The sequence below is a fragment of the Phytobacter sp. RSE-02 genome (assembly GCF_040578655.1).
Lineage (GTDB): Bacteria > Pseudomonadota > Gammaproteobacteria > Enterobacterales > Enterobacteriaceae > Phytobacter > Phytobacter diazotrophicus.
Map to the genome: position 1 here is coordinate 288,357 of NZ_JBEULY010000001.1, position 115,343 is coordinate 403,699.

The 115,343-nt window shown below is 49.6% G+C and carries 111 protein-coding genes, 1 tRNA gene and 2 pseudogenes (2 of these 114 cut by a window edge); 79 read left to right on the plus strand and 35 right to left on the minus strand.

The window, feature by feature from the left end:
• The 5 genes from ABU190_RS01190 to ABU190_RS01210 all read left to right on the plus strand — a co-directional run.
• A protein-coding gene (locus ABU190_RS01190; RefSeq protein ID WP_354690152.1) for a site-specific integrase crosses the window boundary here: on the plus strand, positions 1–552 show its final stretch. The gene continues 672 nt to the left of window position 1, outside the view; the window shows 552 of its 1,224 coding nt (coding positions 673–1,224); its start codon lies beyond the left edge, outside the window; its stop codon occupies positions 550–552.
• Complete coding sequence (locus ABU190_RS01195) at positions 539–1,825, plus strand: site-specific integrase (protein WP_354690153.1); 1,287 nt, start codon at positions 539–541, stop codon at positions 1,823–1,825. The genes ABU190_RS01190 and ABU190_RS01195 overlap by 14 nt, the downstream gene beginning before the upstream one ends.
• Before the next feature lie 3 nt (positions 1,826–1,828).
• Positions 1,829–3,418, plus strand: a complete 1,590-nt coding sequence (locus tag ABU190_RS01200) for a hypothetical protein (protein WP_354690154.1) — start codon at positions 1,829–1,831, stop codon at positions 3,416–3,418.
• An 8-nt stretch (positions 3,419–3,426) separates the two neighbouring features.
• Positions 3,427–3,819, plus strand: coding sequence for a hypothetical protein (locus ABU190_RS01205; RefSeq protein WP_354690155.1), 393 nt, complete (start codon positions 3,427–3,429; stop codon positions 3,817–3,819).
• 98 nt (positions 3,820–3,917) lie between these two features.
• On the plus strand, positions 3,918–4,346 hold the full coding sequence (locus tag ABU190_RS01210; RefSeq protein ID WP_354690156.1) for a hypothetical protein: 429 nt from the start codon (positions 3,918–3,920) through the stop codon (positions 4,344–4,346).
• Positions 4,347–4,349: 3 nt separating this feature from the next.
• Here the strand turns inward: ABU190_RS01210 and ABU190_RS01215 are convergent, their stop codons facing one another.
• The 5 genes from ABU190_RS01215 to ABU190_RS01235 form a co-directional block, all read right to left on the minus strand.
• On the minus strand, positions 4,350–4,631 hold the full coding sequence (locus ABU190_RS01215) for a hypothetical protein (RefSeq protein WP_354690157.1): 282 nt from the start codon (positions 4,629–4,631) through the stop codon (positions 4,350–4,352).
• Between the two features lie 46 nt (positions 4,632–4,677).
• Positions 4,678–5,016 carry a hypothetical protein gene (locus ABU190_RS01220; protein ID WP_354690158.1) on the minus strand — a complete coding sequence of 113 codons (339 nt, stop codon included), beginning with the start codon at positions 5,014–5,016 and terminating at the stop codon, positions 4,678–4,680.
• 22 nt (positions 5,017–5,038) lie between these two features.
• Entirely contained in the window at positions 5,039–5,425 is a 387-nt protein-coding gene (gene bamE / locus ABU190_RS01225; RefSeq protein ID WP_354690159.1) for an outer membrane protein assembly factor BamE, read from the minus strand.
• A 262-nt stretch (positions 5,426–5,687) separates the two neighbouring features.
• A complete protein-coding gene (locus tag ABU190_RS01230) occupies positions 5,688–6,917 on the minus strand; it encodes a relaxase/mobilization nuclease domain-containing protein (RefSeq protein ID WP_354690160.1) in 1,230 nt (409 codons plus the stop codon).
• Complete coding sequence (locus ABU190_RS01235) at positions 6,886–7,326, minus strand: hypothetical protein (protein ID WP_354690161.1); 441 nt, start codon at positions 7,324–7,326, stop codon at positions 6,886–6,888. Before ABU190_RS01235 ends, ABU190_RS01230 begins: the two co-directional genes overlap by 32 nt.
• Before the next feature lie 229 nt (positions 7,327–7,555).
• Between ABU190_RS01235 and ABU190_RS01240 the strand changes: the two genes are divergently transcribed.
• The 3 genes from ABU190_RS01240 (at position 7,556) to ABU190_RS01250 (ending at position 9,570) form a co-directional block, all read left to right on the plus strand.
• The gene (locus ABU190_RS01240) at positions 7,556–7,864 is read left to right on the plus strand and encodes a hypothetical protein (RefSeq protein WP_354690162.1); all 309 of its coding nucleotides are present in this window, start codon (positions 7,556–7,558) and stop codon (positions 7,862–7,864) included.
• Positions 7,865–8,033: 169 nt separating this feature from the next.
• The gene (locus ABU190_RS01245; RefSeq protein WP_354690163.1) at positions 8,034–8,297 is read left to right on the plus strand and encodes a hypothetical protein; all 264 of its coding nucleotides are present in this window, start codon (positions 8,034–8,036) and stop codon (positions 8,295–8,297) included.
• A 307-nt stretch (positions 8,298–8,604) separates the two neighbouring features.
• On the plus strand, positions 8,605–9,570 hold the full coding sequence (locus ABU190_RS01250; protein WP_354690164.1) for a toll/interleukin-1 receptor domain-containing protein: 966 nt from the start codon (positions 8,605–8,607) through the stop codon (positions 9,568–9,570).
• 69 nt (positions 9,571–9,639) lie between these two features.
• On the opposite strand, the gene ABU190_RS01255 is transcribed toward ABU190_RS01250, so the two are convergent.
• The 6 genes from ABU190_RS01255 to ABU190_RS01280 form a co-directional block, all read right to left on the minus strand.
• Entirely contained in the window at positions 9,640–10,344 is a 705-nt protein-coding gene (locus ABU190_RS01255; RefSeq protein ID WP_354690165.1) for a class I SAM-dependent methyltransferase, read from the minus strand.
• 256 nt (positions 10,345–10,600) lie between these two features.
• Entirely contained in the window at positions 10,601–11,932 is a 1,332-nt protein-coding gene (locus ABU190_RS01260; RefSeq protein WP_354690166.1) for a PIN domain-containing protein, read from the minus strand.
• Between the two features lie 52 nt (positions 11,933–11,984).
• Positions 11,985–12,701 carry a hypothetical protein gene (locus ABU190_RS01265; RefSeq protein ID WP_354690167.1) on the minus strand — a complete coding sequence of 239 codons (717 nt, stop codon included), beginning with the start codon at positions 12,699–12,701 and terminating at the stop codon, positions 11,985–11,987.
• A 64-nt stretch (positions 12,702–12,765) separates the two neighbouring features.
• Positions 12,766–13,158 (minus strand): hypothetical protein, encoded by a 393-nt coding sequence (locus ABU190_RS01270; RefSeq protein WP_354690168.1) that lies wholly within the window; start codon positions 13,156–13,158, stop codon positions 12,766–12,768.
• A gap of 56 nt (positions 13,159–13,214) precedes the next feature.
• Positions 13,215–14,930, minus strand: coding sequence for an anti-phage-associated helicase HerA (herA, locus tag ABU190_RS01275; protein ID WP_354690169.1), 1,716 nt, complete (start codon positions 14,928–14,930; stop codon positions 13,215–13,217).
• The gene (locus ABU190_RS01280; protein WP_354690170.1) at positions 14,930–16,114 is read right to left on the minus strand and encodes a DUF4297 family anti-phage-associated protein; all 1,185 of its coding nucleotides are present in this window, start codon (positions 16,112–16,114) and stop codon (positions 14,930–14,932) included. Before ABU190_RS01280 ends, herA begins: the two co-directional genes overlap by 1 nt.
• Positions 16,115–16,581: 467 nt before the next feature.
• Between ABU190_RS01280 and hxsD the strand changes: the two genes are divergently transcribed.
• Genes hxsD through ABU190_RS01305 form a run of 5 tightly spaced genes read left to right on the plus strand, consistent with a single transcriptional unit; the run spans position 16,582 to position 21,570 of the window.
• Positions 16,582–16,854: a His-Xaa-Ser system protein HxsD gene (gene hxsD, locus ABU190_RS01285; RefSeq protein WP_354690171.1), complete on the plus strand. Its 273-nt coding sequence runs from the start codon at positions 16,582–16,584 to the stop codon at positions 16,852–16,854.
• The gene (hxsB, locus tag ABU190_RS01290) at positions 16,854–18,242 is read left to right on the plus strand and encodes a His-Xaa-Ser system radical SAM maturase HxsB (protein WP_354690172.1); all 1,389 of its coding nucleotides are present in this window, start codon (positions 16,854–16,856) and stop codon (positions 18,240–18,242) included. The genes hxsD and hxsB overlap by 1 nt, the downstream gene beginning before the upstream one ends.
• Positions 18,235–19,347: a His-Xaa-Ser system radical SAM maturase HxsC gene (gene hxsC / locus ABU190_RS01295; protein ID WP_354690173.1), complete on the plus strand. Its 1,113-nt coding sequence runs from the start codon at positions 18,235–18,237 to the stop codon at positions 19,345–19,347. Before hxsB ends, hxsC begins: the two co-directional genes overlap by 8 nt.
• Complete coding sequence (gene hxsA / locus ABU190_RS01300) at positions 19,344–19,949, plus strand: His-Xaa-Ser repeat protein HxsA (protein ID WP_354690174.1); 606 nt, start codon at positions 19,344–19,346, stop codon at positions 19,947–19,949. The genes hxsC and hxsA overlap by 4 nt, the downstream gene beginning before the upstream one ends.
• A gap of 22 nt (positions 19,950–19,971) precedes the next feature.
• Positions 19,972–21,570 (plus strand): TIGR04141 family sporadically distributed protein, encoded by a 1,599-nt coding sequence (locus ABU190_RS01305; RefSeq protein WP_354690175.1) that lies wholly within the window; start codon positions 19,972–19,974, stop codon positions 21,568–21,570.
• A 430-nt stretch (positions 21,571–22,000) separates the two neighbouring features.
• On the opposite strand, the gene ABU190_RS01310 is transcribed toward ABU190_RS01305, so the two are convergent.
• Entirely contained in the window at positions 22,001–22,414 is a 414-nt protein-coding gene (locus tag ABU190_RS01310) for an H-NS family nucleoid-associated regulatory protein (RefSeq protein ID WP_354690176.1), read from the minus strand.
• Positions 22,415–22,705: 291 nt separating this feature from the next.
• Between ABU190_RS01310 and ABU190_RS01315 the strand changes: the two genes are divergently transcribed.
• The gene (locus tag ABU190_RS01315) at positions 22,706–23,650 is read left to right on the plus strand and encodes a hypothetical protein (RefSeq protein WP_354690177.1); all 945 of its coding nucleotides are present in this window, start codon (positions 22,706–22,708) and stop codon (positions 23,648–23,650) included.
• Positions 23,647–23,925 (plus strand): hypothetical protein, encoded by a 279-nt coding sequence (locus ABU190_RS01320; protein ID WP_354690178.1) that lies wholly within the window; start codon positions 23,647–23,649, stop codon positions 23,923–23,925. Before ABU190_RS01315 ends, ABU190_RS01320 begins: the two co-directional genes overlap by 4 nt.
• 79 nt (positions 23,926–24,004) lie before the next feature.
• Here ABU190_RS01320 and ABU190_RS01325 read toward each other — a convergent pair whose 3' ends face one another.
• Complete coding sequence (locus ABU190_RS01325) at positions 24,005–24,421, minus strand: hypothetical protein (RefSeq protein ID WP_354690179.1); 417 nt, start codon at positions 24,419–24,421, stop codon at positions 24,005–24,007.
• Between the two features lie 222 nt (positions 24,422–24,643).
• Between ABU190_RS01325 and ABU190_RS01330 the strand changes: the two genes are divergently transcribed.
• Positions 24,644–25,018 (plus strand): hypothetical protein, encoded by a 375-nt coding sequence (locus tag ABU190_RS01330; protein ID WP_354690180.1) that lies wholly within the window; start codon positions 24,644–24,646, stop codon positions 25,016–25,018.
• Positions 25,019–25,210: 192 nt separating this feature from the next.
• Here ABU190_RS01330 and ABU190_RS01335 read toward each other — a convergent pair whose 3' ends face one another.
• The 7 genes and pseudogenes from ABU190_RS01335 to ABU190_RS01365 all read right to left on the minus strand — a co-directional run bounded on the left by ABU190_RS01335 (position 25,211) and on the right by ABU190_RS01365 (position 31,660).
• Positions 25,211–26,083 carry a plasmid partitioning protein RepB C-terminal domain-containing protein gene (locus tag ABU190_RS01335; RefSeq protein WP_354690181.1) on the minus strand — a complete coding sequence of 291 codons (873 nt, stop codon included), beginning with the start codon at positions 26,081–26,083 and terminating at the stop codon, positions 25,211–25,213.
• Positions 26,084–26,086: 3 nt separating this feature from the next.
• Complete coding sequence (locus ABU190_RS01340) at positions 26,087–26,983, minus strand: ParB N-terminal domain-containing protein (protein ID WP_354690182.1); 897 nt, start codon at positions 26,981–26,983, stop codon at positions 26,087–26,089.
• Positions 26,973–28,529: a recombinase family protein gene (locus ABU190_RS01345; RefSeq protein ID WP_354690183.1), complete on the minus strand. Its 1,557-nt coding sequence runs from the start codon at positions 28,527–28,529 to the stop codon at positions 26,973–26,975. The genes ABU190_RS01340 and ABU190_RS01345 overlap by 11 nt, the downstream gene beginning before the upstream one ends.
• 319 nt (positions 28,530–28,848) lie before the next feature.
• A pseudogene (locus ABU190_RS01350) lies at positions 28,849–29,100 on the minus strand (integrase); the annotation flags it as partial.
• A gap of 54 nt (positions 29,101–29,154) precedes the next feature.
• Complete coding sequence (locus ABU190_RS01355) at positions 29,155–30,405, minus strand: integrase arm-type DNA-binding domain-containing protein (RefSeq protein ID WP_354690184.1); 1,251 nt, start codon at positions 30,403–30,405, stop codon at positions 29,155–29,157.
• Between the two features lie 179 nt (positions 30,406–30,584).
• Positions 30,585–30,659: transfer RNA gene (locus tag ABU190_RS01360), tRNA-Arg, on the minus strand.
• A gap of 74 nt (positions 30,660–30,733) precedes the next feature.
• Positions 30,734–31,660 (minus strand): formate/nitrite transporter family protein, encoded by a 927-nt coding sequence (locus ABU190_RS01365; protein ID WP_354690185.1) that lies wholly within the window; start codon positions 31,658–31,660, stop codon positions 30,734–30,736.
• A gap of 309 nt (positions 31,661–31,969) precedes the next feature.
• Between ABU190_RS01365 and mlaA the strand changes: the two genes are divergently transcribed.
• The gene (mlaA, locus tag ABU190_RS01370) at positions 31,970–32,722 is read left to right on the plus strand and encodes a phospholipid-binding lipoprotein MlaA (protein ID WP_039079826.1); all 753 of its coding nucleotides are present in this window, start codon (positions 31,970–31,972) and stop codon (positions 32,720–32,722) included.
• A gap of 48 nt (positions 32,723–32,770) precedes the next feature.
• On the opposite strand, the gene fadL is transcribed toward mlaA, so the two are convergent.
• A complete protein-coding gene (fadL, locus tag ABU190_RS01375) occupies positions 32,771–34,099 on the minus strand; it encodes a long-chain fatty acid transporter FadL (RefSeq protein WP_354690186.1) in 1,329 nt (442 codons plus the stop codon).
• Positions 34,100–34,469: 370 nt separating this feature from the next.
• Here fadL and ABU190_RS01380 point away from each other — a divergent pair, with 370 nt between their 5' ends.
• From ABU190_RS01380 to sixA, 4 genes are all read left to right on the plus strand, one after another.
• Positions 34,470–34,754 carry a YfcZ/YiiS family protein gene (locus ABU190_RS01380; RefSeq protein ID WP_039079828.1) on the plus strand — a complete coding sequence of 95 codons (285 nt, stop codon included), beginning with the start codon at positions 34,470–34,472 and terminating at the stop codon, positions 34,752–34,754.
• A gap of 162 nt (positions 34,755–34,916) precedes the next feature.
• Positions 34,917–36,227: an acetyl-CoA C-acyltransferase FadI gene (gene fadI / locus ABU190_RS01385; RefSeq protein ID WP_354690187.1), complete on the plus strand. Its 1,311-nt coding sequence runs from the start codon at positions 34,917–34,919 to the stop codon at positions 36,225–36,227.
• Complete coding sequence (gene fadJ, locus ABU190_RS01390; RefSeq protein ID WP_354690188.1) at positions 36,227–38,374, plus strand: fatty acid oxidation complex subunit alpha FadJ; 2,148 nt, start codon at positions 36,227–36,229, stop codon at positions 38,372–38,374. Before fadI ends, fadJ begins: the two co-directional genes overlap by 1 nt.
• A 209-nt stretch (positions 38,375–38,583) precedes the next feature.
• Positions 38,584–39,069, plus strand: a complete 486-nt coding sequence (gene sixA / locus ABU190_RS01395) for a phosphohistidine phosphatase SixA (RefSeq protein ID WP_039079831.1) — start codon at positions 38,584–38,586, stop codon at positions 39,067–39,069.
• Between the two features lie 65 nt (positions 39,070–39,134).
• Here the strand turns inward: sixA and smrB are convergent, their stop codons facing one another.
• A complete protein-coding gene (smrB, locus tag ABU190_RS01400; protein ID WP_039079832.1) occupies positions 39,135–39,686 on the minus strand; it encodes an endonuclease SmrB in 552 nt (183 codons plus the stop codon).
• Positions 39,687–39,849: 163 nt separating this feature from the next.
• Here smrB and prmB point away from each other — a divergent pair, with 163 nt between their 5' ends.
• The 6 genes from prmB to ABU190_RS01430 are packed head-to-tail and all read left to right on the plus strand — an operon-like array spanning position 39,850 to position 44,377.
• A complete protein-coding gene (gene prmB / locus ABU190_RS01405) occupies positions 39,850–40,782 on the plus strand; it encodes a 50S ribosomal protein L3 N(5)-glutamine methyltransferase (RefSeq protein WP_354690189.1) in 933 nt (310 codons plus the stop codon).
• Positions 40,783–40,817: 35 nt separating this feature from the next.
• A complete protein-coding gene (gene aroC, locus ABU190_RS01410) occupies positions 40,818–41,903 on the plus strand; it encodes a chorismate synthase (protein WP_354690190.1) in 1,086 nt (361 codons plus the stop codon).
• A 3-nt stretch (positions 41,904–41,906) separates the two neighbouring features.
• Complete coding sequence (mepA, locus tag ABU190_RS01415; RefSeq protein WP_071196194.1) at positions 41,907–42,728, plus strand: penicillin-insensitive murein endopeptidase; 822 nt, start codon at positions 41,907–41,909, stop codon at positions 42,726–42,728.
• Positions 42,728–43,540, plus strand: a complete 813-nt coding sequence (locus tag ABU190_RS01420) for a sulfite exporter TauE/SafE family protein (RefSeq protein ID WP_271850100.1) — start codon at positions 42,728–42,730, stop codon at positions 43,538–43,540. The genes mepA and ABU190_RS01420 overlap by 1 nt, the downstream gene beginning before the upstream one ends.
• Positions 43,537–44,085, plus strand: a complete 549-nt coding sequence (locus tag ABU190_RS01425) for an elongation factor P hydroxylase (protein ID WP_039079837.1) — start codon at positions 43,537–43,539, stop codon at positions 44,083–44,085. Before ABU190_RS01420 ends, ABU190_RS01425 begins: the two co-directional genes overlap by 4 nt.
• A gap of 13 nt (positions 44,086–44,098) precedes the next feature.
• Positions 44,099–44,377 (plus strand): YfcL family protein, encoded by a 279-nt coding sequence (locus ABU190_RS01430; RefSeq protein ID WP_039079838.1) that lies wholly within the window; start codon positions 44,099–44,101, stop codon positions 44,375–44,377.
• 123 nt (positions 44,378–44,500) lie between these two features.
• Here ABU190_RS01430 and mnmC read toward each other — a convergent pair whose 3' ends face one another.
• Entirely contained in the window at positions 44,501–46,501 is a 2,001-nt protein-coding gene (gene mnmC, locus ABU190_RS01435) for a bifunctional tRNA (5-methylaminomethyl-2-thiouridine)(34)-methyltransferase MnmD/FAD-dependent 5-carboxymethylaminomethyl-2-thiouridine(34) oxidoreductase MnmC (protein ID WP_354690191.1), read from the minus strand.
• Between the two features lie 159 nt (positions 46,502–46,660).
• Between mnmC and fabB the strand changes: the two genes are divergently transcribed.
• The 3 genes from fabB (at position 46,661) to ABU190_RS01450 (ending at position 50,966) form a co-directional block, all read left to right on the plus strand.
• The gene (fabB, locus tag ABU190_RS01440; protein WP_039079840.1) at positions 46,661–47,875 is read left to right on the plus strand and encodes a beta-ketoacyl-ACP synthase I; all 1,215 of its coding nucleotides are present in this window, start codon (positions 46,661–46,663) and stop codon (positions 47,873–47,875) included.
• Between the two features lie 219 nt (positions 47,876–48,094).
• Entirely contained in the window at positions 48,095–49,276 is a 1,182-nt protein-coding gene (locus tag ABU190_RS01445) for an MFS transporter (protein WP_039079841.1), read from the plus strand.
• 259 nt (positions 49,277–49,535) lie between these two features.
• Entirely contained in the window at positions 49,536–50,966 is a 1,431-nt protein-coding gene (locus ABU190_RS01450) for a 6-phospho-beta-glucosidase (RefSeq protein WP_039079842.1), read from the plus strand.
• A gap of 30 nt (positions 50,967–50,996) precedes the next feature.
• Here ABU190_RS01450 and flk read toward each other — a convergent pair whose 3' ends face one another.
• Complete coding sequence (flk, locus tag ABU190_RS01455; protein ID WP_039079843.1) at positions 50,997–52,004, minus strand: flagella biosynthesis regulator Flk; 1,008 nt, start codon at positions 52,002–52,004, stop codon at positions 50,997–50,999.
• A 113-nt stretch (positions 52,005–52,117) separates the two neighbouring features.
• Between flk and pdxB the strand changes: the two genes are divergently transcribed.
• From pdxB to hisP, 15 genes are all read left to right on the plus strand, one after another.
• On the plus strand, positions 52,118–53,254 hold the full coding sequence (gene pdxB / locus ABU190_RS01460; protein ID WP_039079844.1) for a 4-phosphoerythronate dehydrogenase PdxB: 1,137 nt from the start codon (positions 52,118–52,120) through the stop codon (positions 53,252–53,254).
• Positions 53,255–53,317: 63 nt separating this feature from the next.
• Positions 53,318–54,331: an aspartate-semialdehyde dehydrogenase gene (locus tag ABU190_RS01465; RefSeq protein WP_071196201.1), complete on the plus strand. Its 1,014-nt coding sequence runs from the start codon at positions 53,318–53,320 to the stop codon at positions 54,329–54,331.
• Positions 54,331–55,143 carry a tRNA pseudouridine(38-40) synthase TruA gene (gene truA, locus ABU190_RS01470; RefSeq protein ID WP_039079846.1) on the plus strand — a complete coding sequence of 271 codons (813 nt, stop codon included), beginning with the start codon at positions 54,331–54,333 and terminating at the stop codon, positions 55,141–55,143. Before ABU190_RS01465 ends, truA begins: the two co-directional genes overlap by 1 nt.
• A 26-nt stretch (positions 55,144–55,169) precedes the next feature.
• Positions 55,170–55,829 carry a DedA family protein gene (locus ABU190_RS01475; protein WP_354690192.1) on the plus strand — a complete coding sequence of 220 codons (660 nt, stop codon included), beginning with the start codon at positions 55,170–55,172 and terminating at the stop codon, positions 55,827–55,829.
• Positions 55,830–55,932: 103 nt separating this feature from the next.
• Positions 55,933–56,847: an acetyl-CoA carboxylase, carboxyltransferase subunit beta gene (accD, locus tag ABU190_RS01480; RefSeq protein ID WP_039079848.1), complete on the plus strand. Its 915-nt coding sequence runs from the start codon at positions 55,933–55,935 to the stop codon at positions 56,845–56,847.
• A 72-nt stretch (positions 56,848–56,919) separates the two neighbouring features.
• A complete protein-coding gene (gene folC / locus ABU190_RS01485; RefSeq protein ID WP_354690193.1) occupies positions 56,920–58,188 on the plus strand; it encodes a bifunctional tetrahydrofolate synthase/dihydrofolate synthase in 1,269 nt (422 codons plus the stop codon).
• Entirely contained in the window at positions 58,178–58,864 is a 687-nt protein-coding gene (gene dedD / locus ABU190_RS01490) for a cell division protein DedD (protein WP_354690194.1), read from the plus strand. Before folC ends, dedD begins: the two co-directional genes overlap by 11 nt.
• Positions 58,865–59,133: 269 nt before the next feature.
• The gene (gene cvpA / locus ABU190_RS01495; protein ID WP_039079851.1) at positions 59,134–59,622 is read left to right on the plus strand and encodes a colicin V production protein; all 489 of its coding nucleotides are present in this window, start codon (positions 59,134–59,136) and stop codon (positions 59,620–59,622) included.
• Positions 59,623–59,657: 35 nt separating this feature from the next.
• Positions 59,658–61,175 (plus strand): amidophosphoribosyltransferase, encoded by a 1,518-nt coding sequence (purF, locus tag ABU190_RS01500; RefSeq protein ID WP_354690195.1) that lies wholly within the window; start codon positions 59,658–59,660, stop codon positions 61,173–61,175.
• A gap of 102 nt (positions 61,176–61,277) precedes the next feature.
• A complete protein-coding gene (locus tag ABU190_RS01505; protein ID WP_354690196.1) occupies positions 61,278–61,859 on the plus strand; it encodes a UbiX family flavin prenyltransferase in 582 nt (193 codons plus the stop codon).
• 273 nt (positions 61,860–62,132) lie between these two features.
• A complete protein-coding gene (gene argT / locus ABU190_RS01510) occupies positions 62,133–62,915 on the plus strand; it encodes a lysine/arginine/ornithine ABC transporter substrate-binding protein ArgT (protein WP_039079854.1) in 783 nt (260 codons plus the stop codon).
• 251 nt (positions 62,916–63,166) lie between these two features.
• The gene (gene hisJ, locus ABU190_RS01515) at positions 63,167–63,949 is read left to right on the plus strand and encodes a histidine ABC transporter substrate-binding protein HisJ (RefSeq protein ID WP_039079855.1); all 783 of its coding nucleotides are present in this window, start codon (positions 63,167–63,169) and stop codon (positions 63,947–63,949) included.
• Positions 63,950–64,031: 82 nt separating this feature from the next.
• Positions 64,032–64,718, plus strand: coding sequence for a histidine ABC transporter permease HisQ (locus ABU190_RS01520; protein WP_039079856.1), 687 nt, complete (start codon positions 64,032–64,034; stop codon positions 64,716–64,718).
• Entirely contained in the window at positions 64,715–65,431 is a 717-nt protein-coding gene (locus ABU190_RS01525; RefSeq protein WP_039079857.1) for an ABC transporter permease, read from the plus strand. Before ABU190_RS01520 ends, ABU190_RS01525 begins: the two co-directional genes overlap by 4 nt.
• Before the next feature lie 7 nt (positions 65,432–65,438).
• A complete protein-coding gene (gene hisP, locus ABU190_RS01530; RefSeq protein WP_039079858.1) occupies positions 65,439–66,212 on the plus strand; it encodes a histidine ABC transporter ATP-binding protein HisP in 774 nt (257 codons plus the stop codon).
• 32 nt (positions 66,213–66,244) lie between these two features.
• Here hisP and ABU190_RS01535 read toward each other — a convergent pair whose 3' ends face one another.
• Positions 66,245–67,192 carry a sugar-binding transcriptional regulator gene (locus ABU190_RS01535; protein ID WP_039079859.1) on the minus strand — a complete coding sequence of 316 codons (948 nt, stop codon included), beginning with the start codon at positions 67,190–67,192 and terminating at the stop codon, positions 66,245–66,247.
• Between the two features lie 200 nt (positions 67,193–67,392).
• Here ABU190_RS01535 and dalD point away from each other — a divergent pair, with 200 nt between their 5' ends.
• From dalD to ABU190_RS01550, 3 genes are all read left to right on the plus strand, one after another.
• The gene (gene dalD, locus ABU190_RS01540) at positions 67,393–68,790 is read left to right on the plus strand and encodes a D-arabinitol 4-dehydrogenase (RefSeq protein ID WP_354690197.1); all 1,398 of its coding nucleotides are present in this window, start codon (positions 67,393–67,395) and stop codon (positions 68,788–68,790) included.
• Between the two features lie 9 nt (positions 68,791–68,799).
• Positions 68,800–70,260 carry a xylulokinase gene (gene xylB, locus ABU190_RS01545; RefSeq protein ID WP_354690198.1) on the plus strand — a complete coding sequence of 487 codons (1,461 nt, stop codon included), beginning with the start codon at positions 68,800–68,802 and terminating at the stop codon, positions 70,258–70,260.
• 65 nt (positions 70,261–70,325) lie between these two features.
• Positions 70,326–71,600 (plus strand): MFS transporter, encoded by a 1,275-nt coding sequence (locus ABU190_RS01550; protein WP_039079861.1) that lies wholly within the window; start codon positions 70,326–70,328, stop codon positions 71,598–71,600.
• Positions 71,601–71,629: 29 nt separating this feature from the next.
• On the opposite strand, the gene ABU190_RS01555 is transcribed toward ABU190_RS01550, so the two are convergent.
• From ABU190_RS01555 to ABU190_RS01570, 4 genes and pseudogenes are all read right to left on the minus strand, one after another.
• Positions 71,630–72,130, minus strand: coding sequence for a GNAT family N-acetyltransferase (locus tag ABU190_RS01555; RefSeq protein ID WP_354690199.1), 501 nt, complete (start codon positions 72,128–72,130; stop codon positions 71,630–71,632).
• A 62-nt stretch (positions 72,131–72,192) separates the two neighbouring features.
• Positions 72,193–73,098 (minus strand): TIGR01777 family oxidoreductase, encoded by a 906-nt coding sequence (locus ABU190_RS01560; RefSeq protein WP_039079863.1) that lies wholly within the window; start codon positions 73,096–73,098, stop codon positions 72,193–72,195.
• Between the two features lie 13 nt (positions 73,099–73,111).
• Positions 73,112–73,480 (minus strand): dihydroneopterin triphosphate 2'-epimerase, encoded by a 369-nt coding sequence (gene folX, locus ABU190_RS01565; protein WP_039079864.1) that lies wholly within the window; start codon positions 73,478–73,480, stop codon positions 73,112–73,114.
• A 245-nt stretch (positions 73,481–73,725) separates the two neighbouring features.
• Positions 73,726–73,791: pseudogene (locus ABU190_RS01570) on the minus strand (hypothetical protein); the annotation flags it as partial.
• 129 nt (positions 73,792–73,920) lie between these two features.
• Here ABU190_RS01570 and yfcF point away from each other — a divergent pair.
• From yfcF to ABU190_RS01595, 5 genes are all read left to right on the plus strand, one after another.
• Positions 73,921–74,565, plus strand: coding sequence for a glutathione transferase (gene yfcF, locus ABU190_RS01575; protein WP_354690200.1), 645 nt, complete (start codon positions 73,921–73,923; stop codon positions 74,563–74,565).
• A 55-nt stretch (positions 74,566–74,620) separates the two neighbouring features.
• Positions 74,621–75,172 carry a phosphodiesterase gene (gene yfcE / locus ABU190_RS01580; protein ID WP_354690201.1) on the plus strand — a complete coding sequence of 184 codons (552 nt, stop codon included), beginning with the start codon at positions 74,621–74,623 and terminating at the stop codon, positions 75,170–75,172.
• 52 nt (positions 75,173–75,224) lie between these two features.
• Positions 75,225–75,770, plus strand: coding sequence for an NUDIX hydrolase YfcD (yfcD, locus tag ABU190_RS01585; protein ID WP_039079867.1), 546 nt, complete (start codon positions 75,225–75,227; stop codon positions 75,768–75,770).
• A 185-nt stretch (positions 75,771–75,955) separates the two neighbouring features.
• A complete protein-coding gene (locus ABU190_RS01590; RefSeq protein ID WP_354690202.1) occupies positions 75,956–77,014 on the plus strand; it encodes a MoxR family ATPase in 1,059 nt (352 codons plus the stop codon).
• 5 nt (positions 77,015–77,019) lie between these two features.
• Positions 77,020–78,822 (plus strand): VWA-like domain-containing protein, encoded by a 1,803-nt coding sequence (locus ABU190_RS01595; protein ID WP_354690203.1) that lies wholly within the window; start codon positions 77,020–77,022, stop codon positions 78,820–78,822.
• A gap of 43 nt (positions 78,823–78,865) precedes the next feature.
• Here ABU190_RS01595 and pta read toward each other — a convergent pair whose 3' ends face one another.
• Complete coding sequence (gene pta / locus ABU190_RS01600) at positions 78,866–81,007, minus strand: phosphate acetyltransferase (protein WP_354690204.1); 2,142 nt, start codon at positions 81,005–81,007, stop codon at positions 78,866–78,868.
• A gap of 76 nt (positions 81,008–81,083) precedes the next feature.
• Complete coding sequence (gene ackA, locus ABU190_RS01605; RefSeq protein ID WP_039079871.1) at positions 81,084–82,286, minus strand: acetate kinase; 1,203 nt, start codon at positions 82,284–82,286, stop codon at positions 81,084–81,086.
• Positions 82,287–82,623: 337 nt separating this feature from the next.
• Between ackA and yfbV the strand changes: the two genes are divergently transcribed.
• From yfbV to ABU190_RS01625, 4 genes are all read left to right on the plus strand, one after another.
• Positions 82,624–83,079, plus strand: coding sequence for a terminus macrodomain insulation protein YfbV (yfbV, locus tag ABU190_RS01610; RefSeq protein WP_039079872.1), 456 nt, complete (start codon positions 82,624–82,626; stop codon positions 83,077–83,079).
• A gap of 94 nt (positions 83,080–83,173) precedes the next feature.
• Positions 83,174–83,668, plus strand: coding sequence for a YfbU family protein (locus ABU190_RS01615; RefSeq protein WP_039079873.1), 495 nt, complete (start codon positions 83,174–83,176; stop codon positions 83,666–83,668).
• A complete protein-coding gene (locus ABU190_RS01620; RefSeq protein ID WP_354690205.1) occupies positions 83,640–84,338 on the plus strand; it encodes a sugar phosphatase in 699 nt (232 codons plus the stop codon). The genes ABU190_RS01615 and ABU190_RS01620 overlap by 29 nt, the downstream gene beginning before the upstream one ends.
• 75 nt (positions 84,339–84,413) lie before the next feature.
• On the plus strand, positions 84,414–86,246 hold the full coding sequence (locus ABU190_RS01625) for an SLC13 family permease (protein WP_354690206.1): 1,833 nt from the start codon (positions 84,414–84,416) through the stop codon (positions 86,244–86,246).
• A gap of 79 nt (positions 86,247–86,325) precedes the next feature.
• On the opposite strand, the gene yfbR is transcribed toward ABU190_RS01625, so the two are convergent.
• Both yfbR and alaA read right to left on the minus strand, forming a co-directional pair.
• On the minus strand, positions 86,326–86,925 hold the full coding sequence (yfbR, locus tag ABU190_RS01630) for a 5'-deoxynucleotidase (RefSeq protein ID WP_079496248.1): 600 nt from the start codon (positions 86,923–86,925) through the stop codon (positions 86,326–86,328).
• Positions 86,926–87,005: 80 nt separating this feature from the next.
• The gene (gene alaA / locus ABU190_RS01635; protein WP_039079877.1) at positions 87,006–88,220 is read right to left on the minus strand and encodes an alanine transaminase AlaA; all 1,215 of its coding nucleotides are present in this window, start codon (positions 88,218–88,220) and stop codon (positions 87,006–87,008) included.
• A 950-nt stretch (positions 88,221–89,170) separates the two neighbouring features.
• Here alaA and lrhA point away from each other — a divergent pair.
• From lrhA to nuoN, 14 genes are all read left to right on the plus strand, one after another.
• On the plus strand, positions 89,171–90,109 hold the full coding sequence (gene lrhA, locus ABU190_RS01640) for a transcriptional regulator LrhA (RefSeq protein WP_354690207.1): 939 nt from the start codon (positions 89,171–89,173) through the stop codon (positions 90,107–90,109).
• A gap of 625 nt (positions 90,110–90,734) precedes the next feature.
• A complete protein-coding gene (nuoA, locus tag ABU190_RS01645) occupies positions 90,735–91,178 on the plus strand; it encodes an NADH-quinone oxidoreductase subunit NuoA (protein WP_039079879.1) in 444 nt (147 codons plus the stop codon).
• 15 nt (positions 91,179–91,193) lie between these two features.
• The gene (gene nuoB, locus ABU190_RS01650; RefSeq protein ID WP_039079880.1) at positions 91,194–91,856 is read left to right on the plus strand and encodes an NADH-quinone oxidoreductase subunit NuoB; all 663 of its coding nucleotides are present in this window, start codon (positions 91,194–91,196) and stop codon (positions 91,854–91,856) included.
• 89 nt (positions 91,857–91,945) lie between these two features.
• The gene (gene nuoC, locus ABU190_RS01655; RefSeq protein WP_075203679.1) at positions 91,946–93,748 is read left to right on the plus strand and encodes an NADH-quinone oxidoreductase subunit C/D; all 1,803 of its coding nucleotides are present in this window, start codon (positions 91,946–91,948) and stop codon (positions 93,746–93,748) included.
• A gap of 2 nt (positions 93,749–93,750) precedes the next feature.
• On the plus strand, positions 93,751–94,251 hold the full coding sequence (gene nuoE, locus ABU190_RS01660; RefSeq protein WP_039079881.1) for an NADH-quinone oxidoreductase subunit NuoE: 501 nt from the start codon (positions 93,751–93,753) through the stop codon (positions 94,249–94,251).
• Positions 94,248–95,585, plus strand: coding sequence for an NADH-quinone oxidoreductase subunit NuoF (nuoF, locus tag ABU190_RS01665; protein WP_039079882.1), 1,338 nt, complete (start codon positions 94,248–94,250; stop codon positions 95,583–95,585). Before nuoE ends, nuoF begins: the two co-directional genes overlap by 4 nt.
• Positions 95,586–95,613: 28 nt before the next feature.
• The gene (nuoG, locus tag ABU190_RS01670; RefSeq protein ID WP_354690208.1) at positions 95,614–98,340 is read left to right on the plus strand and encodes an NADH-quinone oxidoreductase subunit NuoG; all 2,727 of its coding nucleotides are present in this window, start codon (positions 95,614–95,616) and stop codon (positions 98,338–98,340) included.
• Positions 98,337–99,314: an NADH-quinone oxidoreductase subunit NuoH gene (gene nuoH, locus ABU190_RS01675; RefSeq protein ID WP_039079884.1), complete on the plus strand. Its 978-nt coding sequence runs from the start codon at positions 98,337–98,339 to the stop codon at positions 99,312–99,314. Before nuoG ends, nuoH begins: the two co-directional genes overlap by 4 nt.
• 14 nt (positions 99,315–99,328) lie before the next feature.
• Positions 99,329–99,871, plus strand: coding sequence for an NADH-quinone oxidoreductase subunit NuoI (nuoI, locus tag ABU190_RS01680; RefSeq protein ID WP_039079885.1), 543 nt, complete (start codon positions 99,329–99,331; stop codon positions 99,869–99,871).
• A gap of 11 nt (positions 99,872–99,882) precedes the next feature.
• Positions 99,883–100,437 (plus strand): NADH-quinone oxidoreductase subunit J, encoded by a 555-nt coding sequence (gene nuoJ, locus ABU190_RS01685; RefSeq protein ID WP_354690209.1) that lies wholly within the window; start codon positions 99,883–99,885, stop codon positions 100,435–100,437.
• The gene (gene nuoK, locus ABU190_RS01690; RefSeq protein ID WP_004388260.1) at positions 100,434–100,736 is read left to right on the plus strand and encodes an NADH-quinone oxidoreductase subunit NuoK; all 303 of its coding nucleotides are present in this window, start codon (positions 100,434–100,436) and stop codon (positions 100,734–100,736) included. The genes nuoJ and nuoK overlap by 4 nt, the downstream gene beginning before the upstream one ends.
• Entirely contained in the window at positions 100,733–102,574 is a 1,842-nt protein-coding gene (gene nuoL / locus ABU190_RS01695; RefSeq protein WP_039079888.1) for an NADH-quinone oxidoreductase subunit L, read from the plus strand. Before nuoK ends, nuoL begins: the two co-directional genes overlap by 4 nt.
• A 174-nt stretch (positions 102,575–102,748) precedes the next feature.
• Complete coding sequence (gene nuoM / locus ABU190_RS01700) at positions 102,749–104,278, plus strand: NADH-quinone oxidoreductase subunit M (RefSeq protein ID WP_039079889.1); 1,530 nt, start codon at positions 102,749–102,751, stop codon at positions 104,276–104,278.
• Between the two features lie 7 nt (positions 104,279–104,285).
• Positions 104,286–105,743, plus strand: a complete 1,458-nt coding sequence (gene nuoN, locus ABU190_RS01705) for an NADH-quinone oxidoreductase subunit NuoN (RefSeq protein ID WP_193793973.1) — start codon at positions 104,286–104,288, stop codon at positions 105,741–105,743.
• Between the two features lie 66 nt (positions 105,744–105,809).
• On the opposite strand, the gene ABU190_RS01710 is transcribed toward nuoN, so the two are convergent.
• Together ABU190_RS01710 and rbn are read right to left on the minus strand one after the other, a co-directional pair.
• A complete protein-coding gene (locus tag ABU190_RS01710) occupies positions 105,810–106,835 on the minus strand; it encodes a chemotaxis protein (protein WP_039079898.1) in 1,026 nt (341 codons plus the stop codon).
• Positions 106,836–106,912: 77 nt separating this feature from the next.
• Complete coding sequence (rbn, locus tag ABU190_RS01715; RefSeq protein ID WP_110294561.1) at positions 106,913–107,830, minus strand: ribonuclease BN; 918 nt, start codon at positions 107,828–107,830, stop codon at positions 106,913–106,915.
• A gap of 72 nt (positions 107,831–107,902) precedes the next feature.
• On the opposite strand from rbn, the gene ABU190_RS01720 reads away from it, so the two are divergent.
• From ABU190_RS01720 to menE, 8 genes are all read left to right on the plus strand, one after another.
• Complete coding sequence (locus tag ABU190_RS01720; RefSeq protein ID WP_079496250.1) at positions 107,903–108,364, plus strand: GNAT family N-acetyltransferase; 462 nt, start codon at positions 107,903–107,905, stop codon at positions 108,362–108,364.
• Positions 108,365–108,417: 53 nt separating this feature from the next.
• Entirely contained in the window at positions 108,418–108,723 is a 306-nt protein-coding gene (gene elaB, locus ABU190_RS01725; RefSeq protein ID WP_079496251.1) for a stress response protein ElaB, read from the plus strand.
• Positions 108,724–108,816: 93 nt separating this feature from the next.
• Positions 108,817–110,106, plus strand: a complete 1,290-nt coding sequence (gene menF / locus ABU190_RS01730) for an isochorismate synthase MenF (RefSeq protein WP_354690416.1) — start codon at positions 108,817–108,819, stop codon at positions 110,104–110,106.
• Positions 110,107–110,177: 71 nt separating this feature from the next.
• Complete coding sequence (gene menD / locus ABU190_RS01735; RefSeq protein ID WP_354690210.1) at positions 110,178–111,848, plus strand: 2-succinyl-5-enolpyruvyl-6-hydroxy-3-cyclohexene-1-carboxylic-acid synthase; 1,671 nt, start codon at positions 110,178–110,180, stop codon at positions 111,846–111,848.
• On the plus strand, positions 111,845–112,621 hold the full coding sequence (gene menH / locus ABU190_RS01740; protein ID WP_354690211.1) for a 2-succinyl-6-hydroxy-2,4-cyclohexadiene-1-carboxylate synthase: 777 nt from the start codon (positions 111,845–111,847) through the stop codon (positions 112,619–112,621). Before menD ends, menH begins: the two co-directional genes overlap by 4 nt.
• Positions 112,618–113,475: a 1,4-dihydroxy-2-naphthoyl-CoA synthase gene (menB, locus tag ABU190_RS01745; protein ID WP_039079905.1), complete on the plus strand. Its 858-nt coding sequence runs from the start codon at positions 112,618–112,620 to the stop codon at positions 113,473–113,475. The genes menH and menB overlap by 4 nt, the downstream gene beginning before the upstream one ends.
• Positions 113,475–114,440 carry an o-succinylbenzoate synthase gene (gene menC / locus ABU190_RS01750; RefSeq protein ID WP_354690212.1) on the plus strand — a complete coding sequence of 322 codons (966 nt, stop codon included), beginning with the start codon at positions 113,475–113,477 and terminating at the stop codon, positions 114,438–114,440. Before menB ends, menC begins: the two co-directional genes overlap by 1 nt.
• On the plus strand, positions 114,437–115,343 hold the 5' portion of the coding sequence (gene menE, locus ABU190_RS01755) for an o-succinylbenzoate--CoA ligase (RefSeq protein ID WP_354690213.1). 449 nt of this gene lie beyond the right edge of the window; 907 of the gene's 1,356 nt are visible here — the first part of the coding sequence; it begins with the start codon at positions 114,437–114,439; its stop codon lies off the right edge, out of view. The genes menC and menE overlap by 4 nt, the downstream gene beginning before the upstream one ends.

Here is a 115,343-nt window from a genome sequence, read left to right on the forward strand (position 1 = left end):
ACTGACATAGATATGACAGACAATATTATTTCAATAAAACGCAGGCATGGAGATCAACTGGACAGCAGAGTAAATCAACCAGTAGTTAAAACGCTAAACAGAGATATGCAAGTAAGTGGTTGGATTATAGATAAAATATATAATTACATTCAATCAGATAGGCGTGATTACATTGGAAGAAAAAGACATGACTTTTTATTTATAAATCACAGGAGAGGAACAATTTCAGGTCAGCCAATGTCGATTGATTCTTATGAAAAAACGATTCAAAAGATAAGAGAGCACGATCCTATTTTAAATAATTTTACAGGCCATGCATTAAGGCATACATGGAACTATGAATTCTCCTCAGCACTAGAAAAAATAGATTCAAAGTTACTGAAAATTAATCCTGAACTAATTAGATCATATGCTATGGGGTGGTCACCTCATTCTGACATGGCGAAAATCTATAACAGTAAATATTTTCATGAGAACATGCTGGTAGTTTTATCTATGGTTCAGAAAAACATACAATCAAAATTAGAGGATAAAATGTATGAATTACAATAAAAAAGAGGTGTTGGAGTTTGATTTTTTTTACCAATACAGTGCCGAAATTTCTAAGAAAGTGTTTTTTTTAAATAAACTTGTAAAAACGGACATAACAAGATTATTAAGTGGCATAGATAGTGATTTACAGGAGGGTATGATAGAAACTTTATCTTACTACGCTGAAAATTTTAGTACGAATTACACAAAAAACATATTTCAAAGCTTGGTGTATTTGAGCAAAAATCTCAAATGTAAAAAAGTAACAGCCGAGTTTGTCTGGGCATTACTGGGAATAGTGAATGAAAGGAACCATTTCCACTTTATCAATCTAAAAAGTTTCTTTGTGAAATGGTATGAGCTTGGTTTATTTGGTGTAGACGAAAAAGCTTATTCTTTGCTAATACAAATCAGAAGAAAAGGTAAACCTGCGGGTGAAGTTGTAGCCAGTATGGATCCTGTAAAAGGACCATTTACTGATACTGAATTACAGAACATATCAAAAATGGCAAAAATAGCTATGGAAAAAGGAACGTTTGATAAGCAATATTACCTTATCATTCAGTTGTTAATCACTATCGGGCGCAGGATTACGCAAGTATTGAAGCTAAGAGCAAAGGATCTATACGAACATAACGGAATTAAATATCTAAATATACCCAGAATGAAACAAAGAGGACATTCGAAAGAACTTTACAGGAAAATGGAAGTTGGGAATGACTTGTGGAACCAGTTGGCTAATCTCAAAGAGGAAAATATAGGTCTTATAAAGGACAAAGAATTTACCAATGATATAAGTAGTGACTATGCGAATACGCCACTTTTCATATGCAAGAAAAACCTCATAGCGATAGACTCTCTTGATTCTATATGTGACATGGCTTTCAATAAAGCAACAGTAACAAATTCCTTGAAAAAGTTTGTTATTGACAATAATGTCATTTCAGAGAGAACTAATGATTTCATTAAAATTAATCCAAATAGATTCAGATACACATTTGCTACAAAACTAGCATATATGGGGTTAAGTGTAGAGGAAATTGCTGAAGCTTTAGATCATAGTTCAATAAATTGTGTTCGTATCTATGTTAAAAATTTACCAGATCATGTTGAAATAATAGATAAAGCCGTGACCCCATACCTTATAGATATAGCGGATGTTTTTATGGGGAAAAGAAAATTCACGGGAAACATTTTGGTTAACTCTTTAATTCCTGATTCATTCAAGGAAAATATTAACAAAACTTCAAATAGCCCGTGTGAGGGCTGTAAAAGATTGAATAAATGGAGGTAGGAAATGAAAGAAAATTTATATTTAGTGACGAATCATGAGGGGGTTCATGAAAGGTTGGAAGAGTTTATTCTTGAAGGGAAGAATATATTTAAAGGCTGCAACATGCCATTTAAATGGGGAGATACAACATGGTGTGGATTCGGAGTGTTTAAACGTATATCTGAAAAATCAATGAGTGAGATAGGTTCGAGAGGAATGGATTCGAAATTTAGTAATTTTGCAAAGTCTTTGATAATACATCGTCATATTCTAAATCCTTTAAAATCATATTCAGGGTTAATGGCAGCATTACGTCTTATTGAATACTCATTAATAAACAAACATGGGAAGGTAGATATTAGTGCTATTGACGAAACAGTTTTTGACTTTGCTTTAAGAAAAGCAAAAGGTTTATATAAACCTACAACTCTATTCAATTTATCAACACAGTTTGAGCAACTGCTTGGAATTCTTGTTAAGAATAGATTATTAAAAAAATTTTATGTAAGCTGGAAAAACCCTTGTAAATTACCGTCCCCTGATCTTTATGAAAATTTCCGAGACTTGGTTAACACTGGCGGGAAGTTATCTGGATTGAAATCAATTGAGGCTCTGGCTTCAATTTTCGCAAAAGAGGACAGTGAACTGAGTGATCAGGATCTGTTAACAACTTCTGTATTTGCGTTACTCATGTGCGCACCTTCTCGCATTACGGAGATTTTATCTCTTCCATGCGACTGTGAGTATCATGCTATAGATCAGAAAGGAATTGAGAGAGTAGGCCTTCGATTTTTCTCATTGAAAGGTTATGGAGCAAATATTAAATGGATCCCTACCATTATGATTCCAGTCGCTAAAAAAGCGATCACTCGTCTCAATAATCTTTCTCAAAGTGCAAGAATATTGGCAGAAGATATTGAACAAAAAAATCATTATGGCATAAGTGGATATGATTTTTTTAGATTACCTTCGGGATTGAAAATTGAGTGCAAAAAAGCTTTATGTCTACAAAAGAGAAAAAGATTATCAAAGAATAAACGTAAAGAGGTGAGGGTTTTAAGTGCAAGTAGTTTTATTAAAGATATATCACATTATAACCCACATAATATTTTTGCGAGACATGGTTTTCTGGATGATAAAAACAACCCATTATTTGTAAACACTCACATGGCTCGGCATTTATTGAATACAATTGCCTACCTTGGAGGTATGACTGATTTTGATATAGCTCGCTGGTCCGGTAGAAAAAACATTTCCCAAAACCGCCATTACAACCACGTATCTCGTGAGCATGTTATCGACTTTATGCGGTGCTTACCTGATAGAAATAAATATCTTGAAGAACCAGTTGAGGAAGTCAGTGTTGATCGTGTCACCGAACCTGATTTCAGTCAATGTCATGGAGCATTTATGATTATGGACAATGGTTTTTGTGAACAAGATTATGCGATTGCTCCATGCAAAAAATATCCGGGGTTTGATATGAATAATGAACAGTTAAAAGAAAAATTTGAATTATTAATAAAAACATCCGATAAAGATAGCAATGCTGGAGTTTATGGTGCAGACAAATGGGCGAACAAAGACTTAATATTTAAAACAAGATTACAATAGGGGGTAAAATGGCAAGAAGACTTACGAATAGTGATATTAAAAAAATAATCGAATCAATAAATTCATGGCCATCTCAAAACAAATTAACATGGGAGGGATTATGTGATCATGTCTCTAAAAAGATTGGAAAACGTCCTACAAGACAATCATTATACATGCATAAAGATATCGTTGATGCTTATGAAGAAAAAAAAGGCACAGTTAAGATGAAATCTAAATGTCAGGTGCGTCCAGCAAATCTTAAAGTAGCTGCTGAGAGAATTGAACGACTCGTAACAAAAATAGAAGAGCATGCAAAAACAATAAATAACCAACAAGAATATATTTCTAAACTTCTGGTTTTTTGTTCAAGATATAATATCAGAGAGAGTGACTTAAAATTCGAGTTAGAGTTATTGTAATAATAAATTTAATAGGTTTTGCCTATTGACTAGTATTCAAGGTGTGTTACATCTATATTGTCAGGAAGACAAAATTCAATTTTGCAAGGATGCAATTTATGAAAAAGAACTATACGCAGCTCTCACAAGAAGAGAAGTTTATTCTTGTTATTGATAAATTTATAAACAATATGAAAAGCAATGATTTTAGCGACGTCGATATCTCGTACCATACTTATCTGTTTTGCGCCGGGTATCATGTCAAACACTATAGTCATTTGCCATCGAACACCTGCTGTCGAAATATAGATGGTGTTGTAAATATGCTTTACGATATACTTAGTTTTTTTGATGAAAGCATAGACCTGCGACTCTCTAACAAAAAGAATATGCTTTTCTTTTTAAGCGAAGTTGTTGATTTGATTAGTTGCAATAAAGAATATACTGAGATGCGTTATCTCGAAATTAAAGCAGCTTATGAAAAATCGTTACTGAGGAATGGAGCAAAACCTCGTAAGATATCTCCCACGAGGTCTACCAGGCTATGAGTACTAGAAGAACGTCCTTGACAGGAGGCTAAACCAGTCACCTATATTAAAAAAGAAAACGAATACTGTTCCGAACCAGATGATAAACGCAACTATTGCAAAAAAGTTCTCGAAAAAATTAGGGGCTAATTTTCTACGTTCTTCATCATTCCAGACTGTGTCACTTGCAAACTTATCCATTTCACCGATACAACGGATATATTTAAACATGCCATAGGAAACGGCTGCATTGATGATTAAAATCAGCGTGTATTTGTGAAGAAGAAAATTAATCAACGTACTCATTTTTAACCTTCTCAGCCAAGTTAATGAAGTGTGATTTTTTTCTAAATCAGTTTGCTGTTTTCCAGCCCGTGTCAGTTTTAATGAAAATAAAATCAGAGATACCTTTCTTGTTCCCTACTAACGGCAAAGTCATATCAAAATCAACTTTACACTTATAACTTCCGTCGCTTGATTTGTCTTCGCAAGACACTTTTTTTGCTGAGTTCAGCTTTACAAGCATACGCTCAGAAGTATTTGAACCTGATAATGCTTTTGTTTCAGAGTTCATTTGGTCAATTGACTGCTGCATTGCATTTGTTACGTCTTCCTGGGAAGGCTCACTATCGCAACCTGTAAGAAGGAAAGATACCGACAGGAGACTGGCTAAGCAGATTAACTTTTTCATTGTTTGAATCCTTTACAGTTGATTAACGTATTATCCCTGTTTTGACTGCATTGTCCCCGGATGAGAAAGACCATTTATCGACAGTGTTGTTTTTAAATGTGATCTGCAATGTTTTTGACTGGTTATCGCTTCCTCCTGTGAACAGGCCAACCACAGGAATGAAGCTTGTCGCATTCATTTGGCTGTTATGCATCACATATGACCAGGTCTCATTACCGTCTTCTTGCGTTGATCGCGAGTAGGGGGCTCCAAAATGAGATTGAACGTCTTCTTTGGTGGTTTTCCCTTTGACTAACTTTGACTTAATGCTTTCTTGGCTTTCTGATTTTAACGTTTGGTTCCCTGAGTTGACGCAACCAGACAGAACAAGGCTGCCTGAGATAAGAGCAAGAGCAATGGTTCTTCTCATTTTTGTTATTCCTTTATATATCTTTAGAAAAATCAAAGGGCTATGGAGCCAATTACTGACCTCTTTCTTGATGGCTTTTTAAGCAAACTCAAATCACTTGTACCGATCGATGAAGTTTATTTGATAGTTATTACCTATCATAATTTAATAATCGATCTGTTTAACCGATCGATTTATAAAGTAATTATTTCAAATGAAAGGGTGCGCGAGCGTAACCCATTGAACCTAATCAGACTAAACTCAACTTTTGATAACGGGTTTCTTACATGCGAATCTTGATTGGTTTTATGGGGGCTGGTTTTGCGGGAAATCTATCAAAATTTTTGAAACTTAGTATTTTAGGTAATCTGAGTAAAATGGTGTAGATGACCCTGAATGGCTTAAAAGTGAAGATGAAACGGTGAAACTGTTTAGAGGGAATGGTTCGTTCATAATGCTGTGAAGCTGAGCTTCCCTTGAAACCTTGTATCTGTTGTTCAGCTTTAAAGGACTGAATTTTTCGTGACAGAGCTTCTATTGCTTCCCCTATGCTGACTTCTTCATTGTTTGGTTGCTGGCCATTTTTTTTATCAGGGATGAGAACTGGCAGATCAGCTGGATTCATTGCCAACTGCATAAATGCATCTACTCCTGGCAATTGCTTCTCAGAGAACGCGTTTGATTTCAGCGCCAGTAGATAATCATTATCTCGTTCAGGCTGATAGCTGAGCTTCTCTTGCAGGTTCTTCCAGCCGTATCCTTTCCCCAGTTGTGATGCTTTGAAAGCTATCCCAGCGTATTCGAACGAAAAACCATTCATCCGGCCATTAGATGCAATATTGGGTAGGGCGCTAATACCTTTCTTAGTCAACAAGCTGACAAACTTCCTAACGTCATCTGCTTCTGATAAAGCGGTATCTACCGCGCTTCTGACTCTTTCCTTTGGAACTGGCGAACCCTGGCGTTCTTGCATCTTCTGTTCATTGCGGGAAAGCTTAGGTTTGTGCTGTTTGCCTAGAACGGATTGTGAGAGGTTGATCCCCACACCCTTGGTTCGGGTTAAGCCATGAACAATTTCGAGTTCATTGATAATCCGGGTGCTGATGAGATTCTCATTCCTTCCTAAGTAAAGCTTCCCACCGGCTATGTCGATCCTGCTGGCAATGATATGGATATGCTGGCCGGCCATGTCGTCGTGCAGCACATAGCAGCGTAGGTGAGTGTCGCTGAATCCCATGCGTCTCATATAGTCGTCGGCAAACGTAACCCACTGCTCCTTGCTGAGTGATTCACCAACTGGTAGACGAAGCGAATTGTGCCATACAGGTTTCTGAACATCTTGGCGAAGCTGTTTGCTGGTATCGAATTCAGCGATCAGTTCAATCGCTGAATCACCCAACATGTTTCCGCCAATAACAACAGGAACGCTTTTATGGTGGATCCCTGGCTTTAATGCATACAGGACAACCCCAGCGAAATTTTTACCTCTCCGAATCTTCTGCATACCCTTCATCGGGTTTGCTCCACACGTCAGCTGAGATAAGGTTCTGGCGAAGCTCTATGATTTGTCTTCTGACTGCAAAAAGCTCTGTGTTCGTAAGCTGGCTGTCTTTGCTCTTGCTATCAATATGCAGAGCAATACGGTTCAGCTTCTGGTTAATCTCGCCCAACGTCTTCCATGCACTTAGGTTTATCGGGGGCACAATCGTTGGCAGCTTCTGTAACGAAGCCATACGTAACCATTCGCCTTTTGCGCAATCTCCTCTCAATGTGTTTAGCTTGCTCAATTCTGCATTGTTAAGACGAACACTGACGCAGTGGGTTCTCAGAGAATCAGGAACAATATTAGTCAGGTTTGAAGATTTCTTTATTACGGAGGGAACGCTTTTTACAATCCGAGGCATTGATGGGTTTATTTCCATATAAACTCCTTTTTCTAAATTTATCGCACAATCCTTATGCTAATTATTATTCATACGATGTTTATTTTTAAATGTCAATGCGATGAAGTTTTTTTTGGGAGTGTTTGTTTATCTAAAAATAAGTTTCTTCAGAATCTTGTTATTTAATTAAATTAGGCTGGTATAAATTTGACAATTGTAAAGAATAGGGTTAATAGGTGTAAGGAAAAAATAAATTTTGGAGGTGGTTATGGATACTAGTTATTTTAAGGCGAAAACAGATAGTGATACTCAGTTATTGAAGCAAATTATAGAAGATGGAACGCAGAATATATTAGAAAAAGGGGGCGAGATAAAAGATGGGAAAAGATATATAGATTATTTAACACTTGATGATCAAATCATTGATGAAGTTAATGATGGTGTCTATGAAGCTTGTGATTTCTTCTTTACAAGATGCGAAGCTGATTATAATGTAATAGAACGTTGCCTACTGTCTTCTATTGTTAATCAAACATTGTTAAAACATTTAGGGTGCCACCTGGGGATGATTAAATAAGTGAGTTAAAGAAACTGAACGATACAGTCCAGAGTCAGTGAAACCTAATGGCACTAAATTCTGAAAGAAATGCCATTTATTGTTAACCATTATCTGGCATTAATAATCGGTTGGTTTTATTTTTGTTATTTATTATCTATCCAATAGTCGGAACGAGGAGTCGATCACTATGAGTAAGCTATTGAGCTTTGTTTTACTTGTAACGGTGACCATTTCTGCTTACAGCTATGCCGGACAGGGAGGTGTTGGTGGCAAAGGAGGTGCTTCACCCAACCAGAACGGTGGTGACGGCCTTCCAGGAAAAAATGGACAGCCCGCAATAAACGGTTGTCCTGGTGGAACATCCCCATCGTCAGATGGAAAGTACTATCTACCTGGAACAAAAGAACAATGTAATCCTGCTTACAAAAAGTATAATCATGTAATTAATTGAATTATAGATGTTTTTTTACCTTTTTCTTTATTCCTCGATAACCGTCACTGTCGGCTTTGTGCCAACAGCGGACATTCGTATGCGCGACAATTTTGACTTTTCTAAGTAAAACTGGACATCCTACGTACTATGGAGGCCTCTAAAGAATAATCATTTTAAAACCTGTTAACATTTGGTAATGTGTATTCTATAGCTATCATTATTTCATATCTCCACCACGGTTCTGAGATAGGAAAGTTGATATGGATGTCCTAATGATGACGACACCAATGGTGCTCTATTTGTTGCTGATAAAAGTTGAGTTCTCATGACTAATGTATTTATATCCTATGCAAGAGAAGATGTTTCAATTGCGAGAAAACTAACCGAAGAACTTAATCGATATGACTATAATGTCTTTTTGGACCAACAATCGATTCAGCTTGGGTCTCATTGGCAAGCGGATATACTAAAGCATTTAAAAAATGCAGATGTATTTATCGCACTTGTTACTGAACATAGCGATAAGTCTTACTATTTTAATATAGAGGTTACTGGTGCTATATCCTATGTAGCTCATAGCAATCGGGATAAGCTTATTTTGCCAGTGGTACTGGATAAAGAAGCACTTAATGATAGTGATCTTGGGGCGTTCCAGGCATTATTCGCACGTTCTGATGATATGACATACCTCGTCAATGAAGTTGTAAATGCTATCAGTCGCTTCGAAGGAGCCCGAATAGCTCAGGAAGAGATAAAAGAAATTCGAGCAAAAGTTCTTAAAGATGAATCAGCTGATTACATAAGTGAAACAATTGACGATCTTAAGGCTCGCGAAAAAAATGGTCGTCAATTATCTTCAAGATGGCATCTTGCTGGATATGGGGCATTAGTAGCTTCTGTCATTTTCGTATTAATTCTTTGGTTTTTATCTGAGCGTTCATTTGTACAATCACCTTTTGATACTACTAGATTGATTTTCGATGCTATTAAAGGCGTGACAGTTGTAGCGTTACTTTTGGGTTTGGCAAGGTATTCATTTTTAATGGCAAAAACGCATCAATTAGAAGCTTTGAAGAATGCCGATCGTCTGCACGCAATTTCTTTCGGGAAGTTCTATATGCGCGTTTTTTCTACGCAAATATCTCAATCTGAATTAAAAGAAGTATTCCAACATTGGAATACTTCAGGGGCGTCAGATTTGTCGCATCTTGATGTAGATAAAATTGATTCACGATTTATTGAACTCTTTGGTAAAATCTCTGAAAGATTTGATATTAAAAATAAATCTTAACTAAGGATTCTGCTTATCAGGACTGGTAATCAAGTTAAGTCCGCTCCTCGCTCTAAGCGGACATTGCACTCAACCGCTCAGTGCCTGTTGCGAATCACCTGGTGATGAGTTCACTGAACATACCAGTGTGGCATGATCCCACCATGCGTTGTTATTAACTCTTACAGCAAGTACGTTAAATTGGGCTTCCTGTATCTCATCTTTTAAAACCGATAGCGGTTTCATAGTACGCCAGGGTTGACCTTCTTTCAGTAAATGATATCTGACCGGGTCATAAGTGCTAATGTCTGCTGAATAACCGGGGGTTCCGCACATAGAACTGATCACAAGCCGTCCTCCGGGTTTGAGCAATCTCTTCACCTCAGAAAAAAAGAGAGTCCGGTCATCATCTATCAGGCAATGCAGACAACTTCCGTCAATAATCAGGTCAAACGTTGAGTCCTCACATTGATCGAGGTGGCAAACATTTCCGACAAAAAATTGTGCAGAGAGGCCAGCTTGCTGAAAACGCTTCTCTGCCCACCTGATAGCGGTTTCAGATATATCCACACCCCACACTGAATATCCTCGTTCAGAAAGGGACTGTGCTGCCATCGCTCCGTTACCACATCCCATTTCAAGCACTGGCGCACCTAATACGGGTAAATAGTGATGTTGGTAGAGCCAATGAAAGATTTTCTCCTGCTGCTTTTTCGCCCTGGTATAACCTTTGCCAGACCAGGCGGCAGCTCCACTAGCTATCAATTTCCTGTATTGTTTTTCGTAGGGATTCATATTGAAAACGCCTTTCCGCAACAATCTCGTTTTATTTTATACATCGTTTGTCGAGAAATAAAGCTTATGGGAATGGATAAACGCAATATAGCTTGCTCCTAGCGCATAACAACCCTAAAAATATATTCTACGCCCAGGTTAAACTTATTTTTTATTAAAAATTATTGCTGATGTTTTCTTTTTCAATCGAAGAGCAGGAAAACAAGGAAACTAAGAGAAGCTCCGCTTCTCTTAGTTAGCCCTTGCTTGTATGCAATTAAGGGCAAAATACAAATGATCCGCATGGGGAAATTGTATATTCAAAGGCTACAAAATCATTTTCATCTTTACGAGTATCATCTTTAATTTCTAAAATACGAACAGCTAAAATATCGCCATTTTCATTCTTATAAAGAAAAACTTCTCCTTTCTGAATTTTATAGTAGTTTGATGTGCTATCATAGTTATCAAAAAGTAATATCTCATTAGGTGTAGAGTTCTTGACTCGTGCAATCTGATATGAACCATTGGAATCATAGACGTAAATGCGTTCATCGCTTGCCTTACCAAACTTAACTTTGAATGATATACCATTATCGGTTAATACTATTTCACCATTGTTTGTTGAGTAATCGAACCCATCCTTTCTGACTGAACTGCTTTTAGAATATATCTTGTTCAAGATGGTGTTTGATTTTTTATTATCATTAGATTCTGCTCTTTTTACTTCTTTAATAATATCTTCTGAGATATTATATTCTGTAAGTAATTCATCAAATTTAATCAATCTCAAAGTTTGATTAGCACACTCTCGTCTGAATTCGTCAATTAATTCAGGGCGAACAAATATTGCTTCTCTTTCGCCTCTTATAAACCAATCACTCTTTTGGTCACCAGTTACAAATATTACATTTTTGTTCTTTTCTTTCCCTGCGTGTATTAATGTCTTCCATATTAAAAAATCACCGATACCTGTATCATCCTTTCCTCCATCCTTATACCCTGGAGGCGATTTCATTAGCCTTCTGCACTCCCATTCTTTAATTGCATCCTGTTCTTCGCTTGGGTAAGGAAGGATGTTACTTTTATCAAATACTTTTTTGTAAATCGCAGTAATAGGATCATTTCCTTTCCATGATTTTATGTCATTTATCATAGCAGTAAAGGTTTTTTTATATTCTACGGCTAACTCATTAATTTTTTGTGATAATATTTCTAATCTATTGAATTGACTCATATCTTGAAGTGTTTTGGATAGTCCAATATCAGGAAGAGAAATTCTCGATTTTTTGTCATTAAGTGCCTTTATAAAGTCAGATATTTTACCATCCCTATTTCTGATAAATTCCCTAGCTACTCTTTCAGGAATGAAAATACGATTCTCATTCTTTAATCGCATCATTAAATCTTCAATTATTTTGATATCCTTTTTACCCAATTGATCTGCAACATAGGGTAGCAAAAGAACATTTGTATCTAAAATTATTATCGTGTTGGCATCTTGACTTGATAAATGTGGATAGCTTGAAAATATATTGTCAATGACGGGGAACTGTCTCTCTAAGGTAAAAATAATGTCAGTTTCTTTATCAGTGATTTTCTTATTCATGCAGTCTCCTTTTTAATAATTAACGGGGGTTATGATATCAATCAGTAGTAAATTATAAATTATTTAAAGAGATTATTCTCTGTAAACTTCCCATAGTATGTATCTCATAGAGTTTTTGCTCAGCTCTTTTGAAGTGAAATCTTGTTTGAGATGATTTATTACCTAATAAATTATTCAAGACGATAAGTGTTTTCTTTAATTCTTCAAGATTCTGATATGGATCATAATTGAATTCAACTTTACTTGGAAAGATGATGTTAAACCTATGCTTAAATAGTGATTCTAATCCATTATGACTATTCAGGTAAATTTTGTGGATAATAATATCCTTTGTTGATATTTTATTTAGACTATTCATTATCATACTTGGGTATTTTGCAAATAACTCATATGACAAGAATGATAAACCTGTGTTATCTGTTAAATTAAAATCAATGTCAGAGTTTAAGATTTCTTCTAAAATTTGTTTAGGATGATCATAAAACAAAAGATTCTTGCCATACTTATCCACTGAATTAATATCTGATCCATGTCTTATTAGTAATTCGAATGCTTTAAAATAATGACAATGAAATAATGGTGTCTTACCTTCATTATCCTTTTGATTTATATTTAAACCTAAGCTCAATAGTTTCTCAAGTAAGTCATCTCGCCATGTATATGGATGAAACAATAAGTTTTTATTTTCATTATTAATAAATAAGAAATTATTTTCACATTTTTCCAGTTCTTCCAAAAAACTATATATTGATGGTGATAAGTTAAACATAATTGACTCCATTTGTATTAAAATATAGATTTAATATAAATACAGAAGAAGTCAATTAGTATGTTTAAGATTTATGTTTTGATATGTTATGTGTGTTATTCTCCATGTTTTTCAATTCGGGACTATTTTTTGACATATTTTCAAAGAGAACACTTGCGTTAGGTATTATTCTTGATATATCAGTTTGTTGAATTTTAGAAATAAGTACACTTTCTATTGTCTCAATCTGATCAGATGTTAATGTTTGATATAGGCCTAACTGTTTGACTGTATCATCATTTTTAATATTTAATTTTTCTAATTTTTCTATAATACTCTTAAAATGATTTATTAAGAAAGTCCATGCTTCATTATAAGTCAATGTCTTTCCAACAACCGTCCCATGATTGTCAATTAGCTGATACCCAGTAACATTTCCATTAGTATCTGTTATTTCTTGTATTCTCAGGTTTATCATAATACATCTCTTGACGTTAAATTAAGTAAGTGTAAGCGACTAAGAATTCTTAATTCTTAATTCTTACTCCATTGTTCTATGATTTCATCAAACTGGGTATCGACCCAAATCTTTCGCCATTCATCAAGGTATTTTATATCAATTGACGATGGTGGAGTTGTACACTGTTCTATCTTGACAATAGATGGGATTGAGATAGAGTCTCCCATAATTAAGGCCTCACCTTCTTTAAGAGATGGCAATAAGTTAGTTATATCGCCCACTGTATCTGGTAGTAATCGCTTCACGTAATTTTGATCGTCAGGGTTCGTTAATCTCATAGAGATAAAAGTATTACATTGTGAGAATATTGTTTCTGATATCTCTGACGGCCTTTGACTTGCTAGAAGCAGTGTTACACCATATTTCCTCCCTTCCTTTGCAATTCTTTCTATTGCTTCTTTGGATGTTCTATATTTACTCAGGTCACTTTTAGGGGCATATTTATGTGCCTCTTCATACACAATTAAAATTGGGATGTCTTGTCCTTGACCTAATTTTCTTTTATGTTTTTTTGAATGATAGCCAAACTCGAAGATCAATCTCGAAATTAATGATACACAAATACTAAGGACTTCAAATGGAACACCGCTGACATCAAGTATTGTAATATTTGATTTGTTTTTTCCATAACTGATTAATGTCTCTAACGTTCCTTTAAATGTTGCCGACTTGCTTTCTTCGCCAAGAATGAAATCTAATCGTTTATCGAATATTTTACTTTGTAGCCTATCAACAAAATTTAGCAGTTTTCCATTCAGGGCACCGGCTGAACTTCCACCAGGGGTTAAATTCTCTTGGAACAACCTATGTGCAGTTTGATTGTCGAACTTGAAATTTCCTTCCTTATCTGTCCACTCATGTTCATTGTCTTTATTTTTTCTTTCATTGTTTCTGTTATTAATGTAGTTTATAACTTCATTTATATCGAAATAATATGGTGAGTGGAAGCTTATTATCTCCTTATCTTCTGGGGCTCCTTGGAAATATTTCTTTTTATTTAAGGTTATAGCCTGACGGAAAACATTTCTCTGATTGTGATCATTTGCTTCTGTATCAAGAAAAAGTTCTTCTAACTCGTCGCCATTTAATAGCCAATATGGAAGAGTTAGTGTATCCACATTCAATACATTTGAATTAGGGAATGCGTTTTCATATTCAGAATGTATATCAAAAATAATTATATGAGAATTGTTTAATCCTTTATAACCCTCTTGCTTTTCATCTACGGCTTTTTGAAGTATTTTGGCAACAGTGTGGGATTTACCTGACCCCGTTGAACCTACGATAGCGATATGTTTATTGAAAAATCTATTCCCATTCACTGGTACGGTTACTTTGGTATTAAGCGATAAGCTTGAAAAAGTAAAGCGATCATTTATGTCTATACTATCTGAGTATATGGATATTATTTCGTCTAATTTCGCTGGTTCCACTTTTTTAGGAGGAAGTGCGAGTGAATCTCCACCGCGATAGAATTTCCCATTTTTAACAAGACCTATTGGGCTTGCTTCTATCATGTATTTCTGCTTTTGGCTTTCTTTAACTTCAATAGAAAAATTATCTATGATCGCCAAAAGAGCAACGTCTTGATTATCTGAAACCCTTAAATAAGATCCTACACCTAATTTTTCTTCTGCTATCTTAAACTCTTCAAGATCGTCTACGGAAATTTTTAATTTATTTGGTGATACTGATACTACTTCTGCATTAATATCATTATTCCTGCTCATTACACTATCTCCTTGATGTCGGCAAAGTCTTTAACTTGTATGTTTACCTGGGGTAGTTGGGATGGGATATCAAGGCAGTTTTCCGTATAAAACTGGTAAACTTCTTTTCTTATATTAATACTGTTCAGTATCTCATTGAAATCATCTATGTCGTTGATAAATTGGAAGTGGATTTCTTTATTTGAAAAGCCTTCGACTAACATTTTTGGAGTAAATACACTTCCTTTAAAAGGGTACCCATCAGCGAAAATTAGATCTTCATTGAATAACTGATTCTTTAATTCGTATAACTTAGCATCGCTGATGCCATGAACAAGTAAAAAAGGAGAATATGGTCGATCTGTTCTTTTAGATAAATTGGACCAATTTAATTGTATTTTATATATACAGTCTTTAACTGTTTTTATATCAGTTTTGTCTTGGAATTCTAAGATGAAAAAACGAGCATAAGGTGAGGTGTTTACACTTCTGTGTATGAAAGATTCTTTTATTTTTCTTAAATATTCTTTTCTTCCTTCATATTGATAAAACCATATGTTAAATAAGACTTTTGATTTGTTGATACTTTCAACAAAATCAGATTTTTTTATCCTTCTATCTTTTTTATTACAAGAGATATCATATGTTTTTCTGAAAGCATTAGAATAAAGATAATGCTCTGCCTCATAATCTTCACATTGAAAATGGTTTTTTATTATTTGTATGGTTTGTTTTTTTTGATCATCAAATGATTTTGCATTGATATTTATAACTAACCGATCCAAAAAGGCTTGTAGGTCCTCTTCGGTAAGCCCATTTTCTATATGGTATTCATGTTTGATTTTTTTTTCAGTGTAGGTGAGGAAATTAGATTTGAAAAAGTCAACTTTCAATGGGAGTGTTAATTTTTCTTGACCGGATTTATAATGCCCAAAAAGATAATAATTAGCCCCTTTTTCTTTGTTGTCCTTAAAGTGTGACAACATTAATCTTATGGGCTTTGATATAACGGAGTGGTTATAATCGGTGCTTTCATAATATTTGCATTGTATCGCAGTTAAATGCCCATCGTTGTAGACATCAATATCTTCAATGCACTCTATATCAATCGAGTCATCCATTTGTGGTAACGAAAAAATCTCAATAATCGTTTTGTCAACCTGATAGCAATACCCACGAATTGTATCAACTGCACTTCTGTCCACTTTGTTATCCTTTTTTAGGTAAGGTGTTGAAAGTTTATAAAAATATGCTGTGTTAATAACAATGCAATTATTGCATAGCTTTATGATTCTGCCACAAAGACAAGCCATTGACATGCACAAAGAACCAAAAACATTGCATTTCAATGCTAATTATTAAGATGTTAATAATATGATGGTGTTAATAATCTTTAAATTTCTTGCCTGAAATCTCAAAAAGTAGCTTATGTGTAACCTATGTTTATATGGCTGTTTTTAATTTTCAATATAATCAGTTGGATATGTTATATTTTTCAATACTGCTGCATCATGTAGGTCAACCGCCTAACTGAGGTGTTCCCCCTTTCATTTCTGATTTTGTCATAGTTAGTAACACTTTCGCCAAAAATGTTGTAACATCTCATCAATAAGAAAAATCTGCATTCAAATACATTTCTGGTCGTGATTATTACTTTTAGAAGGTAATCGCAATGTGGGAAAGGACACTTCAAAAAGATCAATTTTCTGAATGGGTTATCCGCAATACCCTGTATTGGATGACTCCATTCACACAATGGAAACTCGAAGAGAATATATCCTCCTGGATCATCTTCTTCGAAACAAATAGCACGGATTGCGAATTTGAATTCGAAAGGCTGTTAAACGATTACAAGCTGCGTGAGAAACTTCACCACCAAACCGGGCAATTGCGCGATGCAATAGTTAGTAAGGTTCTTCACAGCATTGATGGAAGGCTTTCATAATGAAACTGATGCCTTTCAATTTTGACAGGCTGACTGACGGGCAGGTGTTCATCAGCAATCTGGCTGGTTTCCATCATTTCTTGAATGAGCAGGAATTAGTTGACCTGGCGAACGGGTATGTCAGGAGAGAGCAGTCTTTACCACTCGAACGTAAACTCTTCCTTAGTGAGGATGAAAGCACCTCAGTTATTCCCCACGCATTCAGTTCTGCTTTCGCAAAACGACTAATGAACGAACTGGCTGTCAGGCCAATTTTCATGATTGTGCCTACATTGCGCTGTGACCATACCTGTAAGTATTGCCAGGTCAGCCGTGCCTCGGTGGAGGCTTCGGGTTTCGATCTGGATCCTGAACTGATACCTGAAATAGTAGCCACTATCAAAAAGCTCTCTTCCCCCCCATACAAGATTGAGATACAGGGAGGAGAACCATTACTGCGGTTCGATTTGATCCAGGCAATTTATGGGCAGTGCGTTGAAACATTAGGAAGCACCGAGTTTGAAATGGTGATTGCTTCAAGCCTCTCTGTTCTCGATGAGGGGATGCTTGAATGGTCGAGAGAGAGAAATGTTACTTTCTCTGTTTCTCTCGATGGTGAAGAAGTCATTCATAACAGCAATCGTATCCTTGGGAAGGAGCTTGCCCACAGCAGAACGGTTTCTGGCATAGAGGCAATCAAACGTCATTTAGGTTCTGGTCGTGTGGCGACAGTTACTACGGTTACAAGAGATTTAATAAGAAATCCAGCCTCTATTGTCAAAGCTCACCTCGCACTGGGTCTGACGGATATGTTTATCCGACCAGTCAGTCCGTATGGATTTGCTCAAAAAGCATCGTTCACTTTCTCTATGGAGGAATACTTCAACTTTTACGCTGCTTTAATGGATGAAATCCTCAGACTTAACAACGAAGGGATAAGGGTTGTCGAGCATTCAGCTTCCATTCATATCAAAAGAGTTTTCAACCCAGGTTTTAGTGGCTATGCCGACCTGAAATCGCCAAGTGGTGTTGTGCTCAACAGCATCCTCTTTAATTATGATGGCCGCGTTTACGGAAGTGATGAAAGCCGGATGTTGCAGAAGGTAAACCCTGATACTGAGTTTAGTGCTGGGGAGGTTAAAACCTTATCGTTTGCTGAGAGCCCTTACTATAACGCTGTGCTAAGCTCCTCATTCAATTTTGCTCTACCGGGTTGCGACACTTGTGCATATCAACCGTTCTGTGGTGCAGATCCGTGCCAGAACATCAGTGTCCAGGGGGAACCTGTTGGGGACAGAAGCCGCTCAACATTTTGTCAGTATCATAAGGGAATGTTCAGGTATTTAATGAACAGCATTTCCGAAGGTGGTCCCAAAGCCGAGATGCTTAAAGGGTGGGCTTATGTCTGAGGTTATCAGGAACGATATCTTCCGCTTTACGTCCACGAAAAGCGTACCTATGGGCTTCTACCGGCTGTGCAAAGAGAAGCCAGTGAATCCTCAGTTCTGGTTGCCCAATTTACTTGTTACCGCTGACCAACCCGCTAATGCTGTCCAGCCTTATTTTGAGTCTTATGTAGTCAGCAGACAATTGTACGAGTCTATTGAAGATGGCGACGTCGGTATAATTAACAATGGCAATATGATGCGGGTTCTCCTGTCCAGAAGAGCGAATCATAACACTGTCCTGGTCACTGAACGTTGCAACAATAAATGCCTATTTTGTTCCCAGCCGCCCAAAGCAGCAAATGATGACTGGTTGTTGATGCAGTCAGCTCTGGCAATCGCCGCATTCGATTTCGAAGGGGTTATTGGAGTAAGTGGGGGAGAGCCTTTACTCTATGGAGAAGAGTTCCTCACGTTCCTGGATTTTGTAGCTGAAAACGCTCCGCAAACGTCATTACATGTGCTCACAAATGGTAGAGGTTTTTCTGACACTAGATTTTCAAAAAGTGTTAAGGAGCGCACAAAAAATATGAAAATCACGTTCGGGATACCTCTGTACTCGTCTCATGCTTCAATACATGATCAGCTGGTTGGTAGTCTGGGAGCTTTTAATGATACCGTTGCAGGGATAATTAATGCGGGTAATCTTGGGATTAACATTGAGCTTAGATTTATCCCTACGAGATTGAATATCAACGAACTACCAGAACTTGTTGAATTCACCAGCCGGGTTTTTTCAAATGTTAATCAAATTTCCATAATGGGACTTGAATCTACTGGTTGGGCCAGAAAAAACTGGGAACATATATCTATCGATAACTACAAAGATACTGAAATATTCAATTCGGCTGATAGGATATCTCAACTTTCGGGTGTCCCTTTGACTTTTTTTAATTATCCACTTTGCCAGTTACCGAAAAATTTATGGTCCTTTGCAGTCCAGTCAATCTCTGACTGGAAAAACTACTATCCAGAAGAGTGTTATGAATGCACCATGAAAACATCATGTGCAGGGTATTTCAGCTCTTCAAAAGGAAAATTTCATCAAACACCGAGGCCAATCCTGTGAAAAGATTGAAACTTGCGTCATTGTTACCTGGCTTTCTTGCTCTAAACAACTCTGTCTGGGCGAGTGATTCTGCTACTGCAATCGATGATCTCCGGGCTAATCCTTTGAATGACCACGATCTTGTTCTGGCTCCATTGAACACTGATGTTCCGTTTTATATCGCTGGTCACCGTAGCCATAGTTCGCACCGTAGCCATAGCTCTCATAGGTCTTCATCCGGTGGTGGGTATTATGGTGGGAGCTCTACACCTTACTACCCGAAATCCTATGATTCTTCTACTTCTGGAAGTGACGCAGGATCTGCACCTTCAACTTCAACCAGGTCATTGTCTTCCGGCTCAACGGGTTCTACATCCTCGGCAACCCCGCGAGCACCAGTTGGTAATTTATCTGCTGATTCAGAAAAGAGAAGAAGACTGATCATGCGAGTTCAGTTTGCGCTTTTTGATAAGGGATACTATGACGGCATCATTGATGGCGTTATGGGGCCAGCAACACGTACAGCTATCAAAAAATATCGTCAAGCAAATGGATTACCTTTGCCTGCAACAGAAACATTAGATACACAACTCCTCAATTCATTGAGCATCCTGGCAAGGTAAGTGGTGCTATTAAGGGAGCGTTATGAAACTTCGCCTTTCTGTTTATTTAGCAAAAAAGACTGCAACAGCGGTTGATCAGTTACTCAACCTTGAAAGAGTTAAACCTCCCGTAGAAATACCCTTAGAGGATGCCAGGGCATATTTGTTTATTAAACAAGATTCGGAGCCACAAATACCAGAATGGGCAACGTTATTCTTTGTTGCCAAGCCCGATCTCGATGTGGACATCTTTGGACGAAACAGTAGCACTGGTGCCGTATTATTGATTGATTATCAGAAGGAGCGATTTGTTATTCCATTCGGCACTGGTTATCATTTGATAAATGATAATTATATAGTAAAAGAGTTTGGCCTTAAGACAACTTTAAATGCAATAGCCCAAAATAAGATAAGAAGTCTGGATAAGGGCAATCACAATGAGATGAATTTGTTAACAAGAAGCCAGAGCACTAAAGAAGTAACTATACAAAATTTAAAAATAGACTCAGAGCTTGATATATTAACTACGCTTACTGGAATGTGCACGGAGAATTTATTGGGCGATAAAGTAACGGGGAGAGATGCTCTTGTTATTACGCCAGAAATTTGTTTCAAGGACATAACCTATCTTTTAGATAAAATTATTGAGGTTTATCGAAGGCCGCTTCCAGGTGAGTTTGAATGGATTAACAATATAAAACAAGCGGATGATGATGAAATCGATATACTTGACCTTGAATTAATAGATGCGATTAATTCTGGTGATACTATTGATATAGTTCTAGGGGAGCCTGAAATTGTTGATTGGGAACGGCAGAGAGGCTATTGCTTTGAGCGAAGAAGTAATAGTCCTATATATTCGGTAATTGCTCTTGAACATTTCATTAAGCATTGCAAACTCAAGAAGATCGACATAAATATAGATGTTCTTAAAAATAAATGCATATACACCCTAGATGATCAGAATGAAAGCATTAACTCCTGGTCAATTTATCGCTGTTTGTATGCAGAAATAAAAAACGGCGATAGGAGTTATATTCTTAGAAATGGGGTTTGGTATTGCGCGGATCGAGACTTCTTACTTTTAGTAGACAATGCAATCAATCAAATTAGCATATATGAAGATCAGACATCTCTTCCTTTGTATTCTTTTGAATATGAAGAAGATTATATCAGGGATGTCTGTAAAAAAGACTCTTCATTCACTTTGATGGATAAAAATATGATACAGCATGGTGGCGGGCATAGCAGAGTCGAGTTTTGTGACATCATAAAAGATGATGATACTTTCATACATATCAAATATTACTCTGGCTCTCAGAGTATGAGTCATCTCTTTTCTCAGGGTTTTATCAGTGCGGAATTATTTGTTGGTGATAAAGAGTTTCGCAAGAAGCTTCATGATAAACTTCCAAAATTTTTTAAAAGTGAGTATGAATCAAGGCCTAATACGAATGATTATAAAATCGTATTTGCTATAGCATCAAATAATGATTTACCTAAAAGCTTACCAATTTTTTCAAAAATAAATTTAAAAAACTTTCACAGGCAATTAACAAATCTTGGATATAATGTGAGCATATGTCGGATTCCAATTGATGACATCATTCTCAAAAAGAAAATTTACAGATCAAAAAAATGATAAATTGGAATTTATTTTTCTCAATTGGCTGTGGTCAATTAAGAGTGACTAAAAATTCTATAGCGAATAAATTTTAATTCATTAAATAACTCTTCTATTTGTTTAAATGTTTTTGACTTTTAATTATTTTTTCAGATCTAGACTTGACAGTTAAAAATAATATTATAATGTTGTTAATATCAAGACTGAAATTATTATGTATATCTGCACAATACCGATGTCAAGAAGTAGAAGTAAGTATCCTGCACCACGTGCAGTTAAGAAGTAGAAGTATGTATCCTGCACTACGTGCAGTTAAGAAGTAGAAGTATGTATCCTGCACCACGTGCAGTTAAGAAATAGAAGTATGTATCCTGTACTAAGTACAGAAATGGAAGGGCTACTTTTTAAATAAAAGCAGCCCTTCGACTTCGACTATCTCATTATTATTTTATTTAATCTCGAAATCTTCCAGCCTTTTACCTTCTTCTAGAGCCTTAGCAATAGCTCTTGGCGTTCTGCCTTGGCCGGTCCAGGTCTTCTCGCTACCATCTTCGTCCACATATTTGTATTTAGCTGGACGAGGTGCTCTCTGAGTTTTGGTTTTCGCTTTGCCTTGTCCAGCCTTGATAGTAGAGATCAGCTCACTAGGATCAATGCCTTCTTCGAGGAGCTTGGCCCGGAACGCTTCAAGCTTCGCCTGTTTTTCCTCAATCTCTTTGCGCTGAGAAGCTTCTTCTTCGCGTCGTTCTTCGACAACAATCGTTAATTTTTCCAGAATCTCTTCAAGCGCTTCTACTGGCAGCTCACGAGCCTGGGCACGAAGGATACGGATGTTGTTCAGGTTCTTTAAATCTTCGCTCATTTAATACTCTCCTTGGTGTTTATCAAATCGTTTCGCATAAGTCCCCACAATGTACGAAACGAGAAATCATGTCTTGTCTGATAATAGTTAACAATTTGATTATTACCGCTAAGTGCATAATGCACAACCATTGGCAGAATAAAATAGCGTAGCCATTGTAATTTTTCTCTGAACCTCAATGTGAATTTCATTCTCGTACAGAATGAAACGAATCAAAATCAGATAAAATCCTAAGACCTTACTTTCTTCCAGTCTTATAATCGATTGCATTGCTTACCATGAGGAATATCAATGGACGTTATCCGGATGGATTTGCAGTCAAAATTGCAGGTAGTTCTTACCAAAGCAGCCTCCCTGTTACCATCTGATGTCGGGGAACAGCTTCTGGCTATGATCACTCCACAGGCGCTGGCTACAATGGCTGGCGTTGTCGTGATATGGGCTGGTGCTCACTTCTTTGGTATTGGCGAGATCGCTGATGTCATACTGCTGGTAGTAGGGTGGGTTGCGATAGGCGGTGTTGCTTTTGAAGCCGGGAAAAAGCTGTATTACTTTGCTATCAAAACTAACAATGCCAGAACAGAAGCAGACCTGGATGCTGCTGCTAAAGATCTGGCAGAAGCTATCACCCTAATCGGTGTTAATACTGTCCTGATACTGCTGTTCAGAAAGAAACCCGGTGATACTTTTAAAAAACCTCTAAGGGGTGTCGTGATGCCCCGTTACAGTGGTGAGATTGCTTCGCGTATGAATCTACCCAGGAATGGTGGCTGGCGTTATACGCCAAAAATAAAAATCACCAAATACAAGGATGTCATACAGGGGGCAACAAAGCCCTGGGGAGATGCGGTGGTTGGCCGTAACTTCTATCCGGGAGCTATGTCAAAAGATGAAGCCTACCTTAAAATGCTCACCACGCTTTACCACGAGCAAGTTCATATGGCGATTGCCCCTAAGTTTTATCTGCTGCGTGAGTTACGGGTCTTTATGAGACAATCTGCTTATTCAAAGTCTTATATATTACGCTATCTTGAAGAAGCCCTGGCCGAAACTATTGGTTTGCTAAGAGCAAGGGGAATGAGTGCGGAATATATTGTTCAGGGTTTTAAATTTCCCTTGGGGAATACCTATGAGATAACTTTTTCCCTCCTACGACAGGAAGCCGCAGGTATGCTCTTGGGGCCAGTGACGGTCGGGGGAGTTATGTATAGTGTCTGGTATGGAGCTCAGCAATGATTACGCAGGAGAAAGCAATACAGATAGCAAAGGATTATGCTGAAGAAAGCGGGCGTGGCTGGGACGAACGTTACCAGCAAGCCAACCCTATGACCATAGATGGTGAACCTGTCTGGATGATTTCTACCTCTGATATTGAATATTCAGACGAACTTCCTTGGATGACGACGCATATGCCAAACCCATCTTACTATTATATCAGTATGGTTGATGCAAAGTGTATTGCTGTTGGAACAAGACTAAATGAATTTATGCGAATAATTAAAGACCAGTAATCTGTTGTCAAAAGTTGTGTGTTTTTGTGGTGCTAAATAAAATAGCACCACCTAATTTTATCATGTTTTGATCTGACGTTTACTTTTGTTTGAATCTTCTTAGCTTCATTGATTCAAGAGAGAATAGTAAAAGAGTTGTGCTGTAAATAAATCCTGTATTGGTTAACAGTTTTAAGTTCAATGACTCTGGATTCTCACTCAGGAAATGAAATGCAAATACCACATAAACAGCAAGCGCAGCCGTACCAATCATAGGTCCGACATCTCCATTATCGTGTGGTTCAAGAGTTAAATTAAAACTTAAAATTAACCGTTCAAAAGTCCACGTAATTAAAACTACTATTACCATAGCTGCAAGTAATTTTGAAATATTATCTGGTGTAGGGTTAACTAACGCAGTCTTTTCCTGAAATAATTGACACAGGGATAATCCAAAAAAGATAAAAAAGATGGGTCTGGAACTAAATTTTTCGAAGATCTTGAATAAAGTATCCATTTTTTTTCCTCAGTATTTAGCGGTTATACAATGTTAAGATGATTTTTCGTTGATTATATCATGTGAAGTAATATTAGATGAGGTTTCTTTCTGTTTCGTCGCTCTGTGGATTTTAGAAATTCAATGGGTTTGTTTTTTTTAAAGAGTTTTAATAACATTGACAATTTTAATTTTAGAGTTATTGTCTTTTAGTAATTAAATGATTTTATGAGGTTGAATATTATGGAATATGATATAGATGAAGTTTATGATGAATATGAACGATTAGGTGGGGGGTTTTTGGAGGTAATAAAATCATGTGGAATAAACGATATTGATTTGTTTCAATATCCAGGACATGATTTAGCGCTTTTAGGTTTTAAGTCATTGTCCCTCAATGATATTAACTTTATATTTGATACATATAAACTTGTTGTTCCATTTTCTGCGGTTGAAGGCTTTACGGAGGAAGCATCATTTGTGCTCGAGTCTCTTATTGATATAGCTAATTCAAATATGAGTATGTTACAGAAAATAAAATCTGATAAAGAGAAAGAGGTGCTAATGTCCGGCTTTAACCAAAAAATAAATAAGGAAATTGAAACAAAAAGAATTTAGTATTAATACTATCATTAAATAGTTACTTTAAGACTGAGACTTTTTGTATTAAAATTCCTGTCGTTCACCTTTTCATAAAAGATATACGATTTATCAGTCAAAAAATTACTAGGGCGAAAACAAGAATCATTGGGATCAACGTTACCATGAAGCCGTCCTTTGGCCTTATATTGTGAATCCTTCTAGATGATCTCAACCATTCTCCATTGAATTCATTTTTGCAATCCGCCTTAACTCGTTAAGATAGTCAGATTCGTTTTCAAGTAGCCAGTGCAAGACCTTTGAATTGTTGAGGAGTTTGACTATATAGGATTGAATGATAACAAATCTTAGCATATTGGAACTATATTCATTTTTTATTCTATCGGTTTCTTCGGTTGTTGTTGCCATCTCCTGTTCAAGCCTTAAAATTGTTTTCCTTATATCTCTATTATATGCTCCATTTTTGTTACGATTGATAAGTAAAGATGGTGGCGTTGAATTAAGTATGCTCATTGCGAAATTTTTACTGAAATTATCAAAATTGATCATTGTCCCTGTGGCCTCGATCTGACGAATTGGTTTCATTTTTCTTAGTACATCAAATGTCGCTCTTGGGACTTGTTTATCTGATAGTCTGGAAATCACACTTGGATCAATACCATTTAATGCATTTGCTTTATCTTTGACTGATTCAACTGAAATACCTAAGGCTGCACTAAGTTTTTCTGCTGATACTTTTGATAATGCTTTTATTATCATTCGATGCTCTTCGACAACATTAATGTGATTAACTTGTTTATTGGGAGTGTATGCATCATTAATACTTGAAATGATGCATGGGGCTTTTTCAATATGAAGTTCACGTAATGCTTCAACGCGAAGATGCCCGTCTAAGATTTTAATCTTCTCTTGCGATTTATCATAAAAAACAATTATCGGTTCAATGATCCCAATTTCATCTATTGACGACAGGATTTGATGGTATTTATGGCTTTTCTTTACATTATCGATGAGTTCCTTGGATGCTTCTAATTTTTCGACATCCAGGTAAACAAAACTATCACCGAAGCATAACTTGATCATTTACTAATCCTCCGTTCTTATGGGGGTGAGAATTTGTGCAGGTATATTCGATAAATCTTCACTATTAAGTAGGTCTATAAAACTGTTTTTTTTCATTATATTGTTGAAGATTTCATTTATTACTATTAAGTTGTTCTTGACAAGTTCTGCATGGTTATAGACTGATTTATGTTCGGCAATACTATTCTCATACAATTCTTTAAGTTCTTCTAATGACGGTTTTTTGGGCTTTTTGTTATAAATGAATCCTGATGTTTTATTTCCTTTGTATCCTTCATTTCTCTGGTTTAGCATATGTCTAATTTTTATTACGTCTCCGCTTTTAATTATTTTCTTTTCATATGCTTCTGAAAGAATATTTTGTGCATCTATACTGTTACAACGAGAGAATTCGACAGCTAGATACAAAGGGATCGTCCCTCTTTCTACTGCTGATAAAAGTTTATGTTCACCCTTGTCGATTAGCATACTTATTCGATTAACCCAGTGAGAAGAATATCCAGTGATCTCGCCAATTTCTCCATCGGTCATTCCCTGAACTTTCATGTTTTTTATTATCTGCAACAATTCATTTGATCTTGGGCGTCGGCGTGCAATGTTTTCTACTAAGCTCATAATATAAGCATCCTCTTCACTGACATCCCTAATTATAGCGGGTATTTTTTCCTCTCCTAATCCAATAAGAGCTTCAATTCTTCCTTGCCCACAAATGAGGGCATAGTCAAATTCATCATCGATTAATTTTCTTACAGTTATGGGTTTAGTTAATCCCCTTTTTTTAATGCTTTCTTTTATTTGGTCATGTATTACTTTACTCCTTGTTCGTGGGTTTAAAAACTTGATTTTATTTATCTCAATCATAGTAATAGGAACTGGTTTGAATGTTTCATCAGGCCGCATAAAAACCTCTTATATCAATTCTTTGAATCATATTAAAAAAACTCTCTAGGGATTCATATCTGTATAGATCAAGAAGAAAACTGTTTTTTTCTGTCATGACCATATTGCTAAAAGCTACATCTAGTTTAGGTAAAATATAGTAATCCAAAGGATCTGAGTTATCTTTATTCATCCTAAATACGATTGTTAAGTCAGGGGCCAGTTTTTCATCAAATCTAACTTTCCATCGAAGCTTTCCTGATTTTAGTTTGTTGCATCTACACAATACTAAAGAGATTAATATTTCATCATTTATTTTTATTAGAGGGTGATGCTTAATGTCATCTATTAAGCAATTTTTATTTATTACTTCATCTTTGAATTTTTCCAGAACTTGCCAATAGAATTCTCGTAAGTAATTATTTAGTTCTATGTAGCTATAATCATGCTCTGGCTTGTAACCAATCAATGTATATGCTCTGAGTAAACCACCAAAACGATTTCTATACACAGATGATGATGGTCCCGTATCATCTTCATCGATAATAAATCCGGATAGTTTTCCACTTTCGCATAGTTTTTTCTTTAAATAATTAAGGAGTTCATCATCTGAAAAATGTAATGATCTATTACGTATTATATCTTGTGCTTTAAAAAATTTTCTTCTAGAAACTATGGGCTTAAATGCTTTCTCTAATATTATCCATTCGCTCCGTGGGTTCTTTACTGTTTTGGATTTTAATTTTCCTGATGTCCTATTGTAAACATTATTACCTATGTATTTTTCATTTATCAATATCTGGTGGACTTTTGCTCTTGTCCATAAAGAACCATTTTCAGCAGGTATATGATCTTCGTTTAATTTTTCTGATATCAAAAGTTCTGGCATGCTATGTTCGATAAATAAATCATATATCAAATTTACAGTTTTTATTTCTTCCTTTGGGCCGGGTATCAACCTAACTCTGTCTGTTTGTATACTTTTCCTTTTATTGAATTTAAGAACCTCCTTAGGGTTGTTGTTTTCATCAATTAACAATCTCCGTAGCCCATAACCTGCCATCCCACCTTGATGATAACCTCGGTTTATTAGGTTTACTTGCCCAATGAAAACTTTCTCTGAGATGTTTTTACTATGGAATGCTGCACTTATTCTTTTGATATTTAGTATCACCGAACCTTCTAGAGGAAATTCTTTCATAGGAATTGGGTCTGCACAGAATATTAGTTCTACCCCGTGCATATTTAGTACGAAAGAGTGATAAGCGGCTTCATCTGGTTGTTGGAAACGCCCAAATCGGCTTACGTCATAAAAGAGAACTGCTTCGATTGTTATCTTTTTATTGATGACATCTGATAAGAGTTGTTGCATTGCAAAGCGGCCTGAGAGCGTTAGGCCGCTCCTACCCGCATCATCGTATGTATACAAGATCTCCATATTGTGATCGTCAGCATATTTCTTTATAAATTCTGCTTGGTTATGAATTGAGTATTGCTGATGGTCAGTGGACATTCTCAGATACTGAGCGACTCTAATCTTCTGATTTTTATCATTTTCATCACTCATCTCACTCTCTCCGAGCAGTTTAAAACGGCCTAACTCCAAGTAAAATTGATCATTTTTTAATCAATTTCAACTTGTTTATTGCGAAGGATTGATTAGGGTTATGGCTACGGTCTCTCTATCAGATCAATGGGAGGTAAACGTATGGCCGGATTAACGTGTTCAATTTGTCACGACTTAGAGATATCACTTTTGAACAACCTGCTTTAATTTTTCCCGAAGGTTCATTTATTTTGTATTGGTAAACAAAGGACATACGAACAAAGAGTTATGTCTTAGGAGTAAATGAAGACGCTAATAGTTTTAACTTCGTCTAAAACATCTATGCGGCGAGCACCTTTAATCTTTGTGCCTGGACGTAATCACTCCACCACTGCATCAGTTTTTGCCGCTCAGAGAGATATTCCGCACGATTGTAGGCTGCAATGATCTCATCTTTTTTAGAGTGAGCTAGTGCAGCTTCAAGGACTTCGGTTCTGAATTTGCCAGACTCTTCCGCTGCTGTTCTTGCAATAGACCTCATTCCGTAGGCTATAAGCTTACCTCTAACTCCTATTCGAATGAATGCTGCATCCTTTGTGGAAGGCCAGCCTCATTAACGTTTTCAAGGCTGACCTTTTGTAGGATGCTATGAACGGTTTACGTAAGCAAATGGTGCTACATTTTCTACTTTGCATTCATCAAGATAATCGGCCCACCATTGGAGCATTAGTTTTCTCTCTCCGAGATGTTCTGCTTTATGAATGTAAGCTGCTCGAACTGAATTCCGTTCCTGGTGGCTCATCTGGCGCTCGACAGCGTCTCTTGACCATAGTCCTGATTCGATAAGAGCACTACATGCCATCGTCCTGAACCCATGCCCACACACTTCTTTTTTTGTGTCATACCCCATGACACGAAGAGCCTTGTTAACGGTGTTTTCGCTCATGGGTTTGTCATCACGGCTGAACCCAATGAACATCAGTTCCTTTTCACCGCTTATGGAATGAAGCTTTTTCAGCAATGCTACGGCCTGTTTACTGAGTGGCACAAGGTGAGGGGTTTTCATTTTCGAACCTCTGCCAGAATATTTAACACCGTCCAGTTCTTCACGTTCTCCGGGGATTGTCCACAAAGCAGTTTCGAAATTTACCTCAGACCAACGAGCAAATCGGAGTTCACTAGAACGAATAAAAGTCAGTAGAGTTAACTGAACAGCGATTCTTGTGATGCCCTTGCCTTTATAAGCTTCAATTCGTTTTATAAGCTCAGGAAACTGTTCGAACGGGAGGGAAGGGCGATGATTACTTTTAGTAGTGGTTACAGCGCCTGCAAGGTCATAAGCTGGGTTTTGGTCAATCAAAGCGTTATGAACAGCATATCGCATGATCGCTGTGATTCTTTGCTGTAATCGAGCCGCAAGTTCAAGATGCCCGGTAGCTTCTGCTTTTTTTAAAGGTACCAGCAAATCACGGGTTTTAAGCTCACTTATATTTCTTTTACCAATGACAGGGAACAGATGAGTGATTAAGCTACTTAGCACTGTTGTTCTGTGACTATCAGACCAGGTTCTGTTGCTCGAATGCCAGTCTCTGGCAACCGTTTCGAATGTGAGCAATCCTTTTTGTTCAATCTTTTCAGATTTTCGTTTCTCAGCAGGATCTATGTTGTTTGCGATTAGCTTCCTTGCTTCGTCTCTCCTCATGCGAGCATCAGCAAGAGAGATTTCAGGATAAACGCCCAAAGCCAACATCTTTTGTTTACCAGAAAAGCGATATTGCAGCCGCCAGTATTTTGAACCGCTGGGATGAACCAAAAGGTGCATACCCCTGCTGTCAGTTAACTTTACCGGTTTCTCCGCAGGTTTCGCGTTTCTGACTTTCATCTCAGTGAGTGCCATAGAAAAACTCCCATGCTGATAGTATCTGCATTATCGAACTTACAATGACAACGTAGATTCCAACATAACAAGCTGGATATCGGTAAACGTCAATGGAAATTGATAGACGAAGGAAGTGGTTTAACTTAATGAATTTATTTGGAAATAACGGATTTGATAGCGGTTTGCAGGAAGTGAACTGGTGTCCCCTGCAGGAATCGAACCTGCAACTAGCCCTTAGGAGGGGCTCGTTATATCCATTTAACTAAGGGGACGAGGCGGCAGGAGTATAACGTCATTTCGCCTTTGCGTTAAGTGTCCTGCGCCCGAGTGGTTAAAGTGTCGCCAGTCAGCCCCTGTTTTCGGCTGTTTCCTGCTTTGCTTTGGCTTTTGCCTCGGCTTTGCGCTTGTTAATCATGTCATTGCGAATTTGCGCGTGGCTCAGTAGCGCGAAGATAAACGTACCGCCGCAGATATTTCCGGCAAGGGTCGGAAGCGCAAACGGCCAGAAAAATTCGCTCCAGTGGATATTGCCATTAAAGATAAGATAAAAAATCTCCACCGCGCCCACCACGATATGGGTGGTGTCGGCCAGAGCGATAAGCCAGGTCATCAGAATAATAACCACGATTTTCGCAGCACCCGCAGACGGGAACATCCAGACCATGGTGGCAATAATCCAGCCGGAAATAATGGCGTTGGAAAACATCTCCATCGGCGAATTCTTCATGACATCCATTCCAATTTTAACGAACGCGTCGCGCGTCGGTTCATCAAAAATTGGCATATATTCAAAGGCCCACGCCGCGATACCCGTACCAATGAGATTCCCCAGCAGTACAACGCTCCACAGGCGCATCATCAGGCCAAAATTGACCCATGAGGGCTTTTGCATCACCGGAAGTACAGCGGTAACGGTGTTTTCAGTAAAAAGCTGCTGGCGGGCCATAATCACAATAATAAAGCCGAAGGTATAGCCGAGGTTTTCCAGAATAAAGGCGGCCGGTACGCCTGCGAGTTGAACGTGAAAAATCCCCTTTGCCAGCAACGAGGCACCCATCGACAGCCCGGCGGCGATGGCGGACCAAAACAGCGCCATGGCATCGCGTTCCAGCTCTTTTTCGCCGTCCTGACGGATATGCTCATGGATAGCCATCGCACGGGAGGGGAGGCGCTCTTCATCTACTTCAATTTGCTCGCCACCTATTTTCTCTTCGCTTTCCACTTCTATTCCGTCGCTGTGTTTGTCGATTTTCTCGTCTTTGATGCCGTCCATATTGCCTCTGTCTACTTGTGGCTCATGGTTTAAGCGTAGCGGCTTTTTTTACAAGCTCCGGAGGGCTTCTTCCTAATTTGGGGATAATGGCAGCTATGGCGATATGACTTTGGCGAAGATGAGATAAAATTGTAACGAAACGAGGGGGCAAACTGCGACTATGCTCAATATGAGATTCGCGCGTTGCGTAGACAACACAAGGTGTGCTGATACAATGCCTTGCATGTTTATGACGCGAACCGAGGCAGATTGCGTTTGTGCCCTTCTGGATGGCACTGAGCGAAAGCCATTTTCTTCAGGGAGACACCTATGAAATTTCGTGTGTCGGCGATTGCGCTGGCAACCACACTGTTGGCGGGCTGCGCCAGTTCAGGAGACACGCAGGGGCGTTCAGATCCACTGGAAGGATTTAACCGCACCATGTACAACTTCAACTTCAATGTCCTGGACCCGTATGTTGTGCGTCCCGTTGCGGTGGCATGGCGTGATTATGTGCCGCAGCCCGCGCGTAATGGCCTGAGCAATTTCACCAGCAACCTTGAAGAACCGGCCATCATGGTGAACTACTTCCTGCAGGGCGATCCCTATCAGGGTATGGTTCACTTTACGCGCTTCTTCCTCAACACCTTGCTGGGTATGGGTGGCCTGATGGATGTTGCAGGGATGTCGAACCCGAAACTGCAGCGCGTTGAACCGCACCGTTTTGGTAGCACGCTGGGGCATTATGGCGTTGGCTACGGGCCGTACATGCAGTTGCCATTCTACGGCAGTTTTACGCTTCGCGAAGATGGCGGCGACATGGCGGATACGCTCTATCCGGTGCTGTCCTGGCTGACCTGGCCGCTGTCGGTTGGTAAATGGACGGTGGAAGGTATTGAAACCCGCGCGCAGTTGCTCGATTCTGACGGCCTGCTGCGTCAGTCTTCCGACCCTTACATCATGGTGCGTGAAGCCTACTTCCAGCGTCATGATTTTATCGCCAACGGCGGTAAGCTCAAGCCACAGGAAAACCCGAACGCCCAGGCGATTCAGGGTGACCTCAAAGATATCGACTCCGAATAAACGAAAAAAGGTGAGCGCGAAGCTCACCTTTTTTACGTCTGCAATAAATCAGAACGCGTAGTTAAAGTTCGCGCCGTACAGCCACGCACGACCTTCTGATGTGAACTTGTACGGGCCTTCCTGGAAGCTCACTTTCTGACCGTGCATATAAGACACGCCGACGTCCACAGACGCATCTTTGTTAAACGCATAAGTGGTACCCGCGCTCAGCCAGAAACGGTCCTGATCCGGAATGGAGATAGAACGTTTGTCGGCCGGAACCGGGCTGTCATCAAAGGCGATACCGGTGCGGAAGGTCCAGTTATCGTCCATATAGTAGGTGGTACCCAGCGCGATACGGTAAGAGTCTTTAAAGCTTTCATCTTTATAGAACAGCGTCTGACCGTTGCTGTTTGTCGCTTTCAGCTCCTGGAACTGGCTCCAACTGGTATAGGCCATGCTGTAGTGGATAGCCCATTGCGGCGCAACGCGGTTATAACCTGAGATTTCCCACATTTCCGGCAGGTTGAGGGTCAGAGAACCGCCAGTGGTGCGGCCATTGGTGCCCATTGGCAGGCCGAAATTGCCGAGGATCTGGTTATAGGCTGAAGGCAGACTGCTCTTGTAATCGCCATCAAAGTCGACTTTCACCTCAGAACGGTAGGTTAAGCCGTAACGGTTGTTTTTATCGATCTCATAAAGGATACCGGCGTTCCAGCCGAAGCCCCACTCATCGCCCTTCAGATAAGCTATCTGAGTATCGGCCGGGATACCTGCAACCTGCTGTGCCAGACCTGGGATCGGTGGTAAAGCGCCTGAGCCAGCAACGATTTTGCCCAGGTCACCTGCGTAGCGCTCGATCTTCGCTTTGGCATACACCGCATCAAAGCCCAGACCGAAACTCCAGTGGTTATTCAGACGATAAGCACCGCTCAGGTTCAGGTTCAGGGTTTCCAGGTCTGTCTTACCGCCGTATGCGCCTGCTGCGTAGTCGCTATTAAACTCGGTCGCTAAACCGTAGTTAGAAGTAATGGACGCGCCCCAGCCAAACTGATCATTAATTGGCGCGACGAAGTGCATGTTTGGAACCCATGCTGTTGGCGCGATGTTCTTCGAATTCAGGCTGGCACCTGATGGTGATTTGCCTGAAATATCAACATCCGGATCAACGAAAATGGCACCAGCGGAGAAAGTCGGACGGTCAAACATCATGATCAGCGCAGGGTTGCGGCTGGCGTTGCCCGCGTCATCTGCAATAGCGCCTTCGCCGGAATAGGCGCGGCCAAGGCCAGAAGAAGAAAACTCGTTGAGCTGGAAGCCTGCGGACCAGGCCTGGGTGGAGACGATTGCCACTGCAACTGCGAGTGCAGATTTGGTAAACAGGTTTTTATGGCTCATGACCAAAACCTCATCCGGTTATTTTTATTTAAACTATGTTACGTGGTGTAACAGGAGCGCGAAGTGTAGGGTCTGCGGTACTTCATAGAAATCAGACCAGTGGCGAGAGTATAGGTCGGACCAGAGCAAATGTTGCAAGCTTGTATATAAAATTTTTCAATTGTGATCTTCGAAACGGGATCTGCGTGGCAAAATTGTGGCCAGCGCCGCTAATGATAATGGGTGGTTTTTGTTCTGGATCATTTTTAAGTGTGATTTCGGTCACTTAGGGCGGTTCCTTAAATTATCAACTGGAGACACGTTATTCAGGGGGGTAAAATATGCACAACGTTTATTTGGCACCTTGGGTGCGAATTCAGAGGAAATCACAATGAGTAAATGCAGTGCTGATGAAACCCCGGTTTGCTGCTGTATGGATGTTGGTACCATCATGGACAACTCCGATTGCACCGCCTCGTATAGCCGTGTGTTCACAAACCGCACCGATGCAGAAGAGACGCTGGCTGCGCTGACGGCGCGCGCACGTGGCGTAGAGTCAGATCCTTGCCAGATCACCTCAACGTTCACTGAGGTTGATGGCGGCGTGCGTCTGGATATCGATTTTGTTTTTGCTTGCGAAGCGGAAACCCTGATTTTCCAGTTGGGTCTGCGTTAATCTTCCTGCCTGCGCTCCTGCATCTGCGGGAGCGTTTTTTCAATCATCTCTGTGTTTTACCTCCCACTTTTTTCTTTCCCCCATTGGCTAAATGTAAATAATTAGTTAAGACTGTTATCAGGTCCGACCACTAGTGCATCATGCTGTTAACAGGGGAGTGTTATGAGTCAGGCATTACCGCTTGTCACCCGTCAGGGCGACCGCATCGCCATTGTCAGTGGATTACGTACGCCATTTGCCCGTCAGGCAACGGTTTTCCACGGTGTCCCGGCTATCGATCTCGGCAAAATGGTGGTGGGCGAACTCCTTGCCCGTAGCGAAATCCCGCCGGAAATCATTGAGCAACTGGTCTTTGGCCAGGTGGTGCAAATGCCGGAAGCGCCGAATATCGCACGAGAAATCGTGCTGGGAACGGGCATGAGTGTGCACACCGATGCCTACAGCGTCAGCCGCGCCTGTGCCACCAGTTTTCAGGCGGTGGCAAACGTTGCCGAAAGCCTGATGGCGGGGACGATTCGTGCAGGTATCGCGGGTGGTGCTGACTCCTCATCAGTGTTGCCCATCGGCGTGAGCAAAAAACTGGCTCGCGTGCTGGTTGATGCCAACAAAGCGCGTAGCACAGGGCAAAAATTAAAACTCTTCTCCCGTTTACGGCTGCGTGATTTACTGCCGGTGCCGCCTGCGGTAGCTGAATATTCTACCGGTTTACGCATGGGCGATACCGCAGAGCAAATGGCGAAAACCTATGGCATCACGCGTCAAGAACAGGATGCGCTGGCCCACCGTTCTCACCAGTTTGCGGCGCAGGCCTGGGCGGAAGGTAAGCTGGCGGATGAAGTGATGACCGCCTATGCGCCACCTTTTCGCGATCCGATAACCCAGGACAATAACGTACGGCAAAATTCCAGCCTCGCGGATTACGCCAAACTGCGTCCGGCCTTTGATCGTCGACACGGCACCGTGACCGCGGCGAACAGTACTCCCCTTACCGATGGCGCGGCAGCGGTGATCCTGATGACCGAATCCCGGGCGAAAGAGCTGGGTTTGCAGCCTCTGGGATACCTGCGAAGCTATGCTTTTACCGCCATTGACGTGCAGCAGGACATGCTGTTGGGACCCGCCTGGGCGACGCCGCTGGCGCTCGACAGAGCAGGGCTGACGATGGCGGATTTAACTTTACTGGATATGCACGAAGCCTTTGCGTCGCAAACCCTGACCAACCTGAAACTGATGGCCAGCGAGCGTTTTGCCCGCGATGTATTGGGCCGGTCGCAGGCAACGGGTGAGGTGGATGACAGCAAATTCAATGTGCTGGGGGGATCAATTGCTTACGGGCATCCGTTTGCGGCAACCGGCGCGCGAATGATCACCCAAACCTTGCATGAACTGCACAGACGCGGCGGCGGATTTGGTCTGGTCACCGCCTGTGCCGCAGGCGGACTTGGCGCAGCTATGGTTCTGGAGGCCGAATAATGGACATGACCTCAGCATTTACCCTCGTTGTACGCCCGGACAATGTTGCCGTTGTCAGTATTGATGTTCCCGGCGAAAAGATGAACACGCTAAAGGCGGAGTTTGGCAGTCAGGTACGCGCCATCCTTAAACAAATTCGCGAAAACAAACAGATTCGCGGCGTGGTGTTCATTTCCGCAAAACCGGATAATTTTATCGCCGGGGCGGATATCAACATGATCGATCGCTGCAAAACGGCGAAAGAGGCCGAAGATCTGGCGCGCCAGGGGCAGCAGATCATGGCCGAGATCCACGCGCTGTCGATCCCGGTGATCGCCGCCATCCATGGCCCATGCCTTGGCGGCGGTCTGGAACTGGCATTAGCCTGCCATCGCCGAATTTGTACGGATGATGTGAAGACGGTTCTGGGGCTGCCCGAAGTGCAGCTTGGTTTGCTGCCTGGTTCTGGTGGCACCCAGCGGCTGCCGCGTCTGGTCGGAGTAAGCACTGCACTGGATATGATCCTGACCGGTAAGCAACTGCGCGCGCGCCAGGCGTTAAAAGCCGGGCTGGTTGATGATGTCGTACCGGTGTCCATTTTGCTGGATGCTGCCACAGAGCTTGCCGCGCAGGGCCGTCCTGCCAGCCGCAACCTGCCGGTACGTGAACGTCTGCTGGCCGGGCCGCTTGTCCGCGCGCTGTTATTCCGCATGGTCGCGAAAAAAACCGAGCAAAAAACCCAGGGCAACTACCCCGCGACGACCCGTATTCTGAATGTTATCGAAACGGGCTTAAGCCAGGGCAGTAGTAGTGGTTATGACGCCGAGGCACGCGCGTTTGGTCAACTGGCAATGACCCCGCAATCGCAGGCGCTACGGCATATTTTCTTTGCCAGCACTGAGGTGAAAAAAGACCCCGGCAGCCCGGTTGCCGCCGGTCCGCTGCGCTCCGTTGGTGTTCTCGGTGGTGGGTTAATGGGCGGCGGAATTGCCTACGTGACGGCAGTGAAGGGTAATCTCCCGGTTCGCATAAAAGATATTAATCCGAAAGGCATTAACCACGCGCTGAAATATAGCTGGGAACAGCTTGATAAAAAGGTGCGTCGCCGCCATCTCAAATCTGCTGAGCGTGATGCGCAAATGGCGCGCATTTCCGGTACGACGGACTACAGCGGTTTTTCCCATCGGGATGTGGTGATAGAGGCTGTTTTCGAAGATTTGACTCTTAAGCAACAGATGGTGGCGGAGATTGAAGCACAATGTGCGCCGCAGACCATTTTTGCCTCTAATACTTCGTCATTGCCGATCGGTGATATTGCGGCCAGGGCCGCGCGTCCTGGCAATATTATCGGATTACATTTTTTTAGCCCGGTTGAGAAGATGCCATTGGTGGAAGTCATTCCCCATGCCGGTACCGATGAACAGACCATTTCGACAGTGGTGAAACTGGCGAAGAAGCAGGGCAAAACGCCGATCGTCGTGGCGGACAAAGCCGGTTTTTACGTGAACCGCATTCTGGCGCCTTATATGAGCGAAGCGATGCGGCTCCTGAGCGAAGGGGAACGTATCGAGAATATCGATAAAGCACTGGTAAAATTTGGCTTTCCTGTCGGCCCAATCCAACTTTTGGATGAAGTGGGCATTGACACCGGGACTAAAATTATCCCTGTGCTGGAGGCCGCTTACGGTGACCGTTTTAGTGCGCCTGCAAGCGTCGTTTCTGCAATATTGAATGACGATCGCAAAGGCAGAAAAAATGAGCGCGGTTTCTATCTTTACGGTAAGAAAGGGCGTAAAAGCAACAAACAGCCTGACCCGGCAATTTATCCGCTTGTGGGGGCATCTGGCACAGGCAAATTATCGGCAGAACAGATTGCCGAACGATGCGTCATGATGATGCTTAACGAGGCCGCACGCTGTTTCGCCGAGAAGGTGATTCGCAGCCCGCGCGATGGTGATATTGGCGCGGTGTTTGGCATCGGTTTTCCGCCTTTCCTGGGCGGCCCGTTCCGCTATATGGATACCCTTGGCGCGGGTGATATTGTCGCAACTCTGCAGCGCCTGGCTTCGCTTTATGGGGAACGTTTTGCACCTTGTCAGCTTTTGTTACAAATGGCTGAGCAGGGCGAAAAGTTTTGGGACAAGCAGGAAACTGATTTTGTAAGTTAAGGTCAAAAAAGGGTAAATCCGGCGTTGAATGAAGCGGCAATGGTTATTTTGTAAACAGTCATTGACTATACTTACGCCATTGAGGTAAAAAACAGCGTTTCATTCATCGAATGGATCAGGCACAATGCCCGGCCATTGATATTTCCTGTCGTAATGGAACTGTTCACGCGGGGAGTGTTAATGCTTCTGGTTAACAAAAGCGGTGCAATATGCAAGTTTTTATCATGCGTCACGGCGATGCAGCCCTCGATGCAGCCAGCGACTCAGTTCGTCCCTTAACCCCTTGTGGTTGTGATGAATCTCGTCAGATGGCAACCTGGCTGAAAGGTCAAAAAGTGGATGTCGAACGTGTTCTGGTCAGCCCGTTTCTTCGTGCTGAACAGACGCTAAACGAGGTGGGTGAATGCATGAATCTGCCCGACAACGTGGATGTCCTGCCCGAACTGACCCCTTGTGGTGATGTTGGTCTGGTCAGTGCCTATCTCCAGGCGCTGGCAAATGAAGGTACTTCCTCTGTGCTGGTGATTTCTCATCTGCCGTTGGTGGGGTATCTGGTGTCCGAGCTTTGCCCGGGTGAAACACCGCCAATGTTCACTACCTCCGCGATTGCCAGCGTGACGCTGGATGAGAGCGGTAAAGGCGTTTACAACTGGCAAATGAGTCCCTGCAACCTGAGAATGCCAAAAGCAATCTGATTCGCCGGACCGTGAAAAAAAGCCGCACTTGTGCGGCTTTTTACGTTTCTGCGCGTCCGTTGCGTTCAGGGAAGCTCAGGCGGCTGCCACTCTTCGACTTCAATCAATACCAGTATTGCCGCATCGCCACCGTACTCTTTGGGTGCCTGGTGAAACGCCATAACATGCGGATGTTGTGCCAGCCAGAGCGGTGTCTGCTGCTTGAGAATATGTTTACCGTGCCCGTGCATGACGCAGGCACAAAAAACGTGTTCGCGTCGGCAGGCGGCGATCAGCGCCCCCAGCTCCTGCTTGGCCTGTAGCTGCGTTAAGCCGTGCAGGTCGAGGAACAGATCCGGGGAATAATCACCGCGGCGGATCTTCTTTAGTTCAAAATGGCTGACATCGTCGCGCACATACTTCACCGGCCCTTCGGTGTTCAGCAAAGGCTGGAATTCATCAGAGAAATAGTGGCTGTTATCCGCCTGCTCCGACAACAGGCGCTTCACCGGGACTTCACTGATTTTTTTACGTGTCGGGCGGTGGACTACCGTATCCTGCTTTATTTGACGCGTGCCGGTCATTAATTGTCGGAACAGCGTCTGCTCCTCCTCGCTAAGCGATGGTTTCTTTTTCATCTACGCATCTCATCTTTTATTTCTTTCAGTGTACCCGACTCGCTCCCTGCTGTTCAGCAAAATGCATTTTTAGGCCGCGACGCGAAGCGACAATGCTGATTTATCGCCGTCTTCATGGCAAACTAGCCGCCGAATTTCTTGCAAGCGTGTCCTGGAGGATAAGATGGATAAAATTTTCGTTGATGAGGCAGTAAGTGAACTGCATAGCATTCAGGACATGTTGCGCTGGTCGGTAAGCCGATTTAGCGCGGCAAACATCTGGTACGGCCACGGCACCGATAACCCGTGGGATGAAGCCGTACAACTGGTGTTGCCTACCCTTTACCTGCCGCTGGATATCCCGGAAGAGATGCGCAATGCGCGGCTGACCTCCAGCGAGCGTCACCGTATCGTTGAGCGAGTCATTCGTCGCGTCAATGAACGTATCCCGGTAGCTTACCTCACCAATAAAGCCTGGTTCTGCGGCCACGAGTTTTACGTTGATGAACGTGTGCTGGTGCCGCGTTCACCGATTGGCGAGTTGATCAATAACCACTTCGCCGGGCTTATCGACGCACAGCCGCAGCACATCCTGGATATGTGTACCGGCAGCGGCTGTATCGCCATTGCCTGCGCTTACGCCTTCCCGGAAGCGGAAGTGGACGCGGTAGACATCTCCCCGGATGCGCTGGCGGTAACAGAACACAACATTGAAGACCACGGCCTGATTCATCACGTCACGCCGATTCGTTCCGACCTGTTCCGCGACCTGCCAAAAGTGCAGTACGACCTGATTGTGACCAACCCGCCGTACGTTGATGAAGAGGATATGTCTGATCTGCCGTCGGAGTATCGCCATGAGCCGGAACTCGGGCTGGCGTCTGGTAGCGATGGACTGAAACTGACGCGTCGCATTCTGGCCTGCGCCCCAGATTACCTCACCGACAATGGTGTGCTGATTTGTGAAGTGGGCAACAGCATGGTACATCTGATGGAACAATATCCGGATGTTCCGTTCACCTGGCTTGAATTTGATAATGGCGGTGACGGTGTCTTCATGCTGACCAAAGCGCAGTTACTGGCCGCGCAGGAACATTTCAGCATCTATAAAGATTAAAACGCTAACAACATAACGACGACAACGGAGCCGTAATGGCAGGAAACACTATTGGACAACTCTTTCGCGTCACGACCTTCGGCGAATCGCACGGCATTGCGCTGGGCTGCATCGTCGATGGCGTACCGCCGGGCATTCCACTGACCGAAGCCGACCTCCAGCATGACCTGGACCGACGCCGCCCCGGCACTTCGCGCTATACCACCCAACGCCGCGAACCGGATCAGGTGAAAATTCTCTCCGGCGTGTTTGAAGGCGTGACCACCGGCACCAGCATCGGCCTGCTGATTGAAAATACCGATCAGCGCTCTCAGGATTACAGCGCAATCAAAGACGTCTTCCGTCCGGGCCACGCTGATTACACCTACGAGCAAAAATATGGCCTGCGCGACTATCGTGGCGGTGGCCGCTCCTCGGCGCGTGAAACCGCAATGCGTGTGGCGGCAGGGGCGATTGCCAAGAAATTCCTCGCCCACAAATTCGGCATCGTGATCCGTGGCTGTCTGACCCAGATGGGCGACATTCCGCTGGCGATGAAAGACTGGGATCAGGTCGAACAAAACCCGTTTTTCTGCCCCGACCCGGACAAAATCGACGCGCTGGACGAACTGATGCGTGGGCTCAAAAAAGAGGGCGACTCCATCGGTGCGAAAGTTACCGTTGTGGCGGACGGTGTTCCGGTGGGCCTCGGCGAGCCGGTCTTTGATCGTCTGGATGCCGATATCGCCCATGCGATGATGAGCATCAACGCGGTTAAAGGCGTGGAGATTGGCGACGGCTTTGGTGTGATCAACCTGCGCGGTAGCCAGAATCGCGATGAAATCACGAAAGACGGTTTTCAGAGCAACCACGCGGGCGGCATTCTGGGCGGTATCAGTAGCGGGCAGCAAATCGTTACCCATATCGCGCTGAAACCGACCTCAAGCATTACCGTTTCGGGACGTACGATTAATCGCTTTGGCGAAGAAGTAGAGATGATTACCAAAGGGCGTCACGACCCGTGTGTTGGTATTCGCGCGGTGCCGATCGCCGAAGCGATGCTGGCCATTGTGCTGATGGACCATTTTATGCGTCAGCGCGCGCAGAATGGCGATGTGACGACCACTATTCCTCGCTGGTAAACAATGAAACGAATTGCAATTGCGCTACTGGCGTTTTGCGCAACGCTGACCTGTCAGGCGGCAACGCCCTGGCAGAAAATTACCCATCCGGTTGCGGGCACGCCGCAATCGATCGGTGCTTTCTCGAATGGCTGTATTGTTGGCGCGCATGAACTGCCGCTGCAATCCGATACCTACCAGGTCATGCGTACCGATCAGCGACGCTACTTTGGTCATCCGGACCTGATTCTGTTTATTCAGCGTCTGGGTAATCAGGTGCATAACCTGGGGCTTGGGACGGTGTTGGTGGGGGATATGGGCATGCCAGCCGGCGGACGCTTTAACGGCGGTCACGCCAGCCACCAGACGGGGCTGGATGTGGACATTTTCCTGCAACTGCCGAAAGCACGCTGGAGCTCAGCGCAATTGTTAAAACCGCAGGCGCTGGATTTGGTTTCCAGCGATGGCAAGCAGGTGGTGTCATCATTATGGAAACCCGAAATTACCAGCCTGATTAAGCTGGCGGCGAAGGATAACGACGTCACGCGCATTTTCGTCAACCCGGCCATTAAGCAGCAGTTATGCCTGGACGCCGGTACAGATCGCGACTGGCTACGGAAAGTGCGCCCCTGGTTCCAGCATCGCGCGCATATGCATGTCCGTTTGCGCTGCCCGGCAGATAGCCTTGAGTGCCAGGATCAGCCTTTGCCGCCGGATGGCGACGGCTGTGGCGCGGAATTGCAAAGCTGGTTCAAACCGGCCAAACCTTCTACGACTCCTGAGAAGACGACACCACCGCCGCTGCCTGCTTCCTGTCAGGCATTACTGGATGAGCACGTATTGTAATGGATGCATTTCAAGAGATATTTATGGTGTCGCCACTGCTTCTGGTGGTGCTTTTTGTGGTCGCCACGCTGGCGGGATTCATTGATGCGTTAGCCGGTGGCGGCGGTTTACTGACCGTACCTGCATTGCTGGCCGCCGGGATGACCCCGGCGCAGGCGCTGGCCACCAATAAACTGCAGGCCTGCGGTGGCTCCATCTCTTCCACGCTCTATTTTTTGCGCCGTAAAGTGGTGAGTCTTGCCGATCAGAAACTCAATATTCTGATGACCTTTATTGGTTCAACGTCGGGTGCGCTGCTGGTTCAGCATGTTCAGTCTGATATTTTGCGCCAGATTTTACCGGTCCTTATCATCTGTATTGGCCTCTACTTTTTGTTGATGCCAAAACTGGGTGAAGAGGATCGCCAGCGTCGGCTGCATGGCCTGCCTTTCGCGCTGGTTGCGGGCGGCTGCGTGGGTTTCTATGACGGCTTTTTTGGCCCCGGTGCCGGGTCATTTTATGCGCTGGCGTTTGTCACGCTGGCCGGTTTTAACCTCGCAAAATCCACCGCGCACGCCAAGGTGCTTAATGCCACCTCTAATATCGGCGGGCTGTTGCTGTTTATCATTGGCGGCAAGGTGATCTGGGCAACGGGCTTTGTGATGCTGGCGGGCCAGTTCCTGGGGGCGCGTCTGGGCTCACGTCTGGTGCTCAGCAAAGGGCAAAAACTCATTCGTCCGATGATTGTTATCGTTTCGGCTGTAATGAGTGCAAAATTACTTTATGACAGCCATGGGCAGGAGATCCTCCAGTTTCTGGGGGTGAGTGCATGAACACCACAACACATCACTACGAACAATTAATTACCCTTTTTGACGGCTGCTTTGCCGACGATTTTAATACCCGTCTGATTAAAGGCGACGACGAACCGATCTATCTTCCTGCTGATGAAGAAGTGCCTTATAACCGGATCGTCTTCGCTCACGGGTTCTATGCCAGCGCGTTGCATGAGATCTCCCACTGGTGTATCGCCGGGAAAGCCCGTCGCGAGCTGGTGGATTTTGGTTACTGGTACTGCCCGGATGGGCGTGATGCGGCGACCCAGTGTCAATTTGAAGACGTAGAGGTTAAACCGCAGGCTTTTGACTGGTTGTTCTGCGTGGCGGCGGGTTATCCGTTTAACGTCAGTTGTGACAACCTGGAAGGGGATTTTGAACCAGATCGCGTTGTATTCCAGCGCCGCGTTCATGCGCAGGTAATGGAATATCTCGACAAAGGGATCCCGGAACGTCCGGCGCGTTTTATTAAAGCGCTGCAAGATTACTACCACACGCCTGAGCTAAAGGCGGAACACTTCCCCTGGCCGGAAGATTTATAACTGAGGAAAGAAGATGATCGCAGAATTTGAATCGCGCATTCTGGCGTTAATTGATGACATGGTAGAGCACGCCAGTGACGATGAGCTGTTTGCTGGCGGTTATCTGCGTGGGCATCTGACGCTGGCGGTGGCGGAACTGGAAGCGGGGGAGGATCATTCATCCGCAGCGCTGCACGCCCGGGTGTCGGCGAGCCTGGAAAAAGCCATTCAGGCGGGTGAGTTGTCTCCGCCGGATCAGGCGCTGGTAATGGGGATGTGGGACACGCTGTTCCAGAAGGCGCAGGCACAATAAGCAAGCTCGCTCGTAGCCCCGCCAGTGGGGGATATTCCCGGTGCAGCAAGGGTGCGTGGGTTTCCCACTCACCCTGGCCCTCTCCCCGAGGGAGAGGGCCGGGGTGAGGGCATCAGCCTGCACTCATTTAACCTGTTTCCCCTTCAACAACTTTCTCACCCACAGACGATTAGGATTCAGCGCGGCCAGCGTGTCACCATCCAGCGGCAATGGCTCCTCACTCATCTGCGAGGCCAGAATCTCCGCCGCCAGCGGCGCACTGCATAATCCGCGTGAACCGAGCGCGCCAAGCATAAACAACCCGTCATAAACCGGTGCGCTCACCGCATCCGTTCTCTCTTCTGCAAGATGGGCATACGCATTCAGTGTCGCGGCGTAATCCGCCACATTACCCACTAACGGCAAATGATCCCGGGTTGCACAGCGCACACCGCAGCGCGCTTCACCGCCGCTGACATCAACGTCTTTCGCCCACTGAGCCTCCGGGAAGCAGTTCAACAAACGCTGGCGGTTTTGCTGCTGATCCTCCTCGCTGTAGGTAGTCTCCTCCTGCCCACGGTGGTAGCTTGCGCCAATACAGTGATGCTGATTGTGCGGGTTTGGCGGTGTCAGATAACCGTCATAGCAGAGTACCTGACGCAGTTCGCCCAGTTTCGCCGTCGTGGGGATATGGCTGACCTGCCCGCCAACCGGGTAAACCGGCAGCTTTTCGGTCTGGGCGAAATGGCTGATGTGGTGCCCGTTCGCCAGCACGACACAGGCGTGAGCGCGCTGGCTGCCATCGGCAAATTCCAGCCGCCATTCGCCATCCTGCTGAACCAGGCTCGTCACCGGGTGGTCGTAGTGCACGCATAATCCCTGACGCTGTGCTAATGCCAACGCCGCCGCCGTCAATTGTGCCGGACACAGCCAGCCGCCAGCCGGATAATGAATACCGCCGCATCCGGTCTCTACGCCGGCCATTTGCGCGACCGCTTCGGCGCTGACCGCATGGGCAATGGCATCCGGCAGGCCCAGCGTCAGCATCTGGCTAATTTTTTGCTGACTTTTCTCGTCGTACCCCAGTTGGGTGACCCCGGACCAGTCATGATCGAAATCGACGGGCAGGGCGTCATACAGTCGACGGGCGAAGGTAAACGCGGCAGGGAAAAAGTGGGCCAGCGCCGGGTCATGTGCACTGAGCAAAGGATACAGCGCGCCTTGCCGATTGCCGGATGCCCCTTGTGCCGGTTCGTCATCGGCGCAGTAGAGCGTCACCTGCCAGCCGCGACGCAACAAGGCCAGCGATAGCAGCGCACTGGCGATACCGCCGCCGACAATCGCAGCAGCGCGTTTTTCCGTGCCAGTGCGGGCAAACCACGGCGCACGCAGCACCGGCAGGGTTGCGCTTTCCATTACTCCGGTGAGCATTTCCCGCTTGCGGCCAAACCCTTTGCTTTTGCGCATGGTGAAGCCTGCGTCCTGCAACCCACGACGAACGAAACCAGCGGAGGTGAACGTGGCCAGCGTCGCGCCGGGACGCGCCAGTCTCGCCATCGCGTTAAACAGACCCTGTGTCCACATGTCCGGGTTTTTCGCCGGCGCAAAACCGTCGAGAAACCAGGCATCAACCTGCTGTTGTAGTGAATCATCTAAGGTTTCGGTCAGTTCATTGATATCGCCAAACCAGACATCCAGCGTCACGCGCCCGCCGTCCAGTAACAGGCGATGGCAACCGGCAAAGGGCAGCGGCCACTGCTGCTGTAACTGCTCTGCCCAGGGGGCCAGCTCCGGCCAGTGCTGGTGCGCCAGACGCAGATCGTCTTTCGTTAAGGGGAATTTTTCGAAACTGATGAAATGTAATCTTTCCAGGGTAGCCTGCGGACTGGCGCGGCGAAAGGCATCGAATGCCTGCCAAAGGGTCAGGAAGTTGAGACCCGTACCAAAACCGCTTTCCGCGACGACAAACAGCGGGCGGGGATGTCCGACGAAACGCTCTGGTATACCGTTGCCGCCAAGGAAAACATAACGGGTCTCTTCGAGTCCGTTATCGTTAGAGAAATAGACGTCATCAAAATCTCGGGAAACAGGTGTACCCTCAGCGTTGAATTCGAGGTTGGCAGATTGTATAGCGGTTTGTTTCACGTAAGTTACTCGTCGGACAGGCAGTGCCATGATCTTAACGATGTGCGCTCCAGGGCGCAAATTTACCCATTAATTGTCTGATCGGACTTGTTCGGCGTACAACTGTACGCTATCTTGCGACACGAAAACTTAAATTAGTGCGACTTACAGGGGTATTGAATGAAACGTGCAGTGATTACTGGCCTGGGCATCGTTTCCAGCATCGGTAATAACCAGCAGGAAGTCCTGGCCTCTCTGCGTGAAGGACGCTCAGGGATCACTTTCTCTCAGGAATTCAAAGATTCCGGAATGCGCAGCCACGTATGGGGTAATGTCAAGCTGGATACAACCGGTTTGATTGACCGTAAAGTGGTTCGTTTCATGAACGATGCCTCTATCTATGCTTTTCTCTCCATGCAAGAAGCTATTGCGGATGCTGGCCTGAGCGCAGAGGTGTATCAGAACAACCCGCGTGTTGGCCTGATTGCCGGTTCCGGCGGCTCTTCAAAAGCGCAGGTCTTCGGTGCGGACGCAATGCGTAGCCCGCGCGGCCTGAAAGCAGTGGGACCGTATGTCGTGACCAAAGCAATGGGCTCTGCGGTTTCCGCGTGCCTCGCAACGCCGTTTAAAATTCACGGTGTGAACTACTCCATCAGCTCCGCCTGTGCCACTTCCGCACACTGCATCGGTAACGCGGTTGAGCAGATCCAACTGGGCAAACAGGACATCGTTTTTGCTGGCGGCGGCGAAGAACTGGGCTGGGAAATGGCCTGTGAGTTCGACGCCATGGGCGCGCTGTCGACCAAATACAACGAAACTCCGGAAAAAGCTTCCCGTACCTATGACGCCCACCGTGATGGCTTCATCATCGCAGGCGGCGGCGGTATGGTTGTGGTTGAAGAGCTGGAACATGCGCTGGCACGTGGCGCGCACATCTACGCTGAAATCGTGGGCTATGGCGCAACGTCTGATGGCGCTGACATGGTTGCGCCGTCAGGTGAAGGCGCAGTGCGCTGCATGAAGATGGCAATGCACGGTGTTGATACCCCGATCGACTACCTGAACTCCCACGGTACTTCTACACCGGTCGGTGATGTGAAAGAACTGGGTGCAATTCGCGAAGTGTTCGGCGACAACAGCCCGGCTATCTCTGCGACCAAAGCCATGACCGGCCACTCTCTGGGTGCGGCTGGCGTGCAGGAAGCAATCTACTCACTGTTGATGCTGGAGCATGGCTTTATCGCCCCGAGCATTAATATCGACGAGATGGATGAGCAGGCTGCTGGCCTGAACATCGTCACCAAACCGACTGACGCGACGCTGAATACCGTCATGTCTAACAGCTTCGGTTTCGGCGGTACTAACGCCACACTGGTGATGCGTAAACTCAAGTAAGCCTTTGAATTTCGAAAAGGGGAGCCAACGGGCTCCCTTTTTTATGCGGTTTTTTATGCATTGACAAGCCGCTGCATGGGCAGGCAAACTTCACCCGCAACATTATCCCCCTGATAATGCGTAAGCGTTTAACGTTATCCAACGCACCTTAATCCTGAACATCAGGTAGAGGGGGCGTGGCTTTTTTTCCTCGCCTTACTCTGCGGTACGGAGTAATGCATGTCTGTAGAGACTCAAACACTTTCTTCCTCATCCGGTACGGGCACGAATGCGTTGCTGCGGCTGGTGATTGCCGTTTTCTTGACCTATATGACCATCGGGTTACCATTGCCCGTCATCCCGCTCTTTGTGCACAACGAACTCGGTTACGGCAATACCATGGTGGGCATCGCCGTCGGTATCCAGTTTCTGGCGACCGTCCTGACGCGAGGCTATGCCGGGCGTCTGGCCGATCAGTTTGGCGCAAAGCGCTCGGCGCTGCAGGGGATGTTGGCCTGCGGGCTGGCTGGCGTCGCCTGGTTGCTGGCGGCCTGGCTACCGGTAAGCGCACTGGCAAAATTCGGCTTGCTGATTGTCGGGCGTTTAATTCTGGGCTTTGGTGAAAGCCAGTTGCTCACAGGAACACTCGCCTGGGGGATGGGGCTGGTGGGGCCTAAACGCTCGGGCAAAGTGATGTCCTGGAACGGTATGGCAATTTACGGTGCGCTGGCCGTTGGTGCGCCGCTCGGTCTGCTCATTCACAGTCGTTTTGGTTTTGCCACCCTGGCGGCGATCACGATGGTTTTACCGCTGCTGGCGTGGGCATTTAATGGCGGCGTACAGAAAACACCTGCTCATTCGGGGGAACGTCCCTCCCTGTGGGGCGTGGTCGGTCAAATCTGGCAGCCGGGTCTTGGCCTTGCGCTACAGGGTGTAGGTTTCGCGGTTATCGGTACCTTCGTTTCGCTCTACTTTGCCAGTAACGGCTGGGCAATGGCCGGGTTTACGCTGACGGCATTTGGCGGTGCCTTTGTTCTGATGCGTCTGCTGTTTGGCTGGATGCCGGATCGCTTTGGCGGCGTGCGGGTGGCAACTGTTTCGTTGATGGTGGAAACGGTGGGCCTGTTATTGCTCTGGCAGGCGCCGAACGCCTGGGTGGCGATGGCCGGTGCGGCATTGACCGGCTGTGGCTGTTCGTTGATTTTCCCGGCGTTGGGCGTTGAAGTGGTGAAACGCGTTGCCCCACAGGTTCGCGGTACTGCACTGGGCGGATATGCGGCATTTCAGGACATCGCGAACGGTATCAGCGGGCCACTTACCGGCCTGCTGGCGACCTCGCTGGGTTACCCGTCGGTATTCCTGGCCGCAGCAATTGCGGCGGTAACTGGCATTGTGGTGACGCTGATTTCATTTCGAAAATAATCGTCTTTTCCGGCCTTCATGATGAGGGCCGGAAATAATAAAAGTGCAATCCCTCATAATTCTGAATACTATTTTTGTTGTCAGAAAATAATTAAAAATACGCGCCAGACCACAGAAAAAACATATTGTTTTATTGGTGTAACATATTCCACTCATATAATTTTATGCAACATTCTCAGACAGTTATATTACTGCTATAGTCAGGCTATCTTCGTACGTAAGTTATTCTTTTACTACTTTTTAGAGAAAGGAGAGACGTATGCCTGGGTTTAAAGCAGATTTTCTGTGGGGTGGCGCGGTGGCGGCGCATCAGCTTGAAGGCGGCTGGCAGGAAGGCGGTAAAGGTGTTAGTGTCGCTGACGTGATGACCGCCGGGGCGCATGGCGTTCCGCGCGAAATTACCGATGGCGTCTTGCCGGGAAAAAACTACCCAAACCATGATGCCATCGACTTTTATCACCGCTATAAAGATGACATCAAACTCTTTGCGGAAATGGGGTTTAAATGTTTCCGTACGTCAATTGCCTGGACACGTATTTTTCCGAAAGGTGATGAATTAGAACCAAATGAAGCCGGCCTGCAGTTTTATGACGATCTCTTCGATGAATGTCTGAAATACAATATTGAACCGGTCATTACCCTCTCGCATTTCGAAATGCCTTATTACCTGGTCACTGAATACGGTGGCTGGCGTAACCGTAAGCTTATTGATTTCTTTGTGCGCTTCGCCAAAACGGTATTTACCCGCTACAAAGGCAAAGTGAAATACTGGATGACGTTTAACGAAATCAACAACCAGGCCAATTACCACGAAGATTTCGCGCCCTTTACCAACTCGGGCCTTAAATACAAAGAAGGTGAGGATCGTGAGCCGGTAATGTACCAGGCGGCACACTATGAGCTTGTCGCCAGTGCGCTGGCGGTGGAAGCCGGGCATGCCATTAACCCTGATTTCCAGATCGGCTGCATGATTGCCATGTGCCCGGTCTATCCGCTCACCTGTAACCCGGACGACATGATGATGTCCGTCTCGGCGATGCACCGCCGTTACTGGTTTACCGATGTGCACGTTCGCGGTTATTACCCGCGCCATCTGCTAAATTACTTCGCCCGTAAAGGCTTTAAGCTTGATATTACCGACGAAGATTTGCACATCCTTAAACGGGGCTGTGTGGATTATATCGGCTTTAGCTATTACATGTCGTTCGCCACCAAAGCCACTGCGGATAACCCGCAACTGGACTATGACGAAACGAAGAGTCTGGTGAAAAACCCGTATGTGAAAGCATCGGACTGGGGATGGCAGATCGATCCGGTGGGGCTGCGTTATTCACTGAACTATTTTTACGATCTTTATCAACTGCCGCTGTTTATCGTGGAGAACGGCTTCGGTGCTATCGATCAGAAAGAAAGTGACGGCTCGGTAAACGATCAGTACCGCATCGAATACCTGCAAAGCCACCTGCGCGAAATGAAAAAGGCGGTGGTGGAAGATGGCGTGGATCTGATGGGTTACACCCCGTGGGGCTGTATTGACCTGGTTTCTGCGGGTACGGGCGAAATGAAAAAACGCTACGGCTTTATCTATGTCGATAAAGATAACGAAGGCAAAGGGACACTTGAACGCAGCCGTAAGAAATCGTTCTGGTGGTACCAGCAGACAATTAAAAGTAACGGCGAAAACCTTTAACGACGATCCCCTCCAGCGGAGGGGATTTTTTTAGATAACCAGCCAGATAAGGGCGAAGGCAATAAGCAACGCGACCAGGAACAGACCTGGCCGGGTTGAGAGGTTTTTGACGCTTTCAATGATCGGCGCGAAAAGCGGGCTGTAGATCGGCTGAATATTTCGTGCTTCCAGCACACCCGAAGTTCGTTCTGCGCGATGTAAAAAAACCTGATTGAGAATGTCCTGCACTTGCGCCGTTGTCAGTACGGTCTGCGGCGTGGCCTGCCAGTTCTGACGGGCATAATCGGTGATAGTTTGCCACTCAACATTATCCAGCGGCTGCTTAAGCGCGGTTTGCACGCTTTGCAGTGTCGGGGAAGTCTGGGTGCTTAATGTCTGACGCGCCTGCAGCCAGGTCATTAAGTGGGTAAAATGTTTTGCCGGGATGAGCTCTCCGGTTTTCACGCCAGATAATTCCATCATAGATTGCCAAATCAATTTACCGGATTCACCCGTCGCAGCGGCCAGTTTGGTCACCGCCTGATTGAGCGAATTGTGCTCAGCAGGCAACAGCGGGCGGTCTGTCGCCGGGCGTTGCAAGGGCTGAGGTACCGAAATCTGGTTGTTTTGCAGCAGCGTCAGCACCGTTTTAAGCTGCTCTGGCGTAAGCTGGCTCAGCGCCGTCTGACCAAACTGCTGGCGAATAAAGTCGCTAACCGCCTGGCGGTTATTACCCTGACCGAGCAATTCCGTCAGTTGCGAGATAACCTGGCGGGTAGTGTGATTCTGCGTGGCGGTATCCAGGCGCTGGTTGAGATTCTGCTCTGCCGCCGGGAAATGGCGTGACAGCAGCGGCGCGTCATTCTTCAAACCCAAATCATGTTTAACCCCGGCCCAGACTTCGGCGCTCTGCTGTTGCGTGAGCGCCACCAGGCGAATAATCAACCGCTCCAGCACAGTGCGCTGGATTGTCGATAACGGCTGCTCTCCGGCGGCCAAAGTAGGGGGCGTAGGGTCTTGCCCCGGAGGGCGCGCGGGGGTGCCCTGAATGGGTTGCATCATGGAAATCCTCTGGGTCTCGCACGTCGTGTAGCGGCATTGCAGGTATGCCTGGCAGCGAGATTATGGCACACTTAAAAGCTTAACTCCCGTTCTCTAACCGGTACTGTAACGTGAAAATCCTTGTTGATGAAAATATGCCCTATGCCGGCGATTTGTTCCGTCGTCTGGGTGAGGTAAAAGCTGTGCCTGGTCGTCCCATTCCGGCTGCGGAATTGGCGGATGCGGATGCGCTGATGGTGCGTTCCGTGACGAAGGTGAATGAAGCGCTGCTCAGCGGTACGCCGATTAAATTCGTGGGTACGGCAACGGCGGGTACCGATCACGTTGACGAGCAATGGTTGCAGCAGGCGGGGATCGGTTTTTCTGCCGCTCCGGGGTGTAACGCCATTGCGGTTGTGGAATATGTTTTCTCGTCCCTGATGCTGTTGGCCGAACGTGACGGTTTCGATCTGCGCGACCGCACTGTCGGGATTGTCGGAGTAGGTAATGTCGGCGGTCGTCTGCAGGCGCGCCTGGAAGCCTGGGGGGTACGTACGTTACTGTGCGATCCGCCGCGTGCCGACCGTGGCGATGAGGGTGATTTTCTGCCGCTCGACGCCCTGGTGCGCGAAGCTGATGTGTTGACCTTCCACACGCCGTTGTTTAAAGACGGGCCGTACAAAAGCTGGCATCTGGCGGATGAAGAGGTAATTAGTCGCCTGAAACCTGGCGCTATTCTGATTAATGCCTGCCGGGGCCCGGTGGTGGATAACGCCGCCCTGTTGCGTCGTCTGGAGGCAGGCCAGCCGCTGAGCGTTATCCTTGACGTCTGGGAACCGGAGCCGGATCTCGACGTGGCGCTGCTGGCAAAAGTGGATATCGGTACTGCGCATATCGCCGGCTATACGCTGGAAGGGAAAGCACGTGGCACCACGCAGGTATTCGAAGCGTTTAGCGATTTTATCGGCAAGCGCCAGCAGGTTGCGCTGGATACGCTGCTGCCTGCGCCGGAGTTCGGTCGCATTACGCTGCACGGCCCGCTCGATCAGTCGATCCTAAAAAGACTCATTCATTTGGTGTATGATGTGCGCCGCGACGATGCACTGCTGCGAAAAGTGGCGGGTATCCCGGGTGAGTTCGACAAGCTGCGTAAAAATTATCTTGAGCGTCGGGAATGGTCATCGCTGTATGTGCAGTGTGATGACGACCAGGCGGCTACACTGCTGCAAAAGCTGGGTTTCAACGCTGTCCATCACCCAATTCGTTAATGTCATCTTAATGCTACCTGCCGGATAATCCGGCGGGTACGCTTTTTTCTGGAGTAAATCACCATGTCTGAAGGCTGGAATATTGCCGTACTGGGCGCGACAGGCGCTGTCGGAGAAGCCTTACTCGAAACGCTTGCGGAGCGTGAGTTCCCGGTGGGCGATTTGTATGCGCTGGCGCGTAATGAAAGCGCCGGTGAGACGCTGCGTTTTGGCGGAAAAACCGTACGCGTTCAGGATGTTGCGGAATTTGACTGGACGCAGGCGCAACTGGCGTTCTTTGTTGCCGGTGCCCAGGCGACGGCTGAGAATATTGAAGAAGCCACCAACGCCGGTTGTCTGGTGATTGACACCAGCGGTCTGTTCGCGCTGGAGCCGGATGTGCCGCTGGTTGTGCCAGAGGTGAACCCGTTTGTTCTGGCCGATTACCGCAATCGTAATCTCATTGCCGTGCCGGATAGCCTGACCAGCCAGTTGCTGATCGCGCTGAAACCGCTGATCGACGAAGGTGGCCTGTCACGTATTGGCGTGACCAGTCTGCTCTCCGTGTCGGCGCAGGGCAAACCGGCGGTGGATGCCCTTGCCGGGCAAAGTGCGAAATTGCTCAACGGTATTCCCATCGACGAGGACGACTTCTTTGGCCGGCAACTGGCGTTCAACATGCTGCCTATTCTGCCGGACCGTGAAGGTGCGGTTCTGGAAGAGCGTCGTCTGGTGGACCAGGTGCGTAAAATTCTGCAGGACGACGGGCTGATGATATCCGCGAACTGTGTCCGCGCGCCGGTCTTTTATGGCCACGCGCAGATGGTCAGCTTCGAAGCGCTGCGCCCACTGGCTGCAGAAGAGGCCCGTGATGCGTTTGCCCGCGGTGAAGATATTGTGCTGTCCGAAGAGAATGAATTCCCGACCCAGGTTGGCGATGCTTCCGGTAGCGCACATCTCTCAGTCAGTTGCGTACGTAACGATTATGGCCTGCCTGAACAAATTCAGTTCTGGTCGGTGGCAGATAACGTACGGTTTGGCGGGGCGCTGATGGCGGTGAAAATCGCTGAGAAACTGGTACAGGAGTACCTGTACTAATGTCAGACGTTGTTGAGCAACCGCTGTTGAAAATTGCGCTCGGTATTGAGTACGACGGCAGTAAGTATTACGGCTGGCAGCGTCAGCAAGAAGTACGCAGCGTGCAGGAAAAACTGGAGAAAGCGTTGTCGCAGGTCGCCAATGAGCCGGTGACGGTTTTTTGTGCCGGGCGAACCGACGCCGGTGTGCATGCCACAGGGCAGGTGGTCCATTTTGAGACTCGCGCGGTACGTAAAGACGCGGCCTGGACCCTGGGCGTAAATGCGAATTTACCTGGAGACATCGCGGTACGTTGGGTGAAAGATGTGCCCGATGATTTCCACGCGCGGTTTAGCGCGACAGCGCGTCGTTATCGCTACGTTATCTACAATCATCGTTTACGCCCGGCGGTACTGAACCAGGGAGTGACGCATTATCACCTGCCCCTTGATGCGGAGCGCATGCAGCGTGCGGCGCAATGTCTGCTGGGTGAAAATGATTTTACCTCGTTTCGCGCGGTACAGTGCCAGTCGCGCACGCCGTGGCGCAACATGATGCACATTAACGTTCAGCGTTATGGTGCGTATGTGGTGGTGGATATCAAAGCGAATGCCTTTGTACATCATATGGTGAGAAACATTGTCGGTAGCCTGATGGAAGTGGGTGCCAACAACCAGCCGGAGAGCTGGATAGCAGAGCTACTGGCGGCTAAGGACAGAACGCTGGCGGCAGCAACGGCGAGAGCAGAAGGTTTGTATTTGGTGTCGGTCGATTATCCGGACCGTTTCAACTTACCCCGCCCGCCAATGGGTCCGCTGTTTCTCGCGGACTAGTCGCAATCAACCAAGGCATAGACGATATGGACGTAATTCGCTTTCTTATTGATTTCATTCTGCACATTGATGTTCACCTGGCGGAGCTGGTCGCGCAATACGGTATCTGGGTATACGCGATCCTGTTTCTGATTTTGTTCTGCGAAACCGGGCTGGTGGTCACGCCGTTTTTACCGGGGGATTCGCTGCTGTTCGTTGCGGGCGCGCTGGCCTCACTGCCCACGAACGATATCAACGTTCACGTTATGGTGATGCTGATGCTTGTTGCGGCCATCCTCGGCGATGCGGTGAATTACACGATAGGGCGCCTGTTCGGCGACAAGCTATTTAGCAACCCGAACTCGAAAGTGTTCCGTCGCAGCTATCTCGATAAAACCCATCAGTTTTATGAGAAACACGGTGGCAAAACCATTATTCTTGCCCGCTTTATCCCCATTGTGCGGACGTTCGCGCCTTTCGTTGCCGGGATGGGGCATATGTCCTACTGTCATTTCGCGGCGTTCAACGTGATCGGGGCGCTGTTATGGGTGCTACTGTTTACTTATGCTGGCTACTTCTTCGGTACGCTGCCGATGGTGCAGGAAAATCTTAAGTTACTGATTGTCGCGATCATCGTGGTGTCTATACTTCCTGGGGTGATTGAGATCATTCGCCACCGTCGAGCGGCAGCGCGACAGGCAAAATAAGATGTCTATGGCGGTTCGACCACTTTTTTATCCCAAGTTGCGAACTGTTATGTTTTAATGTGCCCCATTTATGGGCTACCAGGTTCATGTATAAAGGTTATCAATGAGCTGGATTGAACGAATCAAAAGCAATATTACCCCCACCCGTAAGGCGAGCATCCCTGAGGGCGTGTGGACGAAATGCGATAGCTGCGGCCAGGTACTGTATCGTGCCGAGCTGGAGCGTAACCTTGAGGTCTGCCCGAAGTGTGACCACCATATGCGCATGACTGCGCGTAACCGCCTGCATACATTGCTGGACGAAGGTTCACTGGTGGAACTGGGTAGCGAACTCGAGCCGAAAGACGTGCTCAAGTTCCGTGACTCCAAAAAATACAAAGACCGTCTGGCGACGGCGCAGAAAGAGACCGGCGAAAAAGATGCGCTGGTGGTAATGAAAGGCACGCTGCATGGTATGCCGGTTGTCGCGGCAGCGTTTGAATTCGCCTTTATGGGCGGCTCAATGGGTTCTGTCGTGGGTGCGCGTTTTGTTCGCGCCGTTGAGCAGGCGCTGGAAGATAACTGTCCATTGATTTGTTTCTCCGCCTCGGGTGGCGCACGTATGCAGGAAGCGCTGATGTCGCTGATGCAGATGGCGAAAACCTCCGCAGCGCTGGCGAAGATGCAAGAGCGCGGCCTGCCGTATATCTCTGTACTGACTGACCCAACCATGGGCGGCGTTTCCGCGAGTTTTGCGATGCTGGGCGACCTGAATATTGCCGAGCCGAAAGCGCTCATTGGTTTTGCCGGCCCGCGCGTTATTGAGCAGACCGTACGTGAAAAACTGCCGCCGGGATTCCAGCGCAGTGAATTCCTGATTGAAAAAGGGGCGATCGACATGATCGTTCGCCGTCCGGAAATGCGCCTGAAACTGGCCAGCATCCTGGCGAAGCTGACCAATCAGCCAGCACCGAGCCCGGATGCGCCGCGTGAAAGCGTGGTGGTGCCCCCGGTGCCCGATCAGGAAGCCGAGGCCTGATAATACCGAAGGGCAGGGCCATCACGGCGCTGCCCTTTTGCTTTTTACATCGTCAAACATCCTACGGGCATCATGGAAAATAAACGCATTTTGCAAGCCACGTCGCCCCTGGCCGCGTGGCTTTCTTATCTGGAAAACCTGCACAGCAAAACCATTGACCTGGGACTTGAGCGCGTAAGCCAGGTTGCAGCGCGTCTTGATGTTTTGCGACCGGCGCCGTTTGTCTTTACCGTTGCGGGAACCAATGGTAAAGGCACGACTTGCCGTACTCTCGAATTCATTCTTCTGGCGGCCGGATATCGTGTGGGTGTCTACAGTTCGCCGCATCTTATCCGTTATACCGAGCGCGTCCGCGTACAGGGCGAGGAGCTGACGGAACTCGACCACACCCGTTCTTTTGCCGAAATTGAAGCGGTGCGCGGTGAAACCTCATTAACCTATTTTGAATACGGTACGCTGTCGGCGCTGTGGCTGTTTAAACAGGCGAAGCTGGACGTTGTTATCCTCGAAGTGGGACTGGGCGGGCGTCTTGACGCCACCAATATGGTCGATGCGGATGTCGCCGTGGTAACCAGCATTGCGCTTGATCATACCGACTGGCTGGGGCCAGACAGAGAAAGTATCGGTCGCGAAAAAGCGGGCGTCTTCCGGGGCGGTAAACCGGCGGTAGTCGGCGAAAGCGATATGCCGTATACCATCGGCGAGGTGGCTGTGGAAAAAGGCGCTCTGCTGATGCGCCGGGGCGTAGACTGGCAGTATGAAGTAGAGCAGGGCCAGTGGCGTTTTCGCGACGGCCAGGGCGAGTTGAGCGGTTTACCGCTGCCGCAGGTGCCGCAGCCAAATGCCGCAACGGCGCTTGCAGCACTGCGGGCCAGTGGGCTGGCGGTGAGCGAGCAGGCTATTCGTGACGGTATCGCCAGCGCAATTTTGCCTGGTCGCTTTCAGATTGTGGCTGAAAACCCACGTCTTATTCTGGATGTGGCGCATAATCCTCATGCGGCGGCTTACCTTGCCGGGCGGCTGGCGGCAGAGCCTAAGCGCGGTCGCGTGCTGGCGGTCATCGGCATGCTGCATGATAAAGACATCGCCGGAACGCTCGCCTGTCTGGAGCCTGTGGTCGATAGCTGGTATTGTGCCCCTCTGGAGGGGCCACGCGGTGCGACGGCAGAACAGTTGATGGCGCATTTACCGCAAGGGAAGGCGTATCAACACGTTGCGCAGGCCTGGCAGGCAGCGATGGCGGAGGCCACAGCAGAAGATACCGTGCTGGTGTGTGGTTCGTTCCATACGGTGGCACATGTCATGGAAGCGATGGAAGCGGGGAGAACCGGTGGCAAGTAAGTTTCAGAACCGTTTGATGGGAACCATTGTGCTGGTTGCGCTCGGGGTGATTATTCTTCCCGGGCTGCTGGACGGGCAAAAAAAACATTATCAGGATGAGTTCGCCGCCATTCCTCTGGTACCCAAACCCGGCGATCGCGATGAACCGGATATGATGCCTGCGGCCACGCAGGCGCTCCCGGCTCAGCCGCCGGAAGGCGCCGCGGAAGAGGTGCAGGCTGGCGAGGCGGCAGCGCCGTCGCTGGATGCCTCCCGGCGGGCTGTCAGTGGGGCGACGACGCCGGATGTCACGATGCAACCCGTCGCGCCGAAGCAGGTTGAACAGCCAAAACCGGCTGAGAAGCCCAAACCACAGCCACAGAAACCCGCAGAACAGGTGGCGGCAACCCCGCCTGCGGATCAGCCGCCCGCGGCGGATAAGTCTGCGCCAGTGGGTAAAGCCTGGGTGGTACAACTGGGTGCGCTTAAGAACGCTGACAAAGTTAATGAAATTGTCGGTAAACTGCGCGGTGCAGGTTATCGCGTTTATACTGCGCCCACTACGCCAGTACAGGGTAAAATCACCCGTATCCTGGTCGGTCCGGACGCATCAAAAGATAAACTCAAGGGGTCGCTTGAGGAGCTTAAGCAACTGTCAGGCTTGAGCGGTGTGGTAATGGGGTATAGCGCGAACTAGCGTGCGGTTTGTTCCCCCTCACCCTAACCCTCTCCCCAGAGGGGGCGAGGGGATGGTTTGCTCCCTCTTTCTTGAGGGAGAGGGCCGGGGTGAGGGTGTAAATACGAATTCAAAAACACGCCCGAAGAGGCTAAAGATCCGATGGCGTTGAATATTTTTTCAGCGCCATTTTTATTTACGCGCGGGAAGGAAATCCCTACGCAAACGTTTTCTTTTTCTGTTAGAATGCGCCCCGAACTGGATGACAGGGCGTAAATCGTGGGACACATATGGTCTGGATTGATTACGCCATCATCGCGGTGATTGGTTTTTCCTGTCTGGTTAGCCTCATCCGCGGCTTTGTTCGTGAAGCGTTATCACTGGTGACATGGGGTTGTGCTTTCTTTGTTGCCAGTCATTACTACACTTACCTGTCAGTCTGGTTTACGGGCTTTGAAGACGAACTGGTGCGCAATGGGATATCCATCGCCATCCTGTTCATCGCGACGCTGATTGTTGGCGCTATCGTCAATTACGTGATAGGTCAACTTGTGGAGAAAACCGGCCTGTCGGGTACAGACAGGGTGTTGGGGATCTGTTTTGGCGCGCTACGCGGGGTGCTAATTGTCGCCGCCATTCTGTTCTTTCTCGATACCTTTACGGGCCTGTCAAAAAGCGAAGACTGGCAGAAGTCGCAGCTTATCCCGCAATTCAGTTTCATCATCAGATGGTTCTTTGACTATCTGCAAAGTTCGTCAAGTTTCTTGCCCAGAGCGTAGTCGCTCTGAGATGTGGCTTAACGAGGAAAAGACGTATGTGCGGTATTGTCGGTATCGCCGGTGTTATGCCGGTCAACCAGTCGATTTATGACGCGTTAACGGTGCTTCAGCACCGTGGTCAGGATGCCGCTGGCATCATCACGATCGATGCAAATAATTGTTTCCGTCTGCGCAAAGCAAATGGTCTGGTCAACGATGTTTTCGAAGCCCGCCATATGCAGCGTCTTCAGGGCAACATGGGTATCGGCCATGTGCGTTACCCAACCGCTGGCAGCTCCAGCGCCTCCGAGGCTCAGCCTTTTTACGTTAACTCCCCTTACGGCATCACGCTTGCCCATAACGGCAACCTGACCAATGCCCATGAGCTGCGTAAAAAGCTGTTTGAAGAAAAACGCCGCCACATCAACACCACGTCTGATTCCGAAATCCTGCTGAATATTTTCGCCAGCGAGCTGGATAATTTCCGCCATTATCCGCTGGAAGCAGACAACATTTTCGCCGCTGTCGCCGCGACCAACCGCCAGATCCGTGGCGCGTATGCATGTGTTGCGATGATCATCGGCCACGGTATGGTTGCTTTCCGCGACCCGAACGGTATTCGTCCCCTGGTACTGGGCAAACGCGATATTGGTGACGGCCGCACTGAGTACATGGTGGCGTCAGAAAGCGTGGCGCTCGATACGTTGGGCTTTGAATTCCTGCGCGATATCGCGCCGGGCGAAGCCGTCTACATCACCGAAAAAGGCCAGTTGTTTACCCGCCAGTGTGCGGATAATCCGGTCAGCAACCCGTGCCTGTTCGAATACGTCTATTTTGCGCGTCCGGACTCCTTCATCGACAAAATCTCCGTCTACAGCGCGCGTGTCAATATGGGCACCAGGCTTGGCGAGAAGATTGCGCGTGAATGGGAAGATCTGGATATCGACGTGGTTATTCCCATCCCGGAAACCTCCTGCGATATCGCGCTGGAAATCGCCCGCATTCTTGGCAAGCCGTACCGTCAGGGTTTTGTGAAAAACCGTTATGTTGGCCGTACCTTTATCATGCCGGGCCAGCAACTGCGTCGTAAATCCGTCCGCCGTAAGCTGAACGCGAACCGCGCTGAGTTCCGCGATAAAAACGTGCTGCTGGTGGATGACTCCATCGTACGTGGTACCACCTCCGAGCAGATTATCGAGATGGCCCGTGAAGCCGGGGCGAAGAAAGTGTACCTCGCCTCTGCGGCGCCGGAAATTCGTTTCCCGAACGTCTACGGTATCGACATGCCGACCGCGAACGAACTGATTGCACATGGTCGTGAAGTGGATGAGATTCGCCAGATCATCGGCGCTGATGGCCTGATTTTCCAGGATCTGACCGATCTGATCGACGCTGTGCGTGCGGAAAACCCGGATATCCAGCAGTTCGAGTGCTCAGTCTTCAACGGCATCTATGTCACCAAAGACGTGGATCAGGGGTATCTCGACTACCTCGACTCGCTGCGTAACGACGATGCGAAAGCCGTGCAGATGCAGAACGATCTCGAAAGCTTAGAGATGCACAACGAAGGGTAATCGACCCGTTTTCGCCCTCTCCGCCCGGAGGGGGCGCTCATCAGTTGCAACTGTTGGCATAATCCGGCAAAGTCTGCCTCAGTGTAGATAAAGGCGACGGATATGAAACGACTCATTGTGGGGATCTCAGGGGCCAGCGGCGCGATTTACGGCGTGCGCTTGTTGCAGGTATTACGCGACGTGGCGGACATTGAAACCCATCTGGTGATGAGCCCGGCCGCGCGCCAGACCCTCTCTCTCGAAACCGATTTTTCTCTGCGTGATGTTCAGGCTATGGCAGATGTGGTGCATGACGCCCGCGATATCGCTGCTAACATCTCTTCCGGCTCATTTAAGACCGCAGGCATGGTTGTATTACCCTGTTCGATAAAAACGCTCTCTGGCATTGTGCACAGCTACACAGACGGCCTGCTGACGCGTGCGGCGGATGTGGTGTTAAAAGAGCGTCGTCCGCTGGTGCTGTGCGTGCGTGAAACACCGTTGCATTTAGGCCATCTGCGTTTGATGACCCAGGCCGCAGAACTGGGGGCTGTTATCATGCCGCCTGTGCCCGCGTTTTACCATGCGCCGAAAACGCTGGATGACATTATTAACCAGACCGTGAACCGCGTACTGGATCAATTTGATATCGCTCTGCCGGAAGATCTGTTCATCCGCTGGCAGGGGGGGGACGCCTCCAGATAGTGCGCATCATTGCCCGATGCCCTTTTTCAGGGCATTTTTGCAATCACGATCATATCCTCAACATTTAATTCCTTTTTTCCCCTGTTAACACTCCGGTTCGTTCGGCGGACCTGCTATCTTTCACCATTAAGGTCAATTTGCAACGTTTCATTAACAAATTTAACGCTGTTGTTTTTCAGCGCTAAAAATCTGGCATAAGACGTGCAAGTAAACTCGTAGCAACACACAACACAACGCAGCACAAAATAAAATCAGAATACTTGAGGGTAATGTATGAAGAAGACGGTTATTGCTCTGTCTTTACTGCTGGGCCTGTCCGCGGCATCCAGTGTTTACGCAGCGCTTCCCCAGACTGTACGCATCGGTACTGATGCGACATACGCACCTTTCTCTTCCAAAGATGCGAAAGGGAATTTTGTCGGTTTTGACATCGATCTCGGTAATGAGATGTGTACCCGCATCAAGGTCAAATGTACCTGGGTTGGCAGCGATTTTGACGCGCTCATCCCGTCTCTGAAAGCGAAGAAAATCGACGCGATTATCTCTTCTCTCTCTATTACCGAAAAACGTCAGCAGGAGATTGCTTTCTCCGACAAACTCTATGCTGCTGATTCCCGTCTGATCGCCAAAAAAGGCTCGCCGATCGTGCCGACGCTGGACTCTCTGAAAGGCAAACACGTTGGGGTTCTGCAGGGGTCTACGCAAGAAGGGTATGCGAATGACAACTGGCGCACTAAAGGTATCGACGTGGTGGCCTACCAGAACCAGGATCTGATCTACTCTGACCTCGCCGCAGGCCGTCTGGATGCTGCATTCCAGGACGAAGTGGCTGCCAGCGAAGGCTTCCTGAAACAGCCTGCCGGTAAAGATTTTGCGTTCGCCGGTCCGTCCGTTAAAGATAAAAAATACTTTGGCGACGGCACCGGGATCGGTCTGCGTAAAGACGATACCGAGCTGAAAGCGGCCTTCGACAAAGCCTTTGCTGAAATTCGTAAAGACGGTACCTACGATAAGCTCGCGAAGAAATATTTCGACTTTAACGTCTACGGCGAGTAAAGCAGCTGTTTTTGGGATAAACGATGCGCCATTTTGGTTTTCCAGGATGGTGCATAAATACGTGTGATGTTTAAAGTTGGTGCGCCTGATGCACCGAAATGGCGCAACGCTGCATAGTTAAGCAAAAACCATGCAAAAAAAGCCGGCAGGCGGGCAGAATGCTTTGCCTTGCCGTGCCATATAATGGCACGATAGCGACACCGTATTCTTCTAATAAATCCCTTAGGAAAGACAGTCTGTTGAGGATAATTATGAAAAAATTGGTGTTATCACTTTCTCTGGTGCTCGCTATCTCCAGCGTTTCAAGCGCATTCGCAGCCATTCCGCAAAAACTCCGCATCGGTACTGACCCAACTTATGCTCCTTTCGAATCAAAGAATTCGCAGGGCGAATTGGTTGGTTTTGACATCGATCTGGCGAAAGAGCTGTGTACGCGTATCAAAACCCAGTGTGTCTTTATTGAAAACCCACTGGACGCGCTGATTCCTTCGCTTAAAGCGAAAAAAATCGACGCCATCATGTCATCTCTCTCAATTACTGAAAAACGTCAACAGGAAATTTCGTTCACCGACAAGCTGTATGCAGCGGATTCTCGTCTGGTTGTGGCGAAAGACTCTGACATCGTTCCCGATCTCGCGAAGCTGAAAGGCAAACGCATTGGCGTATTGCAGGGCACCACGCAGGAAACGTACGGTAATGTTCACTGGGCGCCGCAGGGTATTGAAATCGTCTCCTACCAGGGACAGGACAATATCTACTCTGACCTGACCGCAGGCCGTATTGATGCTGCGTTTCAGGATGAAGTGGCCGCCAGCGAAGGTTTCCTGAAAACGGCAATGGGTAAAGACTACAAATTTGGCGGTCCGTCTATTAAAGACGAGAAGCTGTTTGGCGTCGGCACCGGTATGGGGATTCGTAAAGACGATAACGAACTGCGTGAAGCGCTGAATAAAGCCTTCGCGGAAATGCGTGCAGACGGAACTTACGAAAAACTGGCGAAAAAGTATTTTGATTTTGATGTTTATGGTGGTTAATTCCACGCGTGTTTAACGTGCGACCCCTTCCGCCCGGAAGGGGAAGAGACGCGGCAGACACGAATACGACAGGACAGGCTGCATGCTGTATGGTTTTTCTCAAGTTATCTTTCATGGTGCCCTTGTCACGCTGGAACTGGCTATCAGTTCCGTGGTGCTGGCGGTACTGATTGGCCTGGCCGGTGCGGGCGCAAAGCTCTCTAAAAACCGTCCGTTAGCGCTGGTTTTTGAAGGTTACACCACATTGATTCGCGGCGTGCCCGATCTGGTGCTGATGCTGCTGATTTTTTACGGATTGCAAATAGCCCTCAACACGCTGACCGATGCGATGGGTATGGAGCAACTCGATATTGATCCTATGGTGGCGGGTATTATCACCCTGGGGTTTATTTATGGTGCCTATTTCACCGAAACCTTCCGTGGCGCTTATATGGCGGTGCCGAAAGGGCATATCGAGGCTGCCACCGCGTTTGGTTTCACCAACTCACAGACCTTCCGACGTATTTTGTTTCCGGCCATGATGCGCTTCGCATTGCCGGGGATTGGCAACAACTGGCAGGTTATTCTCAAAGCGACGGCGTTAGTGTCGTTGTTGGGGCTGGAAGATGTGGTGAAAGCCACGCAGCTCGCCGGGAAAAGTACCTGGGAGCCGTTCTACTTTGCCGTCGTATGCGGCCTGATTTATCTGGTGTTTACCACCGTTTCTAATGGCGTACTGCTTCTTCTCGAACGTCGCTACTCCGTAGGTGTGAAGAGGGCTGACTTGTGATCGAGATTATTCAGGAGTACTGGAAATCGCTGTTGTGGACCGATGGTTACCGCTTCACCGGGGTGGCTATTACCCTGTGGCTGTTGATCTCTTCGGTGGTGATGGGCGGCGTCATGGCGGTATTCTTGGCCATTGGTCGCGTCTCCAGCAACAAATACATTCAATTTCCCATCTGGCTGTTCACGTATATTTTTCGCGGCACGCCGCTCTATGTGCAGTTGCTGGTGTTTTACTCGGGCATGTATACGCTGGAAATCGTGAAGGGAACGGAACTGCTCAACGCGTTTTTCCGCAGCGGCCTTAATTGTACGGTGCTGGCGTTAACGCTTAATACCTGTGCTTACACCACCGAGATTTTCGCCGGGGCGATCCGTTCGGTACCGGCCGGGGAAATTGAAGCCGCCCGCGCCTATGGTTTCTCGTCGGTGAAAATGTATCGCTGCATTATCCTGCCGTCGGCGCTGCGCATTGCGCTGCCTGCCTACAGCAACGAAGTGATTTTGATGCTCCACTCTACCGCGCTGGCTTTTACCGCGACGGTGCCGGATCTGCTCAAAATCGCCCGTGATATTAACTCCGCGACCTACCAACCGTTCACCGCGTTTGGTATGGCGGCAGTACTGTATTTGATCATCTCTTATGTGCTGATTAGCCTGTTCCGCAAGGCGGAAAAACGCTGGCTGCAGCATATAAAACCTTCTTCGACGCACTGAGAACATCATGTCTGACAATAAATTAAACGTTATCGATTTACATAAACGCTACGGCGAGCATGAGGTGTTGAAAGGGGTGTCGCTGCAGGCTAACGCCGGGGATGTGATCAGCATTATTGGTTCGTCCGGCTCCGGTAAAAGTACCTTTCTGCGCTGCATAAACTTCCTTGAGAAGCCAAGTGAAGGAACGATCATCGTCAATGGCGAGAACATCAACCTGGTGCGCGATAAAGACGGTCAATTACGGGTAGCGGATAAACAGCAACTGCGTTTGTTGCGTACCCGCCTGACAATGGTGTTCCAGCATTTCAACCTGTGGAGCCACATGACGGTTCTGGAAAACGTCATGGAAGCGCCAATCCAGGTGCTGGGGCTGAGCAAACAGGAGGCCCGCGAGCGTGCGGTGAAATACCTGGCAAAAGTGGGTATTGATGGTGTTCAGCAGGCGAAATACCCGGTGCATCTCTCTGGCGGTCAGCAGCAGCGCGTCTCTATTGCCCGTGCGCTGGCAATGGAACCGGAAGTCTTGCTGTTTGACGAACCCACTTCCGCGCTGGACCCGGAGCTGGTGGGCGAAGTGCTGCGCATCATGCAGCAACTGGCGGAAGAGGGAAAAACCATGGTGGTGGTGACGCATGAAATGGGCTTTGCCCGCCATGTGTCCACCCATGTGATTTTCCTGCATCAGGGCAAAATTGAAGAAGAGGGCGCGCCGGATGAGCTGTTTGGCAATCCGAAAAGCCCACGTCTGCAGCAGTTCCTCAAAGGTTCACTTAAGTAATCATCGGGCTACCGGCGCTCGCCGGTAGCCGCTTAGTCCGCCAGCAGTTGAAGTGCGGTATCTTCGTCCGTCACCAGCCCATTGACCCAGCCACCGACCAGGGCTGCGCGAATGGCGGCAAGTTTACGTTCCCCTCCGGCAAAGCCGACCACTTTTCGTTGCGTGTGGCTGGTGAGCGGCACACTGGTCAGCATCGCATCCAGTTCGGAATCCAGGCGTACCCCCTGATGGTTAAAGAAATGGCCAAGCATCTCGCCTGCGACATGCTGCGTCTCCAGATCTTTGACCTGGGCGTCGGTAATAAACCCCTCGGTGTTCAGCGGGCAACCCAATTTCACCTCGCCAATGCCAAGGAAAGTGACATCCGCGTTAAGCGCTCTTGCCGCCACGCGCTGGTAGATCTGATGCTGGCACCAACTGTTTTTATCTTCCGGGCTATCGGCATAGAGCGGCGCCGGAATGAAAAAATACTTACCCTGCATTTTTTCCGCCATTTTCAGCGGCACATCGTAACGGGTACCGGAGTCATCCCGTGCGATGGCGCCGATCATCGACACGCACTGATGTTGCGGTCGCTCCAGCGACGGCAGGGCGTCAATCACGGCGCGCAGCGTTTTACCGGAGCCGACACCAAAGACCTGCGGTTTCTCTTCACAGATAAATTGTGCCATCACCTGTGCCCCTTCAACGGCCAGCATCTGCTGAATGGCATCATCTTCCAGCCCGGCAGATGGCACAACGCGACACAGGTTGAGGGCATATTTTTCTTGTAGGTCGTGCGCCAGTTTCAGACAACGGGTCACCGGATGGCTGATATTGACGGTAACCATCCCGGTTTCGCGGGCGCCGGAAATGAGCCGTTGTGCTACCTGGCGCGACAGGCCCAGCGCCGAGGCAATATCCTGTTGTGTTAATCCCGCCACGTAATACATCCATGCGGCACGGGCGGCGAGTTCCTGTTTTTTCTCTTCTTTGTTCATCAAACATTCCCCTAATTTCCTGCCGCCATTGTACGCGCAATGGTCAGCTTAACAAAAATGGGCAAATGTCATTTTAAAGAGCAAAAGCTATTTTCGTGAGTTTCCTCGCAGAAAACCTTCGCATCTCGCTACTAACATACATACAACAAACGGGCATAAGCCCGTAAAACTGTCAAATGCTCAAAATTGAGGTGATGATTATGTCCGAGAAAAAAGCGGTGTGGATGCATATTGGTGCCGGGTCGTTTCATCGTGCTCATCAGGCGTGGTATCTGCACAAACTGATGGAGCAGGGGGATGACCGCTGGAGGATCGCGTTGGGAAATATTCGCGATGACGCCCGTGTGCTGCTGGGCCATCTCGCCGCGCAAAACGGTGAATATGTGCTGGAAACCGTGTCGCCGGAGGGCGAACGGCAGTACGAAACCATCACCTCAATTCGCAAAGTGTTGCCCTGGGATAGCGAAATTAGCGCACTGGTGAAACAGGGTGCCGATGCCGAAACGCGCGTCATCGCCTTTACGGTTACCGAAAGCGGTTACTACCTGACGCCCGAGCATGAGCTGGATCAGCGGCAGGCCGACATTCAGGCCGATCTGAACGGTGGGATCCGCACACTTTACGGCGCGCTGACCCGTATCCTGAAACAGCGTATTGCGCAGCATGGCAACCCCGTTACCTTGCTGAACTGCGACAACCTGCGCCATAACGGCGAGCGCTTTCGCCACGGCTTTCTCTCCTTCTTGCAGGCGAAGGGCGAAACCGAATTACGCCAGTGGGTAGAGAACAACACCACGTCACCCAATACCATGGTCGACCGCATCACTCCGCGCCCGACACCGGATGTGGCCGAGCGGGTACTGGCGGCAACCGGCATTAAAGATGCGGTGCCGGTAATGGGCGAATCCTTTATTCAGTGGGTAATTGAAGATGATTTTATTAATGGCCGCCCGGCGCTCGAAAAGGTAGGGGTGGAACTGGTGGAATCCGTACTGCCCTGGGAAGAGGCGAAAATCCGCATTCTGAACGCTACCCATAGCTGCATCGCGTGGGCGGGAACGTTGATTGGTCTGAGCTTTATTGATGACAGCACCCGCCAGAGCGCCATTCGTCAGATGGCCTGGGAGTATGTCTCACGCGATGTCATTCCCTCACTGACGCCAAGTCCGCTCGATCTGGCGAAGTATCGCGATGTGGTGCTGGCGCGCTTTAGCAACCCCTACATCAAAGACACTAACCAGCGCGTCGCCGCTGACGGTCTGTCCAAAATTCCTGGAATGGTCACGCCGACGCTTATCGAATGCTACAAACGCGGCGACGTCCCCTCTGCGACCGCTGTGCTGCCTGCACTGTTCTTCCTGTTCCTGAAACGCTGGGCCGACGGTTCTTTGCCCTATACCTATCAGGATGGCGTGATGCAACCCGATGCCGTACGCGCCGTTTTCAACGCGCCTGATCCGCTGGCGATGTGGGCGGCGGACGACGCGCTGTTTGCTGGCCTTGCGACATCCGCAGAGTTCTTAACCCTGCTGCGTCGTACCGTCGCGGAGTTGGAGCAGTGGATAAAACAACCTGAATCACAACTGGCGGCAGTGTAAGGGGGCGCTATGTACCTGGGCATTGATATTGGCACCTCAGAATTAAAAGCGCTGCTCATTGACGGCTACGGTGAGATTGTCGCCTCGGCGCATGCCGCGCTGACGGTGCAACGTCCGCATCCGCACTGGGCGGAACAGGATCCGCAGGTCTGGTGGCAGGCCTGTGGTCGGGTGGTCACCGAACTGCGCCAGCAGCATCCGCAGCAGTGGGCGGCTATTCGCGCCATCGGTCTGTCGGGGCAGATGCACGGTGCGGTACTGCTTGATAACGACGGCAACGTGCTGCGTCCTTGCATTTTATGGAATGACACCCGCAGCGCCGACGAGTGCGCATGGCTGAGTGAGCATCATCCGGAAATGATGACTATCAGCGGCAACATGATCATGCCGGGGTTTACCGCGCCGAAGCTGGTGTGGGTGGCCCGGCACGAGCCTGACGTGTTCAGTCGGGTGGCAAAAGTACTGCTGCCAAAAGATTACCTGCGCTGGCGTTTAACCGGTGAGTTTGTCAGCGACCCGTCCGACGCGGCTGGCACCCTGTGGCTGGATGTGGCAAAACGCGACTGGTCAGACGAACTGCTTGCCATGACTGACCTCAACCGCAGCCAGATGCCGTCACTGGTGGAAGGCAGTGCGCCCAGCGGGACGTTGCGTGCCGCGCTGGCTACTGAGTGGGGCTTAAGCTCCTCGGTGGTGGTCGCCGGGGGCGGGGGGGATAACGCCACCTCTGCCGTGGGCGTCGGTGCGGTGGCGCCGGGCGACGCGTTTATCTCTCTGGGGACGTCCGGGGTGATTTTCGTGGTCAACGATGCGCTGCAGGCAGACCCGGACTCTGGCGTACATGCTTTCTGCCATGCGCTCCCCGGACGCTGGCACCAGATGAGCGTGATGCTGAGCGCCGCCAGTTGTCTGCGATGGATCTGTAATCTGCTTTCGGTCACCGAAAGCCAGTTGATGGACGAGATTGCCCAACTGACGGAAGAGGAACTGAAACGCGCGCCGGTATTCCTGCCTTATCTGTCGGGGGAGCGCACACCGCATAACGATCCGCTGGCGGCAGGGAGTTTTTTCAATCTGCGCCATGAAACCAGCCGTGCGCTGTTGGGTTACGCGGTGATTGAAGGCGTCACCTTCGGGCTGGCCGATGGACTGAATGTGCTGGGTAACGCCTCGATTTGCCAGTGCAGCCTGACGGGCGGTGGGGCAAGAAGCCCTCTGTGGGGGCAACTGATTGCCGATGTGCTGAACATTCCGATGGTCACGCATCCGGCAAGTTCTTCCGGTGCGCTGGGTGCTGCGCGTCTGGCCTGGCTGGCAGATGGCGGCGATGAGGCGAAAGTCTGTCTGAAACCCCCGGTGGTCACCCGTTTTACGCCGCAGCCTGAACGCGGTCAATGGCTGGCGAAACGGCTGGCGCTGTTCCGGCTGCTCTATCAGCAGCAACAGGTCGCCCGCACGTTACTGCCTTAAACCTCTAGCCCCGGCCTCTGTACCCTCGCCGGGGCATATCTCCCGGCTTATAAAGGAAGATTGTTATGCAATCTAATGAATACTGGTTTGGCTTACCGAAAAAACTGCTCTGGGGATTTGTGGCTATCGCGATTTTTATGGCTGGCGATGGCTTTGAAATGGCATTCTTATCAAAGCACATAACCGATATGGGCTTCTCGCCTGCGCAGTCGGCTGTCGTCTTTACGATTTACGGCCTGGCGGCAGCGCTGGCGGCCTGGGCATCCGGCGTGGTGGCAGAACTCATCACCCCGCAACGCGCTATGACCATTGGCTGTGTCCTGTGGGTCATTATGCATGCCCTGTTTATGTCGATGGGACTGGGGATGCGTAACTACCCGCTGATGCTGCTGTTCTATGGTATTCGCGGCCTGGCCTATCCGATGTTTATCTACTCTTTCATGTTGATGCTGGTTCAGGTGCTGCCGCGCCCGAATCTGGCGGCGGCGACAGGCTGGTTCTGGGCCATGTATTCCATCGGCATTGGCGTGGTGGGCAGTTACCTGCCAAGTCTGACCATTCCGATGTTTGGCGAAACGGGGACGCTGTGGTTTGCCATCGTCTGGGTCGGCTGTGGTGGCCTGGTGGCGTTCTTTAGCCTGCGCAATGTGCCAGTGGACCGTTCGCGGGTGAATTTGCCGCTGCGCGACAAAATGACCGAGCTTTCCCGCGCGGCGACCATTCTGTTTACTAACCGCGATATCTTCTATGCCTGCCTGATTCGTATCATCAATACGCTATCTCTGTTTGGTTTTGCGATTGTGATGCCGCTGCTGTTTGTTGATCGGCTGGGCTTTAGCATCTCTGAATGGCTGCAAATCTGGGCGGTGTTCTTCTTCGTCACCATTTTCACCAATATTTTCTGGGGGATCACCGGGGAATACATTGGCTGGATCCGCCAGGTGCGCTGGTTCGGTTGCCTGGGCATGGCCATCTCCAGCCTGACGTTTTACTACCTGCCGGTCTATGCCGGGCATAACTTCGCGGTGGCGCTGATTCCGGCAATCATGCTGGGGATTTTTGTTGCGGCTTTCGTGCCGATGACGGCGGTCTTCCCGACGCTGGAACCGCATCACAAAGGCGCGGCGGTCTCCATCTACAACCTCTCTGCCGGGATGAGCAACTTTGTCGCCCCGGCGATTGCCTCCGCACTGCTGCCGTTTTTCGATATCGTAGGCGTGGTATGGGCCTACACCGGGCTGTATATCTTCGCCGGTGTGCTGACCTTTATCATCAAAGTGCCGCAGCCCAAACGCGTGCGTCAGGGACGTTCAGCGGAAGAGGTGGAACAGAGCGTGTAAACAGGCATAAGGCGCAGTGTCCCTGCGCCTTATCGCGTTTTTTCCAGGCGGTAAGCCCAGTCATCATAATCCACGCCGTTAATCGTATAGCCCTTTTCCAGCACCTGCGTACGCGTAAACCCCAGTTTCTCCAGTAGCCGCACCGACCCCTGATTCGCCGCCAGCACCCAGGCATTCAGCGCGGTGACGTGGGTCTGCGTAAAGGCATAATCCCGCATGGCTTTCAACGCTTCACTGGCAACCCCTTTCCCCTGTGCGAAAGGGGCAATGGCGTAGCCGATGTCGGCTTCCTGCGGATAGTGCGTACTGATATGCAGCCCAATATCACCCAGTGGTTCGCCATTTCTGTCGCGAATCACCCGGGCGTGATTATCGTTCAGGCGGGAGATAAACAGGGTACGGATATCGTCTTCACAGGCAATTGCGCCCATAAAGCGCATGACATCCGGGCTTTGGCGTAGAGTGAGGAAAAAAGACCAGTCGGCCTCGGTAAACGCTGAGAGCGTCAGGCGCTCGGTGGTCAATATCATGGTTTCGCCATTCCGGTAGCAAAGCGTCTTAGCTTAACACCGGAATGGCGCAGGTAAACGCCTTATAATGGTGGGGGTGTCACCACATCCTTGAGCGCTTCTTCTAAATCAAACCAGCGAAACGCGAACCCGGAGGCTTCAAGTCGTTTTGGCAGTGCGCGCTGGCCGCCAAGGACCAGCACGGCGGATTCTCCCATCATCAGGCGCACGGTGGCGGCCGGGGCATGCATAACCGCCGGGCGATTAAGCGCATGTCCCAGAGCGTGAGCGAATTGTTCGTTACGTGCGGGGTAGGGCGAAACCATATTGAACGGGCCGCGCAGGTCGTTATTGAGCAGCCAGATGATGCCGTTAGCCATATCGTCGATATGAATCCAGGACATGTACTGGTGACCGGTACCGACCGGGCCGCCAAGCCCGACGCGAAAGAGCGGCAGCAGTTTGGCAATTGCCCCGCCTTTGCGCGCAATCACAACGCCGGTGCGCAGTAAACAGACGCGGGTACGTTCACTTTCCGCACCGCTGGCGATTTGCTCCCAGCGGGCGCACAGTTCGTGGGTAAATTCGTTATGCGGCGTCTCGTCTTCCGTGATCACCGCATCTCCCGTATCGCCGTAATAACCGACAGCAGAGCCGGAGATAAATACTTCCGGTGGATTCGCGCTGGCGAGGGTGAGATCGACCAGCCTCTGGGTTATTTTCCAGCGGCTTTCACACAGGCGCTGTTTTTGCTCATCGCTCCAGCGCTTTTCGGCAATCGGTTCGCCCGCCAGATTGATAACGGCGTCGAAATCATTGAGGTCAGTGAGATCGTCCAGACCTGGTAGCAGCGCCACCGTATCGCCAAGCGTTTGCTGCGCTTTGGCGGGGTCGCGTGTCACCACGGTGATGGAATGGTCCAGCTCTTGTAAACGAGGAATCAAAAAACGACCAATCAGGCCTGTACCACCGGTAATCAGAATCTTCATGCAACCTCCAGGGCTACGCTTGACGACGCCAGCTCATGGTCATGGACACAGAGTCGGCGTAACGCAATGCGTGAAGTTTATCGATCTCAACCTCAGCATAAGTGACCCAGTGATGTTCGCGTGCGATATTCAGCACATCCTGAGTTAATTTTTCCAATAACGAGAAGCGGTTACTCTCGACATGGTGAATTATGCTTTTAGTTATCGTGCGGTAGTTTAGCGCGTCATTGATATCTTCGCTGGCGCGGGCCTTATCGGCCGGGTAATGGATGATGACATTAATAATGATATCCTGACGGTTGATGACCTCTTCTTCTTTGATACCGATAAATGTGCGCAGGCGCAGATTTTTAATCCGAATAATGGCGTCTGGTTGTGACATTGCAGGCTTCCCTCAGTAATAACAGTCTCATCATACACAAGGAAAACATTGCTGCCATTTAGATTTACTGCGCTTTCGCCAGCGCGGGTATCGCCGCAGGCCGGGTGCGAATACGCTCAAATCTGTTGTTCGCCGCCGGGTCATTATCCAGTACGATTTGTTGCCGCTGGCGGGCGTTAACCATGACCGATCCTGTAATACTCGCCTTTGCTGATATCCACCCGAATAAGCCTCCAGGCAAGCTACGCTTTTTCAGGAAAAAGCGTGATTTTTTGCCCGTTTGGAGTTGCAGCGTAAAAGAGAACATTCATTTTTTTCCCCTGGTGCAGCAAGGGTTTTAATGAGTATAAGCGTTACTTATCGGCCTTGAGTTTTGATCAAGTGACACTCTTAACAAGACGTTATATTTTGATGAAAAACCTAATCGTTGAGAGGATGTTATGAGCGAGTCGACAATCACGTTGTGGTCAGATGCGGATTTTTTCTCCCCTTATGTCATGTCTGCTTATGTTGCGCTGCAGGAAAAAGCGCTGCCCTTTACCCTTAAAACCATTGATCTGGAACACGGCGAGCAGCAGAAGACGGGATGGACTGGCTATCATCTTACTCGCCGCGTGCCGGTGCTGGAAATTGACGGTTTCGAGCTCAGCGAATCCTCGGCAATTGATGAGTATCTGGAAGAGCGCTTCGCACCGCCGGAATATGAACGTATCTATCCTCACGATTTACAAAAACGCGCCCGTGCCCGTCAGGTGCAGGCGTGGGTCCGCAGCGATCTGATGCCGATTCGCGAAGAGCGTAGCACCGACGTGATTTTCGCCGGGGCGAAGAAAGCGCCGCTCAGCGCCGCAGGCCAGCAGAGTGCCGCCAAACTCTTTGCCCTTGCTGGGGAATTACTGGCGCACGGTAAGCCGAATCTGTTTGGCGAGTGGTGTATCGCCGATGCCGATCTGGCCCTGATGATTAACCGGCTGGTAATGAATGGCGATGAGGTACCGGAGCGTCTGGTGGATTACGCCACCTTTCAGTGGCAACGCTCCTCAATACAACGCTATGTTGCACTGTCGGCGAAGCGTGCGGGCTGAGACCTGGCCGGACTTGCGGTATGATACGGCATTCTTTTTAACCTGAGGTGTAGTGATGAAACTGATGTTCGCATCCGATATTCACGGCTCGCTGCCTGCCACCGAACGCGTACTGGCGCTGTTTGCTGAAAGCGGGGCACAGTGGTTAGTGATTTTGGGTGATGTGCTGAATCACGGGCCAAGAAACGCGCTGCCGAAAGGGTACGCGCCCGCGCAGGTGGCGGAGCGGCTGAATGAACACGCGTCGCGTATTATTGCGGTACGTGGCAACTGTGACAGCGAAGTCGATCAGATGCTGCTCAATTTCCCCATTACGGCCCCCTGGCAGCAAGTATTATTGCCTGACCAGCGGCTGTTTTTGACCCACGGTCACCTGTTCGGGCCGGATAATTTACCGCCGCTGGCGCAGGGTGACGTGCTGGTCTATGGTCATACTCATCTGCCGGTGGCGCAGCGGCAGGGTGACATTTTTCACTTTAATCCGGGCTCGGTGAGTATTCCCAAAGGGGGATTCGACGCCAGTTACGGCATGCTGGAAGAGGGTGTTTTGCGCGTAATGGCACTGAATGATAAGCGGCTTATTGCACAGGTCGCGATTAATCCGTAAGTTACCCTTCAACTAAAACGCGCCATAAGAGCGCAATGACGAGACATTTCTGATGGTGGAACCGAATCATTTTACAGGCACGGAGTGGGTGGATATTGTCAGCGAGGACAACGAAGTCATCGCTCAGGCGAGTCGCGAGCAAATGCGCGCGCAATGTTTGCGTCACCGCGCGACCTATATTGTCGTCCATGATGGGATGGGCAAGATCCTGGTTCAGCGCCGTACGGAAACCAAAGATTTTATGCCGGGTATGCTGGACGCCACCGCAGGCGGCGTTGTGCAGGCTGATGAAGTGCTGCTGGATTCCGCTCGCCGTGAAGCCGAAGAAGAGCTTGGTATTGCCGGTGTCCCGTTTGCTGAACATGGCACATTTTATTTTGAAGACGAACACTGCCGGGTGTGGGGCGGGTTGTTTAGCTGTGTCTCTCATGGCCCGTTTGCCCTGCAGGAAGAGGAAGTGAGCGAAGTCTGGTGGATGACGCCGGAAGAGATCACCGCCCGCTGCGATGAATTCACCCAGGATTCGTTAAAAGCTCTGGCGCTGTGGATGAGCCGTAACGCCAGCAACTCTGTCGAAAAAGCCGAAGAAACAGAATAAGGTTACGGCAAAAGCCTGGCCTGAACACGCGGCGAATTGAACACGTCAATGAGCCATGCTGATGAATAATCAGCGTGGCTTTTTTACGCGCGTAAAAAGAGCAGCGGAAAATTTAAGGTGACGGGTTTTCGCTTTTGTATTACCTTGAAAGGTTGCGAAAAATATAATGAAAAAGGAATTTTTATATGCTTTCAGCTATTCAACTGACACCCGATCAGACCTTTGAATTTCTCCTGAATGTTGCCATTACCCGCCCTGTCTTTTTATGGGGGGCGCCGGGGATTGGTAAAAGTGCCCTGGTCCGACGTTTTGCTGATGAGGTCGGCATGGAGTGCGTCTCGCTACTGGGTAGCCAGCTTGCGCCAGAAGACCTGCTGGGTATTCCACAAATTGACGGGCAGTGTTCGCGATTTTATCCCCCGGCAAATATCGTCCGTGACAAACCCTTCGTTTTATTCCTGGATGAGCTGAACGCCTCCTCCCATGAAATTCAGAAAGCTTTTTATTCGTTAATCCTGGAGCAGCGTATTGGTGAGTATCGGCTACCGGAGGGCACCGTCGTCATTGGTGCTGGGAACCGTGCTAAAGATGCGGCCATCGTGAAACCGATGCCCTCGGCGTTGATCAACCGTATGGTGCATGTCCATCTGCGCGCCGACCATCGTCAGTGGCTGCACTGGGCTATCAATGAATCCTCCATTCACCCCTGGGTTGTGGAGTACATTCAGCTACGTCCGGATCAACTCTGGAATGAGCCACCGAAGCATGAAGAACCTTTTTCGACGCCACGCAGTTGGCACATGCTTTCTGATGCCCTTAAATCATTTGGTGAGGCTATCAGTGATGAGATGCTGGAAGCCTTGATTTATGGTCTTTTATCGCCTGCACATGCGGCGAGTTTTAAAGGGTTTATCAAACAGATTCGCCAAAAACATACCGTTTCCGCCATTCTTAAAGGCGATGCGAACTGGCCGGACGATCCCGCCGATCGCGACATTCTCTATTTCCTTGCCCAATCTTTCCGTACCCATCTTTATAAAGAGCTGCCCGAAACGGACAAGGCATTGCGTAATGAGCACAAGCAGCTTGCGATGCGAGCGAAAGACTGTCTGAAAACGCTGGCGCGAATCAGCGTTGAGATTGCGCAATCCGTGATGAGTGAAGATGAAAATGGCAAAAAGCTTCCGGCCTGGTTTTTACTGGAGGTTGCACGCGATCTTCCTCGCCTGGCGGTAAGGAACTAAGGACAATGAAACGCAAAACGGAGCGCAACCCTGCGCTCGATGCCTGTCAGGCAGGGTTGCAGATCATTGCATGGCATCCGTTGTTCTCGCCCATTTTCGCTCACATCTATGTGCGTTTTGACCATACGCACGCGCAGGTGAGTGCGAAAAACTGGCTGGCAATCAGCAATGATGGCTATTTGTGGCTTAATGCAAAGCGCCATGCCCGGCCAGAACAATGGGCGCGGATGGTTGCCCAGGCGCTGGCGGCGCTGGGGTTTGGTTATATCACCCCCCGGACGCCTGCGGCTACCTGGGAGCTGGCAGTACTGATTTCTACAATGCATTTTTGCGAAGGGCTTAAAATCGGCCCATTGCCAGAAGAGTTGCAGTCTTACCTTTTCCCCCAGGACATATACAGCGATGCGGAGCTTCTGTTTCGCCAGTTGCAGGAAGAGGGTATTTCGGAATCGCTTGCCCGCTGGCAGGCCATCTATTGCGGCGAGCAACGTCATTTTGTCCACGTTGAAAAATCATCGCGCTATCATTCCGTCAACTGGCAGGAATTGCTGGCGGATGGCCTGAGCAATAGCGTCAGCCAGGCACTCGAACAGGTCGGGGGATACCAGCCTCAGCAGGGTCAGAAATATAAGCTGACGTTAGCGCAGAAAGCCCGACAACAGATAATGACCCTTTACCCCTTGCTGGGCGCGCTGGCGGCAGGATTCGACATTGAAGAAGATGCGAAGTTATGCAGTCAGTATGATATCGCGGTGGCAGCAATCGACGTCGGTATTGGCAAAATTTGGATCAACCCGACGGCCCGCTTAAACCAGGCTGAGATGCTCTTTGTTTTTGCCCACGAGTTGTTACATGCAGGGTTGAACCATGCATCCCGGCGCCGCGGACGCGACGCGGAACTGTGGAATGTAGCCTGCGATTTTATCATCAACGACTGGCTTATTGAGATGCAGGTTGGCGCGCCGCCGGAGCTGGGATTGCTCTATGACGCCCAGTTTAGGGGAATGTCGGCAGAAGAAATTTATGACTCGCTCGCCATGGATATGCGCCGGTCGCGTAAGCTTATTACCCTCAGGGGCAGGGCCGGGGGCGATATCCTGGGCGAGGATGGCGATCCGCGATTTATGAATGCTGAGGCCTATTGTCGTCGGGCTTTGTATCAGGGGATGGAGCGTTGTCTGTATGGCCAGAGCCGGGGGGCGCTGCCTGCGGGGTTGATTGAAGAAATCCGCAGCCTGGCGCAACCGCCTGTCCCCTGGGATGTCGCCCTGGCTGAGTGGTTCGATGAGCATTTCCCGCCACCCGAGCGACGTCGTACCTATGCGCGTCCGTCTCGCCGTCAGAGTGCAACACTGGATATCCCCCGGCCAGCTATTCAAGCCCCGAGCGAAGAAGAAAGGCATTCGCGCGTTTTTGGCGTCGTTCTGGATACGTCCGGATCGATGGACCCTCAGTTGCTGGGCAAGGCGCTTGGTGCCATCGCCAGTTATTCACTGGCGCGCGAGGTGTTTGCCGTGCGCTTTATTTGTTGTGATGCAAAAGCTTACGATCGCGGGTGGGTCCAGCCTGAACAACTCCTTCACCATTTTACGTTGCAAGGGAGAGGCGGTACCGTCTTGCAGCCGGGTATTGAATTACTGGATAGCCTGGCGTTGCGCGGAGATTTTCCGCGTGGAGGGCCGTTACTGATTATTACCGACGGGTTTTGCGAGAATAATGTTTCGGTGAAAATGGAGCATGCCTGGTTATTGCCACAGAATCGTCGGCTGCCCTTTGTCCCGCGAGGAAAAGTGTTTTCGCTAAGCTAAAAAAAAGCTCCTGCATGCAGGAGCTTTTTTCAGTTAACGGCAATTATTTCTGCTGAGCAGACTGAATTGCAGTCAGTGCGATGGTGTAGACGATATCGTCAACCAGTGCGCCACGTGACAGGTCGTTAACCGGTTTGCGCATACCCTGCAGCATCGGCCCGATGGAGATCAGGTCAGCAGAACGCTGTACCGCTTTGTAGGTGGTGTTACCGGTGTTCAGATCCGGGAAGATGAACACGGTAGCGCGACCTGCAACCGGGGAGTTCGGTGCTTTGGATTTCGCAACGTCGGCCATAACGGCGGCGTCGTACTGCAGCGGACCGTCGATAACCAGATCCGGGCGTTTTTCCTGCGCCAGACGGGTTGCTTCGCGGACTTTCTCAACATCGCTACCCGCACCGGAGTTACCGGTAGAGTAGGAGAGCATTGCCACGCGCGGTTCGATGCCAAAGGCAGCAGCGGAATCAGCGGACTGAATCGCGATTTCTGCCAGTTGCTCAGCGGTCGGATCCGGGTTGATTGCACAGTCACCGTAAACGTAAACCTGTTCCGGCAGCAGCATAAAGAACACGGAAGAGACAAGAGAACTGCCTGGTGCTGTTTTGATCAACTGCAGCGGCGGACGAATGGTGTTTGCCGTGGTGTGAACCGCACCGGAAACCAGACCGTCAACTTCATCCTGCTCCAGCATCAGGGTACCCAGAACAACGTTGTCTTCCAGTTGTTCGCGGGCAACCGCTTCGGTCATACCCTTGCTCTTACGCAGTTCAACCAGGCGTGCCACGTAGCTTTCACGTACCACTTCCGGATCAACAATTTCGATGCCCGTACCCAGTTCAACGCCTTGTGCCGCAGCAACACGGTTGATCTCGTCCGGGTTACCCAGCAGTACGCAGGTTGCGATACCGCGTTCAGCACAGATAGCCGCTGCTTTAACGGTACGCGGTTCGTCGCCTTCTGGCAGTACAACGCGTTTACCGGCTTTACGTGCCAGTTCGGTCAACTGATAACGGAAGGCAGGCGGAGAGAGGCGACGGCTACGTTCAGACGTGGCGGTCAGAGACTCGATCCAGTCTGCATTGATGTAGCTGGCAACGTATTCCTGAACTTTCTCGATACGCTGATGGTCATCAACCGGCACTTCCAGGTTGAAGCTCTGCAGGCTCAGCGAGGTCTGCCAGGTGTTGGTTTCAACCATGAATACCGGCAGGCCGGTTTCGAATGCGCGTTCGCACAGTTTGCTGACGCGCGGGTCCATTTCGTAGGCACCAGTCAGCAGGATCGCGCCGATTTCAACGCCGTTCATCGCGGCCAGGCATGCGGCAACCAGCACGTCAGGACGGTCTGCGGACGTCACCAGCAGAGAACCTGCGCGGAAGTGTTCCAGCATGTGCGGGATGCTACGCGCACAGAAGGTCACAGATTTCACGCGACGGGTGCTGATTTCACCTTCGTTAACGATGGTCGCATTCAGGTGACGCGCCATGTCGATTGCGCGGGTCGCAATCAGGTCGAAGCTCCATGGTACTGCGCCGAGTACAGGCAGCGGGCTGGAAGCCGCCAGGCTTGCCGGGTCAACTTTGATCACTTTCGCTTTAGAGGAGTCATCAAAGATTTCAGACAGATCCGGGCGAGTACGGCCCTGATCGTCAACCGGTGCGTTCAGTTTGTTAACGATAACGCCGGTGATGTTGGTGTTTTTCGCGCCGCCGAAGCTGCTGCGGGTCAGTTCGATACGCTCTTTCAGTTGTTCCTGAGTATCGGTGCCCTGAGACATCACGAACACGATTTCCGCGTTCAGGGTTTTCGCGATTTCAAAGTTCAGAGACTGAGCAAACTGGTGTTTGCGGGTCGGGACCAGACCTTCAACCAGCACAACCTCAGCGTCTTTGCTGTTCTCGTGGTAGCGTGCGACGATTTCTTCCATCAGCACGTCTTTCTGGTTGCTGGAGAGCAGGGACTCAACGTAGCTCATCTTCAACGGTTCTGCCGCTGGCAGGCCGGAGTTGGTGCGTACGATGGTGGTGGTCTGGTCTGGCGCATCGCCGCCAGCGCGTGGCTGGGCGATAGGTTTAAAGACGCTCAGACGAACGCCTTTGCGTTCCATAGCACGGATCACGCCCAGGCTGACGCTGGTCAGGCCGACGCTGGTTCCGGTAGGGATCAGCATGATAATACGGGACACGGTTAATCCTCTTTTCGTTACCGTCATTTCTGACGGGTTACAAAACAGCACCGCCAGCTAAGCTGGCGGTGTGAAATCAGGCAGTCAGACGGCTCGCGTCTTGCGCGATAACCAGCTCTTCGTTGGTCGGGATAACAACAGCCGGACGAGTGCCTTCTTTGTTGATGAAGCCAGACTTACCGAAACGGGCAGCCAGGTTACGCTCGTGATCAACTTCGAAGCCCAGAACGCCCAGTTTGCCCAGGGACAGCTCGCGCACCATTGCTGCGTTTTCACCGATACCACCAGTGAACACAACTGCATCCAGACGACCATCCATCAGCGCAGTGTAAGAGCCGATGTATTTCGCCAGACGGTGGCAGTAAACGTCCATGGCACGTTTTGCGTCTTCTTTATCTTTGTAGTTATCTTCTACATAACGGCAGTCGCTGGTCACTTCGGTCAGGCCCAGCAGGCCGGACTCTTTGGTCAGCATTTTGTTGATAGCTTCAACGCTCATGCCCAGGGTGTCATGCAGGTGGAAAATGATAGCCGGGTCGATATCACCAGAACGGGTACCCATCACCAGACCTTCCAGCGGGGTCAGACCCATGGAGGTGTCAACGCATTTGCCGTTGCGGATGGCGGATACAGAACCACCGTTGCCCAGGTGGCAGGTGATGATGTTCAGTTCTTCAACCGGTTTGTTCAGAACTTTAGCGGCTTCCTGGGTCACATAGTAGTGGCTGGTACCGTGCGCGCCGTAACGACGAACGCCGTGCTCTTTGTATAATTTGTACGGCAGAGCATAGAGGTAAGACTCTTCCGGCATGGTGGTGTGGAATGCGGTGTCGAAAACGGCAACGTTTTTGTCTTTCAGGCTCGGGAAAGATTTCAGTGCTTCCGCGATGCCGATCAGGTGAGCCGGGTTGTGCAGCGGTGCAAATGAGGCTGCATCTTTAATGCCCTGAATCACGGACTCATCGATAACCACGGAGCTGGTGTATTTTTCGCCACCGTGCACGATACGGTGACCGATCGCTGTCAGTTGTGCGGACAGTTCTGGTTTTTGTGCCAGAATAGTGTTAACGATAAAGTTCAGCGCTTCACTGTGAGCGGCACCTGCACCTAAAGCCGCTTCTTGTTTACCACCGTCAATTTTCCATTTGATACGTGCTTCAGGAAGATGGAAACATTCGGCTAAACCAGAAAGGTACTCTTCACCGTTGGCTGCATCGATGATCGCGAATTTCAGTGAGGAGCTACCGCAGTTCAGAACCAGTACTAACTTACTCGACATGGAAGTACCTATTTATGATACGTGGCTAAAAAAACGTCAGTGAGTCTCACAGAATAACGGATGATGACGCTGACATTTATGATTAACATCATGCCTGATTAATTTTCTGGCATGATGGAAAGAATACTTAAGATTTTATGCCATTTTGCGCAAATTTCAGACAGTGGCATAATGGACTTCAAAGTTGACGAGCGACCACACTTCGTCTACGGCCTGTTAAGGCAGGCACAGGATACCTGATACCGTGCGCAATTGACAAAAAATTTTAACGTTGTCATGCACAGTTGTTGTTTTGCACAATTATTTTAATTTTTATATGTGAAGTTGAGGTAACGCCATGTCCACTTCAGAAAATCGCCCCGTCAATTTTTTTGGATTGTTTCGCCGGGGACAGCACTATGCGAAGACCTGGCCCATGGAAAAAAGCCTCGCTCCGCTATTTATTGAGAATCGGACGATACGCGCCACCCGTTATGCCATTCGCTTTATGCCGCCCGTTGCTGTGTTTACGCTGTGCTGGCAAATCGCTCTTGGCGGGCAGTTAGGTCCGGCTGTCGCGACGGCGCTGTTTGCCCTGAGCCTGCCTATGCAAGGGCTCTGGTGGCTTGGTAAGCGTTCTGTCACGCCGTTGCCCCCATCAATTCTGCATTGGTTTTATGAAGTCCGCGGTAAATTGCAGGAGGCGGGGCAGGCGCTGGCACCTGTCGAAGGTAAGCCGGATTATCAGGCATTAGCTGACACGCTTAAGCGCGCCTTCAAACAACTCGATAAAACTTTCCTTGATGACTTGTGATTGATCATCGAAACGGTCAGTAAAAAAAGGCACAGTAACCATTAATAGTTACCGTGTCTTTTTTTTAATCTTCAACGCGCACAGGAGTCGTAAGATGGAAATGACCAATGCCCAACGACTGATTTTGTCTAATCAGTATAAAATGATGACCATGATGGATCCTGCTAATGCCGAGCGCTATCGCCGCCTGCAGACCATTATCGAGCGCGGCTATGGTCTGCAAATGCGTGAGCTGGATCGTGAATTCGGCGAACTTAAAGAAGAAACCTGCCGTACCGTTATCGACATTATGGAGATGTACCATGCGTTACATGTCTCCTGGGCCAATCTGAAAGACGCGCAATCTATAGATGAACGCCGCGTCACCTTCTTAGGTTTTGATGCCGCCACCGAAGCGCGTTATCTCGGCTATGTACGCTTTATGGTCAATATTGAAGGGCGTTATACCCATTTCGATGCCGGTACACACGGCTTTAATGCCCAGACGCCAATGTGGGAAAAATACCAGCGTATGCTGAATGTATGGCACTCCTGCCCGCGCCAGTATCATCTGAGCGCGAATGAAATTAACCAAATTATCAATGCCTGAGGAGGCTCGCGTGCAGTGCAAAGGATTTCTGTTTGACCTGGATGGCACCCTGGTGAATTCGTTGCCCGTCGTGGAGCGGTCATGGTGCCGTTGGGCTGACCGCTTCGGCATCGATCATAACGAAGTGCTGAATTTTATCCATGGCAAACAGGCCATTACTTCGTTACGTCACTTTATGGCCGGTCACTCTGAAGAGGATATCGCAGCGGAGTTTACCTGGCTGGAGGAGATTGAAGCGACGGATACCGAAGGTGTCGTGGCCTTGCCCGGCGCGCTCGAGTTACTGAACCATCTCAATGAATCCCATATCCCGTGGGGCATCGTGACGTCGGGCTCCATCCCTGTTGCTCATGCTCGCCACCGCGCGGCGGGTTTGCCGATGCCGGATGTATTTGTCACGGCGGAGCAGGTTAAGCGCGGCAAGCCTGAACCGGATCCGTACCTGCTTGGGGCAAAACTGCTGGGTTTGCCGCCGCAAGAGTGTGTGGTAGTGGAAGATGCAGGGGCCGGTGTGCTTTCTGGTCTTGCAGCAAACTGCCATGTTATCGCAGTGAATGTGCCTGCCGATTCGCCGCGCCTGGATGAGGCGGACTTTGTGCTTGCTCGTCTGGATGAAGTGGTCGTGACAAAGCAGCCTGATGGTCATGTCGTTGTCAGACGAAAAGCCTGAGTCATGATGTAGCCCCGCACCGTCGGGGCTTTTTTATGGCAAGATGAATCACCCCATTTTAAACAAGGACATGTTGTGAACGGTGAGCTTATCTGGGTGTTATGCCTGTTGATGATAGCTGTCGTCCTCTTTGCGACGGGTAAAGTGCGCATGGATGCGGTGGCGTTGCTGGTCATTGTGGCGTTTATTCTGAGCGGGACGTTGACGATGACCGAGGCGTTGTCGGGTTTTAGCGATCCCAACGTTGTCTTGATCGCCGCGCTTTTCATTATTGGTGACGGACTGGTACGGACCGGCGTGGCGACCAGCATGGGGTCATGGCTGGTAAAAATGGCCGGCAGCAGCGAAATTAAAATGCTGGTTCTGCTAATGTTCACAGTCGCAGGGCTTGGTGCCTTTATGAGTTCCACAGGCGTAGTGGCGATTTTTATTCCGGTGGTGCTCAGCGTCTCGATGCGTATGCAAATCTCTCCCTCTCGTTTAATGATGCCGCTCAGCTTTGCCGGGCTTATCAGCGGCATGATGACGCTGGTGGCGACACCGCCAAATCTGGTGGTCAACAGCGAACTGCTACGTGAGGGGTTGAGCGGGTTCAGTTTTTTTAGCGTTACCCCGCTGGGGCTGGTGATTTTGCTGATGGGCATTGTCTATATGCTGCTGATGCGCTTTATGCTTAAGAGCGACAAAGACGACAGCCAGCGTGACGGCTGGAAACGACGTACCTTCCGCGACTTGATAAAAGAGTACCGGCTGACAGGGCGCGCCAGACGCCTGGCAATTCGCCCGGGCTCCCCCTTAATTGGCCAGCGGCTGGACGACCTGAAACTGCGTGAACGCTATGGCGCGAATGTTATCGGCGTTGAACGCTGGCGGCGTTTCCGCCGTGTGATTGTTAACGTTAATGGGGTATCGGAATTTCGCGCACGCGATGTTTTACTCATTGATATGTCGGCGGCGGATGTCGATTTACGCGAATTCTGCGCCGAACAACTGCTGGAGCCGATGATTTTACGCGGTGAATACTTTTCCGACCAGGCTCTCGATGTGGGGATGGCGGAAGTTTCGCCGATACCAGAGACCGAGTTATTAGGTAAAACCGTACGTGAAATTGGTTTTCGTACCCGTTATGGCTTAAACGTGGTTGGGCTTAAGCGCGACGGTGAGGCAATGCCCGGCGTCGTTGTCGATGAGCCCCTGCAACTCGGGGATATTTTATTAGTGGTGGGTAACTGGAAGTTAATTAGCCAGTTGGGCCAGAAAGGACGAGAGTTTCTGGTTCTTAATATGCCCGTGGAAGAGAGCGCCGTCTCTCCTGCCCATAGCCAGGCGCCTCATGCGATATTCTGTCTGGTGCTGATGGTTGCGCTGATGCTGACAGATGAAATTCCCAATCCGGTGGCGGCAATAACGGCCTGCCTGCTGATGGGGAAATTCCGCTGTATTGATGCTGAGAGCGCCTATAAAGCTATTCACTGGCCAAGCCTTATTTTGATCGTCGGGATGATGCCTTTTGCGCTGGCGCTGCAAAAAACGGGTGGGGTAGATTTGGTGGTTAAAGCCTTACTCGATTTCGGCGGCAGCTATGGGCCCTATATGATGCTGGTATGCCTGTTTGTGTTGTGCGCCACTATCGGGCTATTTATCTCCAATACCGCGACGGCTGTCTTAATGGCGCCTATCGCGTTGGCGACAGCAAAATCGATGGGGGTCTCTCCTTATCCTTTCGCGATGGTTGTCGCGATGGCCGCCTCGGCAGCGTTTATGACGCCGGTATCATCACCGGTAAATACGCTGGTTCTGGGGCCGGGTAATTACCAATTCAGCGATTTCGTGAAAATCGGCGTGCCGTTTACTCTGCTCGTCATGGCGGTGTGCGTCGTGTTGATTCCTGTTCTGTTTCCGTTTTAAAGGTTACCCCGGCGGCGGTGTGAGCGCCGGGGTAACCTTTCACAGGTGGAGAGTAACGCCGTAAGCGCAAAGAAGCGTATTAAAGCGGTGAATCTTGGCTTATTTCATCAAGCGATAAATGGAAGCTTGGTACAAAAACCTGCATGAAGTAATCCATTTCCGGACTGCGTCGGGCATCCAGGGTTTTCTCCAGCCGCGATTTCGCCAGCATAAATTCGTTATTTCCGGCAGACAATTCTTCAAGACACTTCAGATATGCACAGAGCGCATCTGCCTGTTTAACGATCAATTTTTCATCAGCGCTATAATAATGTTCATCGATCAGCTCTGAGAATATATCGCGTAGCTCTTCCGGCACCATCTCGACCAGCTTCTGCTGGGCAATTTTTTCGATGGCTTTATATTCCTGGGCGATTTGTGAGTTGAAGTATTTAACCGGGGTGGGTAAATCACCGGTCAATACTTCTGAGGCATCATGATACATCGCTAACAGCGCGATTCGCTCCGCATTAACCTGGCCGCCGAATTTGCGATTTTTAATCGCCGCCAGTGCATGTGCCACCATGGCAACCTGCAGACTGTGTTCCGAGACGTTCTCGGTACGCACATTGCGCATCAGTGGCCAACGGTTGATTAATTTAAGACGGGAGAGGTGCGCGAAGAAGTGGCTTTGACTCATAGTAAACCTTGTCTGTAACTGCGACGATGAGCCATTGTGCGCAGAGAGTGGGGGAAGATGCAAATCCTCCCCCGGCGCAATTATTGGTGGTAACCGGACAAGAAGCGGCCAAAACGGGTGATGGACATTTCCAGGTCGTCCATGCGCGGCAGTGTGACGATGCGCACATGATCCGGCCAGGGCCAGTTGAAAGCCGTTCCCTGAACAAGCAGCACTTTTTCCTGCAACAGGAAATCAAGCACCATTTTCTGATCGTCATGAATATTGAAGCGTTTAGCGTCAATTTTCGGGAACATATAGAGTGCTCCCTTCGGCTTCACGCAGGACACGCCCGGAATTTCGTTAATCAATTCCCACGCACGATTGCGTTGTTCATAAAGACGTCCGCCAGGCACGATAAATTCACTGATGCTCTGGTAGCCGCCAAGCGCGGTCTGAATTGCATGCTGTGCGGGGACGTTCGCGCAAAGACGCATAGAGGCCAACATCTCAAGCCCTTCAATGTAGCCTTTGGCGTGTTTTTGCGGTCCGCTCAGTACCATCCAGCCCTGACGGAAACCGGCAACGCGGTAGGTCTTGGAAAGGCCGTTAAAGGTAATGGTAAACACGTCCGGTGCCATCGCGGCAATAGAGTGGTGCTCGGCATCGTCATAGAGGATTTTGTCGTAGATCTCGTCGGCGAAAATAATGAGATTATGCTGTCGTGCAATCTCGACAATTTCCATCAACAACTCTTTCGAATAAACCGCCCCGGTGGGGTTATTCGGGTTAATGATGACGATCCCACGGGTGCGCGGCGTTATTTTCGCGCGGATATCATCAAGATCCGGGAACCAGTCAGAGGATTCATCACACAGATAGTGCACAGCTTTACCGCTCGAAAGCGACACTGCCGCTGTCCATAAAGGATAGTCCGGCGCTGGGACCAGCATTTCGTCACCGCTGTTCAACAGGGCCTGCATTGATTGGACGATCAGTTCTGAAACGCCATTACCGATGTAGATATCTTCAACGGTAACATCGCGCATGCCGCGTGCCTGGTAGTGCTGCATGATGGCTTTACGCGCTGAGTACAGACCTTTTGAGTCACAATAACCTTGCGCGGTTGGCAGATTTCGAATGACGTCGACCAGAATTTCATCTGGCGCCTCAAAGCCGAAAGGCGCCGGGTTGCCGATGTTTAGTTTAAGAACTTTGTTGCCTTCTTCTTCCAGGCGTTTCGCCTCTTTGAGAACCGGCCCGCGTATGTCATAACAGACGTTGTCTAATTTGCTGGATTTTTCGATGGAGGACATGAACCTTTGACCTTTTAGCTGTGAGTGCCACTTCCTGCCGTGGAAGTCAGCACCGAACAATGTACTCCCGCGAACGCAGGTTTTGAAGGGTGGACAGAAGAAGATTTTGCCTTAACCACATCACAATTAACGTTTTTTAAACTACTATTATTGGTTAAATCTGTATATCTCAGTGTTAATGATATTGTTTGTGGTTTATGGTTCTTCTTAAGCTGTTTTTTGTCGATTTTTCTGCTAAAAAAGAAAGGTTCTGTAGTATGCACGACAATGGTGAAGAATGATTTCGTCTCATAATCATTCTCAATACATAGAAAGTGATAAATTTGAAAGTAAGACAGTGCCTGAGAAACGACTAATCTGTGAAGATAATGTTAAGTATTATTAATACATAAGGTGATTTATTTTTCGCGTTTATTTAATATTGCGAAAGGAAAAGGCGGACCCTTTTAATATTAATAAAACTAAATCGTTCGCGAGATGATTTTTGGCGATCAGATTAATCGCAATAATGCTTATAAATATAATGGTTTTAGGTTAAAATGATGCCCGAAAATGGTTCCACCAGGAAAGCCATGCTTTCTGTATGGACTATTTGTTATTATTAGTTTGCTGTTATTACTCGTTTTTCTACTCCCGTTCGGCCATATGAATTGGCCGTATATGACGTGCTCGCCATGTACGGCTAAGAATGTTGCAAAAAAATGCTTTTTCCTTAAAAGGATTAACAAGTATTCGCATGGTTTATATATTCAATAGGGAAGGGAGTATGCAGAATAAAGACGTTGAGTTTGTCTTGCCCCAGACTGTGAACTATAAACACCTGAACTTTTTGTCAAGTTGACCAGGGTGATAACTCTGCTGGATGCACATTAAAAAGGGAATTGCTTAAATCTTACGCGCACAGCATAAACCCGGGTAACTCCGAGTGAGGAACCCGTAAGTGAAAAATTATGATAAATGCAAATCGTCCGATACTGAATCTCGACCTCGATCTGCTGAGAACCTTCGTTGCGGTCGCTGATTTGAACACGTTCGCTGCGGCAGCCGCCGCAGTTTGTCGCACCCAGTCAGCGGTAAGTCAGCAAATGCAAAGACTGGAGCAGTTAGTAGGAAAAGAGCTTTTTGCCCGTCATGGTCGAAATAAGCTGTTAACTGAGCACGGCATTCAGTTACTGGGCTATGCAAGAAAGATCTTACGTTTCAATGATGAAGCATGTACATCGTTAATGTTTAGCAATTTACAGGGAGCGTTAACGATCGGCGCTTCTGATGAATCTGCCGACACTATCTTGCCGTTCCTGCTTAATCGTATTAGTTCTGTTTATCCAAAGCTCGCATTGGACGTGCGTGTCAAACGTAATCCTTTTGCCGGAGATAGACTGAAAGAAGATGATGTCGATCTTGTTGTTACCACTAATCGTCCTGGTGAATTCGATTGCCTGACGCTGCGAACTTCACCCACGCACTGGTACTGCTCTGCGGAATTCGTGTTGCAAAAAGGTGAAGCGGTACCACTGGTCCTGTTAGATGAACCAAGTCCCTTTCGCGATATCGTGATAAATACGCTTAATGAGGCGGATATTCCCTGGCGTATTGCTTATGTCGCGTCCACTCTTTCAGCGGTAAAAGCGGCAGTAAAAGCCGGGCTTGGGATCACTGCCCGCCCCGTTGAAATGATGAGTCCTGATTTGCGGGTATTGGGTAAATCAGATGGCCTGCCGCTCCTGCCTGAGACTGAATATCTCCTTTGCTATAACCTGCTAAGTCAAAATGAACTGGCGCAGGTAATTTTCGAGGCAATGGAGCACTATCAGAATCCCTGGCATTACGGCAGTAGTGCCACCGAAGGGGGAGGGGATTCTCTGGTGATCGAGGGCGATTTTGGGTAACAGCCGCGCCAAAAACTGGTAACAAAATGTAAGTGTGAAAATAGACCGCTGGCAGCAAAAATGCTGTCATCGGTTTGTTTTTTGCACAATTTAGTGCTTTATGAAACGTAAATGCGTTAAATAACTAAATAAATCAAATTCTTAATTATCCCGCCTGTTATCTCATCACTTTTGTTCTATAGTTTTTGGTAATGGCCATTCATGTTAAAAAACTAGCCATTTTGTTGCCGTTTTTAGGAATGAATTAACAAAAGCGTGTCTCAGATCAAGAAAATACTCCCATAGAGGGGGAGGAATCCAGGCAAAATCCTGTCAAAATAAGAGGGTAATATTTGTAAAACCTCACAACGGACACGATTCAACACCCTGATTGTTTGCGGGCTTTATTTGAGGTTGAAGAAGAAAACGGCATTAAATGTTAATGAATTGCTGTCGATGTAAACTAATGTGAGGAAGCTTTTGTTAAAGTTGACAAAAGGTTATAGAAAGGAGTAAAAACCCACATCGTTTGACCGACTTTGTCAAATTCGCACTGAACGTGTGGTTTTATTCCTCCCCATGAATCGATGTGGCGCCATCTGCCGAGAAGAGCAGAGGTATTAAGCGCTACCTTTTGAGTTAAGCAATGCGTATGTCAACATCCACTGAAATCATCGCTCATCATTGGGCATTCGCTATCTTTCTTATTGTCGCTATTGGCCTGTGCTGCCTGATGCTCGTCGGTGGCCGGTTCCTCGGTGGTCGGGCGCGTGCAAGACACAAAAACGTCCCGTTCGAGTCCGGTATCGATTCGGTAGGCTCAGCTCGCCTTCGTCTGTCTGCCAAGTTCTACCTGGTGGCCATGTTCTTCGTCATTTTCGACGTTGAAGCGCTCTATTTATATGCATGGTCAACCTCCATTCGTGAGAGTGGTTGGGTTGGTTTTGTCGAAGCTGCAATTTTCATTTTAGTGCTGCTGGCAGGTCTTGTTTACCTGGTGCGTATCGGTGCGCTGGACTGGACGCCTGCGCGTTCACGCCGCGAACGACTCAATCCGGAAACCGACAGCTACACTAATCGTCAACGCTAACCGCGAGGCAATAAGATGGATTATACGCTCACCCGCATAGATCCCAACGGTGAGAACGACCGTTACCCCCTGCAAAAACAGGAGATCGTAACCGACCCTCTTGAGCAGGAAGTGAATAAAACGGTGTTCATGGGCAAACTCCATGACCTGGTTAACTGGGGCCGTAAAAACTCAATCTGGCCTTATAACTTTGGCCTCTCCTGCTGCTACGTTGAGATGGTAACGTCATTCACTGCGGTGCATGACGTTGCGCGTTTCGGGGCTGAGGTGTTACGTGCTTCACCGCGTCAGGCCGACTTGATGGTTATCGCGGGCACGCCGTTCACCAAAATGGCGCCGGTAATCCAGCGTCTGTATGACCAGATGCTTGAGCCAAAATGGGTTATTTCCATGGGCGCATGTGCCAACTCCGGCGGTATGTACGATATTTACTCTGTCGTTCAGGGCGTTGATAAATTCATCCCGGTGGACGTATACATCCCCGGCTGCCCGCCACGTCCGGAAGCCTATATGCAGGCCCTGATGCTGTTGCAGGAATCCATTGGTAAAGAACGCCGCCCGCTGTCGTGGGTTGTTGGCGATCAAGGCGTGTATCGCGCCAATATGCAATCAGAGCGCGAGCGTAAACGCGGCGAACGTATTGCCGTCACGAATCTGCGTACACCTGACGAGATTTAATTTGCGCCTGTAGGTAATGGCAAACACTTCGCATTTTAATAATCAACTAACGCGGAGCCTTACCTGACAGTCACCACGGACCTTTTGCAATGGTGAACAATATGACTGACTTAACTGCGCAAGAAGCCACATGGCAGACCCGCGATCACCTTGATGATCCGGTCATTGGCGAGCTGCGCAACCGTTTTGGGCCGGATGCCTTTACCGTTCAGGCTACCCGCACCGGGGTACCCGTTGTTTGGGTGAAGCGCGAACAGTTACTGGAAGTAGGTGATTTCCTCAAGAAACTGCCAAAACCTTACGTCATGCTGTTTGATTTACACGGCATGGACGAACGTCTCCGTACGCACCGCGCAGGTTTGCCTGCCGCGGATTTTTCCGTTTTCTATCACCTGATTTCCATTGAACGCAATCGCGATATCATGCTCAAGGTGGCGTTATCTGAAAACGATCTGCGTGTACCGACTTTCACCAAACTTTTCCCGAACGCGAACTGGTATGAGCGCGAAACATGGGAAATGTTCGGTATTGATATCGAAGGCCACCCGCACCTGACGCGCATTATGATGCCGCAGACGTGGACAGGCCATCCGCTGCGTAAAGACTATCCGGCGCGTGCGACCGAATTCGATCCGTTTGAGCTGACAAAAGCGAAACAGGATCTGGAGATGGAAGCACTGAAATTCAAGCCGGAAGACTGGGGCATGAAGCGTGGTACCGACAATGAGGACTTCATGTTCCTTAACCTCGGTCCGAACCACCCGTCTGCGCACGGTGCATTCCGTATTATCCTCCAGCTTGATGGCGAAGAGATTGTCGACTGCGTACCGGATATCGGTTACCACCACCGTGGTGCCGAGAAGATGGGCGAGCGTCAGTCCTGGCACAGCTACATCCCGTATACCGACCGTATTGAATACCTCGGCGGTTGCGTCAATGAAATGCCATACGTACTGGCGGTGGAAAAACTGGCAGGTATTACCGTGCCGGACCGCGTGAATGTGATTCGCGTGATGCTCTCCGAGCTGTTCCGTATCAACAGCCACCTGCTGTACATCTCCACGTTTATTCAGGACGTGGGCGCGATGACCCCGGTCTTCTTCGCCTTTACCGATCGTCAGAAAATCTACGATCTGGTGGAAGCGATCACCGGTTTCCGTATGCATCCGGCCTGGTTCCGTATCGGCGGGGTGGCTCACGATCTGCCGCGTGGCTGGGATCGTCTGCTGCGCGAATTCCTCGACTGGATGCCGAAGCGTCTGGCCTCGTACGAGAAAGCCGCGCTGCGTAATACCATTCTGAAAGGTCGTTCTCAGGGGGTTGCTGCCTATGGCGCGAAAGAAGCGCTGGAGTGGGGCACCACGGGCGCGGGTCTGCGCGCCACCGGGATTGACTTCGACGTGCGTAAGGCGCGTCCGTACTCTGGCTATGAAAACTTCGACTTTGAAGTCCCGGTTGGCGGCGGCGTTTCCGACTGCTACACCCGCGTGATGCTGAAAGTGGAAGAGCTGCGCCAGAGTCTGCGCATCCTTGAGCAGTGCCTCAATAATATGCCGGAAGGCCCGTTCAAAGCGGATCACCCGCTGACCACGCCGCCGCCGAAAGAGCGCACGCTGCAACATATCGAAACCCTGATCACCCACTTCCTGCAGGTTTCCTGGGGCCCGGTCATGCCGGCGCAGGAGTCCTTCCAGATGATTGAAGCGACCAAGGGTATTAACAGTTACTACCTGACCAGTGATGGCAGCACCATGAGCTACCGTACTCGTGTACGTACGCCAAGCTTTGCGCACCTGCAGCAGATCCCGTCCGCCATCCGCGGCAGTCTGGTCTCTGACCTGATTGTGTATCTGGGTAGTATCGATTTTGTTATGTCAGATGTGGACCGCTAATTATGCACGAGAATCAATTACCAGAAACCGAGGCTTTTGAGCTGAGTGCGGCAGAGCGTGAAGCTATTGAGCACGAGATGCACCACTACGAAGATCCGCGTGCTGCGTCCATTGAAGCGCTGAAAATCGTTCAGAAACAGCGTGGTTGGGTGCCAGACGGCGCGATTTACGCCATCGCTGATGTGCTGGGTATCCCGGCGAGCGATGTGGAAGGGGTGGCGACATTCTATAGCCAGATCTTCCGCCAGCCGGTGGGCCGTCACGTTATCCGTTATTGCGACAGCGTGGTGTGCCATATCACCGGTTACCAGGGTATTCAGTCTGCGATTGAAAGCCACCTGAAGATCAAGCCGGGCCAGACCACCTTCGACGGTCGCTTTACGCTGCTGCCGACCTGCTGTCTGGGTAACTGCGATAAGGGGCCGAACATGATGATTGATGAGGATACTCATGCGCATCTGACCCCGGAAGGCATTCCCGAATTACTGGAGCGGTATAAATGAAAACCGTTAACCGTACTCCCGAAACGCATCCGCTGACCTGGCGTCTGCGTGATGACAAGCAGCCCGTGTGGCTGGATGAATATCAGAGCAAAAACGGGTATGCCGGTGCGCGTCGCGCGCTGACCGGTATGGCGCCGGATGACATCGTCAATGCGGTCAAAGACTCCGGTCTTAAAGGTCGTGGCGGCGCTGGCTTCTCCACGGGTCTGAAGTGGAGCCTGATGCCGAAAGACGAATCCATGAACATCCGTTACCTGCTGTGTAACGCTGATGAAATGGAGCCGGGTACCTACAAAGACCGTTTACTGATGGAGCAACTGCCGCACCTCCTGGTAGAAGGCATGCTCATCTCCGCGTTTGCGCTGAAAGCGTACCGTGGCTACATCTTCCTGCGCGGCGAATATATTGAAGCGGCGGTGCATTTGCGCCGTGCGATTGCTGAAGCGACTGAAGCGGGTCTGCTGGGGAAAAACATCCTCGGTTCTGGTTTCGATTTCGAATTGTTCGTGCACACCGGTGCAGGGCGTTATATCTGTGGTGAAGAGACCGCGCTGATTAACTCCCTCGAAGGTCGCCGCGCCAACCCGCGCTCCAAACCGCCATTCCCGGCGAGCTCCGGCGTGTGGGGTAAACCGACCTGCGTAAACAACGTCGAAACCCTGTGTAACGTCCCGGCAATCCTCGCTAACGGCGTTGAGTGGTACCAGAACATTTCGAAGAGCAAAGACGCTGGCACTAAACTGATGGGCTTCTCAGGTCGCGTGAAGAATCCGGGACTGTGGGAGCTGCCGTTTGGCACCACGGCTCGCGAAATCCTTGAGGATTACGCGGGCGGTATGCGTGATGGCCTGAAATTCAAAGCCTGGCAGCCGGGCGGTGCAGGGACTGACTTCCTGACCGAAGCGCACCTCGATCTGCCGATGGAATTCGAAAGCATCGGTAAAGCGGGCAGCCGTCTGGGTACGGCGCTCGCCATGGCGGTAGACCACGAAATTGGTATGGTTTCGCTGGTACGTAATCTGGAAGAGTTTTTCGCCCGCGAATCCTGCGGCTGGTGTACGCCTTGCCGTGACGGTTTGCCGTGGAGCGTGAAAATTCTGCGCGCGTTAGAGCGCGGCGAAGGCCAACCTGGGGATATCGAGACACTTGAGCAACTGTGTCGTTTCCTCGGACCGGGTAAAACCTTCTGCGCGCATGCGCCAGGTGCGGTAGAGCCGCTGCAGAGCGCAATTAAATACTTCCGCGAAGAATTCGAGGCAGGCATTAAGCAACAGTTCAGCAATACCCAGGCTATTCATGGGATTCAGCCGAACCTGCTTAAAACGCGCTGGTGAGTTAAATTTCTAATTTGGAAGCACGCTAATGGCTACGATTCATGTAGACGGCAAAGAATACGAGGTTAACGGAGCGGACAACCTGCTACAGGCATGTCTCTCTATGGGCCTTGATATTCCTTATTTTTGCTGGCATCCGGCGCTGGGAAGCGTGGGTGCGTGCCGCCAGTGTGCGGTGAAGCAATATCAAAACGCGGAAGACACGCGTGGTCGCCTGGTCATGTCCTGTATGACCCCGGCATCCGATGGCACCTTTATTTCTATCGACGATGAAGAAGCGAAGCAGTTCCGTGAAAGCGTTGTAGAGTGGCTGATGACCAACCACCCGCACGACTGTCCGGTCTGTGAAGAGGGCGGCAACTGCCACCTGCAGGATATGACCGTGATGACGGGTCATAGCTTCCGTCGCTACCGTTTCACCAAACGTACTCACCGCAACCAGGACCTGGGGCCGTTCATCTCTCACGAAATGAACCGCTGCATCGCCTGCTATCGCTGCGTGCGTTACTACAAAGACTATGCAGACGGCGCCGATCTTGGCGTTTATGGCGCACACGACAACGTCTACTTTGGTCGCCCGGAAGACGGTACGCTTGAAAGCGAATTCTCCGGTAACCTGGTAGAAATCTGCCCGACCGGCGTCTTCACCGATAAAACCCACTCCGAGCGTTACAACCGTAAGTGGGACATGCAGTTTGCACCGAGCATCTGCCAGCAGTGCTCACTGGGCTGTAACACCAGCCCGGGTGAACGTTACGGTGAACTGCGTCGTATCGAAAACCGCTACAACGGTACTGTTAACCACTACTTCCTCTGCGACCGTGGTCGTTTCGGCTATGGCTATGTCAACCTGAAAGACCGTCCGCGTCAGCCGGTTCAGCGCCGTGGCAATGACCTGATCACTCTTAACGCCGAGCAGGCGATGCAGGGCGCGGCAGATATTCTGCGCCAGTCGAAGAAAGTGATCGGTATCGGCTCCCCGCGTGCCAGTGTCGAAAGCAACTTCGCGCTGCGTGAGCTGGTTGGAGCAGAAAACTTCTATACCGGCATCGCCAGCGGCGAGCAGGAACGTCTGCAATTAATGCTAAAAGTGCTGCGTGAGGGCGGTATTCGTACCCCGGCGCTGCGCGAAATTGAATCTTACGATGCGGTTCTGGTTCTGGGCGAAGACATTACCCAGACGGGCGCACGTGTCGCACTGGCGGTCCGTCAGGCCGTGAAAGGGAAAGCACGTGAGATGGCAGCGGCGCAGAAAGTGGCCGACTGGCAGATTGCGGCGATCCTTAACATTGGTCAGCGCGCCAAACATCCGTTGTTTGTCACCAACGTGGACGATACCCGTCTGGACGATATCGCCGCGTGGACCTACCGCGCACCGGTAGAAGATCAGGCCCGTTTAGGCTTCGCCATCGCTCATGCGTTGGATGACGCTTCTCCGGCGGTCGAGGGGTTAAGCAGCGACTTGCGTGGCAAGGTTGATGTTATCGTTCAGGCGCTGGCAGGCGCGAAAAAGCCGCTGATCATCTCCGGTACCAACACTGGCAGCACGGCTGTGATTCAGGCCGCCGCAAATGTCGCGAAAGCGCTGAAAGGTCGCGGTGCCGATGTCGGTATCACCATGATTGCCCGTTCGACCAACAGCGTCGGTCTGGGTCTGATGGGCGGTGGTTCGCTGGATGACGCATTAACCGAACTGGAAACCGGTGCCGCTGATGCGGTTATCGTGCTGGAAAACGATCTGCACCGTCACGCTGCGGCCAGTCGCGTAAATGCCGCGCTGGATAAAGCGCCGCTGGTGTTGGTTATTGACCATCAGCGCACGGCGATCATGGACCATGCGCATCTGGTGCTGTCTGCGGCGAGCTTCGCGGAAAGCGATGGTACGGTTATCAACAATGAAGGACGCGCGCAGCGCTTCTTCCAGGTGTATGACCCGGCCTACTACGACAGCAAAACGATTATGCTGGAAAGCTGGCGTTGGCTGCACTCCCTGCACAGCACCGTACAGAGCCGTGAAGTGGACTGGACGCAGCTTGACCATGTTATCGACGCTGTGGTTGAAAAAATGCCGCAGTTCGCCGGTATCAAAGACGCTGCACCGGATGCCAGCTTCCGTATCCGTGGCCAGAAACTGGCACGTGAACCGCACCGCTACAGTGGTCGTACGGCCATGCGCGCCAATATCAGCGTTCACGAACCGCGTCAGCCGCAGGATAAAGACACCATGTTCGCTTTCTCAATGGAAGGGAACAACCAGCCGTCCGCACCGCGTTCACAAATTCCGTTCGCATGGGCTCCGGGCTGGAACTCCCCGCAAGCATGGAACAAATTCCAGGCTGAGGTGGGCGGTTCACTGCGCCACGGCGATCCGGGCGTGCGGCTGATCGAAGCCTCGGCGACCGGTCTGGATTACTTCACTTCTGTTCCGGCAGGCTTTGAACCGCAGGACGGTCAGTGGCGTATTGCGCCTTACTACCATCTGTTCGGCAGTGATGAACTGTCTCAGCGTTCTCCGGTCTTCCAGAGCCGTATGCCTGAGCCGTATATCAAACTCAACCCGGCTGACGCCGCGAAGTTGGGTGTGAATGTGGGCGCGCATATTTCGTTCAGCTACGACGGTCAGACGTTAAGCCTGCCGCTGCAGCTTTCCGAAGGGCTGACGGCAGGGCAGGTTGGTTTGCCGATGGGCATGCCGGGCATTGCCCCGGTACTGGCCGGCGCACGTCTTGAAAATCTGCAGGAGGCGCAAGCATGAGTTGGTTAACACCGGATGTTATCGACATTCTGTTAGGTATCATCAAGGCTGTCGTGATCCTGCTGGTGGTTGTCACCTGCGGCGCGCTCATGAGTTTTGGCGAACGTCGTCTGCTGGGGCTGTTCCAGAACCGCTACGGACCGAACCGCGTAGGCTGGGGTGGTTCACTCCAGATCGTCGCGGACATGATCAAGATGTTCTTTAAAGAGGACTGGATCCCGAAATTCACTGACCGGGTTATCTTCACCCTCGCGCCGATGATCGCTTTTACCTCGCTGCTGCTGGCCTTCGCCATTGTCCCGGTGAGTCCTGGCTGGGTGGTAGCGGACCTGAACATCGGGATTTTGTTCTTCCTGATGATGGCAGGTCTTGCGGTCTACGCGGTGCTGTTCGCTGGCTGGTCGAGTAACAACAAATACTCCCTGCTCGGCGCGATGCGTGCTTCTGCGCAGACGCTGAGCTACGAAGTCTTTCTCGGGCTTTCGCTGATGGGCGTGGTAGCACAGGCCGGTTCATTCAACATGACCGACATCGTCAATAACCAGGCTGATATCTGGAACGTTATCCCGCAGTTCTTCGGTTTTATTACCTTCGCTATCGCGGGCGTGGCGGTGTGTCACCGTCACCCGTTTGACCAGCCGGAAGCCGAGCAGGAACTGGCCGATGGTTACCACATTGAATATTCCGGTATGAAGTTCGGTCTGTTCTTTGTGGGGGAATACATCGGTATCGTGACCATCTCTGCACTGATGGTGACGTTGTTCTTCGGTGGCTGGCATGGCCCGTTCTTACCGCCATTCATCTGGTTCGCGATTAAAACCGCGTTCTTTATGATGATGTTCATTTTGATTCGCGCAGCGTTACCCCGTCCGCGTTATGACCAGGTAATGTCCTTCGGCTGGAAAGTATGTCTGCCGCTGACGCTTCTCAATCTGTTGGGTACGGCGGCTGTCATTCTCTGGCAAGCGCAATAAGGGGTGAAAAGACCATGACTTTAAAAGAATTACTCGTGGGCTTCGGCACCCAGGTGCGTAGTATCTGGATGATCGGCCTGCATGCGTTTGCGAAACGCGAAACTCGGATGTACCCGGAAGAGCCGGTATATTTGCCGCCGCGCTACCGTGGACGCATCGTCCTGACGCGTGACCCGGACGGCGCCGAGCGCTGTGTTGCCTGTAACCTGTGTGCGGTAGCGTGCCCGGTAGGCTGTATCTCTTTGCAAAAAGCAGAGACGGTAGATGGCCGTTGGTATCCGGAGTTTTTCCGCATTAACTTCTCGCGCTGCATTTTCTGCGGTCTGTGTGAAGAGGCGTGCCCAACCACTGCAATCCAGCTAACCCCGGACTTCGAACTGGGTGAGTACAAGCGCCAGGATCTGGTCTACGAAAAAGAGGATCTGCTGATCTCCGGTCCGGGTAAATATCCGGAATATAACTTCTACCGGATGGCAGGTATGGCAATCGACGGAAAAGATAAGGGCGAGGCGCAGAACGAAGCCAAACCTATCGACGTCAAGAGCCTGTTACCGTAAGGAGAGGGGCAATGGAGTTCGCTTTTTATATCTGTGGCCTGGTAGCCATCCTCGCGACACTACGGGTTATTACCCATACCAATCCGGTGCATGCGTTGCTGTACCTGATTGTGTCGCTGCTGGCGATTGCAGGGGTCTTCTTCTCGCTTGGCGCCTATTTTGCCGGTGCGCTGGAAATCATCGTTTACGCGGGCGCGATTATGGTGCTGTTCGTGTTTGTGGTGATGATGCTCAATCTGGGCGGCAGCGAAATCGAACAGGAGCGTCAGTGGCTGAAACCGCAAGTGTGGGTTGGCCCGGCACTGTTGTCTGCTGTGCTGCTGGGCGTGATGATTTACGCCATTACTGGCGTTAACGATCAGGGTATTGATGGTACGCCGATCAGCGCCAAAGCGGTGGGCAAAGACCTGTTCGGCGCATATGTGCTGGCGGTTGAACTGGCTTCTATGCTGCTGCTGGCAGGCCTGGTGGTCGCCTTCCATGTCGGTCGTGAAGACCGTATGGGTGAAGTGCTGAGCAATCGGGCGGACGATCGCGCGAAAAGAAAAACGGAGGAGCGCGCATGATCCCTTTACAACATGGACTGATCCTCGCGGCGATATTATTCGTGCTGGGCTTAACTGGTCTGGTGATTCGTCGCAACCTGCTGTTTATGCTGATCGGGCTTGAGATCATGATCAATGCCGCCGCGCTGGCTTTTGTGGTGGCAGGCAGCTACTGGGGGCAGACCGACGGTCAGATAATGTACATCCTCGCCATTAGCCTCGCGGCTGCGGAAGCGAGTATTGGCCTGGCGTTGCTGCTGCAACTCCATCGTCGCCGTCAGAATCTGAATATCGATTCAGTAAGTGAGATGCGTGGATGAACATGCTCGCCTTAACCATTATTTTTCCTCTGATTGGCTTTTTGCTGCTCTCTTTTTCACGTGGGCGCTGGTCGGAAAATCTGTCTGCCACCGTGGGTATCGGCTCTATCGGTTTATCTGCACTGGTAACGGCGATTGTCGGACTGGATTTCATCAATAACGGTCATCAGGGTTTTACCCAACCACTGTGGACGTGGATGTCTGTTGGCAACTTCAACATCAGCTTTAGTCTGGTGCTGGATGGTCTGTCGCTGACCATGCTCTCTGTGGTGACCGGCGTTGGCTTCCTGATCCATATGTTCGCCTCCTGGTATATGCGCGGCGAAGAGGGTTACTCCCGCTTCTTCGCCTACACCAACCTGTTTATCGCCAGCATGGTGATTCTGGTACTGGCGGATAACCTGCTGTTGATGTACCTCGGCTGGGAAGGCGTGGGCCTCTGTTCTTATCTGCTGATCGGCTTCTACTACACCGATCCGAAGAATGGCGCAGCCGCAATGAAAGCGTTTGTCGTAACCCGCGTGGGTGACGTCTTCCTCGCCTTTGCGCTGTTCATTCTTTATAACGAACTGGGCACCCTGAACTTCCGCGAAATGGTTGAACTGGCACCGCAGCATTTCGCCAACGGCAGCACCATGCTGCAGTGGGCGACACTAATGCTGCTGGGTGGTGCGGTCGGTAAATCTGCACAGCTTCCGTTGCAAACGTGGCTGGCTGATGCGATGGCAGGCCCGACGCCTGTCTCCGCGCTGATCCACGCCGCAACGATGGTGACCGCGGGTGTTTACCTGATTGCGCGTACGCATGGCCTGTTCCTGTTAACGCCGGAAATTCTGCATCTGGTGGGGATTGTCGGGGCAGTAACCTTACTGCTGGCGGGTTTTGCCGCACTGGTACAGACCGACATCAAACGTGTTCTCGCCTACTCCACCATGAGCCAGATTGGCTATATGTTCCTGGCGCTGGGCGTGCAGGCGTGGGATGCGGCGATTTTCCATCTGATGACGCACGCGTTCTTTAAAGCGCTGCTGTTCCTCTCGTCCGGTTCGGTGATTCTGGCCTGCCATCACGAGCAGAACATTTTCAAAATGGGCGGTCTGCGCAAGTCTATTCCGCTGGTTTATGCCTGCTTCCTTGTGGGTGGTGCGGCGCTGTCAGCATTGCCGATGGTGACTGCGGGCTTCTTTAGTAAGGACGAAATTCTTGCGGGTGCCGTGGCTAACGGTCATATCAACCTGATGGTTGCGGGCCTGGTCGGCGCGTTTATGACCTCGCTGTATACGTTCCGTATGATTTTCATCGTCTTCCATGGCAAAGAACAAATTCATGCGCATGCAGGGAAGGGGATTACCCATCATCTGCCGCTGATTGTACTGCTGGTACTGTCCACGTTTGTCGGCGCAATGATTGTTCCGCCGCTGCATGGCGTACTGCCGGAAACCACAGAGCTTGAACACGGTAGCGTGGTTATGCTGGAAGTGGCTTCGGGTGTTGTGGCTATCGTCGGGATCCTGCTGGCTGCCTGGCTGTGGCTGGGTAAACGTACCCTGGTGACATCGATTGCCAACAGCGCACCGGGCCGTCTGCTGGGTACCTGGTGGTACAACGCGTGGGGCTTTGACTGGCTGTACGATCGCGTCTTCGTCAAACCATTCCTCGGTGTGGCATGGCTGTTGAAACGCGATCCACTAAATGCACTGATGAACATTCCGGCGATCCTGTCCCGCTTTGCAGGCAAAGGTCTGCTGCTAAGTGAGAACGGCTATCTGCGCTGGTATGTGGCGTCGATGAGCATCGGTGCAGTGGTGATTCTGGCGTTGCTGATGGTATTGCATTGAGTTTGATTTGAGGTGCGGTTTTACCCGGTGACGCTGCGCTTACCGGGCCTACGAGAGCGTAGGTCGGCTAAGCGTTAGCGCCACCCGGCACAAGAAACAGCACCCAATCGTGAATGTTGTCGAATTCGTTGAAAATCGGTCCCTTAGGGACTTTAACAAGGAATAAAAATCGCCATGTTATTACCCTGGCTAATATTAATTCCCTTCATCGGTGGTTTCCTGTGCTGGCAGACCGAACGCTTTGGCGTCCGTGTTCCGCGCTGGATCGCACTGGTCACCATGGGACTGACGCTGGCGCTTGGCCTGCAACTCTGGTTGCAGGGCGGCTATTCACTGACGCAATCCGCTGGCATTCCGCAGTGGCAATCGGAGTTCTTACTCCCATGGATCCCGCGTTTTGGCATCAATATCCATCTGGCACTGGACGGCCTGTCCCTGCTGATGGTGGTGCTGACCGGTTTCCTCGGCGTACTGGCGGTACTCTGCTCCTGGCGTGAAATTGAAAAATATCAGGGCTTTTTCCATCTGAACCTGATGTGGATCCTGGGTGGCGTTATCGGCGTGTTCCTGGCCATCGACATGTTCCTGTTCTTCTTCTTCTGGGAAATGATGCTGGTGCCGATGTACTTCCTGATAGCACTCTGGGGCCACAAAGCCTCCGACGGGAAGACACGTATCACCGCCGCGACCAAATTCTTCATCTATACCCAGGCAAGTGGTCTGGTGATGTTGATTGCGATTCTGGCGCTGGTGCTGGTGCATCATAACGCGACGGGCGTCTGGACCTTCGATTATCAGGATCTCCTGAAAACCCCGATGTCGCACGGTGTTGAATACCTGCTGATGCTGGGCTTCTTTATCGCGTTTGCGGTGAAAATGCCGGTGGTTCCGTTGCATGGCTGGTTGCCGGATGCGCACTCTCAGGCTCCGACGGCGGGTTCCGTTGACCTGGCGGGCATCTTGCTGAAAACGGCGGCCTACGGTCTGCTGCGTTTCGCTCTGCCGCTGTTCCCGAACGCCTCTGCTGAGTTTGCGCCGATTGCCATGTGGCTCGGTGTGATCGGTATCTTCTACGGTGCGTGGATGGCCTTCACGCAGTACGATATCAAGCGTCTGATCGCCTATACCTCCGTTTCCCACATGGGCTTCGTGCTGATTGCCATCTACACCGGCAGCCAACTGGCCTATCAGGGTGCGGTTATCCAGATGATTGCCCACGGTCTTTCCGCCGCCGGTCTTTTCATCCTCTGTGGTCAGTTGTACGAACGCCTGCATACCCGTGATATGCGCATGATGGGCGGTTTGTGGGGCAAAATTAAATGGCTGCCTGCGCTGTCGATGTTCTTTGCGGTTGCCACGCTGGGTATGCCAGGCACTGGTAACTTCGTTGGCGAATTTATGATTTTGTTCGGCAGCTACCAGGTCGTTCCGGTAATTACCGTTATTTCGACCTTCGGTCTGGTGTTTGCGTCTGTTTATTCACTGGCGATGCTGCATCGCGCTTACTTCGGTAAAGCAAAAAGCGAGCTGGCCAGTCAAACATTACCAGGGATGTCACTGCGCGAGCTGCTGATGATTCTGTCGCTGGTTGTACTTCTGGTACTGCTTGGCTTCTATCCGCAGCCGATTCTGGATACCTCGCATTCCGCGATGAGTAATATCCAGCAGTGGTTTGTTAATTCTGTTTCTACTACAAGGCCGTAAAGCGCTTATGACTTTAACCACACAACACCTGATTGCGCTGCTGCCGCTGCTGATCGTCGGCTTGACGGTGGTGGTTGTGATGCTCTCCATTGCGTGGCGACGCAACCATTTCTTCAATGCCACGCTATCGGTTATTGGTCTGAACGTCGCTCTGCTGTCGCTCTGGTTTGTTGGCCAGGCGGGTGCAATGGACGTGACGCCATTGATGCGCGTAGACGGTTACGCCATGCTGTATACCGGCCTGGTGCTACTGGCGAGCCTCGCAACCTGTACGTTTGCCTATCCCTGGCTTGAAGGCTACAACGACAATAAAGAAGAGTTCTACCTGCTGGTGTTGATCGCCGCGCTGGGCGGAATTCTGCTGGCGAACGCCAACCATATGGCGGCCCTGTTCCTCGGTATCGAGCTTATCTCTTTACCGCTGTTCGGGCTGATTGGTTACGCTTTCCGTCAAAAACGTTCGCTGGAAGCCAGTATCAAGTACACCATTCTGTCTGCCGCAGCCTCTTCTTTCCTGCTGTTCGGTATGGCGCTGGTTTACGCACAGTCCGGCAATCTGTCGTTTGTTGCGCTGGGCAAGAGCATCGCCGGGGACGTGCTGCATGAACCGCTGCTATTAACCGGTCTGGGTCTGATGATTGTTGGCCTTGGCTTTAAACTCTCTCTGGTTCCGTTCCATCTGTGGACGCCGGACGTTTATCAGGGTGCGCCAGCGCCGGTTTCAACCTTCCTGGCAACGGCGAGCAAGATTGCTATCTTTGGCGTCGTGATGCGTCTGTTCCTGTACGCACCGGTAGGCCAAAGCGAAGCCATCCGCGTCGTACTGGGGATTATCGCTTTTGTCTCCATCATCTTCGGTAACCTGATGGCGCTGAGCCAGACCAACATTAAACGTCTGCTTGGTTACTCTTCCATTTCCCATCTGGGTTATCTGCTGGTGGCGCTGATTGCGCTGCAAAGCGGTGAAATGTCGATGGAAACGGTGGGTGTCTACCTGGCCGGTTATCTGTTCAGCAGCCTTGGCGCGTTCGGCGTGGTGAGTCTGATGTCCAGCCCGTATCGTGGCCCGGACGCGGAATCTCTGTTCTCTTATCGTGGCCTGTTCTGGCACCGCCCAATTCTGTCGGCGGTGATGACGGTGATGATGCTGTCGCTGGCGGGTATTCCAATGACGCTGGGCTTTATCGGTAAGTTCTACGTGCTGGCAGTGGGCGTTCAGGCACATCTGTGGTGGCTGACGGCGGCCGTGGTTCTGGGCTCTGCCATCGGTCTCTACTACTACCTGCGCGTCGCGGTAAGTCTCTATCTGAGTGCGCCGCAACAGCTTAACCGTGATGCACCGGGTAACTGGCAGTATAGTGCCGGTGGTGTTGTGGTACTGATCTCTGCACTGCTGGTGCTGCTGCTGGGTATCTATCCGCAGCCGCTGATTTCGCTGGTACAACTGGCGAAACCGCTGATGTAATGCCTCTCAGATAATAAAAAACCGCCGATATCGGCGGTTTTTTTATGTCGGAAAAACGTTGTGAACTTATTTTGCCAGCAGCGGCCTGGACATGATTTTTTGTCCACTGACCAGCGGCCCGGTGATATGGCTGGCTGAACGTTCAAGCACTTCCTGAATGACCGACGACAGTTCGTTAATTTCAAACTTCGCCACATAACCATCGGCCTGCACTTTGCGCACGTGGTCTTCGTTAGCGCTACCGGATAGCGAGGAGTGAATCACTACCGGAATATGCTTAAGACGCGGGTCGCTCTTGATAAGACGGGTCAGGGTGAAACCGTCCATTTCTGGCATTTCCAGGTCCGTCAGAACCATTGAAATCTTATCGCTGATAGGGACGCCTTCGGCATCGGCCTGCTGGCTGAGCACCTGAATACGCTCCCAGGCATCTTTACCTGTAATGTGCATCGTATTGGGGATCTGCATTGCCTGCAGACCTTTATCCAGCATTGCTCGGGCCACTTTAGAATCTTCTGCCACAATCGCGACGGCACCGGGTTTGATGTTGAATTTCTTATCCGGAAGATGGTTGCCGTGCAGATCGTGATCGGCGGGCGAAATATCATAGAGAATCTGCTCAACATCCAGCACCATCGCCAGATTGTTGCTGTCTTTGTCTTCGTCCAGACAGGCAATACTGGTGATGTACTGACCGTTGATGGCCTTCTCTGCCGTATGAACCTGTTTCCAGTCCAGACGAATAATGTTCTCTACCGACTCCACCGCAAATGCCTGTACGCTGCGGGCATATTCAGTAATTAACAAAATATTGAGTCCAGTCTCAGGCTTACAGCCTGCAACGGCGGAGAGATCAATCACCGGGATCACCTGATCGCGAATGTTCACCATCCCCATTAACGGTGGTTTCATCCCGGCAGGGCGGGTAAAGGTTGGCATCGGAACGATTTCGCGCAATTTAAAAACGTTAATGCCGAAAAGTTCTGATTTCTCGTTTTTCATCGAGGCACCAAGACGAAACAGCAACAGCTCAAAACGGTTAGACAGGGTGAGATTCGCCCTGTCATCAATATCTTTCTGGAAATTATCCATGGTGCCCTCAATGTGAAATACCTGCGGTAAGACTGTTATCGGCACATTACTGAAAAAGTAGAGTGCGCAATATCACATCACAGCGCAATGGTATAAAAATCTTTTGCGAGGGTGGTTTGTACAAATATTGTCCGGCATTCGTGAAGTAACTGCTGGCTTCCTTCGGCGTCATAGCGGGAACTGAGGTGAGTAATGACGAGCCTGCCCACGCCTGCGTCCCGCGCCAGTTGCGCCGCCTGATACGTTGAGCTGTGTCCACGGCTGTTCGCTTTTTCCTCCATGGCGTATTCCAGCGTAGCCTCATGTACCATCATGTCGACACCCTGCGCCAATTGCAGCGCGGCAGGGCACGGGGCGGTATCACCAAAAATGGCCAGTTTTTTCCCCGGTGTTGCCGGGGCGAGGAAATCCTCACCGCGAATAATGCGGCCATCTGCCAGCGTCACCGTTTCGCCGTTTTTGAGACGCTGGAAAAGCGGGCCGGGCGGTACGCCCTGGGCTATCAATGCCTGGGCATCCAGGGCGCCTGGTTTGTCATGCTCTTCAATACGATAGCCATAACACTCCACCGGATGGTTCAGCGCGAAAGCGGTGACACGGCGTAAACCATCATCCACAACCAGACCCTCGCTAACCTCTTCAATCGTCAGCGGATAGTCGGTCCACGACCCGCTGAGACGCAGGCTGGTCTCCACGAATTCGCGAATCCCTTTCGGTCCATAAATCGTCAGCGGCTGCGCATTGCCCGCCATTGAACGACTGCAGAGCAGCCCTGGCAGGCCAAAAAGGTGATCACCATGCAGGTGAGTGATAAAAATACGATCCAGTTTGCCGGGGTTAAAGGACGTGCGCAGCAGTTGATGCTGTGTCCCTTCGCCGCAGTCAAATAACCACAGGCCAGCCTGCGTCGGGTGCTGCAAATTGAGCAATATCGCGGTCACATTACGCGAGCGGGTTGGCACGCCCGCAGAGGTGCCAAGAAAAATCAGTTCCACAATGCATTACGCCCTTTGCGTTAATGGCAAAGCATTTAGTATAACGAGGTCACACCAAATAAGGAGCACATCATGATTCGCTGGCAGGACCTCCACCACTCTGAATTGACCGTCGCTGATCTTTACGCCCTGCTTAAGCTGCGCTGTGAAGTCTTTATTGTTGAACAAACCTGCCCGTACCTTGATGTCGATGGCGATGACCTGGTTGGTCAAAACCGCCATCTGCTCGGCTGGAAGGAAAATCAGCTGGTGGCGTATGCGAGGATTCTGAAAAGTGAAGACGATCTGGAGCCTGTAGTGATAGGTCGGGTGATTGTCAGTGAGCAGGTTCGCGGTGAAAAACTGGGTTACCAACTGATGGAACGTGCGGTAGCTTCCTGCCTGCAACACTGGCCGCAGCACGCGCTGTATCTGGGGGCGCAGGCCCATCTGCAGCATTTTTATGCCCGCTTTGGTTTTGTTCCGGTGACTGATGTTTATGACGAAGATGGCATTTTACACATCGGTATGGCGCGGGAAGTGCGCCAGGCGTAACCGTCAGTGATTGTCTATAGTTAGCGGACAGGTACATAACATGGAGAAAACCGATGTCTAATCAATTTTATGATTCACGTATCGATGATGACCTGGCCCTGCTGAGCGAGACGCTGGAAGAAGTGTTACGTTCCTCAGGCGACCCTGCTGACCAGAAGTATATTGAGCTTAAAGCACGCGCAGAACAGGCACTGCATGACGTGAAAAACCGCGTCAGTAGCGCGTCTGATACCTATTACTATCGGGCGAAAAAAGCGGTTTACCGCGCGGATGATTATGTGCACGAAAACCCCTGGCACGGTATTGGCGTAGGTGCCTCTGTCGGTCTTGTCCTGGGCTTGCTGCTGGCCCGCCGTTAATAAAAATCCCCTCCCTCAACGGGGGTACTGCTAATTTTCGCAGTCACCCCGTATACTAAGCGTTTTTGAGCGGGAGGGGATTGCGTGCTTTCGATTTCAGTTGCGCTGGAGCAGTTACGCGAGAAGTTATCCGGCATTGATGCCAACTCACCTGGATTCTACGTTTTTGACGTTGCCTTTGCCCTCAATGACGCTTTCGACCCACTGACTTTTTTAGCCAGCCAGCCCTGTTTCCCCCAATTCTACTGGCAGCAACGTAGCGGTGAAGATGAAGCCGCAGCGCTGGGTCAGGTGCTGCGTTTTCCCTCACTGGCAGAAGCCCGGCATTTCCTCAACGATAATCCCGAACATGACCTGCGTATCTGGGGGCTGAATGCTTTTGACCCTCAACAAGGCGAGCTGTTCCTGCCGCGTCTCGAATGGCGTAGGGAAGGGGGGCGGGCATCTTTACGCCTTATTGTCCTCAATGGCAACGCGCAACAAAACGATGTCGCGCAGGCCCAGGAATTTATTGATGCCCTGGTACGGGCGAAATCGCTGCCAGATGTGCAAATGGAATTGGTCTCGCAACATCACTTTCCGCAACAATCGGGCTGGGAAGCGCTGGTCACACAGGCCACGCAGGCGATTACCCGCGGCGAGATGGATAAAGTCGTACTCGCGCGTGCCACGGATTATCATTTCTCCCAACCGGTTAATGCTGCTGCAGTTATGGCGGCGAGCCGTCGTCTTAACCACCATTGCTTTCATTTTTTTATCGCATTCGATCCCCACAATGCGTTTCTGGGGTCATCTCCCGAGCGCCTGTGGCGCAGAAGGGGAACCTCATTGCGTACCGAAGCGCTGGCCGGTACCGTCGCCAATGATACAGACGATACCCGGGCTACTGAGCTTGGCGACTGGTTAATGAATGACGATAAAAACCAGCGCGAGAATATGCTGGTCGTTGAAGATATTTGTCAGAGATTACAGCATGCAACCTCTACGCTGGATGTGTTGCCACCGCAGATTGTTCGACTGCGTAAAGTGCAGCATTTGCGACGCTGTATCTGGACCGAGATGCATCATAACGATGATGCACAGTGCTTAACGCTGCTCCAGCCAACAGCGGCGGTGGCCGGGCTCCCCCGCCTGGCGGCGCGTGCGTTTATTACCCAGCATGAACCCTTTGAGCGTGAGTGGTATGCCGGTTCGGCAGGCTATTTGTCACTTAAACAAAGCGAGTTCTGCGTTGCATTACGTTGTGCAAAAATCAGTGGTACAACCGTACGTTTATACGCGGGAGCCGGGATCGTGGCGGGTTCCGACCCGACAATGGAATGGCAGGAAATCGAAAATAAAGCAGCGGGATTGCGTTCGCTCTTGATAATGAAACACGTATAACCGACCCATATCAAAAATCTATTTTTTTCGATTCTTTATACTAAGCCACAATATTGATACTGGACAAACTTATGTCAGTGAGTGCTTTTAACCGACGCTGGGCGGCGGTGATCCTTGAAGCTTTAACGCGCCACGGCGTGCGACATATTTGTATCGCACCGGGGTCCCGTTCCACGCCGCTGACGCTGGCGGCGGCAGAAAATTCGTCCTTTATCCATCACACGCACTTTGATGAACGCGGTTTGGGGCATCTTGCGCTCGGTCTGGCAAAAGCAAGCGGCACTCCGGTCGCGGTGATTGTCACCTCCGGTACCGCTGTGGCGAATTTATACCCGGCGCTGATCGAAGCCAGCCTCACCGGGGAAAAATTGATTTTTCTCACCGCTGACAGGCCGCCTGAACTTATTGATTGCGGGGCCAACCAGGCAATACGCCAGCCGGGGATCTTTGCATCGCACCCGGCGCAATCACTGGCGCTGCCGCGTCCATCACAAGACATCCCGGCCCGCTGGTTGCTCTCTGCTATCGATCATCTAATGGCGTCCGCGCAGACGGGGCCTGTGCACATCAACTGCCCGTTTGCCGAACCGCTGTACGGTGAAATGGATGATACGGGGCTTGCCTGGCAACAGGCGCCCGGCGATTGGTGGCAGGACGACAAACCCTGGCTGCGTGAAGATTTGCATAGCGGCAGCGCGAAACAACGCGACTGGTTTTTCTGGCGGCAGAAACGCGGCGTGGTTGTGGCGGGTCGAATGAGCGCGTCGGAAGGCAAGCTGGTTGCCGCATGGGCGAAAATGCTCGGTTGGCCGCTCATTGGCGATGTCCTTTCACAAACCGGGCAGCCGCTGCCGTGCGCCGACCTGTGGCTGGGCAATGCTCGCGCGGTGAGTGAGCTGCAAACGGCACAAATTGTTGTTCAACTGGGCAGCAGTCTGACCGGTAAGCGGTTGCTCCAGTGGCAGGCGACCTGCGAGCCGCAGGAGTACTGGCTGGTAGATTCCGTTGCCGGGCGGCTTGATCCTTCACATCACCGTGGCCGCCGTCTGGTTTCCGGTGTTGCCGAGTGGCTGGAACTGCACCCGGCGGAATCACGCGCGCCCTGGTGTACTGACATTCCACAATTATCCGCTCAGGCGTGGCAGGCGGTTGCCAGCCAACGCGACACCTTTGGTGAAGCACAGTTAGCGCATCGACTGGCGAAGTATCTGCCGGAGCAGGGGCAACTGTTCCTCGGCAATAGCCTGGTGGTCCGCCTGGTGGATGCGCTGGGGCAGTTACCGGCCGGTTACCCGGTTTACAGCAACCGTGGTGCGAGCGGTATCGATGGCCTGATTTCTACTGCCGCAGGTGTACAGCGCGGCACGGCGCGGCCTACGCTTGCAATCGTCGGTGACCTGTCTGCCTTGTACGATCTGAATGCGCTGGCATTACTGCGCCAGGCTTCTGCGCCGCTGGTGCTGATTGTGGTCAATAACAACGGCGGGCAGATCTTCTCGCTGTTGCCGACGCCGCAAAGCGAGCGCGAACAGTTTTATTTAATGCCGCAGCACGTCCATTTTGAGCATGCGGCGGCGATGTTTGGCCTGAAATACCATCATCCCCAAAACTGGGATGAGCTTGAACAAGCGCTGGCGGGGGCATGGAGTAAAGCGGGGGCAACGCTGATTGAGCTGGTGGTGAAAGATACTGACGGCGCGCATACGCTGCAACAGTTGCTCGCGCAGGTAAGTCAGTTGTGATCCTGAATGCGCGGGCTATGCCGGGAGAGCCGCAAAAGCCGTGGCTAATTTTTCTGCACGGTTTTTCGGGTGACAGCCGCGAATGGTTGCCTGTCGGCGAGCGCTTTACGGCCTGTTCACGCCTCTATATTGACCTGCCGGGCCACGGAGGTTCGGCGGATAGCATGGTGACTTCCTTCGAACTGCTTAACGATGCGCTGTGCGATACGCTTTGTAGTTACAACATACTAAGTTACTGGCTGATAGGGTACTCGCTGGGCGGACGGGTGGCGATGCACTTTGCCTGCTCCCAGCCGAAGGGACTATTGGGTGTGATCGTTGAAGGAGGGCACCCTGGCCTGACGGATGCGACCGCACGGCAGGAGCGCCTGATATCAGATAGACAATGGGCGCAGCGATTTCGTGCGCAACCGCTTGTCAGCGTTTTTAACGACTGGTATCAACAGCAGGTGTTTGCGTCGTTGAGTGACGAGCAACGGCAACATCTGGTGGCGTTACGCAGCCAGAACAACGGCCCGGCGCTGGCCGCTATGCTGGAGGCGACTTCGCTCGCTGTACAACCGGATTTACGCGCTGCGCTGCGTAACGCGCCTTTTCCATTTCATTATTTATGTGGTGAGTTTGACAGTAAATTTCGCACGCTGGCGGCTGAGGTCAGCGCGAACTGTCATGTCATTGTTGACGCCGGGCATAACGCGCATCGGGAACGCCCCGATAGTGTGGCGAACTGCCTGGCGCAAATTCTGCGTCTCGATATAAAGGGCATATTATGATCTATCCCGATGAAACCATGCTGTACGCACCGATTGAATGGCAAGACTGCTCTGAAGGCTATACCGATATTCGGTATCACAAATCGGTGGATGGTATTGCCAAAATCACCATCAACCGCCCTCAGGTGCGCAACGCATTTCGTCCTTTGACCGTCAAAGAGATGATTCAGGCGCTGGCTGATGCGCGCTATGACGATAACATCGGCGTGATCATTCTGACCGGTGAAGGCGAAAAGGCGTTCTGTTCGGGTGGCGATCAGAAAGTCCGTGGCGATTACGGTGGATACCAGGATGACTCCGGCGTGCACCATCTGAACGTACTGGACTTCCAGCGCCAGATCCGTACCTGCCCGAAACCGGTGGTTGCGGCCGTTGCGGGTTACTCCATTGGCGGCGGTCACGTGCTGCATATGATGTGCGATCTCACGATTGCGGCAGAAAACGCTATCTTTGGCCAGACCGGCCCGAAAGTGGGCTCCTTTGATGGCGGCTGGGGGGCATCCTATATGGCGCGTATCGTTGGTCAGAAAAAAGCGCGCGAAATCTGGTTCCTGTGCCGTCAGTACAATGCAAAAGAAGCGCTGGATATGGGGCTGGTAAACACGGTGGTGCCGGTTGCTGAGCTTGAGAGAGAGACCGTACGCTGGTGCCGTGAAATGTTGCAGAACAGCCCGATGGCGCTGCGTTGCCTGAAAGCGGCACTCAACGCCGACTGTGATGGTCAGGCAGGTCTGCAGGAGCTGGCGGGTAACGCCACCATGCTGTTCTACATGACCGAAGAAGGTCAGGAAGGCCGCAACGCGTTTAACGAAAAACGCCAGCCGGACTTCAGCAAATTTAAACGGAATCCGTAATGCGCAGCGCGCAGGTTTACCGCTGGCAGATACCGATGGATGCGGGCGTCGTGCTGCGTGATCGGCGGCTGAAAACCCGTGACGGGCTGTTTATTCATTTGCGGGATGACGCGCAGGAAGGCTGGGGCGAGATTTCGCCTTTGCCGGGATTTAGCGTGGAGTCTCTTGAGGAGGCGACAGCCGCCGTCTGTGCCTGGGCGCAAGGGTGGCGAGCGGGGGATTGCGGCGTGTTGCCGGGGTTGCCGTCGGTTGACTTTGGTATCAGCTGTGCGCTGGCGGAACTGCGCGGTACGTTGCCAACGGCGGCGGACTACCGTGCCGCGACACTGTGCACGGGTGACCCGGATGAGCTTTTTGCCGCACTGGCTGCCATGCCGGGCGAAAAAGTGGCGAAAATGAAAGTGGGCCTGTATGAAGCGGTGCGCGATGGTATGGTGGCTAACTTGCTGCTGGAGGCGATGCCTGACTTGCGCCTGCGTCTGGACGCTAACCGCGCCTGGACGCCGCTCAAAGCGCAGCAATTCGCAAAATATGTGGATCCGCAATACCGCCATCGCATTGCTTTTCTGGAAGAGCCCTGTAAAACCCGTGATGATTCGCGCGCCTTTGCCCGTGAAACGGGCATAGCGATAGCCTGGGATGAAAGTTTGCGCGATGCCGATTTTACCTTTGAGCGCGAAGAGGGCGTGCGTGCGGTGGTGATTAAGCCCACCTTAACCGGAAGCCTTGAGAAGGTTCAGGGGCAGGTGAAAGCAGCCACACAACTGGGTATGACAGCGGTTATCAGTTCGTCAATCGAGTCCAGCCTTGGTCTGACTCAACTGGCGCGTATTGCCGCATGGCTCACCCCTGACACCATCCCGGGTCTCGATACGTTAAACCTGATGCAGGCTCAGCTTGTGCGTCGCTGGCCGGATAGCCCATTACCCTGCCATAGCGTTGAGATGCTGGAACCACTGCTATGACGTTCAATACCTGGCCCTGGCATGACTGGCGCGAAATGCGTGGCGATGAGCCCGCAATTCGCTTGCAGGATGAGACTTTAAGCTGGCGCGACCTGTGTGTGCGCGTCGATGCGCTGGCCGCCGGTTTTGCCCGCCAGGGGGTGAGCGAGGGCGATGGTGTGATGCTACGTGGGCGAAACCAGCCTCAGGTATTGTTAGCGTGGCTGGCGTTACTGCAATGTGGCGCGCGTGTATTGCCGGTCAATCCCCAATTACCCTCGCTGTTGCTGGAGGCATTGCTGCCAACCCTGACGCTGCGTTTTGCCGTTAATCTGGCTGATAGCAATACCTTTGTCGGTCTGACGCCTCTTGAACTGCGACCTGTTGCCCAATCTTATGCTATTGACTGGCAGCCTCAACGGCTGGCGTCGATGACCCTGACTTCGGGTTCAACAGGTTTACCTAAGGCGGCGGTGCACACTTGCGCGGCACACCTCGCCAGCGCACAAGGGGTACTGGCGATGATTCCTTTCGCGCCAGAAGATGACTGGTTGTTGTCACTGCCGCTCTATCACGTTTCAGGGCAGGGAATTCTGTGGCGCTGGTTATTGGCGGGCGCGCGCTTAACCGTCTCTGAGAACAATCTGGCAGAGGCTTTGCAGGGGTGTACTCATGCGTCGCTGGTGCCAACGCAACTGTGGCGCTTGCTGAATGATGCGGTGGAGGTCTCTCTTAAAGCCGTTTTGCTGGGCGGCGCGGCGATCCCTGTCGAACTGACCGAACATGCGCGTGAGCGCGGGATTCGTACCTGGTGTGGCTATGGCCTGACGGAGTTCGCTTCAACGGTATGCGGGAAAGAGGCTGATGGGCAGTCTGATGTCGGTTGCCTACTGCCGGGAAGAGCGTTGCGTATCGTTGACGATG

Coding starts and splice junctions, on each gene's coding strand:
- ABU190_RS01230 (WP_354690160.1), bottom strand. CDS start 6,917: ATGAAGGGTATGCAGAAGATTCGGAGAGGTAAAAATTTCGCTGGGGTT.
- elaB (WP_079496251.1), top strand. CDS start 108,418: ATGTCTAATCAATTTTATGATTCACGTATCGATGATGACCTGGCCCTG.
- truA (WP_039079846.1), top strand. CDS start 54,331: ATGTCAGACGTTGTTGAGCAACCGCTGTTGAAAATTGCGCTCGGTATT.
- nuoA (WP_039079879.1), top strand. CDS start 90,735: ATGCGTATGTCAACATCCACTGAAATCATCGCTCATCATTGGGCATTC.
- ABU190_RS01560 (WP_039079863.1), bottom strand. CDS start 73,098: ATGAAGATTCTGATTACCGGTGGTACAGGCCTGATTGGTCGTTTTTTG.
- ABU190_RS01425 (WP_039079837.1), top strand. CDS start 43,537: ATGAACACCACAACACATCACTACGAACAATTAATTACCCTTTTTGAC.
- ABU190_RS01550 (WP_039079861.1), top strand. CDS start 70,326: ATGCAATCTAATGAATACTGGTTTGGCTTACCGAAAAAACTGCTCTGG.
- ABU190_RS01220 (WP_354690158.1), bottom strand. CDS start 5,016: ATGAAAAAGTTAATCTGCTTAGCCAGTCTCCTGTCGGTATCTTTCCTT.
- nuoL (WP_039079888.1), top strand. CDS start 100,733: ATGAACATGCTCGCCTTAACCATTATTTTTCCTCTGATTGGCTTTTTG.
- ABU190_RS01420 (WP_271850100.1), top strand. CDS start 42,728: ATGGATGCATTTCAAGAGATATTTATGGTGTCGCCACTGCTTCTGGTG.
- purF (WP_354690195.1), top strand. CDS start 59,658: ATGTGCGGTATTGTCGGTATCGCCGGTGTTATGCCGGTCAACCAGTCG.
- xylB (WP_354690198.1), top strand. CDS start 68,800: ATGTACCTGGGCATTGATATTGGCACCTCAGAATTAAAAGCGCTGCTC.
- nuoH (WP_039079884.1), top strand. CDS start 98,337: ATGAGTTGGTTAACACCGGATGTTATCGACATTCTGTTAGGTATCATC.
- hisJ (WP_039079855.1), top strand. CDS start 63,167: ATGAAAAAATTGGTGTTATCACTTTCTCTGGTGCTCGCTATCTCCAGC.
- ABU190_RS01265 (WP_354690167.1), bottom strand. CDS start 12,701: ATGTTTAACTTATCACCATCAATATATAGTTTTTTGGAAGAACTGGAA.
- hxsD (WP_354690171.1), top strand. CDS start 16,582: ATGTGGGAAAGGACACTTCAAAAAGATCAATTTTCTGAATGGGTTATC.
- ABU190_RS01195 (WP_354690153.1), top strand. CDS start 539: ATGAATTACAATAAAAAAGAGGTGTTGGAGTTTGATTTTTTTTACCAA.
- nuoC (WP_075203679.1), top strand. CDS start 91,946: ATGGTGAACAATATGACTGACTTAACTGCGCAAGAAGCCACATGGCAG.
- ABU190_RS01365 (WP_354690185.1), bottom strand. CDS start 31,660: ATGGACGGCATCAAAGACGAGAAAATCGACAAACACAGCGACGGAATA.
- ABU190_RS01475 (WP_354690192.1), top strand. CDS start 55,170: ATGGACGTAATTCGCTTTCTTATTGATTTCATTCTGCACATTGATGTT.
- flk (WP_039079843.1), bottom strand. CDS start 52,004: ATGCAACCCATTCAGGGCACCCCCGCGCGCCCTCCGGGGCAAGACCCT.
- fadI (WP_354690187.1), top strand. CDS start 34,917: ATGAGTCAGGCATTACCGCTTGTCACCCGTCAGGGCGACCGCATCGCC.
- ABU190_RS01215 (WP_354690157.1), bottom strand. CDS start 4,631: ATGAGTACGTTGATTAATTTTCTTCTTCACAAATACACGCTGATTTTA.
- ABU190_RS01200 (WP_354690154.1), top strand. CDS start 1,829: ATGAAAGAAAATTTATATTTAGTGACGAATCATGAGGGGGTTCATGAA.
- ABU190_RS01710 (WP_039079898.1), bottom strand. CDS start 106,835: ATGGATAATTTCCAGAAAGATATTGATGACAGGGCGAATCTCACCCTG.
- fabB (WP_039079840.1), top strand. CDS start 46,661: ATGAAACGTGCAGTGATTACTGGCCTGGGCATCGTTTCCAGCATCGGT.
- ABU190_RS01235 (WP_354690161.1), bottom strand. CDS start 7,326: ATGGAAATAAACCCATCAATGCCTCGGATTGTAAAAAGCGTTCCCTCC.
- nuoM (WP_039079889.1), top strand. CDS start 102,749: ATGTTATTACCCTGGCTAATATTAATTCCCTTCATCGGTGGTTTCCTG.
- aroC (WP_354690190.1), top strand. CDS start 40,818: ATGGCAGGAAACACTATTGGACAACTCTTTCGCGTCACGACCTTCGGC.
- ABU190_RS01555 (WP_354690199.1), bottom strand. CDS start 72,130: ATGATATTGACCACCGAGCGCCTGACGCTCTCAGCGTTTACCGAGGCC.
- dalD (WP_354690197.1), top strand. CDS start 67,393: ATGTCCGAGAAAAAAGCGGTGTGGATGCATATTGGTGCCGGGTCGTTT.
- nuoG (WP_354690208.1), top strand. CDS start 95,614: ATGGCTACGATTCATGTAGACGGCAAAGAATACGAGGTTAACGGAGCG.
- ABU190_RS01720 (WP_079496250.1), top strand. CDS start 107,903: ATGATTCGCTGGCAGGACCTCCACCACTCTGAATTGACCGTCGCTGAT.
- hxsC (WP_354690173.1), top strand. CDS start 18,235: ATGTCTGAGGTTATCAGGAACGATATCTTCCGCTTTACGTCCACGAAA.
- bamE (WP_354690159.1), bottom strand. CDS start 5,425: ATGAGAAGAACCATTGCTCTTGCTCTTATCTCAGGCAGCCTTGTTCTG.
- yfcD (WP_039079867.1), top strand. CDS start 75,225: ATGGTGGAACCGAATCATTTTACAGGCACGGAGTGGGTGGATATTGTC.
- ABU190_RS01270 (WP_354690168.1), bottom strand. CDS start 13,158: ATGATAAACCTGAGAATACAAGAAATAACAGATACTAATGGAAATGTT.
- lrhA (WP_354690207.1), top strand. CDS start 89,171: ATGATAAATGCAAATCGTCCGATACTGAATCTCGACCTCGATCTGCTG.
- nuoF (WP_039079882.1), top strand. CDS start 94,248: ATGAAAACCGTTAACCGTACTCCCGAAACGCATCCGCTGACCTGGCGT.
- menB (WP_039079905.1), top strand. CDS start 112,618: ATGATCTATCCCGATGAAACCATGCTGTACGCACCGATTGAATGGCAA.
- ABU190_RS01445 (WP_039079841.1), top strand. CDS start 48,095: ATGTCTGTAGAGACTCAAACACTTTCTTCCTCATCCGGTACGGGCACG.
- folC (WP_354690193.1), top strand. CDS start 56,920: ATGGAAAATAAACGCATTTTGCAAGCCACGTCGCCCCTGGCCGCGTGG.
- ABU190_RS01320 (WP_354690178.1), top strand. CDS start 23,647: ATGATTACGCAGGAGAAAGCAATACAGATAGCAAAGGATTATGCTGAA.
- ABU190_RS01620 (WP_354690205.1), top strand. CDS start 83,640: ATGAAATTAACCAAATTATCAATGCCTGAGGAGGCTCGCGTGCAGTGC.
- ABU190_RS01355 (WP_354690184.1), bottom strand. CDS start 30,405: ATGGCACTCACTGAGATGAAAGTCAGAAACGCGAAACCTGCGGAGAAA.
- yfcF (WP_354690200.1), top strand. CDS start 73,921: ATGAGCGAGTCGACAATCACGTTGTGGTCAGATGCGGATTTTTTCTCC.
- ABU190_RS01205 (WP_354690155.1), top strand. CDS start 3,427: ATGGCAAGAAGACTTACGAATAGTGATATTAAAAAAATAATCGAATCA.
- fadL (WP_354690186.1), bottom strand. CDS start 34,099: ATGAGCCATAAAAACCTGTTTACCAAATCTGCACTCGCAGTTGCAGTG.
- hxsB (WP_354690172.1), top strand. CDS start 16,854: ATGAAACTGATGCCTTTCAATTTTGACAGGCTGACTGACGGGCAGGTG.
- ABU190_RS01245 (WP_354690163.1), top strand. CDS start 8,034: ATGAGTAAGCTATTGAGCTTTGTTTTACTTGTAACGGTGACCATTTCT.
- yfbV (WP_039079872.1), top strand. CDS start 82,624: ATGTCCACTTCAGAAAATCGCCCCGTCAATTTTTTTGGATTGTTTCGC.
- ABU190_RS01590 (WP_354690202.1), top strand. CDS start 75,956: ATGCTTTCAGCTATTCAACTGACACCCGATCAGACCTTTGAATTTCTC.
- ABU190_RS01325 (WP_354690179.1), bottom strand. CDS start 24,421: ATGGATACTTTATTCAAGATCTTCGAAAAATTTAGTTCCAGACCCATC.
- sixA (WP_039079831.1), top strand. CDS start 38,584: ATGCAAGTTTTTATCATGCGTCACGGCGATGCAGCCCTCGATGCAGCC.
- ABU190_RS01345 (WP_354690183.1), bottom strand. CDS start 28,529: ATGAGTGATGAAAATGATAAAAATCAGAAGATTAGAGTCGCTCAGTAT.
- ABU190_RS01330 (WP_354690180.1), top strand. CDS start 24,644: ATGGAATATGATATAGATGAAGTTTATGATGAATATGAACGATTAGGT.
- ABU190_RS01430 (WP_039079838.1), top strand. CDS start 44,099: ATGATCGCAGAATTTGAATCGCGCATTCTGGCGTTAATTGATGACATG.
- yfcE (WP_354690201.1), top strand. CDS start 74,621: ATGAAACTGATGTTCGCATCCGATATTCACGGCTCGCTGCCTGCCACC.
- ABU190_RS01305 (WP_354690175.1), top strand. CDS start 19,972: ATGAAACTTCGCCTTTCTGTTTATTTAGCAAAAAAGACTGCAACAGCG.
- yfbR (WP_079496248.1), bottom strand. CDS start 86,925: ATGAGTCAAAGCCACTTCTTCGCGCACCTCTCCCGTCTTAAATTAATC.
- hisP (WP_039079858.1), top strand. CDS start 65,439: ATGTCTGACAATAAATTAAACGTTATCGATTTACATAAACGCTACGGC.
- ABU190_RS01380 (WP_039079828.1), top strand. CDS start 34,470: ATGAGTAAATGCAGTGCTGATGAAACCCCGGTTTGCTGCTGTATGGAT.
- alaA (WP_039079877.1), bottom strand. CDS start 88,220: ATGTCCTCCATCGAAAAATCCAGCAAATTAGACAACGTCTGTTATGAC.
- ABU190_RS01520 (WP_039079856.1), top strand. CDS start 64,032: ATGCTGTATGGTTTTTCTCAAGTTATCTTTCATGGTGCCCTTGTCACG.
- ABU190_RS01615 (WP_039079873.1), top strand. CDS start 83,174: ATGGAAATGACCAATGCCCAACGACTGATTTTGTCTAATCAGTATAAA.
- accD (WP_039079848.1), top strand. CDS start 55,933: ATGAGCTGGATTGAACGAATCAAAAGCAATATTACCCCCACCCGTAAG.
- menC (WP_354690212.1), top strand. CDS start 113,475: ATGCGCAGCGCGCAGGTTTACCGCTGGCAGATACCGATGGATGCGGGC.
- cvpA (WP_039079851.1), top strand. CDS start 59,134: ATGGTCTGGATTGATTACGCCATCATCGCGGTGATTGGTTTTTCCTGT.
- nuoE (WP_039079881.1), top strand. CDS start 93,751: ATGCACGAGAATCAATTACCAGAAACCGAGGCTTTTGAGCTGAGTGCG.
- argT (WP_039079854.1), top strand. CDS start 62,133: ATGAAGAAGACGGTTATTGCTCTGTCTTTACTGCTGGGCCTGTCCGCG.
- fadJ (WP_354690188.1), top strand. CDS start 36,227: ATGGACATGACCTCAGCATTTACCCTCGTTGTACGCCCGGACAATGTT.
- ABU190_RS01450 (WP_039079842.1), top strand. CDS start 49,536: ATGCCTGGGTTTAAAGCAGATTTTCTGTGGGGTGGCGCGGTGGCGGCG.
- ABU190_RS01340 (WP_354690182.1), bottom strand. CDS start 26,983: ATGCGGCCTGATGAAACATTCAAACCAGTTCCTATTACTATGATTGAG.
- nuoB (WP_039079880.1), top strand. CDS start 91,194: ATGGATTATACGCTCACCCGCATAGATCCCAACGGTGAGAACGACCGT.
- ABU190_RS01595 (WP_354690203.1), top strand. CDS start 77,020: ATGAAACGCAAAACGGAGCGCAACCCTGCGCTCGATGCCTGTCAGGCA.
- ABU190_RS01255 (WP_354690165.1), bottom strand. CDS start 10,344: ATGAATCCCTACGAAAAACAATACAGGAAATTGATAGCTAGTGGAGCT.
- ABU190_RS01310 (WP_354690176.1), bottom strand. CDS start 22,414: ATGAGCGAAGATTTAAAGAACCTGAACAACATCCGTATCCTTCGTGCC.
- nuoK (WP_004388260.1), top strand. CDS start 100,434: ATGATCCCTTTACAACATGGACTGATCCTCGCGGCGATATTATTCGTG.
- mepA (WP_071196194.1), top strand. CDS start 41,907: ATGAAACGAATTGCAATTGCGCTACTGGCGTTTTGCGCAACGCTGACC.
- ABU190_RS01335 (WP_354690181.1), bottom strand. CDS start 26,083: ATGATCAAGTTATGCTTCGGTGATAGTTTTGTTTACCTGGATGTCGAA.
- smrB (WP_039079832.1), bottom strand. CDS start 39,686: ATGAAAAAGAAACCATCGCTTAGCGAGGAGGAGCAGACGCTGTTCCGA.
- menD (WP_354690210.1), top strand. CDS start 110,178: ATGTCAGTGAGTGCTTTTAACCGACGCTGGGCGGCGGTGATCCTTGAA.
- ABU190_RS01260 (WP_354690166.1), bottom strand. CDS start 11,932: ATGAATAAGAAAATCACTGATAAAGAAACTGACATTATTTTTACCTTA.
- ABU190_RS01240 (WP_354690162.1), top strand. CDS start 7,556: ATGGATACTAGTTATTTTAAGGCGAAAACAGATAGTGATACTCAGTTA.
- herA (WP_354690169.1), bottom strand. CDS start 14,930: ATGAGCAGGAATAATGATATTAATGCAGAAGTAGTATCAGTATCACCA.
- folX (WP_039079864.1), bottom strand. CDS start 73,480: ATGTCACAACCAGACGCCATTATTCGGATTAAAAATCTGCGCCTGCGC.
- nuoN (WP_193793973.1), top strand. CDS start 104,286: ATGACTTTAACCACACAACACCTGATTGCGCTGCTGCCGCTGCTGATC.
- ABU190_RS01250 (WP_354690164.1), top strand. CDS start 8,605: ATGACTAATGTATTTATATCCTATGCAAGAGAAGATGTTTCAATTGCG.
- nuoI (WP_039079885.1), top strand. CDS start 99,329: ATGACTTTAAAAGAATTACTCGTGGGCTTCGGCACCCAGGTGCGTAGT.
- mlaA (WP_039079826.1), top strand. CDS start 31,970: ATGAAATTTCGTGTGTCGGCGATTGCGCTGGCAACCACACTGTTGGCG.
- nuoJ (WP_354690209.1), top strand. CDS start 99,883: ATGGAGTTCGCTTTTTATATCTGTGGCCTGGTAGCCATCCTCGCGACA.
- ABU190_RS01535 (WP_039079859.1), bottom strand. CDS start 67,192: ATGAACAAAGAAGAGAAAAAACAGGAACTCGCCGCCCGTGCCGCATGG.
- ABU190_RS01210 (WP_354690156.1), top strand. CDS start 3,918: ATGAAAAAGAACTATACGCAGCTCTCACAAGAAGAGAAGTTTATTCTT.
- ABU190_RS01465 (WP_071196201.1), top strand. CDS start 53,318: ATGTCTGAAGGCTGGAATATTGCCGTACTGGGCGCGACAGGCGCTGTC.
- ABU190_RS01315 (WP_354690177.1), top strand. CDS start 22,706: ATGGACGTTATCCGGATGGATTTGCAGTCAAAATTGCAGGTAGTTCTT.
- ackA (WP_039079871.1), bottom strand. CDS start 82,286: ATGTCGAGTAAGTTAGTACTGGTTCTGAACTGCGGTAGCTCCTCACTG.
- ABU190_RS01505 (WP_354690196.1), top strand. CDS start 61,278: ATGAAACGACTCATTGTGGGGATCTCAGGGGCCAGCGGCGCGATTTAC.
- prmB (WP_354690189.1), top strand. CDS start 39,850: ATGGATAAAATTTTCGTTGATGAGGCAGTAAGTGAACTGCATAGCATT.